Below are 115,343 nucleotides of genomic sequence, written 5' to 3' on the forward strand. Positions count from 1 at the left end.
ATTTTTTGACTCTCCGTTTTGCTTAGCACGCCGTACTCGACATATTTTGAAAGTATTTCTTTCTTTTTTTCTAACATTTCTTTGTACAGCACAGACAATTCCTGCTTTTGCTGAGAAGTCAGCTGCACGTCTTTTGTTTCTGACTGAGGATTGTTTTCCGCTAATACAGGCGTCGCGCTCATAAATAAAAAAGCTGCTGCTGCACTTATCATAACCTTTCGCAAACAATCTACTTCCTTTCATCATATAGTAGCTATAGTTTGCGAACTTCTATTTGTTTTCATTCATTCTATTTTCTTAAGACTCGATAGCCCCTCTTATATCATAGTCGCTGAGATCAATTTCCATTTCCATTTCAAGTGCTAATTTAGCAAGCTCTGAACCAAGATAAGGGCCCGACGTTAAGCCTGAAGCTCCGAGACCATTCGCTACTAGTATTCCTTCGTAATTCGGAAGAGCCCCAATGACTGGCAAGAAGCCTGGAGTAAATGGTCGGAACCCTACCCTTGTTTCTAAGACTGTGCTTTCTGTTAAGCCGGGAGCAATTGATAAGGCCTTTGAAAAAATTTCATAAAGCCCCCCAGCCGTTACTCTCAAGTCATAACCCGTGTCGTTTTCATGTGTTGCTCCGATGACAATTTGACCTTGTTCAAACGAAAGAATATATTGGTCGCTTGGAGGCATCACAACAGGCCACTCTTTTGTATCTAAATCAGGAAGATGCAAGTGGACAATTTGCGCTTTTTGAAAGCTGGCTAAAAATTTCACTCCAAGAGGCTCTAGTAATTGATTTGCCCATGCTCCTGCTGTCACAATCGTTATACTTGCTAAAAGTGTTTGTTCATTTACGGAAACGCCCGTTACTTGATTATTTTCATAAAGAAGTTCTGCGTTTCCTTCTATTATTTTTGCACCGTTTTTCTTCGCTGCATTCACAAGTGCGCTTCGAAGAGCTCTTCCGTTAACGCGAGCGGCTCCACTAATATGAACTGAACTGTATTCTTCCGAAAGAACCGGAAACAAAGCCTGTGTTTCTTTAGCTGATAAACGTGTAATCTCGCCTATTTCGGGGGCTTCTTCCCGACGCTTATACGCTCGCTCTTCCATTTTTGCAAGCTTTTGTTCATCAGTGTGCAAGCTAATTGCTCCTACTCGCTTATATCCCGTATCCGTTTCTCCATCTTCTTCTAATTGCTGAATTAATGTTTGATAGTACCTGGCACCGCCTTTTGCTAAGCGGTACCATGCTTTATTTCGACGCTGTGAAAGCCATGGACAAACAATTCCTGCTGCTGCATCAGTAGCTTGACCAGCATCCTTGCGATCTATCAATGTCACATCTGCTCCTGCTTTTGCTAAATGATATGCTGTAGAAGCTCCAAGAATCCCAGCTCCAACTACGATGTATGTTTTCATACCAAAACACCCTTTTCTTTTCATTCTTCTAGTATTCTCATGCTATATGTATGCAATTTTAGCATAGCAAAAAAAGAAGCCACATACTAGGCGAAGCTATTTTTAGCCTATTTTTGGACCTTGCTGACTTTGACATATAGCTCCCTTCATCGTAAATAAAAGCGTTATAAGTTCTTTGACCGAGATTATAGTAGGGTGAAGCAAACCATAAATAGTGATAGTACATCTTTAACGCTGTGCTTACCGCTTTTCTATTATGGGTTCTGAATAAAAAGATAAAAGAATAAAACCACTATAATATGTAAATAAAAAGAAATAACCATTATTTTAAGGAGAGCGTATGCAATCTTCATTTGTATTATTTTTCATCATTCTTGGTTTACTATTTGGCAAGTGGCGGAGGTATCAAGAATACTATGCTACTTTGCTGTTTTGGATCACGGGGAATTGCTTTACGAAGTGCTGCTGTTTCATTACCGCGTATGGGTATTTCATCCTGTCGGTATTGATCATCTTTTTCTTCCGGATCACCTAATGGTTTCCCTTGGAATAGCTTTACTTATTTATCCGTTTGTCATACCGGTTTTTTTAGGAAGGTTGCCGCTGCATGTAAGCGGCGGCCTGTGGTGGATTCTTTTATGGGCGCTTTTATTTACTGTGATTGAGTTCATTGCTTATGTTAATCACAGTATCACTCATCATTATGGATGGTCGCTGCTGTGGTCTTTTCTCTTCAATATTGTCACGTTCTCACTCTTAGTGATTCATCAGAAGAAAGCGCTGGCTGCTTGGATTCTATCTGGAAGCTTCATAGCTTTCTTATTTATTTTTTTGATATTCCTATGCCTTAACTTTTCATTGACTAGACAGCGGAAAAGGAAATATAATAGGAATTACATTTAAATATAATTTTCCTCTCTGAGAATAGAGGTGCATGAAATCAAGAGTCACTTATTGGAGACTAATGGAGTCTGTGAAGATAAGTAAAAGGGATTTCGTGCCGAAGTATATAAACATCCATTGTGTTCATATACTGGTTCAGTATTGAATAAATGCTGAGCTGTCACAAACCATTTGGTTTGTGGAGAGCTATTGAAGAGATGTTGATGCCTAGAATGTAATAATACTTTATTATTATGAAACCAAGACGCGTGAACATCACTTCACGGGTCTTTTTTGTGTTTTTCTACTTACCATCAAAGTTCAAAGTTATAGTTGAATGATTTAAATGGAGGGATACGAATTATGTACTTACATGGAACAAGTAAAATTAACAACAGCAATCATTTAGAAATTGGGCAGTGCGATACGGTCGAGCTGAAAAAACAATACGGCACTCCCCTATACATCTACGATCAAGAATTAATTGAGACGAAATGCAAGGCCTTCCATTCAGCCTTTCAAAGAAGCGGATTTTCATATCAAATCGCCTATGCAGGGAAAGCATTTCTTTGTATGGAAATGGCTAGCCTTTTAACGAAGCTTGATATGTCATTAGATGTGGTCTCAGGAGGCGAATTATTTACAGCGCTTGAAGCGGGATATCCAGCTGAACGCATTCATTTTCATGGAAATAACAAAACGATTGAAGAAATTGAAATGGCCCTTGATGCGAATATTGGCTGTTTTGTTGTGGATAACTTCACCGAACTTGAAGTTTTACATGCCTTAGCAGCTGAGCGCAAACAGCAAGCAGCTATTCTTCTGCGTGTTACTCCAGGGATTGAAGCCCATACACATGAATATATTATGACCGGACAGGAAGACTCCAAGTTTGGATTTGGTCTTTCCAATGACCAAGCTATGAAAGCAGTAAGTTCTGCATTAGAAAAGCCTTACTATGATCTTTTAGGCATTCATTGTCATATTGGTTCGCAAATTTTTGAAGTAGATGGTTTTTCTCGCGCCATTGATATTTTAACTGATTTCTTATTCAGTATTCGTGATAAAATGGAATTTGAAGTAAAAGTTTTAAACGTAGGTGGTGGTTTTGGTATTCGTTATACCGAAAGCGACTCTCCTCTTCCGGTTGAGTATTATGTAGATGCGCTGACAGAAAAGCTAAGCCGCACGTTAACTGAACAGAATTATACCCTTCCGGAAGTCTGGATTGAGCCTGGAAGAAGCATCGTAGGAGAAGCAGGTACAACGCTTTATACAATTGGCTCAACTAAGGAGATTCCAGGTGTACGCAAATACGTAGGAATTGACGGCGGTATGACCGATAATATCCGTCCTGCCCTGTATGATGCAAAGCATGAAGCTGTCTTGGCTAATAGAGTGACGGATAAAAAAGATGAAACAGTATCAATTGCGGGGAAATGCTGTGAATCAGGAGATATGCTTATTTGGGATATCGATTTACCGCGCGTTAATCAAGGAGATTTATTAGCAGTATCCTCTACAGGTGCCTACAACTATTCAATGGCTAGCAATTACAACCGTATTCCGCGCCCTGCTGTTGTATTTGTAAAAAATGGAGAAGCTCGTCTTGCTGTAGAGCGAGAAACATACGAAGATTTGGTGCGGAAAGATGTAAAGCCAGTCGTTACTACGTATGCAATGAGCAAATGATAGCTGTTCTTGCGTAGTAAAGAAGCTATTGTTGTTTGGAGGAAATCTAACTATGATTTTAAGTGTATTTAAAACGTACAGATCATCGCTTATTCTGCTTCTCGCTATTTTAATTGGCGGGATAGCAGGATATGCTATCGGGCCCGATGTGGCAGTCGTAAAGCCCTTTGGTGATTTGTTTCTTAATTTAATGTTCATGATTATCGTTCCCCTTGTCTTTTTTAGTGTTGCTTCGGCGATTGCAAACATGAACGAAATGAAACGTCTTGGTAAAATTATGCTAGGTATTGCTGTTGTGTTTGTCGCCACTGCTGCTGTTTCAGCCGTTCTAGGCTTTTTAGGCGCATCCCTTTACAATCCGTTAAACAACGTAGATACTTCTGCCATTAAAGAATTAATGGGTGACAGTGAAAATACAGCTGAAAAAATGACGCTTTTAAATCAGCTTGTTAGTACATTTACTGTACCTGATTTTGTTCATTTATTTTCGAAAGAGCATATTTTACAATTAATTGTCTTTGCCGTCATTTTCGGTATTGCTACAACGATGGCTGGTAAAAAAGGACAGCCTATGGCGAAATTTCTGACTTCGGGTCAAGAAGTATCGATGAAGGTCGTTAAAATTGTGATGTACTATGCCCCAATTGGTTTAGGATGCTATTTTGCTACTGTAGTAGGAGAACTTGGACCAAAGATCTTACAAGGGTACGCTAGAGCATTTATTCTTTACTTATTAATTGCAATCGTTTACTATTTCGGTTTCTTTACGCTATACGCATGGATTGCTGGCGGTAAAGCAGGAATTAAGCTGTTCTGGAAAAATGCAGCCGCTCCTTCTATCACAGCTATTGCTACCTGTTCTTCTGCTGCATCTATTCCAGTCAATTTAGATGCAACAAAGAAAATGGGTGTGCCAATGGATATTGCTGAAACGGTGATTCCATTAGGAGCAAACACGCATAAAGATGGTTCTGTTATCGGTGGTATTCTAAAAATTGTTTTCTTATTCAGTTTGTTTGGCAAAGATATGACATCTGCTACGAGCATTTTAAGTATTTTAGGCGTAGCCTTTTTAGTTGGGGCTGTGATGGGAGCGATTCCTGGAGGCGGTATGATTGGCGAAATGTTAATTATTACGATTTATGGATTTTCGCCGGAAGTCCTACCCATCATTGCTGTCATTTCCACGATTATTGACGCCCCTGCTACGCTCTTAAACAGTACGGGAAATACAGTAACAGCGATGCTTGTTACAAGGTTTACAGAAGGAAAAGACTGGATTAACAAAATTATCACTACAGATAAAGTCGCCTAGTGAAAAAGCCAAGGGAAAAGCCTTAATGACTCTCCCTTGGCTTTTTTCGTATGTAGCAATATCGATAGCAATGTATAAAGCATGCAAATACGCACATTCTATAGGTATGTTTCATAACCGGACTGGAGGTGTCGTCTAATGAGTAACGCTGCAGGAGGTTCAAAGAAGAATCAACCGAATGATGCGAATCACGTAAGCGCAGAAACAAAAGCTTATCAAAAACGTCTCACTGAGCAAAACAAACAAGAGCATCAGGCTGAAGAGCGAAAATAAAATTACGTCAAAGAATGCAGAGTCTGTAACAAGCGTTCTTTGACGTAATTTTATTTTCAAACGAAGCTCCATAACACCGCTCGTTATAAGTATATCGTACAACCTCCTTTCGCATTTTTACATATTCTATTAATAGGTTTGTAAAAATCAATTTCGACAGAAACTTTAGTTCATTTCTTTTCCCTGTTTTTATTCATTAGATGTATCTTCCCTTTTTAATCAGCGCATTTACAGTAAATAATTTAATGGTTAAAATAAAGAGTAAAGAAAAAGGATAAGCAGTTGCAGAAATGGAGTTTCACATGGAAATCAGAGACTTAGAATACTTTATAGAGGTAGCGAACCATAAAAATTTCACAAAGGCAGCGCTGCAAGTTCATTTGTCACAAACGGCTTTAAGTAAAGCCGTCAAAAAAGTAGAAAATGAACTTGGATTTGAGCTTCTTGATCGTTCGACAAGAGAATTAAAGCTAACCGATGCAGGAGAGGTTGTGTATCACCAGGCAACGAAAGCTCTGTACGTGTTAAAAGACATGCCTCACTTGTTGGGCGATTTAATGAACTTGCAAACAGGGCAAATCAAGATGGGAGTCCCTCCGCTCATCGGGACCTTGTTTTTCCCGAAGATTGCAAAAGCATTTAATGAACAATACCCTAAAGTATCTCTAGAGCTTATTGAATTTGGAGCAAAAAAAATTGAAGCACTTGTAGAAGAGGCCGGTGTAGATATGGGGATTGTTATGCTTCCTCTCACAAGCGGTCATGATGATCATTTTCACGTATACCCGTTCGTTAAGGAAAGATTCCTTTTATACGCGCATAAAAACCATCCTTTAGCGAAACGTTCTTCCGTTTGGATGAAAGAACTGGAACACGAAAAATTTATTATGTTCAGTGAAGAATTTACGCTGCACGACCGGTTAATCCAAGATGCTTTAAAATCAGGATTTATGCCTTCCATAGCGTATAAAAGTTCTCAATGGGATTTAATTATTGAATTAACAGCAGCAGAATTAGGTATTGCTATTTTACCCGAATCGCTTTATGCCAAAGTGCAGGATCCCAATATTATTACGGTACCTATTGCAGATCCAAAAATGATGTGGGAACTTGGAATTATTCTGTTAAAAGAACGCTACAGTTCATTTGCTGTAAGAGAGCTGATTAGTTTTTTAACAGAAAAACTAATGACAAATAAGTTGGACGCAAATTAAACAAAACCCTCTTTTTACAGAAGAGGGTTTTTTCGTATATAAATTCTGTCATTCAACAATTCCTAAAATGAATCCATCATAGCCTTTGCTTCCAACGGTTTGTATCGCCGTGGCGCTGATTCTTTTTTCTTTAGCTAGAGAATTCATAAATTGACGAATTCCCTTTACATTTTCATCTTCACTTTCTGAATTCACCACATGCCCTTGACGAACAACATTATCACAAATAATCAAACTTCCTTTTTTAGATAATTCTAGAGCCCACTTTAAGTAATTTGGGTTATTCGGCTTATCAGCATCAATAAAGATAATATCAAACGGATCTGTTCCCTTCTCCTTTAACACAGCTAATGTATCAAGGCCGGGTCCGACAATGACTTCTACTAAGTGACTTACTCCCGCTCTTTTTAAATTAGCTCTTGCTACTTCTGCATGCTGAGCGCTTAATTCCAGCGTAATAAGCTGCCCATCTTTCGGAAGAGCTCTGGCTAGCCAAATGGTACTGTACCCTCCAAGAGTACCAATTTCTAAAATGCGTTTAGCTCCTTTTAACGTAGCTAACAAATGCAGAAACTTCCCTTGACTAGGAGATACGTCGATGGCAGGTAATCCAGCCTCTTGATTTGCCTTCAATACCTCATCAAGAATAGGGTCTGATCCAATGAGTTTATTGTTCATATAGAGATCTACTTCGTTCCAAATTTCATATATAGACATGTCCATACTCCTCCACATAACTGATAAAGGCTTTATCGTTATTTAAACAATAATACAACTTATGGCAATAATTGTTCGTATATAAATGTGTTCTATCTCTCTAATAAACTATCCTGCTCGCTCTCAAAAAGAATTGTCATATATCCATAAAAAAAAGACCTTCTAGCAGGTCCTTTTTATCTTTAAATAACCGTAACTTTACTGAGATCTATCTTTGCACTCTTTAAAAAGTTATATGTCAATTTATCCATTTTTGCACCTTCGAAAACAGATTTCTTCAAATCTGATCCTCGAAACTGTACATTCAGCAAAGTTGCGTTGCGAAATGAGGCTTTTTTTAATGATACTCCTTCAAAGATTGTTCCGTTAAATGTTTCTCCGTCAAATACAATTTCTGTTAAATTACATTGCTTAAAGTACGTATTATCATAGATACAGTCTTTAAAATTGGCATGTTTAAAATTTGCCCATTTAAATTGTACGCCTGTCAAATTAGCATGATGAAATATTGCCTTCGTTAAATTGCTGCTTTTAAACATGCTGTCTGTAAGGTCTGCGTAACTAAAATCAGATTCATTTAAATTACTTGCATTAAATTTTCCTTTATACACCGATACAGAACGAAAATCAGATTTTGTAAGCTCGGTCTTTGAAAAATCCATAGGAACGGTTTGCTTCAATTCCTTTGTGGCTACATTCATTGATTCAATCAGTTCTGTGATATCACCAATAGAATTGATTGTCATATAATAAGCCTGTTCCTCACTGTTTCCATCTTTTTTGTAGTCTGTAAACTTTTCCTGCAAGTTCTGTGAAAGTTCTTCTTCTAAATCTTGAACATTTTTTACATCCTGATAAGGAGCCAAAATGTTATGCACATGATTTTTTATTTTTTCGTTCATTTATAACATCATCCTTTCTTACAACAACAAATCAATAATCTTTTTCGCTTGCTCCCAGTTTTCTTTGTTTTGTTTATATATGCTTTTTCCTTGTTCTGTAATTTTATAATATTTTCTGCGACCGCCTTGTACAGCATCTCCCCAGTAAGAAAGAATATGTCCATCCTTTTCTAGACGCTTTAAGCTTGAATACATTGTGGCTTCTTTTAATTCATACTGCTCTTTAGAGTGGGTATAAATAAGCTTACTAATTTCATAACCATACTTATCGCCACTGAGAAGTAATTTCAAAATCATTGTATCTGTATGTCCCCGAAGTAAATCTGAAGACATTTTTGCATATACCAAAGTATCACCTCTTTATGTATAATTTAAATCATATTACTATGACAGTCAAGGTATTATATTTAATAAAATACATTAATCTATAATTGAACATATATGTAAACAGCTCAATCAGTAGAAAATAGCCGATACGTTTCTACCGGCTATTTTTTAGAACGCATCTTATTATTCGTTATGACTAGGCTTAAATACTATCGGTATACGTTCTGTTGCTATTTTCCAAATCATGTGATGATATCCTTTGCTCCAGTAATCTTTTACTAAATAATGTGGTTCTCCAAATGTTTTTTTCCATACTTTCTGAGCATTCTTGTATCCGCTGTCCAAACAAATTTTTTTAATTTCTCTGCTTTGAAGCGTAAGCAACATAATATGTAAAAGCAGTGTCCCTACACCTTTTCTTTGGTAATTTGGATGAACAAAAACTGTGCCGATTTCAATCCATCCTTGCAGCTCCCCTTTTGTACACGCCGTAATTAATTCACTAACAGGACCATATTCAATACAACCAATAATCTTATTGGTGCACGTATCTATCGCGAGCCAAAAGAATCGATGTTTTCCGTTGCTATTAAGGTCGCATTTTAAATATTGTCTTTTACTTTCAATTTCTATTTGTATATCGTTCATCATGTCAGATAAGCCTTCCTTATGAAAAGTATCTGTAATCACTTCACTAAAAAGTTCGTGGAGTTCTGCGCTATCTTCTATTTTTGGTCTTCTTATTTCAATATTATACAATGTTCATTCCTCCTGATTATTTCACGGCAGAATATGAAGTTTTACCTTTATTATTTATCAATATATGTTGATAATCCTTTTCTCTTTCTACAGTTTTTCCAACAAAAAAGTACGAGAAGCTTTGAGTTCTCGTACTTTTTATAACGTGGATTCTACTTTTTCTATTGGGAACTGTTAATACTGATTCACAAAGCTCTGTATTTTACATACGAAGTCAGAAAGATCCTCCTTTATTTCTTTATCCTCTGTTTTCTCTACTTGCTCTTGTATAGCGTCAATCATTAAGCGTGCTTTTTTAGGATCTATAGACGCCTGTTGATTGCTATTGTTTGATAGACTCTTCAAAATTTGATTAGTCATTTTGTTTTTATCATGAATATAAAATAACATTTGAGGAACTTGATTAATTAACAGATTTACGTATCTACGAAACTCCTCTATCTCATATAATTCTTTTGAATTACCTTTAAAGCCATCGACTGAAAGCATAAGACTTTGGTAGCCTTTATCACTGCGTTGATTAAGTGCTTTAATAACTTTTAAAAACCGATCGAACTTTAAATAACGTATTTCGTCTTTCTTTAATTCTAAAAATTCAATTTCTCCTTTTTCCAAAAAGGGATCCTTGATAAGACTATTATCATTCATATACATTCTCTCCCTACTAATTTATTAGTTGCAGAGCTTGTTCTGAATTCATTTGTCTATCGTTTTAGTAATGTTTACCTCTTTTAGGGGCGTTTTAAAACCTTTATTTGTAAAACGCTTACATAAATGTTCTCAATTGCCTATCGTTTTGACGGCACCCTGCTTATTACGAGCTGATAAATGACGAATGAAAAAGAGCTCCTTTACAGAAGCTCTTTTTAAAAAATTATAGGGATGCTGATAACTTTATATCTTACTCGCTTCCTTTAATACTGCTAATAAGTATTCCCATGTCTTAATAGTAGACGGAATGCTCAGGTGTTCATCAGGCGTATGAACGTCGTACATATCGGGTCCGAGCGAAATGGCGTCTAATCCAGGGATTTTTTCCAGGAAAATACCGCATTCAATTCCAGCATGGATGGCGATGATCTCCGCCTCTTCTCCATACTTTTCTTGATAGACCTTTTTACATAATTCACGAATTTTTGAATCTCCATTGTACGCCCATTCAGGATAATTACCTTTTGTTTCAACTGTTCCTCCGACCATTTGAGCAAGGATGCGCACTTGGCTTACTATTTTTTCTTTTAAGCTTTTTACTGAGCTGCGAATTTCATTTTGAAAAACAACCTCAGATTCTGTCGTCGTGATCACACCTAAGTTGGTAGAAGATTCTACTAATCCTTCAATATTCATACTCATGCTTTGAACACCGTTTGGTGTTAGCATAATGGCTTGTACAATTCGTTCTGTTGTTTCTTTTGTAAAACAGTTCTTAACGGAAGAAAATTTGTTCATTTTCACATACACGCTCGGATCAGCTGCTTGTAATTCATTTTTTACTATTTCATTCCACTCACGAACCTTATTTTCTAGCTTCTCCACTTCAGAAAGCTCGACCTTTAGAATTGCTTCTGATTCACGGGGAATGGCATTTGATTTTAATCCCCCACTAATGCTGCTTAAAGAATAGGAAAGTTCTTGTTGTAAATCATATAACACCCTCCCTAGCAGTTTATTAGCATTTCCTCTTTCTTTATCAATTTCCATTCCGGAATGTCCGCCGCGCAATCCTCCAATGCTTAAGCTGTATGTTTCTGACTTATCGGAAGACGACTCCCAGTTTACAGGAATACGAAGCACGCCTTTTACCCCGCCTGCGCTGCTGACAAGTAGCTTTCCATCTTCTTCTGTATCAAGATTAATAAAGATTTCCCCTTCAAAATGAGCTGGATTTACAGCAATAGCTCCGCCCATAGTTGTTTCTTCCTCAGTAGTAATGACTACTTCAAGTGGGGGGTGCGCTAGATTTTGAGCATCTAGTAAAGCCAGTGCATACGCCACTGCAATCCCGTTGTCAGCTCCTAGCGTAGTACCATTTGCATAAAGCATATCTTCCACAATTCGCAGTTGAAGCGGATCTTTTTCGAAGTCATGAACAGTTCCTTTATTTAACTCGCATACCATGTCCATATGCCCTTGCAAAATGATGGTTGGAGCATTTTCATACCCTTTAGTTGCCGGCTTTTTAATGATTACATTTAAAGCTTCGTCTTGTATAACCTCAAGGCTTCTTTCTCTTGCAAAAGAAATTAAATAGTCACTAATTTCTTTTTCATTTCCAGATCCTCTAGGAATAGCTGAGATTTCGTTAAAGAAATAAAAAACCGGATGTTTAATTAATTCATTTACTGTTTGCACCATATGTATCATCCTTTCTAATCTGTACGCTTTTTTATCATACTATTTATCTTTACAGTAGAAATAGCATATGAGGCTTCTTTTATGTATAGCCTAGTTATATTCTAACGTTGATTAACTCAATAGAATAGATATAACATAAAAAAGCATAAAGGAGCCTATTAGACTCCTTTATGCTTCTGATGATTTATTCTCTTTTTTATTGAGCTGTATATCCGCCGTCCATTACTACCGCTTGACCAGTTACACCTTTTGCTTTATGACTCGCCAAGAAGATAGCATAGTCAGCAATTTCGCTAACGTCTAGTAATCTTTTTTGAGGGACTAAAGGATAAATAACTTCTTCAAGAACGCTTTCTAATGGTACGTTTCTTGTTTTAGCTAAACCATCTAACTGACCTCTTACTAGTGGTGTATCCACATAGCCAGGACAAAGTGCATTAACCGTAATACCGTGTGCTGCGCCTTCAAGAGCCGCTACTTTTGTTAAGCCAATCACACCATGTTTAGCACTGTTATAAGCTGCTTTGCCTGCAAAACCGATTAAACCGTTGATAGAAGAAACGTTAATAATACGTCCGAAACCTTGTTTTTTCATAATCGGAAACGCGTGCTTAATCGCCATAAATGGAGCTGTTAGCATAATTTTAATCATTAACTCATATTTTTCAGTTGGAAACTCTTCGATTGGAGAAACATGCTGCAAACCAGCGTTATTAATAAACGTATGAACCGCTCCAAAATGTGCGTTTGCTGTTTCAATTAAATGTTTGATTTCTTCTAGTGTTTAAAATTAATAAGTAAAATAGAAAAAATACCAATTAATAACGAAACAATAGGCTCCCATTTTAAAACGTTTAATGTCACGACAACGACAATCAGCGGTAAAATAGCTAATATCACATTCATCGATTCCTACTCTTCACCCGCGGCAACCGATAATTCATTAGGCTCGGTAAACCCTTGATTTTTAGCTTTTAATTTTTTATCGCGATAAGCTAACCATAAATATCCTCCCACCGCCATAATAAGACCTGAGACAATTCCAATAATCGAACCGGACATTGCATTGGTTTTGAACGTAGCAGTCGGAATCAGATTTTGAATTTGAGGCGTACCTGGAATCGCTGTCATTGTAAACGTAAATGCTCCGAGTGCAATGGTTGCTGGCAGTAAATTTCGCGATACGTTAGCTTCTCGAAATAGCGCGATTGCTAAAGGATAAATAGCAAAGACAACAACGAATAAACTGACTTCGCCGTATGTCAAAATGGCTGAAGCAATCAGCACCCCTAAAATGGCTCTTTTGCTTCCAAATAATTTAGCAATACGCTGCGCCAACGATTTAGCTGCGCCTGTATCTTCCATTAGCTTTCCAAAGACGGCTCCTAATAAAAAGATGGGGAACCATTTTTCAGCGAAATCTACAAACCCTCCCATATACACATTTGTATAAGTAGGCAGTATTTTTAAACCGCTAAAATAAGCAACGAACGTAGCTACAACAGGTGCCACCCAGATAATAGACCATCCTAGATAAGCAAAAAACATCAACAATAACAATCCTACAATAATAACCACACGGTAGCCTCCTTTCCTTTTAATACATATACATAATGGATTATTTCACAACACAACAAGTTTACACCCGTTGATTTTATAAATAAAATGAATAATAGGAATCAAAACTATGAATAAAAGTCGTAGTTTACTCAAAAGTTTCTACTCAATTATTTTTCTTCTATAATTCTACTCTGAGTATATGCTATTAAATACACTTCCTTCCTTTTTCCTTGTACAAGACACGTTTTTTTCTGTCACATCCCTCTTTATTCCTTTATTTTCTTTTCTCTTATAAGTTTTTTCGAACATATAGATGGGTATTTGAATGTTATGACACAGAAAAAGAGGCGATCTTATGCTACATTTCATAACAGACTTACTGAAACAATTTGGAATTTGGGGACTTTTAAGCGGACTGGCTATTGAGGCTTCCTCCCTGCCGTTTCCTGGTTCCCTTCTCACCCTTACCTACGGATACTTATTAAACTTGCACGTGGTGAAATTATTATTAATCGCTCTTGCAGGAAGCGCCGTTTATACAGCTTTTAGTTTTATACCGTATGGAATAGGCTATAAATTAGAAGATAAGGTAAAGAAAAAATTATCAAAAAAGAAAAAAGCATTTGAGAAATCACAAAAATGGTTTAAAAAATGCGGATTATGGAGTATTGCTATTGCTCGTCCTTTAGGGCTTGGCAATTACATTTCCTACCTTTCAGGGCTATCTAAAGTGAAACCTATGCCGTTTGCTCTGCTCACGTTTCTTGGTATCTTTCCTTTGAATATTGCCATGCTTTGGTTAGGACAAATCGGAAACTTTAAGTCAATTCAATCTTTTATCTCAGATGCACAAACCTATATTCTAATTGCAGCGGTAGTTGCTGTATGCGGATTTTTAATTTATAAGTTCTATTTTAAAAAAAGCAGCTGCAACGAACAGTCTAGTTCAACTTAATAGTATAAAAAAAAGACCCCTCGGGGTCTTTTTTTTATCAAATAGAAATAACACCTAAAATTAATGCGACTATTGTCATCACTGCCGTAGTTCCTAGAGCCCACTTAATTAAAAAACGTTGCAAATCACTGAATTCAATTCCTACCATTCCAATTAATAAGTGAGCTGCTGCTACTAAGGGACTTATCACGTGAACAGGTTGTCCCAAGATAGCAGCTCTTCCAATTTCAGCTGCGCTAATGCCATAACTTTCGGCAGCTTGAGCAATAATCGGCAATACACCAAAATAAAAGGCATTATTAGACATAAAAAATGTAAAAGGGGCACTTAAAAATGCTACTACAACTGGCAAAAAAGGGCCCATTGCATCTGGGATTATTCCTACAAGCGTATTTGCCATAGCATCAATCATCTTTGTTCCAGACATAATTCCTGTAAAAATACCTGCTGCAATAACAATTGAAACGACGGCTACCGCATTATTTGCATGAGATGAAATTCGCTGCTGTTGATCTTTGATGTTTGGATAATTTATTAGTAATGCAATAGCGAACGCTACCATGAACAAAAGCATCAGCGACATAAGGTCCATAATTAAGCACACCATAAGACTAACGGTAAGGAGAAAATTAAACCATACTAACTTAGGACGTCGATAGTCTGGATATTGCGCTGTCCCCTCTAATTCATATGCGTGTGCAATTTCATTTGCAGAATGTTTAATATTGATAACTCCTACCCTTTTTCTTTCTCTTCTTCCAAGGACAAAAGAAACAAGCAGCACCCATAGAAGTCCAAAACCCATTACAGGTATCAAAGGCAAAAACAACTGAGACGAATCTAAATTTAATGAACTCATAGCCATAGCAGAAGCACCTCCCCATGGAGTCATATTCATGACTCCCATAGATAGCATCGCAACTCCTGCCAAGATAAGTGGATTCATTTCTAGGCGTTTATATAGCGGAAGCAAAGAAGAAACCGTTATCATATAGGTAGTAGTTCCATCCCCATCTAAAGCAACCATCATTGAAAGAACAGCAGTTCCGACAACGATTTTTAGAGGATCTCCTTTTACAACCTTTAAAATGAATGAAACAAGAGGGTCAAACAATCCTGAATCAATCATTAATCCAAAATATAAAATAGCAAATAAAATCATAATAGCTGTAGGGGCAATGTCTTTTACACCCTCTAGCATCATAGGTCCCATTCCACTAGCAAAACCACCTATTAGACCAAATATGATTGGAATAATTATAAGAGCAACCATTGGGGTAAGTCGCTTTGACATAATTAAATACATGAACACCGCAACCATTAAAAATCCTAATAAAGAAAGCATAGATATTTTTCCTCCTTTTTTGATAACGTTTTCATTTTTATTTGCTATACGTTACTAAAAAGGTATCACTTGTTAAAGCAGGTTCATAGATAACCACCATAAGTTTAATATCTTTTATAAAAGTAATTCTTTTCATTTTTTTCATGCATAATTTCTACATAAAAACGAGATAGCGGTTCTTTGTCCGCTATCTCGTTTTTATGTAAGATTAGTTACTCGGTATTTCCGCTCGGGCCTCCCTACACTTCCATACACTATTTCCACCTGCATTTCCTTACACGATACTAAATACTCTAAATACCTTCTCATTGTTGAATAGCTGATACCCACTAATTGGGAAAACTCATCTACATTCAAGCTTTCCTGAACTTCGCGAACTTTATCTCTTACTAAACGAAGAGTATGTTTATCAATACCTTTAGGAAATTCTGTTACTGCAGCCGCCGATTGATTGTGGCGGTTATGATTTGTTCTAAATAGATGGTCTATTTTATCTTGGTTAATCATTTTATTTTCAGTTAATTCTATTCTAGTAGACTGATAATGTTTTAAAGTAGATAAAAATTTATCAATAATTACAGGTTTCACCAAATAACCAAATGCTCCTCCTCTTATTGCTTCCCCTACTGTTTCAACATCATTGGCTGCCGTTATTAAAATAATGTCGATTCCTCGATACTTCTTTCTGATTTCCCATAGCAGTTCCACTCCGTTGATATCTGGTAAAAAGACATCTAATAAAATTAATTGCGGCGTAAATATTGTTAGTAATTCTAAAGCCTGTTCTCCAGATCCTGCTGTCGCAACAATAGTGAAATGCTCTAATTTCTTAGTAAACTGCTCATAAATTTGCGCAGCTGTAGAATCATCTTCTATAATCATGACATTAATTTGATTTTCAGTCATATCGATTCTTCCTTTTCGTTATTTAATAGCTTTGGGATAACTAATGTGAATCTTGCCCCTTGTAACATACTTTTGCTTATGTACAGTTCGCCTTTAAGCAACTCTACAGATCTTTTAACAATGTTCAATCCAATCCCGTGATTTTCACCTTTTTTCGTTGTGTAACCATCTATAAAAATCATATTTTCTACTTCTTTTGATATCCCTTGCCCATCGTCTTCAACTTCAAAAATCAGGTCATTTCCTACATCTGTAAAAGATACCAATACGTGCCCTTTATGTTCTCGCACAGCCTCGAGCGCATTATCAATTAAATTCCCCAAGATGGAAACAACGTTTTTTGCATCTTCGATATCTAAAGTACTTGTTAAGTTACTATCTTGATCAATTTCTAAAGTGACGTCTAATTCTTTCGAACGATTGACCTTTCCAAGTAAGCATGCCGCAATCAAAGGATCCTTTACAGAAGACATTAAAAAAGAAAGAATATCTTGGCGTTCCTTTACCTCTGATGAAATCATTTGCATGACATGCTCGTATTTCTTTAACCTTAACAATCCATAAATCACGTTCAGCTTATTTAAAAATTCGTGATTTTGAGCGCGTAAATTATCAGAGAACATTTTAATTTTAGAAATCTCTTCAGTCAATTCTTCAATTTGTGATAAAGTTCTTATGGTAAGGACGATACCTTGCACTTCTTTTTTTCTTACAATAGGAGATAAATCTAAAATATACTGCTGACCATCTAGTAGAAGGGATTGGTTAGAATACACGCATTGTTCTTCTATTGCTTGATCAATTAGCTGTCCTAAACGGGCGTTCTTTATCTCTCCTCCTAGTGCTAAATGAAGGTTATCAAAGAGCTCTCTAGCCCTTCTATTCATCGACGTTACATATTTTTCTACATTTACAGTAACAGTAGCATCTCGAATGGATTCAAGGGTAGCCTCTTTTTCTTTAAAAAGAAAGGAAATTTCCTCCGGTTCCAGTCCAAATATTAGTCTTTTTACCCGCCTTGCAATGAAGAAAGCTCCAAATGCTCCAATAAGAAAAGGAATACAGGACAATTTAATAATTTTTATTCTATAATCATTAATCTGTTTTTCTATATTGCTTACAAGAAACCCTACCGAAGAAACGCCTATTACGTTTCCTTGGTTATCCCATATGGGGGTTTTGGCTTTAATTGCAAATCCTGAAATTCCTTTTCCTTTATAAATAATGGATTGATGCTCTTTTAAAGAAGCTTCATTGCTTGTTTTGGTATGTTTTCCAATGTAACCAATATTGGGATGAGAATAGCGTATTCCTTTATCATTAGCGATGGTGACGTAATCTGCCCCAGTGGTTTTTCTTATTTTTTCAGCAACAGGTTGGATGTGCTCAGAAGGATTTTTATGCTTAAAAGCTTTTACAATAATTTTATCTTCAGAAGCTAATTTTGCTACAGTCATAGCTTGCTTACCTACATATTTTTCGACAATTTCATCTACCATTGCAGAAAATAAAATGCATACAAGGACGGTACTAACAAGAATAACTACCGTGATGAGTAATGTAATTTGGGCAAGTAAGCTAGGTCTTCTATTCACATAGAGAAAACGCATACATTCCTCCTTTTAATGAAATAAAATTTCGGCCGTTATTTTAAGTGTAGCATAAAAAAAAGGAAGTTTAGCGCCAAACTTTAAATGTTTATAAACAGACTTCTAAAGGGAAAAACAAACCGAATAAACGCTTGACTTAAAGTACACTTTAATAATTATAATCAATTCGAAAAAATCTAAAATGGAGGAATAGACATAAAATATACAGTAATCACTGGCGCAAGTTCGGGAATTGGATATGAAACAGCTTTAGCTTTTGCAGCATGCGGAAAAAATCTTATATTAGCTGCACGTAGAGAGGACAAGCTGGATGAGTTAAAAGGGAAGATTGAAGAACTGAACCAAGATGTAAATGTTATTGTCCAGTCGGTTGATTTATCCGTGGCAGAAAACGCTCATACGTTTTATGAGTCACTTAAAGAATATGAGTTAGAAACTTGGATTAACAATGCTGGATTCGGAAACTTTGCTTCTGTCGGTGAACAAAAATTAACTAAAATTGAAACGATGCTTCATTTAAATATCGAAGCCTTAACAATTCTTTCTTCTCTATTTGTAAGAGATTATGAACATGTTGAAGGTACACAGCTTATTAATGTCTCTTCAGGAGGAGGCTACACAATTGTTGCTGATGCAGTAACTTATTGCGCAACAAAATTCTACGTAAGTGCATTCACAGAAGGTCATTCTCAAGAATTAAAAGGAAGAGGAGCAAAAATGCAGGCTAAAGTTCTAGCTCCGGCTGCTACTGAAACAGAATTTGCACAGCGTTCTATGGATATGAATGATTTTGAATACGAAGGACGAGTTCCTAGGTTTCATACGTCAAAAGAGATGGCTGCTTTTATGCTAGATCTTTATGATGGCAATAAAACGGTAGGGCTTGTAGATGGAGTGACTTACGAATTTCAATTAAAAGATCCTATCTATCCATACGCAGAAAGAACGACAAGTTCAGATTCTTAAACAAAAAAGCACCCTTGCAAGGGTGCTTTTTTATGGACTCTTAAATGGGTAAACATCTTGTTTTATGTAATGGAAGTGCTCGAAGACAGTCGTGTTTCAAACCCTACGTATCCTTTCACTCTTTATTTCCTGATTTTTGTTTCACTTTTTTGCACATACTAACCTAACGGAGGTGACGAAAATGGGTACAAAAAAATCTGCTAACCGAGGTCAAGTAGCTCCTGGTGTTAACCCTCAAGGACACGGAAAAGATGTTGAGTTTTCAACAGAACCGAAAAGTGAACTTGAAAACAAAGCGAAAAAATCAAATACAAAAATTTAATTAAAAAGGAGAAGATTACTCTTCTCCTTTCTCCCCCTCTTAACTATTTTTTCAAAAATAAGCTCCACAGATCGTTTACTCCTTTCTGCTTCTTATAAAATTGTATCAATAGTATAAAAAAGTATACTATACAACAAAAATGTGCGTACTTGTTAGAGTGATTTATATGATTTATGATAAATCTGCAAACGAACTTTATGGCCATTTGTATGTTAACTAACTGTTAGTTGTATGCTATATAGGGTATAGGTTACTCTAAACAGTTCATTACTAAATATTTTTATAGAAAGGTTGTTTACACATGAACAATACAGATAAAAAACAAGAAATTTTAGACGCATTTAACTTTCGGCATGCTACAAAAGAGTTTGATCCAACAAAGAAAATTTCCGATGAAGATTTTCAATTCATTTTAGAAACGGGGCGCTTATCTCCTAGCTCAGTAGGTTACGAGCCATGGAAATTTTTAGTCGTTGAAAATGAAGATTTAAAGGAAAAATTAAAAGCTGTTTCGTGGGGAGCACAAGGCCAAATTCCTACAGCAAGTCATTTTGTTATTATTCTTTCTCGCACAGACGCAAGATATGACTCTGAATATGTATTGGATCTTCAGAAAAACGTAAAAGAAATGCCGGATGATGTATTAGAGACATTAATGCCTCGTTATAAAGCTTTCCAAGAAAATGATTTTCACTTGTTTGAAAGCAAGCGAGCGCTATTTGATTGGGCTAGCAAACAATCTTATATTGCACTAGCTAATATGATGACATCAGCTGCTCAAATTGGTATTGATTCTTGTCCAATTGAAGGGTTTAACTATGACCAAGTACATGAAATTCTAAAAGAAGAAGATTTACTAGAAGACGGTAAGTTTGACATTTCCGTTATGGTTGCGTTCGGCTACCGAATTCATGAACCTAAACGCGCCAAGACAAGAAGAAGTATGGATCAAGTTGTGCAGTGGGTAAAATAATAAACAAAAAAGAAGGGATGACAGCAATGTCAGCCCTTCTTTTTTATATCTTTATATGCTGCTATAAAGTCAGCAGGATCGGTATGTATTGTATAAGCGAACATCCCTTGATTTGTATGTAAATATAAAAAGCCATTGTCTTTTGAAACGCATTTGTAAGAGATGTCAAATACGCTGTTAATGTGGAAGCAATCATTCTGTGTTTGAATACTATCAGCATATAAGTACATGTCTTTTGAATGCTGAATCGTCACCTTTTGTGTTCGTTTCATTTTTCTTTCAATGTATGTATAAGGAATTATAGAAATAATGCTCATAGCGCAGCTCACGCTCTCCTTCCTCATTAATATTTTTCTTTTGAAGGATAAAACATCTCGGTAACAAAACTCTACCACTTACCAAAAAACAATTCCAGAAATACTCTTTCTGGAATTGTTTTTAAGGTTGTTGCTCTTTATTTTCTTCACCTTTACAAAAGTCGATATTACTGTTTGTCATGGAGGCAATAGCAGGAGAGACATTTCCAAACGAAAAACAAGCTCCTACCGATTTTGTATTTGCCGTGTGGCTATTTTGTACAACACAGCCTACGCTTACATTCGAGTTGTCTTTTAACCCGTTAGTCACGATATTCTCAATGTTAATAATACAGCCCATTTTAACACCTCTTTCGTTTCTATTAACGTATGTCAGCTCTCCATATATGTATAGGATGTTCGCCTATTAATGATAAGTTGTTTGTTGCGAAATAGAAAAAAAGAATCTTCGTATACCCTTTAAGTAGAGAAGACACTAAAATGATGTCTTCTCCTTAAGTGAATTCAACTTTTTACAGCTTTTTCCCAGTCTGATGCAAATTTTTCAATTCCTTGTTCTGTTAACGGGTGTTTTACTAGTTGTTCAATTACGGCATACGGAATGGTCGCAATATGAGCCCCAGCAAGAGCTACTCGTGTGACGTGATCTGGGTGTCTGACTGACGCTGCTATAATTTGTGAGTCAATGTGTTGAATTCGAAATAGCTCTGCAATTCGGGATACCAGATAAACACCGTCTTCTGAAATATCGTCTAAGCGCCCTAAAAATGGCGATACGTATGTGGCGCCAGCACGAGCTGCTAGAAGCGCTTGATTCACTGTGAAAATTAACGTGACGTTTGTTTTTACGCCCTTTTTAGCTAGATAACGGGTTGCTTCCAATCCAGCAATGGTCATAGGAAGTTTAATCGTTATATTTTTGTCTCCTCCATTAATTTTTATAAGCTCTTCTGCTTGAGTAATCATGTCATCTGCTGTTACTGTGTCAGGCGTGACTTCTGCTGAAACGGATTCTACTTCCGGGACGGTTTTTAAAATTTCCTCGATGCGATCTTCAAACTTCACGCCTTCTTTAGCTACTAGCGAAGGGTTTGTGGTAACACCTGATAATACCCCAATTTTATATGCTTTTTTAATATCTTCTAGGTTAGCTGTATCAATAAAAAATTTCATCATTTATTCCTCCACTTGTTATGTTAAAAATAACTTGTTTATGGGCTTTTTTGCATAACTTTATATTCAAATGGAATTGCCCTATTCATATTGTCTTCATAAAATAAAATTTATTTCCTTTCAAATGCTGTATGTTTTTCTCCAAGTTTTCCCATGGTTGAACTTAGTAAGAATAACTTCTATTTGCATGTATCATACTAATGACGTTGAAAAATTTCGCATATATTCCACTAAAAAACCTCCAGCATTTATGCTGAAGGTTGAGATACATTCTATTCTTGATTTTTTAGTCCTCTATAGCGAGCTGTTTTTAATTCCTGAACGTAGGGTTCAAAGTCCGGCATCTCTACAGCTCTCGCCAATTCGATAGCTTTTTCAATATCGTATGGAATACGCACAAATTGCATAGAAAATGCTGAAGGACTTTCGCCTTGATCATTTCCTTCTAAGATAAGATAGGAAGCTTGTGGTAAATCAAGCGGGTTCCCTACACTTCCTACATTACATAGCGTTTTCCCTTTAATATGTTGAATAAATGCATTATGTACATCTCCGTAACAGATGACATCCGGCTCTCTTGACCCTTTTATATTTTCCGTATATTCCGTATTGGCAAATAGACTAAGGCGCTTTTCAAGTGAATCCCAAGGTTGAATTCGGTCATAAAGACTTCTAGGTGAAGCGTGAAACATTCTAATTAATTTCCCGCTCATCATAAACTCAACGGAAAAAGGAAGTTCCCTTAAATATGCCTCTTGGTTTGGACTTAACTTCTTTTGATGCCATTTTAACGCTTCAAATTCCGCAGGCTTTGTAATGAAGTCATCCCAGTTCCCCATTACTGTTACTTCGCACTTTTCTTTTATGATCTCAATCGCTTTACTTGAATCCGGTCCTTTTCCTACTAAATCACCTAGACAAATGATGCGATGGATATCTCGTTGTTGTATGTCAGCTAAAACTGCTTCTAATGCAGGAAGATTTCCGTGGATATCTGAAATAACAGCAATTTTGTCCATTGATTCCTCCACTCCTTTTCCATATGTATGTACTCAATCCTTTTCTTTATTATAACATTTTATAATAAGACCGTTTACTAAAACGGGGCCTCTTCATTTAACAAACAATGGTATGATTCGAATGGATATAAAAGGGAGGAATAAGAAGTGTATTTTTATGAATCAATAAGAAATCTATCTTCCTTATTTATTAACATAAAATAAAGGAGTACTGTAATATATTTATACGAGTACTCCTTTATTTTATGTTAGGTAGTGTAGAGAGTCGACAGATACCTCATTTATCCTGCGACTCTTGTTTTATAATTTATTGAACACCAACTGCATCAAATGACTTTCCTACTGAAATCACTTCTTGAGAGCCTGAACCGTATAGATCAGCAGCAGCTTGTACTAAACCTGCGCGCGCTTGGCTAAACGTTGTAGACTGAGTGAAGTATAGTGTATTGGCACGATAATAAATTTTTCCTAGCTTATCGCCGCCTATGCCTGTTACAGTAACGCCGTAATGCGTTCCTCCGTTAGCTAGCAAGTATGCAGCTTTGTTGATAATTCCGCTGTTTGTATGAACTCCGCCGTTGTCACTAGAACCTGTATAGCGCTTTGAATAATGATCCGGATCTCCATATTTTGCTGGGTTGCTCATTGAACGAAGCGCATCACCGCTTGTTCCAGGTGTATAAATATCTTCTCCAATTTCCCAATCTGGATTTCGGTTGTCATAGTATTCTACCAATGTTCCAAAAATATCGGAAATCGCTTCGTTTAATGCACCTGATTCATATTGATAGATTAAATTAGAACTTCTTTCTGTGACGGCATGCGTCAGTTCATGTCCGATAACATCTAGTCCCCCTGATAACGGAACAAAAGTATATCCATCTCCATCTCCATATACCATTTGAGAACCATTCCAAAACGCATTATTATAGCCGCTGCTATAATGTACAGTGGATTTTAGCGGAGCGCCTGCATTGTCATAGGAGTTGCGGTTAAATTTGTTTTTGTAGTAATCATATGTTACACCTGCATAATAGTGAGCATCTACCGCAGCTGCATCGCGGCTTGCATTGTACGTATTATCGGTGTCTGCCCATAGCGTACCTGGAAGAGATGTACGGTTTTTTGCATCGTACGTATAGATTGTGGCGCCTCTTGTATTATCTTGTAAGTAGTACGTAGAACTAGATAACGTTGTCTTTAGGGATTTGGTATCTCCAAGCACTCCTTTACCTGAGCCGATAGCATTTGTTCCTGTTACAGGTTTCGCTGCCGGTTTTGCCGCTTGCTTCACTTCGGCTTTTGGACCAGCTACGGAATCAATCGTATTGTACTTATCTAGCACTTTACCGCTAGTAGCATCAACAAAGTAATAATAGTTGCCTGGTTCAGGGCTTAAGAAATTTAAATTTACTACATAAGCATATGTGGTGTCTGAACCATTTTGATAAACATACAGTTCAGATAAAGGGGATTTTTCATACGTCGGTTTAAAGCCTAAATCTTTTTCAGCTGCTTTAATCGCCTTTTTGCTGTCAACTTGCTTCTGGCCTTTTAGCTTTTCCTTTTTGTCTAAATCAGGAGCTACTGTACCTGATACAACTTTTAAGGTTCCATCTTTCGCTACGTGTGCTAATTGAGTAGATCCCCAAACAGGAATATTATTATATACTTGCTGCAAGCGTACAACGGTTGCTTGTTCAACAGGATCTTTCACCACTTCTGTCACTTTAAATGAGTTTTGGGCATTTTCGTTTCCTAATTTATATTTGTCTTTATTTGTATTCATGTAGTGAAATACGACGTCTTGAGCCTTCTGTGATGATGGGCCTGAGAGCTTTCCGGAAATAAACTCAGGAGATTTAATTTCTTTGTTATACTTTTCAGTTGAAAGTACATTATTTGGCGCGGCACTGCTCGTATGTGCAAAAGCAAATGATGAAGAAAGAATACCAACTGATAATAATACCTTTAAAGCCTGTTTTTTCTTTTTCATAGTTTTTTCTCCCTATCCCTAGTAAATTTAATTACCTCAATTTTTCTGTTAATTGTGATAATTAGCAACATTATAGCAACTAAAAATTACTACGTCTATATATTATTTTAATATTCCTATTGTTATGAAAATTAAAAATAAAATCTCTACAATAAGTCTTTTTTGCCTATTTAAACTATATGAAAATCATTTATGTTGATTTTCATACAAGTAAAATAATTCTTCTAGTCAGCTGATAAAAACTAGCGACCTAGGGAGTATTATTCGGTCTTACTATCAGTCCTATGAAGCATTTCATAAAAATTAATTATAAGGAAAATTATAAATTTCAGACCATTTTTGTGGCTTAAATCTACTCTTCCTCTTCATTTTTTATTTTTTTAATCTATTAATTAAATTTTTTATATATTTTTTATGTACGTACACAACATTATTTTATTATAGTACTGCGTTTCTTACGAACATAAAAAAGCACGAATCTACTAAGCTCTTTGTAAATCCGTGCTTTTTCTGTTTATTTCAAGCATGTACAACCAACGATAACTAATAAAACAAATAGTACAACGATTAATGCAAAACTGCCACCGTAACTACCGTAGCCGCCGTAACCATAACTACCGCCGTAACCCCAGTTGTAAAATCCCATTTCACTTCACCTCCGTAGCCTGTTTACTCTATAGCATATGTACAGGCTAGAAAAAATGCTCGCCCATTTATCGCCCTTTTATGACTATAAAAAAGCTGCCTTTTTCAAAGCAGCTTTTAAGATGATGGAAATTAACTTATTTACTTTTAGAAGCTTGTTCTTTAAAGCGAAGTATGTAATACGGAACAATACAAATAACCGCCAAAATAAGAGCCGTTAAACTAACTATGCGGGGATTATTAAGCCCAAAAGAATAGTCTCCAAAAGATGCTCCAATCGCAATAATAGCAAAAATAATATACAGAATACGAAATATGTTAATCCACTTTTTCTGTTTAATCGTAACCACTCCTTTGCTTATTTTACTCCAACATAGAATATTATAACTTTACTAAACAACTTGTTGCAAAATTTCTTCTGTCTTTAACTGATTACCTTTTATTCTAACGGTAAACAAATTTCCACACTCGTCTCTTTGTTTACTTCACTTTCAATACTAAGAGTTCCTTTATGCTGTTGGATAATATTAAAGCAGATCATTAACCCTAACCCGATGCCGTCTTCTTTAATACTGTAAAATGGTTCACCTAAATGTTTGATTCGATCTTTTGAAATTCCTACACCTTCATCAATAATTTGAATATGATTGTTGTCCTTTTGTCTCAGCTCAACTTTAATTTCTCCTCCGGAAGGCATTGCTTCAATCGCATTCTTAAGAACATTTATAAACACCTGTTTCATTTGATTGCTTTCACAATATACAAAAGGCATTTCTCCATATGAGTCAAGTGCAATAAAGATGTTTTTCATGTTTGCTTGAGGCTGCAGCAAAAATATCCGTATTGCAATCATAATGCTGACAAAAAATGAGAAAATACATAAGTTAACAAATAATCCGCTACTAATCACGCCTTTTATTTCTCCTTTACTTGTACATAGACATTAAAAAATTCCCTTATATAGAGAGTGTAACATGAATAGGCGCAACTCTTTCTAAAATAATAAAAAAACTAGTCTCGCCCGAGGCAAGACTAGTTTTTTTATTATCTATGTTGGTCTTGATACATAGGTCCTTCTGAAATCATATTGCTTTCGGAAACGTACGTAGGATCTGAATGTGCATCTTTATTTAGGCTAGCATTTACCTGTTGTTTTTTAGATAAACTTGAAAGTTTGACTTTAGTACTTCGAACAAGTCCTTTTACTTTTCGACGTTTCGCAGCATCACTTAATATATAAGACGTAATGCCGACTCCTACCGTTGATAGCGTAATACCTGATATCAATGCTTTTTGTTTTCGTTTTTTCATAATTGCTCCTTCCTTGTACCTTTTTTGAATCTTACAATAACTTTTCCCTCTCAGGTAATTTCTCAAACCTGATTATTCAGATTATTCACTTCTTTAACGAGACGCAGCAGTGTGTCAGCTCCTGCTATCCCATCCGAAAAAAGGCCACAGCGATCCTGGAATTTTTTCACTGCCGCGATTAATTCCTCTCCGTAGAAACCGTCTGCTCCAAACTTTGGAAGAGAAAAACCTAGTGCAAGTAAATTTTGTTGAATTTGTTTGACTCCTATCCCTTTATCACCTTTGGAATAAACAAAGGGCCCTTTTGTATTATTCGTCACAGAGAGATTCGTCGTAACTTCTTTAAAAAAAGAGTAGTCCATTTCGTTTATATCCACATTTGTAGGAATTCCTTTTACTCGGCCAGAATCAGTATACTGAAACATTGCCCATCGCTGCCATTGACTTAGGTCTCCAGGGTGTTGCATACCGCCTTGTCTGTTGGCTGCACTATATCTTGCTACCCACAAAGGATACTTACTCATTTCATTTGTAAAAAAAGTTTTAGCAAAATGATAGTTCGTATATACGATAGGCTTAATCCCTGTTGTTTGGTGAACATGCTCGAGCCAGCTTACGGCAAAGCGAGAAACAAATTCTTTGGATTTTTTCTTATCTTCTTCTAGATCCAAACACGGCGGAAGGTCTAGTTTCATTTGTCCAAGCTGATTAATAAAAAAAGCAGCTTCTTTCTCTGGATTATTTGTACAGTGAGCATAATGATAAAATCCTACTCTCAAGCCCGCATTTTTAGCACCTATATAATTTTCATAGGATTTAGGGTCTACAAAAGTTGCGCCTTCTGTTAACTTTATATATACCCCTTTTACTGAGGTGTTTTTTAATTCTTTCCAATTAATGATTCCTTGATGATGAGAAACGTCGAGAATAATAGGATTATTTGGATGTCGCCTTTGCATAGTTTTCACCTCTTTTGCTAGCTTCTTTATGTATACGACGAATACTTTAAAACCCCTGTTTTTCCGGACCCTGATATTCTTTTATAACAATGTGTAAAACGTTGCTCATTTGAATAGCTAAATAAGCTTCGTGTTTTTCGTCATAATAACGATACCATCCTTGCGTATGAATAATAGATTCCTCAAGCTCTTTTACATTTTCTGATTCAACCAATGTACTGATTGATTTTTCATTCCCAAAATAAAACTTCACTTCGTACGTCACTTGAATTCCTCCTTTATAAACACGTAAATACCCTAATTACACTTGCTTGAATCCAGCGCAAGCAAGTGTAAAACTTCTTTTAGTCCGCAATTTCTTTTTATATGTTTATTTTATTAAAAGAAGCCAAGCACTCTGAGCTGCTTGGCTTCTTTTTTTATTTTGATGGATGAATCATATTAGCAGGATTTACCCATTGCTCAAATTGTTCTTCTGTCAGAAGGCCTGTTTTGACCGCTGCTTCTTTTAATGTCGTTCCTTCTTGATGAGCAAGCTTGGCGATTTTAGCTGCATTTTCATAACCAATGTGCGGATTTAATGCTGTTACAAGCATAAGAGAATTTTCTAGATTATGCTGAATCTTTTCTTTGTTGGGTTCAATTCCTACTGCACATTTATCGTTAAAAGCCTGCATGGAATCTGTCAGCAGTCTGACTGATTGTAGAAAATTATAAATAATAACCGGCTTAAACACATTTAATTCAAAGTTTCCTTGACTAGCCGCAATGCCAATCGTCACGTCATTCCCTAACACTTGTGCAGAAACCATTGTTAGAGCTTCACTTTGAGTTGGATTTACTTTCCCAGGCATAATAGAACTTCCTGGTTCGTTAGCAGGAATTGTAATTTCGCCTAATCCACTCCGAGGGCCGCTTGCCAGCCAGCGTACGTCATTGGCGATTTTCATTAAGTCAGCAGCTAACGCTTTGATTGCACCGTGGGCATAGACTACTTGATCGTGACTTGTTAATGCATGAAATTTATTAGGTGCTGAGATAAATGTTTTTCCAAGCGTGCTGCTGATTTCTTTCGCTACTTCATCGCCGAAGTCAGGATGTGCATTTATCCCCGTTCCAACAGCTGTACCGCCAATAGCTAGCTCCTTCATATACTCTACGCTTTGTTTAATCATTTCTTCATTCTTTTCGAGCATGTGGTGCCATCCACTAATTTCTTGTCCTAGTGTTAGCGGTGTAGCATCTTGTAAATGGGTTCTTCCTATTTTAATAATATCTTTAAACTGCTCTTGCTTCGCAGCGAACGTTTCTTTTAATGTTTTTAGAGCAGGCAATAATTTATCTTCGACTTCTAGTACGGCTGCAATATGAAGAGCTGTAGGAAAAGTATCGTTAGAGCTTTGTGACATATTCACATCATCATTTGGATGAAGCGTTTCGTCGCCATTTATTAGCTGGTTTCCTCGGTGGGAAATCACTTCATTTACATTCATGTTTGATTGCGTTCCGCTTCCTGTCTGCCATACCACTAAAGGAAAATGTTCATTCCATTTCCCTTCAATAATTTCGTTAGCAGCTTGCACGATGGCTTCGGATTTCCTTGCTGATAGTTTGCCTAGTTTATGATTACTAATAGCCGCACTTTTCTTCAAAACCGCAAAAGCGCTTATTACTTCAATTGGCATTTTTTCAATCCCTATTGGAAAGTTTTCTTTACTTCTTTGCGTCTGCGCTCCCCATAGTTTATCTTCTGCCACTTTGATTTCTCCAATTGAATCTCTTTCGATACGATAGCTCATAGTTAGAACTCCTTTTCAATATTTTCTTTACCTATTAGTATTGATTATATGGATGAATTTCATGACATGATAACAATTATTCATTGTTGAAAATTCCCTTTTTTCTATTTTTTAAACGGGCTTAGCGTCTTTGATTATTTAGCTCATAGTTTATTTTGATTTTATAATACAAAAAAAGATCTGAAGAATACGCTCTTCAGATCTTTTTTAATACGTCCAATTTTACTTATGAATCCATACAGCACCAGCTGAATTGTCTTTTGCTTCACCAATCACGTCTAATTTTAATCCGTTTTGAGGAAGCAAGCGCCCTGCATCTTTAATTCTTTCATCTAAATACGATTTTTTGTCGTTGAAGCTTGTAACGCCATTTGATTCTTTAGATGAAATAGTTCCCCACGTTTTATGAGAATATGCCCAAGCAGGTGCTTTATCAAATGAGAACGCCGCGTCTGCAATTTGATATCGGCTTGAATTTGCTGTGGTGCTAATACCATTTACATTAAAGTACAGAACTTTATGAGCATGTGAATCAACCACACCAAGGAATCCTTCACCCGGATGTTGTCCTACCCAGTTATCAAGATAGCTTTCATCTGCGTACCAAAGCAGCATGCCTGTATTATATTTTGCACCTCGTGCGAATTGAAGTGCTTTATCACTACCTGCATAGTTTCTCCACTCAAGGTAATAATAGTTATCCTTATAGCTGATGCCGTTTGTCTTTTCAAATCCATCTAACGTTACTTTTGGAGCTCCTTCAGCATCGTCTGTAAATACCGTTTTTCCATCCACTACTAAACTAGCATTATCAAGAGCAAATCCTTGAAGAGCAAGTCCTCCGTCCGTTACGTATTCAAATTGAAGCTTGATTTTTTTACCTTTAAACTGCGTTAAGTCATAGCTTTTGTCTTCCCATTTTTCATTAGACGTTTCAGCAGAACCGTCTGCGCTATTTGCTTTATCACCAATTGTATCTAACAGAACTTTTGAACCGTCAGGAAGAATCGCCTTTACATATAAATAATCATATTCTGCCTCTACTTCATAAAACGCTTTATAATTGAACTTCGCTGTTTTAGCCGTTGTTAAATCAAACTCTGGCGTCGTCATCGTCGTATGCAGATCGTCTCCGCGTTTACTGTAGTAATAATTGCTTCCAAACGCAGGCTTAATACCTTGAACAGCTTTTTTAGGTAAATTAATCTTCACAATACCTGGTCGTTTAGACTTTGTCACGCTTTGATCAACTACACTCACAGAGCCCGATTTTGTAATATTTTTGCTGTCGATTTGTTGAATGTTTGCCCAGTTTCCACCCATATTTGCTTGGAAAAACTCTTTATTTTGCGGGGAAAAACTTGTCGGTTCTGTTCCAGCGACTTCACCAGCCCAGCTTCCTCCACTCATAATTGACCATACGCCTACCGGCTCACCTTGTCCCGTATACTGTGTATCATACTCATCAGGCAAACCTAAATCATGACCAAATTCATGAGCAAAAACGCCGACTGCTCCGTCTTCTGGCTCAATTGTATAATCATAAGCAGCCATGTTTGTTCCAGGAACTTTATACACTTGTCCCAAAGTAGAGCGATGAGACCAGATAGCATCGTTTCCTAGTTTGCCTCCACCTGCTTCTTGCCCAGTTCCAGCATGAATGACCATTAAGTGGTCAACTATGCCGTCAGGCTCATTGCGGTTGCCGTCTCCATCGATATCATACTGGTCGAACTGATCGTAATCTGAAAGGTTGATGCCGCTTTTTGCTGCTGCAGCAAGCGCTTCTTTTACAAGATTACGAGGCCCTTTAGATCCAGGCGCATTATCGTTTCCTCCCGCTGGATTGTCTGCTCCGTATTCTTTTGCGTTTCCAGATACAGTTAACCAGTCAGAAACGGTTCCATCTACTGTGTAACTACCTCCAGACTGTTCTTCATAATATTGCTTAAACGTTTTAATTTTCTTTCCATTAAATAGCGTAAAGTCTTTATTTCCAAACATTAATTGCTGATAGTGATTTCGGTTAAAATCTTTTGCATACATGTAACCAGGTTCTTGAACGACATTGTTATGCTTAAAATCTGCGTATTCGACTAAAAGAACAAGAACTTTATCTTTTCTGACTTGTCCTTTATACTTTGCCTGAGATGCAGGTTTGACATTTACCCCATTCCCAGCATTGTTTCCTTGAGACTTAATATTAGCAAATTCACCTCGTTGAAACTTTTCTTTTTGTTTCGTTTGCATTTCTTTAGCTTTTAAATCAATTTTGTTAGCTTTATGTCCCTTCATGCTCTCTTTATGTGCATCTTTTTTGTTTATGTAAGAAGTAACGGCTTTCTTCACTTCTTGCGGTGTTGCACTTTGAGAAATAACTCCTTGGTTTTTCAGTGCGTTAGCCAATCTTTCTTCCGGTACTGTATTCATATCAATTGGTGAACTTGGAAGTTCCTCCGATTGTGCGGTTTTAGCTGAAGCAGTACTTCCATTCATAAGTAATGGTCCCACTCCGCTTAATGTAACAGTTGTGGCAAGAAAAGATGTCCCCAAAATCTTTTTCCAGCTTTTCAAGTAAACCCCTCCGTTTTAGAATTTTCAAACTATTAGCAAGATTTATTTTATATTCTAAAACTAGGAAGGTCAACTACATTTTACTATATTATTAAAATTTTTAAATTTTAGTAGCTAATGTAAAATGGTTTTATAGTATGTAACTAGTTTTCTTTGCCTGACAATTAAAATGCCTGATAAACCCTTCTTACATATGCAAATTCCATGCCAAATCAACCGCCAAAAACGAAAATACATGGAGGGTATTTTCTTAGGAAATTAGAACCATCTTTGTCGTATTACTATTATATAAAAACAAAAAATTCCCCATTATGGATATAGAAAAATAAAAAAATCACTTCTCGATAGACGAGAAGTGATGATCTCTGTATGCAAGTAAATTTAAGAATGTTCTTTTTGACGCTGCAACAAGATATGATAGAGTGACATGCTCCAAATAGACATATTACGCGCTGCGATTTCATAAGGTTTCTCATCAATTTTAAACAAGAAATCCCCTTCATAACTCACGGATTTCCCTTTCTTTTCTAACTCTTGTTTAACAGCTTCAATCCATTCTACCGCATTCGTATAATGTTTGTTCAAACGAACTTTAATAGTTTGATTCCTGTAATGAATAAAAGATGTAATTCCCCAAAAAATTAAGACAAGAAAAAGTACCATATACAGCAATTGCATGATAACGATCCCCTTCTTTCTTCATTTCATTATTTTCAATGAAGACTTAATTTAGATGAGTAAATATTACTATTCTCCTTTCCTATCGTCATTTCCTTTAAAAAAGTAAATTCCTTTTCTACTTGGGCGTATAAAATAAATCAGTGTACATGCTTGCTCATCTTTTTTACTAACGTTTTCTGTTAAAAAATGATAAGCTAATAGAATGATAAATAGAAAGGGAGGGCGACGAGTTGTCAACTGAACAAGTGAAATTAGCAGCCGTTTTGGATGTTGAAACAACGGGATTAAGTGCTCAAACATGCGATATTATTGAACTAGCAATTGCTGTTGTTTCTTATGATTCTTCTACCGGGGAAATAATCGAAATTGTAGAAGAATACGAAGAATTTAATATGCCTTCGACTCCCATTTTCCCATACATTACAAACTTAACGGGAATTACAAATGAGATGGTCAAAAATAAAACATTAGACGATAAAAAAGTAGAAACGCTGTTAACTAGCGTTTCGGCTATCATCGCTCATAATGCTTCTTTTGACCGCAGTTTTCTTTTAAAACGATATCCATCTTTATTTAACCAAAAATGGCACTGCTCTATGCGTGCTGTCAAATGGAAAGAGTACGGCTTTCCTAATAAAAAACTAACAACGCTTCTTGACCATCATAATATTGAGAGAGAGCACGCTCACAGAGCTATGGATGATGTGAAAGGAACCATTGACTTGCTAAGACAGCAAAATCCTAGCGGAGAGTCCTATTTTTCTGAAGTATTAAAAAAAGCAATGAGCAAACCTAAAAAAACAGCGGCTTCCACTCGTTTTTAACTCCTCAACAAAAAAAGCGCAGCTTCTGCGCTTTTTTGTTTTTATTCGCATGTTTCTTAAGGATTGAGATATATGTTTGAGGAGTATGTTTGGAAACAGTGAGGTTTTAAACGCACCGGAAGAAAAAGTGCTTGTTTTCAGACAAAAAAGACGCGGAGAAACAAACTGAACAGCTGGTTCCTACCCATGTAGACAAAATTAGCTGAATTTCTAATAATCTAGGAGATTTTAATTATACTTCACTTACCTTTTGGTTTTGAAGATTGTGATGCGTTTGTTCTAGTTCACTTAAATTCAATTCATATAAATGTCTCCCGTCTTCTGCTTTAAAGTAACCCGATTCAATAATTTGATTCATTAAAAGATCTTTCTTTTGCTCAAATGCTTTTTCAGATGTCATGTTATCATCTCCTTTTTTAGGTAAATATCTTTCATAGAAAAGACGTACACCGCTTGTGGCATACGTCTTGTTGCTTTTCACACTCGTTAGCTATGTTTAAAAACAACGCAATTGTTATGGTTTATCGAGAAAGCTGCCTTTCGTATGTTTTGCAGCCATATTGAACATTTTGGTGATGCACTACTTTTATACCCTTCATGATGTTCTTAAAACGCAATTTAAAAAAGATTTTCATAAAACTTGTTTTCCATCTACTGCTTCACTTTCAAAATGAGGCTGTGCGGCGATTTTTTTCGTTGCTAAACTGACCACCATTAATACAACTAAATTAATAAATAAAGAAATAACGCCGACATTTGTATCTTTAATGATTTGTGGTAATGCAGGAAACAACGTGCCAAGCGTTGTTTCAGTAATCGTTATATACATCACAGACGCAATGCCGGCAACAATACCTGCACACGCCCCGTATTTAGTCACGATATTGTTTTTCATTAAACTAAAAATAAAAGCAGGAAACAACTGCGTCACAATGCTGTAACCCATTAGTAAGAGCGTTACAATAGTATTACCTCCATGAAGCGTAAAATAAACTGAAACAAGTGCAATGACCGGTACGCAGCATTTAGCCAGTATCGAAATTTGCTTGCCGGTCGCTGAAGGAAAAAGAACGCCATAAACGTTTTTAGATAGTGACGTAGAAGCTGCCATCAAGAGCATGGATCCAGGCACAAGTGCTGTTAGTAAACCAGCTGCGCCAATAAAGCCGACAATCCACGGGTCAAATGTTTGAATGGAAAGACGAAGCAGTGACAAATCCGCTTCTGCGCCTTGTAATCCAGGTACCTGCATAAGAGCGGTAAACCCTACAAAAAAGACAAAAAGCAGCATTAACGTATAAATAGGGCTTATAATAGAATTCTTTCGAAATACATTCTCGTTTTCAGCTGAATACGTTGCATTAAACGTATGCGGCCACATGTAAAACCCTAATACGGTCAGCATTACTGTAGAAATAAACCAAGAAATACTTAGCCCTGTCTTTGGAAGGGTGAGAAACGTTGGATTTGCTTGATGCACAGCCTCAAACATTGGCTGTAAACCTCCGTAATAATGAAACGGCATATATATTCCTAAAAATAATACGACAATAAAAATCATAATATCTTTAACAATAGCCGTCCAAGCGGAACCATGTATGCCTGAAATCATTAAGTAAACTGTTAGCGATATGGCTCCAATCCAAATGGCTGCGGTTGAAGAAATAGAGCCATAAGAAGCTTCAGATACAATGATACCTAAGCCTTTGAACTGTAAAATAATATAAGGAACAATTGCCAGCACACCTGCGCAAGAAACAACGATGCCTAAAAACGGGCTGTTGTATTTTGAAACAAAAAAATCCGGCTGAGACATGAGCTTATGTTTCTTCGCATATCGCCATATTTGCGGACCAATCCAATATCCTAACACGTACGCTAAAGAAATATAGGCTAAGATATAAAACGCTGGGCCTCCTTTTCCATATGCCCAAGCACTTCCTCCTAGAAATGTAAAAGTAGTATAGATTTCACCCGCCATCAGAAAGAAAACAAAAATAGTTCCAAACCCTCTGCCACCTACGCTCCACTGTTCTAAATCCATTTTTTTGCCCCGCGTAGCTCGAATTCCAAGATAAATAGCTAAAAGTAAAAAACCAAAAATAATAATCAGTGCCACATTCATTATTTATCTCCTCCTCTAACAGCAGGATCGAGCTTGTACACAATACCCATAATAAAAGACGTAAGGATTACCCACATAACAATCCAAAAAAGAAAAAAAGGCATCCCTAAAATAAACGGCGTCACTTTGTTAACAAAGGGCAATGAACCTAGTATTCCTACAAACGGAAGCAGGCAAAGAAAATAAAGTATTTTCATAGAACTCCTCCTTAATCACACGGCTTATCAGTGCTTATCTAGAACTTTAACTACCTCATATGTACTTCTCTTATCCTTCTCTTTACACCTCCATTCTTGAGCTAAACGAGACGTTTGGCATAGAAGACAGTTGTTTGTTTGCTCCTTAGTATCTTTCATTTTCCCCCATGGGAAAAGGAGTTTGTAAGGTATCCTTACAAGATTTTGAATGCAGCAGAATATTATTTATATACAGAATATAGACAAACAAAAAAAACGGAACTGAGAGTAAAGGTCTCAAACAGCTCCGTTTCGATCTAGCACTTCTATATTTTATTCTTTTTTCTTTACACCAAGCGAAGAGAGCGCTTGTTTTAAATGTCCAAACGTTTCACTAATTCCTACATTAACAGCCGTCTGAGCCATGTCAGGACTCACTCCTGACATAATCGCATGGATGCCTAGAAGCTGCAAAATGTTAATCAAATCAAAAAATTTGTGAGCGACATACGTATCTACATAATTTACACCCGATAAGTCAATGACTAGATGCCTTATATGTTTCTCTGCACACCTTTTTGGAACAACCTCGATAATAGAATCCCCCTTAATTTCATCAATAAGCCCTACCAAAGGCAAGACCGCGATGTGGTCTACAATTGGAATAACAGGAAAACTCGTTTCGTCGATTAGCTCTTGCTGAAGACTTATTTTTTGCCTTGTGATTTTATAATACTGTTCGGAAAATTCATTAATGAGCTTATCAAATGTTGTATGATAAACTTCACTCCAAGACAGGATATCTTCTTTTGTAATAGATGAATGTATCAGGCTATATGTTTTGACATACGTCCAAATAATTTTTCTTGTTTTGCTTAGCGCTTCTACTACCTCGTAAATCGGCGTATCAAACTTAATTCTACTGTTTACTACTTCCGTAGTCCATTTCATCATACGTTGTTTGAAAATCTCTTGATTGTCAAGAAAGCCGCTTGCAATTGTTTCGATCGTATAAAGATGCTGCTCGCGCAGTTTTTTCTCAACTGAAGCATCTGCGTCCTTTGAGTAAATTGATCCTTTAATATTACTTCTTTGGCGCAGCCATTCTTCACTGATAGAGGCTGAATGTTCTAAAATATATTCAAAAAGACGTTGATTTTGTTCACTCACTACTTTTTAACCTCCGTTCACTTTCTCTTTCTGTCCAATTACTTACAAAACGCACCTTATGATAAATCCATTCTTCATATTTTTTCCTCGTCCACCTCTATCATACACGATAACCACTCTGCATACTTATAGAGAATTAGATATAAACAAGCAGGTATTTGATTATCTACATAGATAAACTACTGTGTATGATGCAACTATCATTTATTTTCACACGAAAGGATGTTAATTGTATTGAAAAAATCAATCGTTTTGTTGGGGATTCTCGCTACAAGTATTGGATTATCCGCTTGCTCAAACAATACAACAACTTCTTCTGCTACAAACTCTTCTGCACATTCAGGTCATGAACATCATAAAGCTGCAGTTGCTGATATTCGCGAAGAGACCCCAGGAGTAGATGTTTTACCACAGTTTTTGAAGAATCAGCCTAAAGATATGAAACTAGTTTATCTATCCGTTGCTAAAAATCGTGAACTACTTGAAAAAATTCCTTGCTACTGCGGATGTGGAATGGAAGCGAATCACAAAAATAGCTATGACTGCTTTATTTTTAAAAACAAAAGAAATGGAGCAGTCGTCTGGGATGATCATGGAACAAAATGCGGATTGTGTATAGAAATTGCAGCTAAAGCTATGCTCGACTATAACCGAGGCAAATCAATAAAAGATATTCGCAAAGACATCGATGAAAAATATAAAGAAGGCTATGCACAACCCACTCCTACTCCTTCCTTGTAGAACATTGGCTGTTTTTAAGTGAACATTGGCGATAGGTATAGTATAAGAGTAAAAAATATCAAAAAAGGACACGTTCTTTTTTAGCGTTTTGAAAGCTGATTCGTCTTTGAAACAGCAAAAAACACTCAAACAGCTATATTTGAGTGTTTTTTGTGTACTACTCTTTCACAAACTCTTTTGTACTTCTTACTGTATCAATCGGACGCACGAGCTTCTCAATTTCTGCGCGTTTTGGCTCTAAAAACGGAGGTAGTGATAATTTTTCTCCGAGCGTTTCGTAAGGTTCATCTCCCATAAATCCTGGTCCATCTGTCGCGAATTCAAATAAAATTTGCGGAGCCACTCTTGCATACAACGATTCAAAGAAGTGACGATTCACATAACCAGACGTATGGAAACCATAGCTTGACATTCGGTTAATCCATTCTTCAAGAGCCTGTCGATTTTCTACGCGAAAAGCAACGTGATGAACAGTTCCAAAACCTTGCTGAGCCTGCGGAAATTTTTCATTGTGTTCTTGTTCTACTACTACTTGCGCACCATTTCCGCCTTCTCCTACTTCAAATAGGTGAAGATCTCCATCTTGAGCAATCTCTTTAAATAAAAGGACTTTTTCCATCATTTCTTTAAAGTAATTAAACTCGGCAATACGAATAAAGATAGGGCCGAGTCCCGTAATGGCGTATTGAAGAGGTACAGGGCCTTTTTGCCAAGGAGTGCCTGATTCAACTCCCTGATTTCCTTCATCAGAAATTAACTGATACTGCTGATCATCAAAATCAACAAACGAAAGCGTCTTTTTCCCAAATAGTTCTTGAATTCCAGTATGCTTCACTTCTAAGCGATCAAAGCGCTTTACCCAATAGTCTAAAGCCGCGTCATTCGGAACGCGGAAAGATGTTTTTGAAATTTCATTTGTTCCGTGAGAACCTTTTGGAATGCCTGGAAAATCAAAAAAAGTCATGTCCGTTCCGGCGCTCCCTTTATCATCTGCAAAAAACAAATGATACGTTTGAATATCATCTTGATTGACCGTTTTTTTAACTAAGCGCATACCTAACACATACGTGAAAAATTCATAATTCTTTTCTGCACTGCTTGTAATAGCCGTTACATGGTGTATTCCTTTTAAGTGGTTCATTCTACATTCCTCCGGATAAATCGTCTAGTTTATCATTCGTTATTTATCTTTAATTTAAATATCTTTAATTAAAGATAATATACCATGATTAATTTTCCTTTGTCAATAAAGTATGGATGATCTCGGAAAGAAGTATGTATGTTTTTACATTTCATCGAAACCTCATAAATGAGGCTGAGCCAAATCGGCAATAAAATACCGTATAAACAAAGAGCTTTTACAATTTAAAAGCTCTTTGTTTATTCTTTAATCTTCAATACGTTTAATTATAACTGCAGGATTGCCTCCGACTACCACGTTATCAGGAACATCTTTTGTCACAACGGCACCCGAAGCAATTACCGCATTGTTGCCTATTTTCACTCCAGGATTAATAATGGCTCTTCCCCCAATCCACACATTATCTCCTATTTCTACGCGCTTTCCAAACTCAGCTCCTGAAATTCTTTCAAAGGCATGCAAAGGATGAGTTGCTGTATAGATATGTACACCTGGTGCAAGAAAACAATTATCTCCTATTCTTATTTCACATACGTCTAAAAGTACACAGTCAAAGTTAGCATAAAAATTTTCTCCAACATGAATGTTAGAACCGTAGTCACAGCGGAAAGTAGGCTCAATGTAAAGAGAATTTCCCGTAGAACCAAACAGTTCTTTTAATAAGTTTGTACGTATTTCTTCTTCCCTTTCTGTTGTTTGATTATAAAGCCTTGTTAATCTTCGAGCGTTTTCACGTTCTTTCATTAATTGTGGATCAGCGGAAAGATATAATTCTCCATCCAGCATTTTTTGTTTTTCTGTTTTCATTTTGCATCCCCTTTTTTGTAGTTCCTGCTCTAACACTGAGATCCTTTATAGACAAGTGTCCGCAACAGCTTAGATTATACTGATTTATTTCTCTTACACGATATCACGTATTTAAACCTTTGTCCGTTATTCACTGAGGTCATCACCCAACAGGCAAACATTAATTAATTTAATAACTCCAGGCAGCTAACTTTTTTAATCTTTTTATATAAAAGGAATAGTAAGAAAAAACTTCATCACATATACTATATAAATTTATATAAAAGGCAGGGATATCATGAAAGCACAGCGCATGGTAGATGACCAAAAAGGAACATACAGCAAGGAAATCCAGAAGCACTTTAAACTAAAAACAAATGGAAAAATTTATACACAATCCTCGCCACAATCCCCTTCCTCACACCCTATTCATAAGAAAAATCTTAAATACAAACCTCAGAATAAAGTCCTACGCACGTATGATAAAAAAGATAAAATACTAAATAACACACAAGAAAAGCTCATAAAATCCGCAAAAACTAGATTGACTAAATATGAAAAGCTTCTATTAAGCAATCAACTTTCAGAATCTGCGGCTCTTTACTCTCCTTTTGGGTTAGAAGAGCTGGTACGAATGGCTAGTAGAGAGGAGTGAACGATTTGTGTTGGATGAAAAAGTAATAATTGATACAAACATTTGGGCTTCACATGCACTTAATTATCCGGAAGTTGTGGAATATATTAATGAACTTATTTCAAATAATACGGAATTTTTAATGCCTACCGTTGTGGAAATGGAACTGCTGTCTCATTGGGAAGTAGAAACAAATCCTCAAGTCAAAGCAGTAAAAAATCATTATATTTACGATATGACAGATAAGATCGTAGACGTGACAAGTGAAATTGCACAGCTAGCAGCTCAAATTCGCCGAAAAGCTAAAATCGAATCCAATAAAAAAATTAAAGGTCCAGATGCGATGATCGCCGCATCTGCTTTTATACATAATGCAAAACTGATTTCCAACAATAATAAAGATTTTGCTTGGATTACATTTAATTTCAGCTATCAAGGTCAGCAATTATCTTATGTGAATCCTATTAAAGACACGATTGCTTACGCTTCTTTTATTAAAAGCTTCGAACTGCCCACTTTGACTCATACAGCAGATACCTTACAAAAAAATAAAAAGGAAAATTAATTTCTTTTTATTATTAGAATATTCCTTATCTTCCTTCGAATTTTTAAAGTGAAAATTTGATGGGTACATACTCCAATTCTTTCTATGTTGAATACAGTAAAAAGCATAAAAACTTAGGCGGTGAAAATAGTGAATTACCCATATTACCCGGAACAATCTTTAGAAGATTATCAATATGACTATGAGTATTATTCGAATCCCCATGAAACTGACGAAAGACTCCCTTATGGTTATTATCCATATCCTCGCCCTCGTCCGTTTTACCCACACCCAGTGTATTGGAGATAAAAAAAGAAGAGCTGATCAGCTCTTCTTTTTTATTTCATGATATTTAGACATCTCTTGTTGAATAATGGTCACAAACGCTTCATTTTGCTCAATTTCAAAAACAGTAATAGCTTTTTCTAGGTAGGCTACTCCTTCTTTAAGCTCTCCAAGCTGACACAGTGCTTCTCCAACTTGATAATGTAGTTCTCCTAATAAATAAAGCGTCTCATGCTGGATACACAGCTCTAGGCCTGCTTGTGCATATTTAACCGACTTTTCGTAACGTTCCATTTGCAAAAGCGCACGTGATAATCCATACAAAATTCGAATTTTGACAAGAGGATCTTTTAACTTAGGAAGCAAAGCGATATGCTGCAACCCTTCCATAAACGTACTGAACGCTTTTTTTAAATGGCCTTCTTCTTCATAAATAATGGCAATACTATTTAAAATAGCAATCTCTTTTTCTGAATAAAACTGTTCGCTCGTACGCGTGAACGCAATTGCTTTTTCCAATTTACGAAGCGCTTGTTCAAATTTATTTCCGATATAATAATCACATATGGCTTCGTGCCATAGGAAAAATTGTGCGTGAAAAGGATCTTGAAACATAGGATTATCTTTTTCTTTGTTCACCATATGTAACACGGTTTCATAATCGCGTTTTCGTATATAATGCCTAATGGTCGATTTAATTTCTTTTGAATAATCGTTGGGCGTTAGCTCTCCCGCTTCAAAGAAATAATTCATCGGAACCCCTAAACGTTTCGATAAATGATAGAGAACTTCACTGCTTGCATGGATTTCACCTTGTTCAAACCGATGTAGCTCTTCTTCTGTACAAATTCCTTCTGATAACTCGAAAGTTGTCATTTCCGCTATCTTTCGCAGATCTTGAATCAGCTGACCTACTTGTTTTTTATCATTCAAAAAATCACCTTACTTAATGTCAATAAACCCTGTCAAAACAACGTTCCATGATATATTTGTAAGTCTATTGTACCACTTAGATAGTTTTTTTATCAATAGAATCAAGAAAAATATTCCAAGAAAAATTCTTCTAATTATAATTAAACTATTTCAAACAATCTCCTGCTTCTTCTTTTGAAATGTACCCTTCTTGCACTCCATATAACACTTGATCACATCGCCATAAAGTCGAACTATATCCCTCATTTTCTTCCATCTCTTGATTAATTTGTTGCTTTGTTTCATCTGTAAAATTTTCTTCTTGTTGTTGACGAATCTCTTCTTCATATTGATCTGGAGCAGAAATATCTTCATTTACTTCAGGTTCTTCATATTGGTCAGTATGAGATATTTCTTCATCATTTGTTTGTTGCTGTTGACTCTGTGCTACTTGGGCTTGTTGTGCCTTTTGTTCTTCTGCTTGTTGTGCTGCGATACGTTGTTGTTCGGCAATCTTTTGTTGTCTTTGTTGCTCAGCTATTTCCACTTGACGTTTGCGTTCGGCTTCTTCTTTAGCCTGCCGTTCGGCTAACTCTACTTCTCTAGCTTGCGCTCGTAAGTCCTTTTTCTCATTTTGAATCTGTTGGGCTTCTAATTTCTTATTAGGTTGTTTCTCAGCACTTTTCTTCTGACTTAGTAATAGTTTCTTTCTTAGGAGTTTCAACGTTCTTCTCTTCCCCTTGATCACATGCTCCCATAGTTAAACTCCAAGACAACAAATAGAAGAAACTTGTTAAACAGGAATTCTATGAAAATTGTAGAAGATATTATTGACGACTTATTGTGTAAAAATTTCCAGTTAAAGGTGGGGTATTCGTGGAAAATGAGAAGTTGGTTGAGGTACTTGATAAGTTAATTGAAAGGTCGGAAAGGTGGTCTAAAGATGCTGAAAAAAGAAAGGATTTAAACAGTCCATATTTTACGAGGGGCAAACAAAAGCTTTTGAAGAAGTAAAGCGAATGGTTAAAAGAGATATAGACAAATATTTACATTCATAGAGTAAACTATTCATCTAATTAAAGGGTTTTTATAGGATACGACACAAGACTTATTATTGGATGTACTTAAGAAAGGGTGAAAACATGAAAATTCATCACCTCAACCTAACGGTTACAAATGTCTCTGCTACTCAAGAATTTTTGGAAACTTATTTTGGTATGACATGCAAGGCAAACAGGGGTAAAGGTTTTGCTATAATGCATGATGAAGATGGTTTTGTACTAACTTTAATGAAGGGGAGCGAAGTTAATTATCCAAGGACCTTCCATATTGGATTCCTCCAAGAGAATGAAGAGCAGGTAAATAAAATTAATCAAAGGTTAAAAGAAGATGGATTTAATGTCGAACCTCCAAAACAATTACATGGTTATACATTTTATGTGGAGGCACCTGGAGGATTTACAGTTGAGGTACTTTGTTAAACTATCAGAGCCTCTCTCATATATTTTTAGTTAACATAATGGATATTACAGAGATTAATCAGTAAAAAGGCCCTTGAAATCTCTTAAGGGCTTCTTCTCTGACAATAGCCATTATTTTATATACATATATTAAAAAAACAATTAATTATCTACTGCTTTATAAATAATGATTAATATATTGAATAAAAAATTATTTACTCATTACACACCTTGTAGAAAAAGGCTCTATTTGTCTACTTAACATAAAGTCGTTTTATTGGAAAGACCTTTAGAAAGAGTTGTTCTAAGAGCTTTTTTAATTTATAAAAATCAGGAAGATACAAAAAATGGAGGATAGAAGATACTAATTTTATAATCCAAATTATTCTTTTTTAGTAATTAACGAAGTTGTCATTCCACCTATAAAAATTGTCGAACATGAAAAAAGAAACGTTTTAGGTCCTAATAAAGGAAGACCTGCTGTTATAATAAAACCGTCTATAATTAAAATAACCATCCCTATGTTCAAAGAAAAAGCTTTTGATATTAGTTGAGCTAGTAAATCTGTTCCTCCAGTGCTTGTCTCATACCGAAGCATAAGACCAACCCCCGTCCCAATACATACTCCTCCAAAGATCACACTAGGAAAAACAGAAAGTTGAAACTGATCTTCAATAGGTTCTAGCCAATCAATCAATAAAGAAGAAATAATTAGTCCATAAAAACTATTATAAAAATAAGTCCTCTCATAAATCCAAGCAAACCAACATAAGGGGAGGCCCAAAATAATCATCGTTACACCTGTAGGAAATTCAAAATAATAGTGAAGGATGAGAGCAATTCCAATTGTTCCTCCATCTAACAAATAATGAGGAACTAAAAATCCATTAATTCCTATACTTAATAATAAGCTTCCCACAAGAACAACCGGTATTTTTCGAAAAATAATAATCACCTTTTTAGTCAATTTATCTCTTACTATATGTATAAACTTTAGCCACCTGTCATGAATGTTTTTTCTTTTTATGTAAATGAATAAAGGTTTATCTTTTAAGCAAACTACTCAAGATGGATAAATCATCATTCTATAGCTAACTCCTAAAAGGCAGAAAAACTTCCTTCCAACCGATGAGAGGGGAGTTTTTCTGCTTTCTAAGCTGTTATTTTCTCTTTTGACGTAAAGAATGCTCTTTTGTTTTCTACACATTCCAGCACAACTTTTAAAATTTTTCCAATAAGAGTATATACCTTTATTATTTATCAAAAAATATAGAGAAAACTTGAATCCTTGTAGCTTAAGAACTAGCTATATAGTTTTTATTCGAAGAAGAATCTTTTAGACAAATGGGGTGAAATTTTGAAATCAAAAATAATCTTAATTCTTAGTATATCTTTTATTATATTTATGCTTTTTTTACTCTTTTTTTATCTAATCAAAGGAGATTCTTCTCGTTGGCAGGTAGCATTGGGAGGTGTGATAGTAAGCGCATTACCAACCTTGTTGTTGTTTACGAAGGTTAATCCCTTTCCAATTCCTCTTATAGTGGGGTATTATGTTTTTCTTTTTTGTACACTATTTTTAGGGTCAATTGAAGATTTTTATAATCGCTTTAAATGGTGGGACGCTGTTCTACACTTTTATAAAGGAATCTTCATGGGATTTGTAGGGGTTTCTCTTTATAAGCTACTTATAGCTACACGCATACAAGCTAGAATTTCCAAATGGGTTATTTTTTTATTTGTGCTTTCAATCTCAGTGAATGCTACAGTTTTATGGGAAATTTATGAATTTTTAGGTGATTTAACTTTTACTCACACTATGCAATCAGGAGGAAATACAGATACCATGTATGACATGATTATAGGTATGATATCAGGTCTTTTAACTGCTATTTATTCTATGAAACGACGAAAAAAACTATAAATAATATAGGAGGTGTTGGAATGAAACGTAAGCTGGTTATATTGTTTAGTTTGATTTACGTCATTTTTATGGGATGTTTGGCAGTATTTTATTATGTGAGTAATGAATCCTTTAAGACCATGGTGTCAATAGGTGGTTTCGTATGCGGATTAATACCACTTTTATTAGCTTTTTTTACTAAGCTTAAATTTAACTTGCCTATTATCATTTCCTACTTAGTTTTTTTATTTTGTTCACAGTACCTAGGTTCAATTTTAGGTTGGTATGGATTAGGATGGTGGGATACATTTTTACACTTAATAAGTGGAGCCATCCTTGTTTTTGCAGGAATCGCTTTATATGAACGATTAATACATAGAAGTGCAGGAGAGTATATATCAGCATGGTTTGTTTTTCTATTTACCTTTTCTTTTGCTGCACTTGGAGGCGTCATTTGGGAAATTTACGAATTTAGCTCAGATCAACTTTTCGGAATGACTTTACAGGGTGGTGGAAATAAAGATACAATGATTGATTTAATTGCAGATACTTTAGGAGGTCTTCTTGTAGGAGCATGGGCAGGATTACGCACAAAGATAAAAAGGTCTAATTAAAGTTAACTAACCGTCAAATATTCTGTGCATATGGTAAAGCTCCTTAATCATTAAGGAGTTTTATTCGTATGATCGCATGATGATTTCAAAATCTTTCTCTAAAATACATTTTCAGTATAATGATGGGAATATTAATAAACAGATATTTTGTGTAATTAGAACCATCAAAGAGTATCAATACGCTTTAAAAATAATTCAATGGATGTGTAATGGATGTCAGTGGCTACCACAGGAAAGAGAAAAGAGAAAATTTATATCATTAGTGCACTTGTTTTACTTTTTCTTTATTTTCTTCCTATGTATGTATTAGGAGAAAATGCTCACATACGTGTTCATGATAATTTAGATTCTAATATTGCTTGGTATAAGGTGCTGGCTGAAAGTGGTCAGATATTTGGGGGCCTTCACTCTACAATCCCTCAAGTTATCAATGGATTACCGCGTGATGCGTTCGGGACGGCATTCAGTGGGATTGTTTGGCTTCACGCTCTCTTTCCTTCCATGACTGCTTACGCTTTAAGCCAAACTATTACTCGGTTAGTTGCTTTTGGTGGAATGTATTTACTATTGAAGAAGCACTTTATTAAACATGAAGATGCCCACTTTGTTCGTATTGGTGTTTCACTTGCATTTGCACTTACCCCATTTTGGCCTTCAGGCATGTTAAGTACATTAGGATACCCTCTTGCTTTATGGGCATTTTTGAATATCCGTTCGGGAGATTTTTCATGGAAAGAATGGGTGGCTCTTTTCCTTTTACCTTTTTATTCAAGCTTTGTACTTGGCTTTTTCTTCTTTTTAGTGGCTATTTCTTTTTTATGGATTTATGACTTAATTAGAAAGAAAAGTTGGAATTGGCCATTTCTATTCAGCCTTATTTTTATGACCTCCCTCTACCTTTTAATTGAGTATCGCCTTGTCTATTCAATGATTATCTCAGAACAGCCAAATCATAGGATGGAATTTATATCATCGCGACACGATTTTTGGCATTCTATGCGCCTTTCACTTAAAAACTTTCTCATAGGGCATACACATGTTATGACTGTTCATACGCATGTTATCCTTCCAATAGTATTTTTAACCCTTGTTTTATTAGCTTTTAAGAGGAACATAAAACATAACAAAATATTCATTTTTTTATTTCTTTTAAATGGTGCTTTATCGATATGGTACGCTTTTTGGTTTAATAATGTATGGATTCCTCTAAAAGAAAAGATAAGTTTTTTAAATACATTTAACTTTGCAAGGTTTCATTTCTTACGAATTATTGTTATCTACCTTAGTTTCAGCTTAGCCTGTTATATTCTATGGTCACTAGGGAAGTTTTGGAGGCAATTAGCTAATATAGCGATTATAAGTCAGATTATAACACTTCTCCTGTTTAACGAAGAACTTCTTTATGGCCATTACTTTCACTCTCCTTCTTTTAAGGAATTTTATGCAACAAAACAATTCAGTGATATAAAAGAATTCATAGGGGATCCTCAAGATTCATACCGTGTAGCAAGTATTGGAATCCATCCAGCTATTTCACAATACAATGGGTTCTATACACTAGATACTTATAACAATGTATATCCCCTTGAATATAAGTATAAATTTCGAAAGATAATAGCAAAAGAGTTAGAAAAAAATAAGCAATTAAGAAAATATTATGATGAATGGGGAAGCCGTTGTTATCTCTTTGTCGATGAACTTGGTAAAACATACGAGTTCAGAAAAGATCAGAAAAAAGAGGTACATCACCTGCAGCTAAACACTACTCAATTTAAAGAAATGGGTGGTCGCTATATCTTTTCTTCGGTTCCTATTCTAAACGCTAAAGATAATAACCTTTCACTTTTAAAGGAATTTAACGACAAAGAATCTGCATGGAAGATTTATTTATATCAAGTAAAATAGGAGGTGTAAAAATTGAAACCAAAGCTGCCCTTAGTAACAATAGTGGTTCCATGTTATAACGAACAAGAAGTATTAAAAGACACCATTATACAGCTAACCTCTGTTTTAGACGATTTAAGGGAAGAGGATTTGATTTCAGCTCATAGCAAGATATTATTTGTCGATGATGGTAGTAGTGATCGTACATGGTCATTAATTGCCATGGAAAGTACAATTAATAACTATGTAACAGGATTAAAGCTATCATGCAATGTAGGGCACCAGAAAGCACTTCTTGCTGGACTGGAAAAAGCTAAATCTAAATCGGACTGTGCAATCTCGATTGATGCTGATTTGCAAGATGATATTTCTGTTATTCGAAGTTTCATCTTAAAGTATCATGAGGGGGATGAAATTGTATATGGTGTACGTGATAGCAGAGAGACAGACACTTTTTTTAAAAGAAATACCGCCCTATGCTTTTATCAGCTTATGCGAAAAATAAATATTAACCTTGTTTATAACCATGCAGATTATCGTCTAATGAGCAAGCGAGCTATTGAAGAACTTTCGCGTTATAAAGAAGCAGACTTATTTTTAAGAGGAATTGTCCCTTTAATTGGATTTAAATCCTCAAAAGTGACATATAATCGAAAAAAGCGTTTAGCCGGGGAAACAAAATATCCTTTGAAAAAGATGATCTCATTCGCGTTTAATGGTCTCACCTCATTTAGTGTTGTTCCAATCCGAGCCTTTACTATTTTAGGATGCTTGTTGTTTTTTATAAGTTTGATTACAGGTTGTTATGCGTTTGTTCAAAAGTTATTAGGCAATACGAGTATAGGTTGGACCTCTTTAATTATCTCTATTTGGCTTTTAGGTGCCATACAGTTAATAAGTATTGGAGTAGTAGGAGAGTATATTGGAAAAATATTTATAGAAGTAAAAAAGAGACCCCCTTATGCAATTGATATTGACTTATATACAGAAAGATTAGGGGTGTCAACGCTCGCAGAAGAAAGTTTATTAAATAAAGAAGAGTTCAACTAAATCAGCTTCTCTTATAATAAGGTGTATAGATTATATATACCCAACCCACTTCTTTCTTTTTTTATAAATATTTTTTGTTCTAATCTTCTCTCTGGTACGATATTTTTTATTTTCACATGACAATTCGATACCATGGATTTTTAGTTTCATTCTAGGCTTTGTTTTAGCACTTATTACACACTTTCTAAAAATTATTCAAATGAATAATGTGCATCCATCTAAGACAAACAAGCATTTCTATAAGGATATGCTTGTTTAGTTATGTAATGAATTCCTTATCTATCTAATGAAAAAAATTAAACTCTTATGAGTTTATTGTTTCTTACATTTTCTCTTTTGAATACGTTAATCATTTGTATTTATGTATATCTTTTTAGCGGCCTAAAAACCCAAAATCTAGTGCCTATATAGTTTAATACAATGCTAACAATCGTTACTAAAATCTTACTGTAAGGAAGTGATATGTTGAATTTATAGTGAAACAAAGTTAGCAGGAAAGATGTAACAATTAAAGTAACAACATTCAACATAGTAAACTTGAGAAATTCATGCTTCCTTCTTTTCCCCTGTTGTTGAAAGGTCCATGCTCTATTCAAAAGATAGCTGTTTAGTACACCACATCCATATGATATGCATTGAGCTATTATATAATATACACCTAAATAAGATAACAGAGAAAAAACGAAAAAATCAATAGCTGTATTTAATCCCCCCACGATACAAAATTTTAAGTAGTGAGTGCTTTCTTTATTAGCAATTTTCTTCATTAAAACACCTTCTTGGAATTTTCTATATGACTTCCCCTTTATTTTACCTAAATAAAGCCCTTACTCTCAACGCGGGACACTTTATTAATTGCTATTACTTATAATGGTCTTGTTGTTACGTAACAAAGGGTATCTTTTTAACTTTTCGGAAGATATTAATGTTATGGAATATATGGGTGAAAGTGAGTTGAAGTAGAAGATGAGTATTTCTAAATTTAGAGAGGCTATTGTAATTGAAGGAGATTCTGTTGTTAATCGAATGGAGAGCCTATATCAATTAGTTCACGAATGTATGGGTGAAAAAGATTTAGAGAATCGTGTATTAATTACATTGACCCAAATCGCTTTTTGTAACTATTTATTAGGCATAGAAGTTGATGAAAATTGCCGCCTTGCTTCTTTGATTGCTATTGTAAATGAGCATTATAATGTTAATTATAAACTTAATGATTTACACATACGCTTTTAGTTTCTCCAAATCCAAATGTTGGTATGGGTCATATAAGTTTAGTCTGAGTGTTAATAAATACTCTTTTAACCTTAGAAAAAGGAAGAATGGATTCCCATTCTTCCCTAAGCCATCACTCTATAAAGTTATCTTAGAAACGTCCGCCGCCAAGTTGTTGCTCAGCCATTTGTACAAGACGCTTTGTGATTTCCCCACCTACTGATCCGTTTGCACGTGAAGCTGTATCAGCACCAAGGTTTACACCAAATTCGCTAGCGATTTCATATTTCATTTGATCGATTGCTTGTTCAGCACCGTTTACTAATAATTCGTTACGGCTACCATTGTTGTTGTTTGCCATGTTGTGTCACCTCCTTGTTTTTCTTAAGTTTCCTATTATACAAGGGGTATATTCGTGGTAAATAGTGGATGTGTCATTTCCTTATCTGACGCCCATACTAAATCTTAGAAACAAATGACACTTTAAAAAGTGAGATTACATGTTTCATTTCCTTGTTATAAAATCTATACACTTGTTATGTGTAGGAAAAGGGATGACAGCTAAAGCTGTCATCCCTTTTCTTGTTTAAAGTCCTATTCTAAATAAGAATAAGTAACATACTCATATGAATAACAAAGAGGATGCTTATTTGAGCAAACAAGGTTATAAAATAATGAATCTTATGTTGCAAATTGTATAAAGAGTAAAATGAAATCTATACAAAAAAGCTCTACCACTTAAAAATGGTAGAGCTTCTTTCTTAATTAATATGAAACTGGGCTAGCTGGATTCGAACCAACGAATGACGGAGTCAAAGTCCGTTGCCTTACCTCTTGGCTATAGCTCAATAAAAATGGTTGCGGGGGCAGGATTTGAACCTGCGACCTTCGGGTTATGAGCCCGACGAGCTACCAGACTGCTCCACCCCGCGATGATAAGATAAGTAATAAATGGGGAGGAAGAGGGATTCGAACCCCCGCGGGCTTTGACACCCCTGTCGGTTTTCAAGACCGATCCCTTCAGCCAGACTTGGGTATTCCTCCGTCTTTCAATTTAATGGTGGACCTTGTAGGACTCGAACCTACGACCGGACGGTTATGAGCCGTCTGCTCTAACCAGCTGAGCTAAAGGTCCTTCCTAAGTTCTGAATCATAATGTAGAGGCGGCAACCGGATTTGAACCGTTGAATAAAGGTTGTGCAGATCTGACCTTACCTCTTGGCTATGCCGCCCTACTTCTGCGTATTACTTAATTAAATGATGCGGGTGAAGGGACTTGAACCCCCACGTCATAAGACACTAGATCCTAAGTCTAGCGCGTCTGCCAATTCCGCCACACCCGCGTATAAAAATGATGCTGGCATTAAGTAATTCACCTTGTTTATACTAGCCATAAACTTATTTTAATTTATATTTTCGCAGAAGTCAACATCAGCGAAAATATAAATTTTTCACCTTAAATATTTTGTTCTATTAGTTCAAATGCATTCTGATAAAGATGGACCTTTATTTAAGGAGAGATAAATTGAATGGGTGCTGCTCCAATAAGACATTCACCTTTAAAATAGACTATATGTCCATATATACCTTCTTAAATTATCCAATCATATTACCACTCATCTTCTGAAAAGGTGTTGATTGTCGTATGTTCAGTCTCATCTACTTCTGATTTTTTTATCAACTGAATTTGATTTCTTTCAGGAAATGAGCCTAATTTTAAATAGTAGGTCTCTGCACTACTATACTCCCTACCATGTACATGCTCTGTTAGCTGTCCAGTATAGAGATAAGAGTTATCTTTCCAACGATAAATATCTACAATAAAACTTGCATTACTAGTTCTTTTGGATGCTTTTTCATCAGTTTCACCTGGGTTTAATTCTGACGGAATAGTAACATTTGATTCATCTATATCCCCTTTCCACTCTAACTTCAATTTTCTATCAGTGTCATTTATTAGTTTTAAATAATGTTGCGGACGTGGTATATCGTTTTTACTTTCTTCAGATGTTATCATTTGATCACCTCTATTAAAACTTTATATTTATATACTTTCCATTCAGATAAAAATTACTTTACATTTTGGTACTTGTAAAATTTTATTAGTCGAAAAAAATTAAAATATTGTCTATAAGGAATATCTATAACAAGAAAATCATTTTGTCTTATACTACCTCTTATATTTTTTCCCCTCAATCCAAACAATATATTCGGGAGGTGTTTTTTTATGCGAGAATCTGGTGTAAATAAACCATTAGATAGTAAAAAAGTTTATCTAGGAAGATTCGACAATGATTATGCAAAGCATTTACACTTAAATAATCCAACCTCTACTAACATGCACGAGTTAGAACGTTTAAACGAAATAACTAATACGAAAAGTACATTATGTAATATACAAGAAAATATAGACAATAATTTTTAATAATAGAGGTGGATATGATGGCAGGTGTAAGAAGCGATCTAACGGCGTATATGTATCACCCTTTTACTATAAGGTCTTGAACTTAGTATACCTAAAGAGGACGAAGGCAACCAATCACTTATAAATCGTTCAGGATTAAGTACCTCTACTTTCAGAACGAACATGAATAGAGAATATTTCGAACGTCATATTTATTAGAAGGCATATCCAGAAGATCTTTATTTTGTAAAAAGAGCCTTCTATTTATATCGGGACTGCCCCCCTATAGTGAGACAAATAAAAAACACCTTTAAGTTAAAAACCGGGTATATACTATCTAACAATCACTTGGAGGTGTTTTTTCTATGGGGACAAGAGTCAGTTATCCAGCAGAGGTAAAGGTAAAAGCTATTGGGATGAGATTAGCTGGTGTACCTGTCAAAGAAGTGCTTTCCCAATTAAAAAGGTGGATGAGATGGTACAAAAATGGAGAAATGCATCGATTTGAACAGCCTGTAGGCAAGTAATATTCATACGGAAAGGGACCTGGCTTTAAAGACGAAATATCCAAATTGAAAGCAGAAAACCGATATTTAACCCAACGGATTGAGGTCTTAAAAAAGTACAAGGAATTGGAGAGGAAGTGGTCCCAGAAATCGTAGTGAATGTAGTAGAAGAGTTAAAAGATAAGATACCAGTCTATCAAATCTGTCAGTACCTTGATATCCCTCGATCGACTTATTATCGCTGAAGGCAACAGGAACAATCAGAACGGACAAAGAAAAAGAAATGGATGGAACAACAAATTGGTGAGCAGTGCCGTAAACACAAGTTCCGATATGGCTATCGAAAAATTACAGCATTACTTAATCGAACGATGAAGATTAACCATAAATTTGTACAACGTGTCATACAGAAATACGGTTGGCAATGTCGCGTAAAACGAAAAAAACGAAAGCTAACAGGGCAAACCTTATCAGGTTGTAGAGAATGTATTAAATCGTGAGTTTCAAGCTGATCGTCCTCTTCAGAAATTAGTAACTGATATTACCTACTTGCCTTTTGGACCTAAACAGTTGTATCTTTCAAGTATTCAAGATTTATTTAATGGACGACCTTTTTTATAGATTACTTCGTAAGCTACACATATGACGAACAGGGCTATGAACGTAATTCCTATTTCTATAAACGATCCGCAAAGTATACCTTCAACACATATTTCACCATTATAAAAAGATATTCCCATACTTAACACCCCTATATATACCAGTGATAAATTATATGTTTAATTATTCCTTTCTAATTAACATAAAACCAATTCTAGGAACAAAAAAGACTATATCTCTTAGAGTATAGTCTTTTCTTCATTATAGATTATAAAAAGTAAATTGATTGCTTTACATCTATTTATTAATTTCTTGCTGATGCATCGTTAAAAAAGGTCATTTTACCTTTTGATGTAATAGTAAAGATAGTATTAAATGGAACTGGTCCAGTACCATTCATCCCTCCGTTACTAGTAACTTTAACGAAATTAAAATAAACTTTACCCGGGGTTCCCGATTTATAAGAAACCTTTCTACCATAAGCACCTTCTACATATAAAGAATGTCCTACAGGTGTTACTTTAGTTCCATTATATTTAACCTTAATATACCCAGTAGCTGTACCTACAGGCTTCAAACCATAATAAATTTTTTGAGCAACTTTAAAAGTTTGTGATTTTGTAGACGCTTGAGCAGTTACTTTACCAGACTGGCTAACAGAAACAGGTTTGTATGCATTGATAGACACATATCCATCTTTTGCATTATCAGCTGATACTGTGTACCCTTCTTTCTGAAGTTGTTTATATTCACTAGATTGTTTTAAATTTAATGTAGATGCAGATTGATTATTAGCAGCATAACTTGTTAAATTCGAAGAAAATAATAGACCTGTAGATAAAGCAGCTGCTCCTACAAGTTTAATAGCAGTATTTTTTTTCATAAAAAAACCATCCCTCTATATGTTATCGCTTACATTATACATTATATGACAAAAAATAAACTAATTGGTAGTTAATATATTTAAAAATTAACACTTAATTAAAATAGCATCAGAAATTTATTAAAGAAAGATCACTATAACTCTTTTTTTATTTTTATAAATGTATGCTATATACGAATTCAGAACACCTTAAAAAATAAAAGAAGAAAAAAGAATTTCATATATTGATATAAACGTTGATATGTAAGGGTTTATAAGGCTTTTTCAAAAGAGAATAATAACTCATATATAAGTTAGTTTTAACCCCTATGAGGGTTATTTTTAACTCATATATGAGTTAGTTTTAACTTTTATAAAGGGTTATTTTTTCAAAAAAATCAAGGGTTAGATACAAATTGAGGAGATGATCGAAACGATTTGTAGCAAGATTAAACACAAAAGAACAAAAGGGCATTTCTCCTGGCAGAGAAACACCCCATGTGAAAACATATACAAGTTAATTATAACATGGGTTGCCCTCAAAAAATAGGAGGGTCTTATCATGGATCAAAGCGAAAAACTATTAATGGGTATTGAAAATATCTTAAGAGTAGCTTCTGATTTAGTTGATGAAGTTGCTCGATTGAAAAGTTTAGAAGAAGAATGCAAAATCCTCAAAGAGAAAGTCTTCATGAATCAGTTTACTAAAGCAGAACAAGAAGTCTTTGCTCTTGCTATTGATGGTCATTCTGTTTCAGAAATACAAGACATTCTCCATAAAGAAGAACGCATCATTAAGAATCAAAGAAAAAGTATCTTAAAGAAGTTGAATACGTCAACTATGACAGAAGCTGTTCAACAGTTTCAAAATCTGCATCACGAACCCTCACAAAAACTAATACGTACTTCTTAACTATATAATAGCCTTTAAGGCTATAAGAGCAGGCTTAAGCCTGCTTTTCTTTTGATACAAGATGTATCATTTTCTATACATAAATGTTTCATAGTTGGTGAAACATTTATGTGAATGATTTATATCCTAATTGAGCACACTATTGAAAAGATGGAGAGATGTTCATTCTCAATTCTTCATTGTGTACTATGAATAGTCTAAAAGAAAAACCTACTGAACATGGACAGTAGGTTTTTCTCTTTTCTATACATAAGTTCTTACTAACTTGAACAAACTATTCATGATGTCACAAAACATCGTCCAGACAACAAATGTAGCAGAAAAAACTCCTGAACAGGCCACAGGAGTTTTTTCTGTTTTTAAGCTGTATATGGTATACAGCTAGTTAACATAATGAGTTTTATCGGAAATAAAAGAGATGTCTCTATTTGCTAAGAGACACCTTGTTGTATTCTATAGAAATTTAATCATTAACAATCTGTATTTTTAGACTTATGAAGAGGAGGAGGAATTAACCAGCCTTTTTCTTTATTAAGTCGTAGAAACTTTCCTCCAAGAGCTACTTTTTGCATATGAATTTGTGCAAACATGGCCGCAATATCTTCACGAATAGATTGTCCAATCAGTTGACTACAAGCAACTAGACCCGCAGCTATATTCATTGAAATTGCTGCAGCTATTTCTGGATCTTGAACACGTGCACCTACTGGAATATCATCTAAACAAGCTTCAGGTCGTTCAGGTGGGGTTGGAGGTAAGCCTACTCCATTTTCTTTTAACAATGTTTCTATACCTTTCATTTCTTGCTGGCACTGTTCGATTGTCTCTTGTACCAACTTATGTAGATCCTTGTCTCCTACATGATTTAGAAATGTTTGATAGCCAGAAACTAACCCTTTTGAGGTGGAAAGATACGACCATGTTCCAAATACCTCACCATAATGCATCGGTTCATCTGTAGGATTTCCACTTAAAATACCCATTGTTATCCTCCTTACAAAATTCATGATAGTGTGCCACCTTTCTTGCTATGCACAATGTTTAACGTCTCCAAATCTTGTTTTATTATTCTTCCAGTTATATCAAAAAATTAGTTTATCAAAGAATATAATTTCAACTTTCAAGCAAACTAATTACATATACAGTTTCTAAAAGAAAACCTACCTCTGACAAATCAGGTGGGTTTTTCTTTTTGATACATAAGTTATTGATAACTTGAGCAAACTACTCAAGACGCCGTGAGGCATCAGCCAACAACTACAGCTAAAAAACAGAAAAAACTACTTCCCTCTCCAAACGGTAGTTTTTTCTGTTTTTTAGCTGTATATGGTATACAACGTTAGTTAACATAATGCCTCTTCTAGGCCCAAAGATAAGTAACACCTTACTATAAGGCGTTACTTATGGTAAGTGACAAAAAAGTCGTTTAAAAAATAATAAAGTTGTTAAAAAATGCGGGTTATTCTATTCAACAATCGGGCCATATAATGAAATAAAGATTATTGAACTGACTGGCAGGGTAATAAAATGCTTTTGGAGAAATATGGTTTAGTAAAGTATTACTAAAAAGGAAGGATGATTCCACATGATAGGAATAGAGAATAAAAAACAGGAAATTTTAAAAGCTTACCAGTTCAGACATGCTTGCAAGGAATTTGATACCAACAAAAAGATTTCGGATGAAGATTTTCGCTTTATTTTGGAGACAGGTAGATTGTCTCCAAGTTCAGTTGGTTTGGAGCCGTGGAAATTTGTCGTGATCCAGGATGCAGCGCTTCGCGAAAAATTAAAACCCGTATCCGGCGGTGCCCAGGGACAACTTCCTACTGCCAGCCATTTTGTAGTTATATTGGCCAGAGGAAAAGAAGGCTTAAGACATGATTCCGTTCACGTAATCAAAATGATGAAAGACATTCATCATATGCCTGAAGAAGTTGTACAAAATCTTTCCGGTTTCTACAAATCCTTCGTCGAGACAGAACTCGAAGATAATGACCGTCTCATTTTTGAATGGGCAAGCAAACAAACATATATAGCATTAGGAAACATGATGACAGCTGCGGCTCAGATCGGTATTGATTCCTGTCCAATAGAAGGTTTTGATAAAAAGCAGGTAACCACTATTCTGAAAAATGAGGGTATCATTGAAGGCAACGATTTCGGTGTAGCCTGTATGGTCGCTTTCGGATATCGGAAAGAGAATCCCAAACGTCCAAAAACAAGACAAAATCTTGATGAAATTGTTAAGTGGCGATAAAACTGTAGATGATGCTTCCCAATATCAGGGGACATGTTCAGAAGGCATGTCTCTTTTAATGTCATTTTAAAATAAGTTGAAAAATATCCATAAAATGAAAAATGGAACGGAGAGCGAAAATATCCTACGCATTTTAAAGATACGCATCTAAATCGTGTTTAATAAATTGTTCCATATTATATATATGCCTTAAAGGCTATAAGAGCAGGCTTAAGCCTGCTTTTTCTTTTATTCATGAAACAAAATGTTTCAAATTTTAAACATAAACGTTTCATAAGCTATGAAATATTAGAGAATACCATGTTCATTTTTTTGAACCTAATGCTCTCTAAATATGAACATACATGTTCGCTTCTACTTAACATAATTCATGTTCTCGGAAACGCGAAGAAAGCTCCCGAAACCCACTTTTAAAATTCGGAGAGCTCTTCCTTCTTATAAGACCAATTACGCTAACTAAAAAGACCTGTAATGCGTACCTGTATTTTATTATTTATACTTCTGTATCAATGGGAGAAGTAATCTCGTCTTTATATAAATCAAAGTACAATTGCCCATTTGTTCCCCGTACACAATATGACACATCAGGTAAAGCCAATCCTCGATGCTTCAATTCTGTAAATATCCAGTCTTTTTTTAATTGATTTTGGGCGAAGTTTTTATCAATAATTTGACCGTCCATAATCAACTCAATAGGAAAAGCTGATGCCGTAGGAATAAAAATCCCTACGTCTTTTTTAGTTGAATTTCTATAGGGTGGTTTTTTCAATACTGATAAATGTCCGTCAGCTTCAATAAGCGCGTATTCTACTTCATTAATATCAAATATATCTTTTTTCCTCAAGGCTTGATTTAATGAATCCATTGTAAATTTTAATTTCTCCATATTTTTTTCAAGTATTTTCCCATCCTGTATAACTACCGTAGGTTCTCCATTAAGTAATGCTCTGGCGTTTCTATTCTTCAATGAAACTAAAGTCGCAAAGAATATAATTGCACTAAAAATGATTAATGCAATCATAAAATGACTAAAACGTATTGACGTATTAAATGTCAAATTTCCTGCAATAGATCCTATCGTAATGGAAGCAATAAAATCATGATAAGTCATTTGAGCAATAGTTTGTTTTCCAAGTAGATGAGCAATAGATATAAGTAAAACAAACGCTATAAGAGTACGAATTATGACTTCGAAAGTTTCAACCATTTATTCACTCCTTTTAATTTTTTCTTCTTATCTTTTTTTTAACATTAAAGATATAAAACATACATAAATAAATTTTTTTGTAAAGTCATGCTAAAAAGCCCTTTTATCAAGGGCTTTTTGCAACTTATAAATGGTACCTTCCTGAATGGTCATAAAATAATGGGTTTGTGGAGCATTATTTTATATTAAAAAATAAAATGACAATTGTTTTTCTAAAAACATGTAGAAAAAGAAGGAGTTCATGTCAACTTGGAAAGCACCTTATGGCGCCTTTTTGTTAATTTACATTACTTTTAACTATCCATTCTACTTCTGTTAATTCTTGTTTTTGAACATTTTTGGTGTGTGGTTTGGTGAAATGGGCATTAACAGCTTCTTCGTTTTCCCAAATCTCCCAAAGCATTATTTTTCGTTCTGATGGTTCAAGAGGATAAGCATGGAATTTAATACATCCTTCTTCTTTATTAGTTTCTTCCTCAAGTTTTTTGAACTCTCCTATTATTTCATTAAGGTCCCTATCACTAATAATTCTCAAGCATGCAGTTATGTAATGCATCAGATTCCCCTCTTTCATAGTTTCTTTTAATTTATCATTATAACATTTCTCAGAAGTATACCAAGAAAAATATTCCATTTTTTTAAAGGAAGGATCTAAAAACACAGTGTATAACGTTTTTAGTTAAAAAATCTCTCTTTCCGGTACACATAAAAAAAGAGAATCCTTGGCGTAGAAGGATTCTTAAAGAGTTGATTTCTCTCCAATATGGAGCTTTTTATACATCCTTGATATGACTACGTTTTCTCGACACCCAGGTAGGAGGTGAATGCATAAAAAGTCTGCACTTTATACATATGCTAGTCTTTTAAAATATAGTATTTTGAGAAAAAATATATTATTATGTGTCTATACATACATTTTATAGTAAAAAGCCACCTGTCCTGCAAACACTGGGTGGCTTTTTATTTTGTTAACGATAATAACTACTTTAACATCGTGTAATAGGTAGGAATATCTCGTTCGTAAAAGTATCTATTTTTAGTTACCATAATGGATTTTCTAGGCATAAATAAATCGTTCACAATTTCAAAAAAGTAATAAATATTGATTTGAAATATATACTAAATGAAGAAAAGGCACAGGAAAGTATAAAATAAAAATGGGGTTTATATCCAGGTTATTAAAAAACTTATCCCTAATGAGCATTGTTTAATTAAAAGGAGGAATTTTATATGGGTGATAATCAATCAAATGATTTAGAACAGGCATTAGATAACAATACAGATGAAACCGAATTGGGTGAATCTGAGAAAGAGTTTGTAACAAAGCCTACTAAGCCTTCTGATCCTTATCCGCATAAGTATTATACTGGAGACGTTTCTATGGTTTCTAATGCTGCGCCAAGAAACGATAAAGAATAAAAATTTACTTTTGATATTCTGATACAAACATCGTAGTTACTATAACAAAGATTATATAAATTTTTTTCTTGTGAAAATACCTTATTCGATATAAGATAATTATCTTATAAGGTATTTCTCACTCCATATATTAAGTCCTTGAAATCTATTTCGAGGGCTTTTTTTGTCGAAGCTTCATCATCATATATAAGATATATGAATAATTTTCCTCTCTTTATACAAACTAACGACGATACATAATCTAGTACAAGTAGGAGGAATTTTACATGATGGAAAATCAACCAGGTCAAACACATCAAAATATGCATACGGGAAATGTCCCTCCCCAAATGAACCACGGAGGACACGAAGTGTTTGATGTACAAGAAGTATTAACAGGAGCAATCGATACATTAAACACATACACATTATTAAGCCCACACGTAAAAGATCCAGAACTAAAAGATATCCTGAATCGCCAATTTCAATTTATTCAACAGGAATATAACACAACGGTAGAATGCTTCAAAACAGGACAAGATCCTTCAACGCCTACACAGAGTTATAAAATGAAACAAGGCAATGATTTTGTATATGGACTTAAGCCTTCTCAGCCTAAGAAACCATTACAATCTGCGTCAGAAATAACAGATGAGTGTATTTCTAGCCTCATGCTTGGTGCCGTAAAAGCATCAGCGCCTATGAAAACGATGGCAGCTCTTGAAACAACTAATCCTGTTGTACGCCGTGTGTTAGCTGATTCTGTTCCAAATTGCATTGAGATGGCGTATGAAATATCTCTATATCAAAATAAACACCATTATTACCAAGTACCACAGCTTGCCCAACAAGACATGCAGCAAATGGTCAATGCATTTGCACCTGCCCAAGGTCAATCGCAAATGCCAAATAATAATATTACCCATTAACATAAAGAAGTGGCTAAAGACTCCACTCTTTAGTTCAATATATGCAGTAAAAACTCCTGATTGGCCCCAGGAGTTTTCTGTCTTTAGACAATAGTATAATGTATATTTTAAATTACCATAATGTGATTTGACGAAAATAAAAAAGATGTTCCTATTTCCGAGGGAACATCTTTTTGTATTTACAGAAAGCTAATGGTTAACAATCTGTGCTTTTTGATTTATGAAGAGGAGGTGGAATTAACCAGCCTTTTTCCTTATTAAGTCGTAGAAACTTTCCACCACTGGTAATAGAAAATTTCTATAATAAAAGGAAGAATGGTTTCCCATTCTTCCTATAGCCATCACTTTATAAAGTTATCTTAGAAACGTCCTCCGCCAAGTTGTTGCTCAGCCATTTGTACAAGACGCTTTGTGATTTCGCCACCTACTGATCCGTTTGCACGTGAAGTTGTATCAGCACCAAGGTTTACACCAAATTCGCTAGCGATTTCGTATTTTAATTGATCGATTGCTTGTTCAGCACCACGTACTAATAATTCGTTGTTGTTGCTGCTTTTGTTGTTTGCCATGTTGTGTCACCTCCTTGTTTTTCTTAAGTTTCCTATTATACAAGGAGTACATACCTGGTAATTAATGGATGGGTAAATCCTCGTCCGTTGACCATACTAAAGGGTAGAAACAAATTACGCTGTAAAAAGTGGAATTACATGTTTCATTTCCTTGCGATAAAATTTATGCACTTGCCATGTGTAGGAAAAAGAATGACACCTCGTTTGTCATTCTTTTTTCATGCTCATATGTATAAAATTAATTTCTTTTCGAATAGTGATAAAGGTGATCCCTATTTCACGTTTTTTAAAATCGAGATAACGATAGGAAAAGAAGCTACTTCTGCGCAGTAGCCTCTTTTTTGTGAATAAAAAAAAAAAACTACCTGCTCTATAAGCAGGTAGCTAAAGCCATAAAGGGTATGAAATTTAAGTGTACACCTCAAAATTAACGAGAAGTACCTGATTGTCCTGAGAAACCACCAGCTAATTGTTGTTGAGCTGTAGCTACAAGACGTTTTGTAATTTCCCCACCTACTGAACCGTTTGCACGAGCCGTTGCCTCTGCACCAAGGTTTACACCAAATTCGTTAGCGATCTCATATTTCATTTGATCGATCGCTTGTTCAGATCCGCGTACTAATAATTGATTACGACTTCCACTGTTGTTTGCCATATCATTTCACCTCCTCCATGTGTATACTTTTAGCATGTGTTTTAGCCTTACCTGTATACAAGGGAAGTATTGGCTGAATAAAAGACACCTATTTTGTGATAATAAAGAACGTGATGGATTAAGTTCTCAATGCAAACTGGGGAGGATATTTCCTTCACTTCCTTGTAAAAATACTATTTGCCATGTGGAAGAAGGATTGCAATTACTATTGCAATCCTTTTTTTATATCTCATGAATTAAGAAAATAAAAGGAAAAGGGTCCTTTCCTATTCAGAAAGGGACCCTAACCTCAAAGATAACCTGTGTGTGCCAATTAGTTATAGCATAATGTTTATTGGGAATTTAATGTATATTATATAAGTTATAGAGCAAACTATTTTAAAAGTGAAGTTCATTCACTAACTACCTTCTTAGTAATAGAAAACCCTACTGATGAGGTCCAGTAGGGTTTTTTACGGATAAATTGCTAAGCTAATCAAAATAAACTCACTATACGATGAATAGTCAGTTTATTTTCTTCTTACCTGTGAATGTTGAGTTCCTAAGGAAGAAGATTGTTTACAAGCTTTAATTAAAACATATGAATATCTTATTTTTTAAAGAACTACTTTTTATAATACATAATAAATTTGCACAAACTATTCACGATGCTATGATGCATTAAATAAATACACCTCGTATAAAGCCAGCGAAAGAACTACTTCTTCAGCTGGTTTTATACGTTAGTACAGGTTATAAAAAGAGTAAATGAACATATCTTTATAACAAGTAGTAAAAATAAAAGAGGTTTTATAATTCCACTAAAAGAAAAACCTACCTCAAAAAACTAATTGAACAATTAGATTGGGTAGGTTTTTCTGTTTTAGGCTACATACCGTATACTTCTTAATTAACATACTACCTCTTCCAGAACAGACCAAAAAAAAGAACCCTCATGGGAGTAGGGTTCAATTGAGCACGCGTTTCTTTTTTTATGCAACTTTTTATACATCCTTGATATGCAAGGTTTGCTCTGAAGAATAAGGTAAGAAAGAATGTATAGAAAGGCTGCCTTTTATACATATGCTCAAGGTTGTCTTATATTTCCTTATTTATAAATTTGTTGTACAATTATGCAGACTTTTTTATGAATTGAAGCCTATAAATTCACTAAAAGCTATCCGTCCTGCAACGATGGGGTAGCTTTCTTTTTTTTGCTAACGATAATAGTTACCTTAACATCTTGTAATAGATTTAAATATCTTGTCCGTAAAAGTATAGTTTTGTCTTACTAAGAGCAAACTACTCAAGACGCCGTGAGGCATCGACTTGATGTGATACGTTTTATGGTTAGAAAAGATTACTGACTTAGCTCAGTAGTCTTTTCTTTTTGTTTTATAAATGAGATCTATTTAAGACAAATCCTGTAATTAACTCGTTAAACTGAGTCCACTGTTTGGTAGGCAGTTGGTGACCCTGATGTGGTAAAACAACGAATTCAGCATGTCTGCACTTATTTTTATACTCTTTCATATAGTGAGTAGTCCAATCCTTTTTTCCGCCATATATAAACAATAAAGGCATCGTTAAGTGATGAAGCTTGTCTAAACAGTTATAGTGTAATGAGTGATTATAATACTGATACCAGGATTCCTGGTCTGATTTCCTCATGTAACTAATTAAATTCCTTCTTAGTGTCTTGTCTCGAGTATGACTTATAGCAAGGCCTTTTATTAAGATATTTAAGTGTTCTTTTACCATATACATTCCTGTTTTATGTAATAGCTGTCCAGGTACATCTCTTACTATAGGATAAGCTCCTGAAAGTATTAATAATTCAATTCGCTGAGAATGATTGATAGCTAGCTCTTGAGCAATTAGACAACCAGCAGAATAACCACATAGAATGACCTTGTCTAGATGCAGCGAATCCATAAAATGCACTAATTCGTTTGCATAGAAAGAGATTGATACAGAGTGTTTAGCTTTTGAGCTTCTTCCATGACCACTTAAATCTGGAAAGATGACTCTCATATGTTTGGCTAACTCATGTTGATACTGGAAAACTTTATTTCCTAGTCCGGGAGGATGAATAAAGATGACAGGTGCACCCTGTCCATACTCTTCATAATACAAATAGTGATCAGTGTTTGTTTCAGTAAAAGTCATTATTTTTCACTCCAAAATCAGCTAATGAATACTTTTTAGTTAAGGACAATGTAATTTACGAAGTTATAATCTTTTTCTATCTGACAGTTAATTCAATACAATTTCCTATGGGTTCTCAAGCGTTTAAAATCAATAAAATTTTCATTATTTACTATGGAGAGACTATATTCACTATAAAAAATATTTTATTCTTGCTAAGAAGATTTCTAGTAAGATTAATCGTGATGACTAAAAATGTATCATATAAAGAGAAGAACTTCCCCGGTCTGCCTAAGGGAAGCTCTTTTCATAGGTTGCTTATAGTACACAATGAGAAATTGAGAATGAACACCTCTCCATTTATTCAATAGTTTGATCAAGTTTTCGTGCTTTATTCATGTTAAATGTATTTGTTGCCTTATTTCTAATAATTGTGAGTACACTAACTACGCCTATATATTATATACAGTTTAAAAATAGAAAAAGACCATCTCTTCCCAGTCAAAAGAGATGGTCTTCTCCCATTCGTTGAATTGTAGTCGTAAATGACTCTATCACAGCGTCTTGTTTAGTTTGTTCAAACTATCGATAACTTATGTATAAAAAAAGAAAAACTCCTGGTGCCTAATCAGGAGTCTTTTCCGTAAATAGTGCGTAATTAGAAGTTGTTTTGAAATCATATATTGACCTCTACATTAGTATGTTCCTTACATAAAACGACTATACAAAAAAAGAAAAAACTACTGACCATGCTTGAACTGAACCCAAAAAGTTAGACACGTTATTTAGGCAGCTAATGAGGATTGAATTCTGTATTCTACAGGGGTCAATCCTTTTAATTTTTCTTTTATTCGTAGATGGTTGTAATATAGGATATAGGCCTCTAATTCCTGTTTGAACTGTTCTATACTTTCAAATTCTTGTAGATAGAGTAACTCTGATTTTAATAGACCAAAGAAGTTTTCAATAACCGCATTATCTAAACAGTTACCCTTACGGGACATGCTTTGAGTAATGTTATTTCCCTTCAATAAATGCTGATATTTGGTCATTTGGTAGTGCCATCCTTGATCAGAATGAAGAATAGGGCAGTCTCCCTCATTTAAACAGTCAAATGCTTTATGTAACATCGTAGTGACCAGTGAAAATGCAGGTCTCTTGTCGATATGGTAGGAGATAATTTCCCCATTAAAAAGGTCCAAAATAGGCGATAAGTAAAGCTTCTCTCCGAATAGGTGAAACTCTGTGATATCAGTTACCCATTTTTCATTTGGTTTAGATGCTTTAAAATCACGTTTAAGGATATTTGGAGCGATTCTTCCTGTTCTCCCACGATAAGAACGATACTTTTTGAGCCGAACGAGGCACTTTAAGCCTAGCTCTTTCATCAATCGACAGACCGTCTTATGATTAATAAGATAGCCTAGACGGTGTAATTCTAGCGTAATACGACGATAACCATACCTCCCTTTGTGTTTATGAAAGATATGATGAATGGTTTCTTTAACTTCTTTATATTTGTCAGGGCGCTTAAAGGCTTTTATCCAATAATAATACGTACTACGAGCGATTCTAGCTACTTTGATAAGGTCGACGACCTGGTCCTGGTGCAAAGATTGTATTTGCTTGAAAGAGGTATATAGTGTCCTATTGGTATTCAATCTTATGAAGCTATTCCAAATAGTTGGTGAATGAACCTGACTTGATTTGGGACAGACTTCACCTCCTGGTAAACCTGTTTCTTTTTTATCATATGCATGACCTCTATTCCAGAAATAATGGCTTTTGCTGTACGAAACGATTTTAAGCCTAACATTGTAGACAGACGCTTCTTAATAAACCTATGATCCTGCTCTACAATGTTATTTAGATATTTACTTTGTCTTACTTGGATGCCTTGAGGCATCTTTTTTTCTTCTTTTAACTCTTGAATAGCAATGGGATAGGCAGGATTTTTATCTACTGTAATCGTACGAGGTATAGAAACGTGCGAAAAAGCCAAGGCTTTCTTAAAAAAGCGCTTGGCTGCTTGTTTATTTCTTGTTTTACTTAGATAAAAATCGATGGTATTTCCCTCAGAATCAACGGCACGATAGAGATACATCCATTGTCCTTTTACTTTTACATAGGTCTCATCAACCCGCCAAGAATCGTTTGTTGGCTTAAGATGGCGCCGTACTCGCTCATCTAATTCAGGACCATATTGATGAACCCAACGCATAATCGTTGTATGAGCCATACATAATCCACGTTCCTCCATCATTTCTACCAAGTCACGAAAACTTAAATTGTACCGTAGGTACCATCTTACCGTTAACAAAATGATATCGGGTTGATAATGTTTCCACTTAAATAAGGGTTGCTTTTCCATACTGATCACGTCCTTCTTTTAGAATAATAGTATCAGTATGTTCAAGTTTCAGAGATTACTTGCAATTGTCCTGAAATTTTTGCACCAGAACCCAAAAACGAATATTTTTGTTACAACAATATTAGGGGTCCCAGAGATTCATTGTACTTTTGAGTTCTCAGTAACAAAAATGGTCGTTTTTGTTATGCGAGAGATGAAGTGATTTATTATCATTGCTATTGCTCATGAGGTTTTAAAGGAACCAGTAGAGGATATAACGCAAGATTTAAATATTTATGTTTTCCATCAAAATGGGGAGGTGGAGAAAGCCTTAAAGCATTTAGAGAAGTCTCGAATGTTGCTTTTATTCAACGTATTGGCGGTATTCAGAAGAGAAATAAACGGCAAGAACAAGAACTTGAAAGGTAAAAGTTCTTATGTTCAAGACATTTGAAAAACATGATGTTTCCTAATCAAGGTTGCATAATCTATGCAATTTTTTTTAGAAAATTCATAGTGATATGTCGACTTGTCAGACAAAATACAGTATAATAATAAATGAACAACTTAATCATCATAAGTCAATTAATCTAAGATCACCAAGTTCTACAAAAAAAGGCTATCTCATCTTTGAGATAGCCCTTTTTTGTGGAACTTTCCTTAATTAAATTTGCCATATAAATATCAAATAAATAAAAAGCTATCTCTGTGTGCAGAGGAGGTAGCTTTTAAGGAAATTAATATATGAACTATGTTCCTTAGATAATTACTCCCAAAGGGTTCTCTTTTTTGTTGGGTTCCGGAAAGAGTGATTATGTCAACTAAATTTGCACCTCTTATACAGCTTAAAAATAGAAAAGCTACTGGGGCTCAGTAGCTTTTTTCTGTTTCGTAATTAGATTTTATGAAATATATAATTTAGTGAATCTTTAACAAACTAACCAGTATACTAAAATCAAGTTTGTAAAGGAGAATAAATAAAATGAACAAAAAGCTGTGTAGTAAAGTGATAGTAGCTATGCTGCTTCCTCGGTCGGAGAAGGATTTTTTTCAAAAGGTGATAGTATAAGTACAGAGAGCTATTAGTGCAGAACAAGCTAAATCAATTGCTTTGAAACAAGTACAAGGAAGAGTACTTCATATAGACTTAGATTCTGATGATGGTGTAATAAAATATGAAGTACTCATTATGACGGATAAAAATCAAATTTATGAAGTAGAAAACAATGCTAGTACAGGCGCTGTTATAAAAGTAGAACAAGATAATGACTGATAAAAAATCGAAAGTGTCTTTTTGTTTTTATCTCTTAAAAGGTTAGCTTAATGCTAACCTTTTTCCATTTGAGTGTTTTTGAATATTTTTATACCAATAGGAAAAAATGAGATGAAATGACCGAAGGAGGTTAACCATTTTGGATGATAAAAACCCAATAAGTGCTCCTGAAATCGGAACACTTTGGCTTACATATCAGGAAAAATCAATGATTCTCAGGATTTTAGAATACTTCTTGGCAAAAGCGGATGACCAGGAAGCTAAGAATATTATGGGAGGCTTATGGCAAGAACTGCATTTTTATATTAAGGAAATAAAGCAGATTTTTGAGAATGAAGGAATCGCAGTTCCTATTGGATTCACGAGTGTAGATGTTAACTTAGATGCTCCCAACTTATACGATAATGGATTTGACATAATGTTTCTTCGTATTTTAAAAGAGGTTAGTATGGGTATGTACACAATAAATATGAATATGGCATATCGAAAGGATGTCATAGCGATTTATGCAGGACTTACTACTGTCACTCATAAAATTTATAAATTGGCTACACTTTACTTACTTGAAAAAGGAATTCTCACCCTTCCACCAAAATCGACAATGCCTAAAACAATTGAGTTCGTTAAGGATAAAAGCTATTTGAAGGGGTTTCAGCCTTTTAGTGACAAAAGGGCTTTGAATCACAATGAGTTAGGCATTCTTCACCACGGGGTTGAGTGCAATAATGTTGGGATGCAGTTGATTACTGGTTTTGCACAATGTGCAGAGAATAAAGAGGCAAAAGACTATTTTATTAAAGGAAAAGAACTTGCCAAGAAACAAATAAAGATTTATCAAGAAATTCTACTAGAAAGTGACGTTCAGTTCTCTGCGACTTCTGGAAGCACAGTAACTACTTCTACTGTTGCTCCATTTTCTGATAAACTCATGATGTTTTGCGTTTACCTTCTCAATGGATTTGGAATTGTTGGAAGTAGTTTTGGGACAATTTTTGGTTTAAGGAATGATGTATCTCTAAAAGCAGCCTTAATTGCCAAGGATATTTATTTCTACGCAGACGAAGGAATTAAACTAATGATTAAAAACGGATGGCTAGAAGAACCACCACAAATGGAAGATCGGGTTAAAATAATAAAAAAGTAAATATCGAAGATTGAAATAAAAATCAATTTACTGGAATAAATTTGACTTTTAAATTAATAATAACCCTAGTGTTATATCTAACACTAAATTACAATGTGGAGGGATATATTTTGGATATACTTATAAGCTTATTATCAGCATTACTTACTGTGGTATTTAGAGTTACATCGTTAATGAAAAACGCTAACGATAGGTTAGAATCATTAATAAAAATGCCTACTCTAATATAAGCATTGTGTATTTATATATGTTATTCCATATTGTTTCAAAAAAGACAACACAGTTTAACTGTGCGTGTCTTTTTTTAGATTTTGTCCAATTATTGAGGTGGAGTTCAATACATAAGAGCTCTCTTAAGTTCTAAATTTATCATTTACACATCGTTGATTTATCAACATTTTGAGCTTTTGCTAAATAATAAGTTCTACATAAAAAAGAGAATTTTATGCTCCATTTCATTCAGAGACATAAATTATCGACTTCGATTAATCCTCTTTACTACTATCTTCTTTCCAGCTCTTTTGTAGTTTCCGAATATAAATGATTTGACCAATGTGATATGCGTTATGAGTAGTTATATTTCCAAGTACCTCCCACCACTTTACATGCTCAGAAAAACCATTTACATCTTTTTCAATTTTTTCTTCAGTTAATAACTCTTTCCATTGTAACAGTACTTCTAATAGTCGATCTTTTAAATGATCAAATTTTTGATTTTCCGGAATTATAAAGCTTTTATTATTATTTCCTATAGAAGGTACTGCATTGACATGAGATTTTTGATACCTAGTTTGCCACGTTTCATTCCAATAAAGTAGATGTTGTACAATTTCAGCAATACTATTACTATCCTTGTTAGGCTTCCAAAAAGCTTCTTCCTCTGACAAGTCTTTAATAGAAACTGAAAATGGTTGGTACCAGCTAGGATCATTAGCATTTGCTAACAGTTGATCAGCTAAAACATCTTTCGCGTGAAACATGATTTCCATCCCCTTTATAAAAAATTTCGGATCTATTCACAAGAAAAATCAAAATTATGTAAAGATGCCTTGTTGAAAATGTCATAAACCCGTTTCATTTCCACTAATATACATTCTCTTATATAAAGTTATTTTCCTTTTTCATTCAATCCCTATCCTTCATTTGTTTAAGAAATAAAAACTATACATTTTTACATTAGAAGAAAATATTTTTGTTTATTTGATTGTTATAAAACCCCTTAATCTTATGAGTAAACATTAAACTATTTATTGAATGTTAAACGTTTCATCATTTGTACTTAATATAGACAAATAAGGTTCTGGTGCAAAAATTTCAGGGCAATTGCAAGTAATCTCTAAATCTTGGACATACTGATACTATTACCCTAAAAAAAGGAGCATGATCAGTGTGGCAAATCAATCTTCATTCAAATGGAAACATTATCAGCCTGACATCATTTTATCAACGGTAAGATGGTACCTACGGTACAACCTCAGTTTTCGTGATTTGGTGGAAATGATGGAGGAACGTGGTTTATCTATGGCTCACGCAACGATTATGCGTTGGGTACATCAATATGGACCTGAAATGGACAAAAGAATTCGTCGTCAACTTAAGAAAACAAACGATTCTTGGCGAGTAGATGAGACGTATATTAAAGTTAAAGGGCAATGGATATATTTGTACCGGGCCGTTGATTCAGAAGGAAATACCATTGATTTTTATCTAAGTAAAACAAGAGACCACAAGGCTGCAAAGCGATTCTTTAAGAAAGCTTTGCGGTCTTTTCATGTTTCAATGCCTCGTGTTATAACAGTCGATAAGAATCCTGCCTATCCTATATCGATTGAAGAGCTGAAGAACGAAAAAAAGATGCCCGTAGGCATCCAAGTAAGGCAAGTGAAGTATCTGAATAACGTAATAGAACAAGATCATCGGTTTATTAAAAAGCGAGTTCGTTCAATGTTAGGATTAAAGTCCTTTCACTCAGCGAAGTCCGTTATTTCTGGAATAGAAGCAATGCATATGATTAAAAAAGGGCAACTTGTTTTACGGGACAAGTCTGTCCAAAATCAAAAAGAATTTATTCACAGGCTGTTTGGATTAGCTTCATAAGTCAGAAATGTAGAAGAAACTGCTACTCTATATTTCTAACTAACATTTCTTGCACCAGAACCCTTTTCTTTTATATAAGAGATCTATTATTTTTACCGTTCGTTTAAGTTTAAAAATAAATTACGAACGTATTCTAAAATAAACAAAATTTTACGAACGTTTTTCGGAAGAATGAATGGAGGAAACTCGTCAAATAAAAACCTCCTGCTTCTTTTCTAAAACAGGCGGTTTTTTCTCAGTAAAGATAATTATTGTTTTTATGAAGTTTTTGTTTCTCTTCATTCTTTAATTATTTTTTAAGATATACACATAGTATCTATTGTATCTTCTTTAGAAAAAACATTTTTCGCACACGATTAGATATTACATCTAATTATTATATATATCCTCCCATAAATAATGTTTATACAATAAATAGAGCAATTTTTGAGGTTGCTCTATTTGTACTTTCTGTGTATATCATAATCGTATTCTTATCTATACTAGATATATACTAAATTTTAGCAGTAGAGAGATCAGAGTTTGAACTGAAAAAGAGACGTGGACAGGTTTAGAATGAAGATAAATTACAGTAAAAAAAGAGCAAAAACAACAAAATTTTTAGAAAAGGCTAATATTGCCGAAGAATATATACAGAAAGGTAGAGATATCTCATCAGAAAAAGAGTTTTTGATGAAATCCATGTGAGTGTATAAATAATTATCCGCCGGATAGATATGACAAATAAATTCCATATATACAAATAAATATCCAGTGAGAACGAGCAAAGAAGGGAGTTTTTGATGAATGGAAAGGACAAAAATAAGTGTTATTCAACTTTTTTCCCTCATGTTTATCTTTGAACTGGGAACTTCAGTGGTGGTCAGTTATGGAGTAGATGCTGGAAAAGCTGCATGGCTGGCGATTCTTTTAGGTATGTGTGGAGGGATCATCCTATTTTTCATATATTATTTTTTGTATCGTCAATATCCAACAATTCCATTTACTACATATGTTAGGAAAATACTTGGAAGATATGTAGGGTGGATTATTGGCTTGTTATACTGTCTTTATTTTTTGTATATTGCTGCAAGAAATGTACGGGATTTAGGCGACTTATTGGTTTCATCTACATTGGAAGAGACCCCTTTATTCGCCGTCATTGTTCCACTGGTTCTAGTCGTTTGTTATGTAATCTGTTTAGGAACTGAAGTATTGGGGAGAACAGCAGAAGTTTTTATTGTAATTTTACTCTTGTTCGGGATAACAGGGAACTTTTTTGTCTTTATTTCAAGTGAAGTTCATGTACATAATTTGCGACCGTTTCTTGAAGTTGGATGGGGACCGATCTTTAGTACAGTTTTTCCAACTCTTATTGCTTACCCATTTGGTCAAATGCTTGTCTTTACAATGCTGCTTCCTTCCTTGAATCGTCCTACCTTCACGAAAAAGGTATGGTTATCAGCCTTAATTTGTAGTGGTGTGATCTTAGCTTGGACCACCAGTCTAAATATTGCTGTACTAGGTATGGACGTAGCAGAGAGATCTACCTTCCCTACATTAGCTACCGTTGGAAAGGTGAACCTATTTGACTTTATTGAAAGGTTAGATGCTATTGTCGTATTCACTTTATTGATTACTATCTTTTTTAAAGCATCTATCCTTTTGCATTGTACAATCCTTGGAATTACAGACTTGTTTAAGTTAGAAAATGGTAAACGAGTCGTTTTTCTACTGGGCGGAATTCTAATCTTTTTATCAATGGCTATGGCCTCTAATTATTCAGAACAAAGGGAAGAAGGAGGATATGTTTTAGATTACTATCTTAACTTGCCTCTTCTCATCGTTATTCTATTGTGCATGCTGATTATTTTAATGGTTAAGAATCATTTCAAAAAGAAAGTGAACTAGCAATTCTTTTACATGGGGGTTTCGCTTCATTATTAGGGGAGATATTGTCCAATGACGAGAAGATAAACTAAAATCCTTCATCAACCTTCTTTTATATCTCCATTCTATCCTAATTTTGGATGGAAGCTCTTCAAGCTGAAAATCAGGTTAATAAAAATGAATCTAATTCCTCATACTAAGACTTTTTTATTTTTCACTCTGAAGAAAATTCCTCAAGCTTACTAAAGCCTCTTGTTCATCTGTTCCATTTATTGTTAAAGTAATTTCTTCTTTATTTCTAATGGCTATAGCCATTACTCCCATAATACTTTTACCTTCTACTGATCTTCCATTTTTATTTATTTTTATATCACTGTTAAAAGAAGAGGCTTTCTGCACAAATTGAGTAGCATTTCGAGCCTGAAGTCCCTCCTGTAAATGGGCAATAAGTTTTTTTAAAATCATTAACATTCACTCTTTCTACACTGACTATCTATCCTATAGATGTTATTTCCTCTCTAATAACAAAGGTTTAGGATTCTCCCATAACTCATTTACTGAGCCACGAAACTAACAGTTACCTTTTTTAATAATTCGATGGTCATAATGCATCATTGGACGATTTCTTTGATTTCTTCATCAATAGCTATTGGTTTTATGCATGCATAAAATTCCTAAGAATCATGAAATAGTAAGCCGAAAGATTATCGGGCTACTGGTTAGTCCAATTTAGTTTGATATTATCAGAAGGACTAATTAAAATCAAAGGATTTTTTTAATTTATTTACCTCCATAGTTAAAAAGTCTTTATACTTGTAAGAAAATTTAACAGATATTATCCATATATTTGATAGGACTGTGCAAAAATGAATGAATAAGGTAGCATTATATACCGTAATAAGTTTAAATTTTAGTCTACACAGTGAAGGAGACATAATAAGTTGCGCTAAAAATAAATTTAATTATCTTGACAGTTAGGAATTATCTGAATATAATACAAATTAATTGGACTAACCAGCAGCCCGGTTTTTCTAATTAAACGTAGGAGGTTCACTCATGAGTGATCAAGTATTTTCAAGCGTACGCAATGAACGAATGTATGAAAAGATAGTAGTGCAAATTAGGCAATTAATCGAAGATGGTAAGTTAAAACCAGGGGATCGTTTACCGAGTGAGCGTACCTTAGCACAAACAATAGGTTGTAGCCGCACCTCACTACGGGAGGCTTGTCGGGTATTAGAATCAGAAGGACTTATTGTTTCTAAGCCGGGTGGTGGAAGGTTTATTCAACAAGTCGACATGAACATGACATTAAAATACCATTTCGATACACTTGATATGTTAGAAAAATCAGCAATCATTTATTTTCTAGAGGCAAGGGAAACGCTTGAACCCACAATTGCTAAGTTAGCTAGCCAAAGGGCTACTAAGGAAGACATAGAAAAAATGGAAAATGTTTTATTAAAAATGGAGGATAAACTGAAATATCCGGATGAGAAAGTAGAAGCCGATAGTAGTTTTCATTTAGCACTAGCTGAGGCTACCAAAAATTTCGTGTTTGTTTCTATGATGGAAGCTAATTTAAATATGATCCGTCAAGTTCGAAAGCAAACATTAAATTCAAAAGGAAGATATGCTCAATCTTTAAAGGAACATAGAGCTATTTTGGAGGCTGTAAAACGTGGAAACTCTTCGGAGGCCGTTAAAGCTACTTATACCCATCTTCAACATATTAGAGAAAATGTACTAAAAAATCATACATCCTAAAGAAATAAATCAGTATTATTGGAGGAATTAAGAGTGTTAGCAAAAAATTATGGACCCTTAACAGGGGTCCAAATCTTAGATATATCCACGATGATTGCAGCTCCATTTGGAGCCACCTTACTAGCTGATTTAGGGGCAGAAGTGACCAAAGTAGAGCTTCCAGGAAAAGGGGACACCCTTCGTACGGTAGGGCCTTGGAAAGGAACTGAACCTTTAAGATGGCCTGGACTAGCTCGTAATAAGAAGTCTGTTACTTTAGATATTCGCTCAGACGAAGGAAGAGAAATCTTTAAAAAGCTGATTAGTCAAGTGGACGTTTTAATTGAAAATTTTCGTCCTGGTACACTGGAAAAATGGAATTTAGGCTATGAAGAACTCAAAAAGGTGAATCCTAAGTTAGTTATGGTACGCGTATCAGGTTATGGACAAACTGGACCCTATCGAGAAAAAGCTGGATTTGGTACTCCTGGTACTGCATTTAGTGGGCATACCTACTTGCAAGGTTACCCAGATCGACCACCTGTCAGTCCTTCTTATTCTTTATTGGATTATATTACAGGAGTCTATACTGCATTTGCTTGTGTAAGCGCTATCTATCATCGAGATGTAAATGACCAGCCAGAAGGTCAAATAGTAGAAATGGGATTATATGAATCTATCTTCCGAATGATGGAATTTTTAGTCGCCGAGTTTGATCAGAATGGCAAAGTGAGAGGAAGAAGTCCTGGTCTTGCAGGGCATTCAAGTCCTGCGGGAACATACGAAACAAGAGATGGAAAATTTGTTGTTCTTGTGTGCAGCACAGATTCAACTTTTGACCGTTTGGCAGAAGCAATGGAAAGAACTGATATGTTGAAAGATCCACGTTATTATACAAATGTAGAACGACTAAAACATGATCATGAAGTGCAAGAAATTGTATCAAGTTGGATTCGGGGTTTTACCCAAGCAGAATTGCAGGAAAAATTGGATTCATTTGGTGTACCGGTTAGTCCTATTTATAGTATCGAAGATATCTTTAATGACCCTCAGTATAAAGAAAGAGAAAATATTGTAGAAGTGGAGCATCCACGCTTAGGAAAGATTAAAGTTCCAGGAGTGGTTCCAAAGTTCTCACATACTCCGGGAGCTATTCGTCACCGAGCACCGGAATTAGGTGAACATAACGAGGAAATTCTAGGAGGAAAACTAGGCCTATCTGCTGCAGAATTAGCCGTTTTAAAAGAGAAGGGGGTTATTTAATGAATGGGATACAAAAACTACGGTTGCCTAATGAAGTAGTAATCTGTGAGGTAGCTCCACGTGATGGATTTCAAGCTGAAAATGAATGGATACCAACAGAACAAAAAATTCACATTGTGCGAGAGTTGGCCAAAACAGGTATCCAATCGATAGAGCTCACATCTTTTGTTCACCCAAGAGCAATTCCTCAACTTAAAGATGCTGAGCAAGTAGTAAAAAGCGTTCAGGACTTAACAGACATTAAATTCCGCGCATTAGTTCCTAATGTAAAAGGAGCACAACGTGCGATTGATGCTGGAATCAAAAAGCTAAAACTCATGCTTTCAGCAACAGACTCTCATAGTGTATCTAATGCTAACTGTTCTGTGGAAGAAGCTCAAATGGGTTTTGCCCCTATTATTGAATTAGCCGAAAAATATGATGTCAAAGTTGGTGGATCAATTTCCGTGGCTTTCGGATGCCCATATGAAGGGAGAGTCCCATTCGAACGTATTGCTTCTATTGTAGAGCGTTACACATTGATGGGAATTAATGAAATTTCTTTAGCTGATACAACAGGGATGGCAAATCCTGCACAAGTATATGATATGTTAGGTCTCCTTAAACAAGATTTTCCTAAAATGACTTTCTCCATGCATTTGCATAATACTCGTGGAATGGCATTTTCTAATGTGATAGCTGCCCTACAACAAGGTGTGATTAACTTTGACAGTTCCGTTATAGGGCTAGGCGGGTGCCCATATGCTCCTGGGGCAAGTGGAAATATTGCCACAGAAGATCTCGTCCATGGATTAATGGAGATTGGAATTGAGACAGGTATAGATCTCAATCATCTTATCGAAGTGGCAAAGGATGTAAAACAAATCATTGGCCATGATGGTGGAAGCTATATGCTTCAAGCTGGACCTTGCTCTCAACTTCACGCTACACCAAAGGTTCAAGAGAAACTAGGATAATAAGAAAATATAATATTTTTCTTATTATTATAGTAATAACATTCATAAATGTTATATAATTTAAGGAGGTGTTGTAAGCGTTTGTATTCAGCTCAACTTAAATTGATTAACTAATTAATATTATAATGCGATGAATATTAGATCGATCTATAGGTATAATTTCTTTTCAAATAATTAATTTAATTAAAAATAAGCTATATTAGATCGATCTAAAATCTAGTATATGGTCAAACATAGCGTATACTAACTTAATTTTTATAAAGTGGTGGTTATAAAAATCATGCTTTAGACAAAGAGTTATTCACAAAATGCGTAATGAATAATGAAAGATCCTTAATCAATTTTAGAAAAGTAGGTGGCAAAATGATCGAAACAATTGAAAAACAATCGCAACCTTATATTAATGGGGAATGGATTTCAGCAGACCGTGAGGTCGTTTCTATTAAAAGTCCATATTCTGGGGAAGTAATAGGAGAACAAGTATTGGCAACCCAAGAGGACGTTGAAAAAGCGTTGGCATCAGCTTATGAAGCTAAAAAACAAATTGCAGCTATTCCTTCTCATCAACGAGCTAAAATTTTAAAACAAGCAGCTAGTTTATTAGAGCAAGAGAAAGAAAGGTTCGCCAAACTTATTTCTTTAGAATTAGGAAAACCCCTAAAAAATACGCTCGATGAAGTAGCGCGTTCTATCGAAACATTAGAGCTATCAGGTGAAGAAGCTAAAAGATTAATGGGAGAAACGCTACCAGGCGATGCTTCTGAACGAGGAACAAGAGCTATTGCTTCTACCTTCCGAGTGCCTGTGGGTGTTGTCGCAGCAATTACACCGTTTAATGCTCCTTTAAATCTGGTTTGTCATAAGGTTGGACCAGCGTTTGCTGCTGGTAATAGTGTAATTTTAAAGCCATCTTCGCAAACAACATTGATTGCGACAGAATTAATAAAATTATTATTAAAAGCAGGATTCCCTGAAAATGCAATCAACATGGTTCTAGGTCGACGACAAGTTGCACAACAGATTGTTAAAGATGATCGTGTAAATGTGATTTCGTTTACAGGTGGAACAGTAGCCAGCACAAATATTTGTGAATTAGCTGGAATGAAAAAAGTATTACTTGAATTAGGTGGAAATGCTGCCACTATTATTCATGATGATGCAGATTTAAATCGTGCTGCTGCCATGTGTGCGAAAACAGGATTCAGTAATTCAGGCCAAAGTTGTATTTCTGTTCAACGAATCTATGTGCATCAATCAGTAGTATCGGAATTCACAGAACGTTTAAAAGAAGAAGTGCTTAAACTTAAGATTGGAGATCCTTTATTACCTGATACTGATGTAGGTTGTGTAGTAGATACGAATGCAGCCACACGTGTGACAGATTGGATCCAAGAAGCTGTTCAGTTAGGGGCAAAAGTAATTTGTGGCGGCAAACAGCATGGAGCTACAGTCGAACCAACGGTTCTATTAAATCCTCCTAAAAAGAGTAAAGTAGTATGTGAAGAGGTATTTGGACCAATTGTGAGTATTATTCCATATGAAACGATTGAAGAGGCTATTGAAGAAACAAATGATTCAGACTTTGGTCTTCAAGCTGGAATTTTCACAAATCAAATGGATTTAGCCTACAAAGTAGCTCACTCACTTGAAATGGGGGGTGTGGTCATTAACGGAACTTCAAACTTTAGACTGGACCATTGGCCATACGGAGGCGTGAAGAATAGTGGTGTTGGACGTGAGGGCCCTCGCTATGCGATTGAAGATATGACTGAAATGAAAATGATTGTATTACGACTTCCGGATAATGAGTAAAAACTGAATTGATAGAGAATGAAACGTAATCCTCTGTTTACGCTTCATTCTCTATTAGGAAAAGGAGTGTACTTATGAAAGATTTAATCTCACATCAATTAGTTAAATACCTTGAAGATCGAGGAGTGGAACATATCTTTGGTCTTTGTGGACATACAAACATTGCCGTTTTAACAGCTTTGGAAAAGAGTACAATTAAATTTATTAATGTCAGACATGAACAAATTTCAGCGCATGCGGCAGACGGATATGCGCGTGTGACGAAAAAAGCTTCTGTTGTCTTAAGTCACTTAGGGCCTGGTTTAACTAATGCAGCGACTGGCGTCGCAAATGCGGCATTAGATTCCATCCCTATGGTCGTTATTGCTGGAGATGTACCGACTCATTATTACGGAAAACATCCACACCAAGAAGTAAATTTACACGCCGATGCCTCTCAATATGAAATTTATCGCCCATTTGTGAAGCGTGCTTGGCGAGTGGATCGTCCCGACTTATTTCCAGAAATTATTGAAAAGGCTTTCTTATTAGCTGAGAGTGGCAATCCTGGTCCAGTTTTAGTATCTGTACCGATGGATATCTTCTCCAAAGAAGTAGATGTATCGTTATTTGAACGTTTAAAACACAATACGAAAACACTTCAAAAGCCATCTATCGATGATTTAACAGCAAAAACTATTATTCAGAAACTGATTGATGCTAAAAATCCTCTATTTTATGTAGGGGGAGGAATCATGTTAGCTGATGCAGCCGAAGAATTGAGAGAATTGGTTGATCATTTAAGTATTCCAATAGCCCATTCCTTGATGGGGAAAGGGGCAGTTTCTGATGACCATCCATTGACATTAGGAATGACAGGTTTCTGGGGAACGAAGTTTATTAACGATAAGTGTAAAGAAGCTGATTATATTTTTGCATTAGGAACTCGGTTTGCAGAAGCTGATTCTAGTTCATGGGAGTCGGAATATACCTTTAATTTTCCCCCAACAAAGCTGATTCACATTGATATTGATCCAAGTGAGATCGGACGAAATTATCCAGCTGAAATAGGTGTCGTTGCTGACTTAAAACAAGCCCTAACTGTTCTAAACCGTGTAGCAAAAGAGATGATACCTGAAGGATTATACAATGAAGAATTAAAGAAAGAAATTGCTACTTATCGTAAAGAGTTTAAAGCAAGTAACGAGCCATTTATTCAAGATGATGTATTTCCAATGCAGCCTCAACGAATTTTAGAAGAAGTTCGTCAGGTACTTCCAAAAGATGCGTATATTACGACAGACGTAGGATGGAATAAAAATGGTGTAGGTCAACAATTCCCAATTTATGAAGCTGGCAGTATTTTAACACCTGGAGGATTTGCGACAATGGGATTTGGTGCTCCTGCAGCATTAGGAGCAAAGGTGGCATTACCGGATAAAGTCGTTGTGTCGCTAGTGGGGGATGGCGGATTCGGTCAAAATCCAGCTGTACTTGCCACAGCAGCCGAAGAAAACATTCCAGTTATCTGGATTATTATGAACAACTATGCGTTTGGTACAATTGCCGGACTTCAAAAAGCTCACTTTGGCACCACACTCGGCACATTATTTGAAAGAGACGGCGAAGCCTATTCACCAGATTATGCATCTATTGCTAAAGCCTATGGTGTAGAAGGAATAAAAATTCAATCAGCTCAAGAATTTAAGCCTGCTCTAGAGCAAGCCATTGCATCTAACAAACCAGTTGTCATTGACGTGGCCATGTTAAATAACCCAGTACCAACAGCAGGGCATTGGAACATCATGGATATCTATTCACCAAACAAGAAAGTACACCATGTATCAGTTTAGATCGATATAATTCGGAAATATGGAGGAGGAACCAAGAGGATGACAAGGCAGTTTTCTTTAGCTTACCTTACAGTTCTTGGCTGTGCACCGCCTGAGATGACGTATATTGCTGCACGTTCCGGTTATGATTTCATCAGTTTAAGACCCATTTATATGGGTCTGTCTGGTGAACCTAACTATGCTTTAGCTGAAAACAAGGAAATGATGCGACAAACAAAATCTGCCCTTGCCGATACTGGTGTCAAGCTTCTTGACATTGAACTAGCACGTATTGGCGATGGGATCGATCCGAAAAGCTATCTGCCTGCGATGGAAGTCGCTGCTGAACTCGGCGGACGGCATGTTTTGAGTAGCATCTGGATGGATGATCGTAATTTTGCTATCGAAAGTTTTGCTGAACTATGCGATCTAGCTAAACCATTTGGCTTGACAGTAGAATTAGAATTTGTCCCAATTGCTAGTATTTGTACTCTTAAAGGAGCACTTGATGTTCTTCACACGGCAAAATGTGAAAACTCCGGTCTTATGATAGATGTACATCATTTTCATCGATCAAGAGACAAGGTTGAGGATTTAGATCAAGTACCTCGTGAATGGTTCCGTTATCTCCACCTTTGCAATGCACCTTCAGAAATTCCAACTTCAAAAGAAGAGATGACTCGTATTCTTAGAGAGGAACGCTTATATTTGAATGAAGACGGTATTGACGTTGCAAGTATCGTTAATCGAATCCCTGAGATTCCCTATTCAATTGAGTTGCCGCACACTAAACGTGTTCAAGAATTAGGTTATGAAGAGTTTGCGCGTCGCTGTTTACAGACAGCAAAGGATTATCTCAATAATCATCCGCGTGCGGACTACCTCTCTAGGCAAACCAAGGAAGAAGAGCGATTGCGCTTTCATTCAACAAGATAAATATCATTCACCTATACATAAAGGTGCTGAATCATTTTGAATAGTGTAATTATATACCTCAAGAGATAATGATAAGATTACTAACAAATAATAACTAAAAGTTTTAAAAATAAAATATTAACTACTCAGGAATTTTGCAATTCAGATGTTATGAAAGCTACTCTGGTGCTTAAAATAATAAGGGTATTTCAAATACATTGAAATAAAAAGAGAGATTATAGAGATACTAAACCTTATATCAATGTCATTTAAGCCCTATAAAAGTATGAAATGGTTAAAGTAGCGTAATAACTTTGAATCTGGGTGATAATCAGTTTTGATTATCATCTCTTTTTTATGTTGCACGAGGGAATATATAGAACCTTTGCGACGTCTAAAATATATGCATATGTGTAAACGCTACCATTTTATGTAAGTTATTGATGTAACTTAATCGTAAGATTGTTTAGGAGTGTGTAAATAATGAGAAACCCATATATAAAAACGGCATCAGGAATGTATATTAACTATTTTCTACTAGGCATGGTTAATATCATCTTGGCCTCTAATATGTCTTTTTTGACGAAACAATTAGATACAAACAGTGCTGGTATTAGTTATATTATTTCAGCGTTAGGTATTGGCAGAGTCCTTACCTATGCTATATCCGGTATTTGTTCGGATAAATTTGGAAGAAAGCCACTTGTAATAGTCTCAGCATTCATGATGGTTATATTTCTAATAGGTATACCATTGTCTCCTAGTTATCAAATTGCTTTTATTTTCGCCATTATTGCAGGTATAGCTAATTCAGCCATGGATGCAGGTACGTATCCAGCTCTTATGGAAGTATTTCCTAAAAATTCAGGATCAGCAAATGTATTGGTTAAAGCTTTTATATCCGTAGGCGCAACTATTCTTCCTTTTGTCATTTTCTTTTTTTCCGAGCATGGATTATTTTATGGATTTTCATTTTTTATCCCTGCTTTGATTTATCTTGTGAACATGATTTTCTTATTTACTGTATCGTTTCCTAACCATAGAAATGCACGTAAGGTTCAGGAGAAAGAGAATTCTACGAATAATAAATTTTTGTCTGAACCAAAGTTTTGGCAAGAAGGAGTAGCCCTAATTATCATAGGCTTTACATCAAGTGGATTATATGCTCTTCCACAAATATGGTTGCCTACTTATGGTGAAGAAGTTTTAAATATGGCAGCTGGTGGTTCGGTAAAATTACTAAGTTATTACAGTATTGGCGGGCTGATTTCCGTTTTATTATTGACAGGATTACTAAAGAGAATCGTACGACCTGTAACCATTCTTTTAGTGTATCCAATTATTACGTTACTTTCATTATTAGTTTTATTAACTGTCAAGTCACCAAGCATAGGAATAGCCAATTCATTTTTATTAGGATTTTCAACTGCAGGAGTATTTCAGTTAACCTTAACTGTAATGGCAGAATTCTTTTGGAAGAATAAAGGTACTATAACAGGGATCGTATCCACTGCAGGCGGTGTATCAGCTATCGTTATTCCTCTTGTTACGGGCCTAATAGCGAGCCATACTACCATTTCTAAAATATTCGTATTTGACGCGGTAATTGCTGTAATTGGTATATTGTCGGCAGGCTTTGTCTGTTACAGATATAGCAAAGTAATAAATAAAAAGAACAAAAAAAATTATGATCATTTGGCTTCATAATTTATAATAAATTATTAATTCTAATTTTTTGAATATAAACAACGTTTTTTATAAGAATCTCCAATTAACAAGATTATTTTTACACAAAAAGGATGAGTATATTTGATTCTTTATCTCATTGTTACCCTATTTCTTATCTATCAGATTAGTATTCGAGGAAATACAGTTCTTGTAACCCTATATGCTTTGGACCTTCATGCAAGCGCTGTCTATTTAGGAGGGATTGTAGCAGCAACCTCCTTGTTCCCAATGCTTTTTGCAGCTTATGCCGGCAGATTTTCTGATCGTATTGGCTATCGTCTTCCCTTGGGTATCGGTGCGATAGGAACAGGTATAGCGCTGCTATTGCCTTATATGTTTACAAACCAATTATTAATATTGGTGATATCTCAATCTTTACTTGGGTTGTTTCAGATATTTACAATTGTTTCTATGCAAAATTTAATCGGTGCCTTGAGCAATAAAGAAAATCGTTCATATTATTTTTCCACTTTTAGTTTGGGAGTTGCCATTTCTAATTTTTTAGGACCTTTAATTACAGGCCTGTCAATTGATCATTTGCATTTTGATCTGACGTACTTAATATTAGCCTTATTTTCTATATTTCCCGGGTTTTTCTTTTTATTTAATTGGATCAAACTGCCAAAAGCAATTATTAAAGTGAAAGAACAAGAAAATAAGTTTGTTGAGTTATTAGTTAAACGATCTTTAAGAAAGACCTTTATTATAAGTGGAATCATTTTGACGGGTGTGGGAATGTATGAGTTTTATTTTCCTGTGTATGCAAAGCATATTGGACTTTCGGCTTCTATCATTGGAATCATCTTGAGCTCTAATGCTATTGCCTATATTCTTTCACGCTTGCTGATGCAGCCACTAGTAAGCAAATTTAAAGAAGAGACTGTTCTTGGAGCATGTCTGTCCATATCGGCAGTCGCTTTCTTTTTACTTCCTTTATTTAGTGATTATATTTTTTTGATGATTATCTCTTTCATTATGGGGTTAGGATTAGGCTGTTGTCAGCCATTATCTATTGTAATGGCTTATAGCCATTCACCTAAAGGACGGACTGGAGAAGTTCTGGGGATCAGACTGACCGTGAATAAATGTGTCCAATTTTTGGTTCCAATTGTATTTGGTTATTTTGGATCTATACTCGGGTTCTTTCCCGTATTCTGGTCAAATGCAATCTTACTTCTATATAGTGGATACTCTCTATTTGAGAAGACCCCTTCTCAAAACTCAAATTCGTTAAATAATTGATGGTCTAAAAAATAGAAGTTATAAAGTAGAAAGGAATTGTTGATAAAAACAAGATAGCTATTGAAATTTCCACATCAGGAGTAGGAGACTTACTAAATCGTTGAAAAGCTTTAATTATTTGTAATGGTTTTGGGAGATATGGATAGAAAAGAAGAAGGATGGCCAATAACCATCCAGTAATAACTAAAATGGAAAAGACCATTTTAACGTTTTGAATTTGGCTTCAGTCCTGGCAACTCAAATAGAATAATCGGAGTTAGTATTAAAGGAATACTTACTACAGAAAGCCATTTTATTATTCTTCACCTCATTTTGGTACACTTCCCCCTCACGTTCTCTTGATATTACAATGAAAATCCACTTCAACTTCAGGAAAGATATCATTTTGTCTACTTTTACTTCCTTCCACTTTCCGGGTTATTTTCATTCAAAAAACTCCAAATATAAAAATATCTATTTTCATATTTTCTTGAGTAGAAATGATGTCTGAGTGAGAGATATCAATCGCTCACTCAAAGACTATGCATTTGTTTCATTAATATGTATCGATTAGGAGAAGAGTATTACATTATATTAAGTCAACAAATGACTCATGGAGAGTCGATGAAATCTATATTAAGGTAAAAGATAAATGGATAAACTTAAATCGCGCAATCGATTTAGAAGAGGATATTTTTGATTTTTATCTAAGTGAATGAAGAAATAAACAAACAGCCAAGCGCTTTTTTTAAAAAACTTTAGCAGTTCTTCATTCTAAAACATCACGTGCCGTTACGGTTGATAAAAATCTATGGTATTCTCAAGAAAACACGTGACGTCTGAAAGCGATAAAATGAGACAAATAAGGTGTATTAGTAATATAGAATATAGTGGAACAAGACTAGCTTTCATTAATAAACGTGTAAGTTCTATGTTAGGGTTTAAGTCATGTCAAACAGTTATTTCTATATTGAGGGGAATAAAGCTATGCATGTGATCAAAAAAAAGACTTCACCTTAAGGTGAAGTCTACCCAAAATAAAGTTGAATTTATACATAGTTTGTTTAGAATTGCATCATAATTTAGAATAGAATATATAGGTTCTATGTCTCTATTAAACATTATTTGCAACAGAACCCTTATTAGGAATGGTTAATTTGAAAATTATTTATTAAAACTAGCTGCTACTGCTGCACGAATACCTAGTAAGTAACTTTCTTCGCCGAATCCTGAAATTTGTCCAGTCGCAATTTCTGCAAAAACTGATTTGTGACGGAAATCCTCACGTGCATGGATATTCGACATATGAATTTCTATAACTGGTACCGTTAAAATGGCTAAAGCATCACGAATTGCATAGCTGTAGTGTGTCCAAGCACCTGCATTTAGGACTACACCATCTACACCTGTTAAAAAGGCTTCATGAATTTTTTCAACCATTTCACCTTCATGATTTGTTTGGAACGTCTCTACTTCAATCTTTAATTCTTCTGCTAAATGTGCAATGTTGGAATTAATTTCATCTAATGTAATTGTGCCATATTGTTTAGGATCCCTCTTACCAAACATATTATGATTTACACCATGTAACATTAAAATTTTAGTCATAGCTATCTCTCCTATCAGTTTTTTTCAAAAGGTTCCCACCTTATAAAAATTGTTTTTTTATTTTTGATTGTCTCCAAATAAAATTTCTTTTACTTGCTCCATCGGCATATCAACACCTGTGAACAACTTGAACCCTAAAGCACCTTGCCATAACATCATGCCTAATCCATTAATTGTTTTCGCACCAGCTTCTTCTGCTTGAGTTAAAAATTTTGTTTTTTGAGGGTTATAGACTACATCTGTTACAACTAAATCCTTACGTAATACATCTAAAGTGTCGTCTATAATACTTAAGTGATCTAATGGTTTCATTCCAAGACTTGTCCCATTAGCCAAGATAGCACTTTCTGCAACCTCACGACGGAATGCTGCTTTATCTTCTAATGGAAAGATATTAGCTTTTACACCGAATTCTTTCATTTCATTATTAATATAATTTACGTTTTCTTCTGCTTGAGCAAAGTACTCATCATTACGAGCAAAAATGCTGATTTCACTGATACCAGATTGCGCTAATTGAATAGCGATTGGCGTTGCAGCACCACCTGAACCAACAAGTGTTACTTTTTGATCTTTTAGGTTCACACCGTGTTCAATTAGATTTTTCACATAACCAAGACCATCGGTATTATAACCAATTAATTTACCATCACGGTTAACTACCGTATTACTTGCACGTGTGTATTTAGCTGAATCATCCAGCTCGTCAAGGTAATCTAATACCCTCATTTTATTTGGCATTGATACGTTAAAACCTGCCACACCTGCAGCCTTAAGGCCGTTAACTGTTGCTTCTAATTCGTCATTACCTACTTCAAATGCAAGATATGCATAGTTTAAACCTGCTAATGTATAACCAAGGTTGTGCATACGTGGTGAAAGACTATGTCCAATAGGTGTGGCCAGTAGTCCTACTAATTTTGTTTTTCCATCAATGTTTTTTTCGTGTACGGTTGTTTTTTCATATACAGTTGTTGTCATATTGAAAATCTCCTTTTAGTATTTTATAAACTTGCTTTTTCACTTTTTTAATTAGCCAAAAATCTTTTTGATTCTACCCAGTACAAACACTGCAAGTATGACACTAATAACCGCGATAATCATATCAAATATTAATGTCATTGAAATACCAAGTGAGCTTACTAAACCACTCGTAATAATGGGTACAAGGATAAAAGCTGAGCTGGCAGCAATATTTACATATGAAGATGCTGTCGCTTTACTTGCAGGGAAAAGCCTCATCATAATACTTAGAGCTAGTTGGAAAATACCTGATGTAAATAATCCCATTAAGAATGTGCTTACTATTACAATGCTGTACGATTCCACCATGAATAATGTAAGCATAGATAAAAAGGCACCGATTGGATAAATGATTGCGACCATAATAGGTGAGATAAATTTATCCAACATAATTGCCAGTAAAAGTACAGATACAAGAGCACCTATACTGAAATAAGATAGCAATTGTATTGCTTGATTAGATTCAAGTCCTATAAGTTTTGTTCCTAGTTGTGGTAACCATGTTTGCCACACAACAAATAATGCTGTTGAAGTAAATCCCATTAAGATGACGGCTAAGCCTTCGCCAAGGAACTTTGGCTGTTCTTTGAAGTCTGCTTGGCTTGCATCGCCTCCTTTCATTGAAAGCAATTTGTGGTTTGGAAATGGCATAAAAATCAAATAAACACCAGTTAATAGATATAATGCGCCCATTCCAAAGAATGTCCAGCCCCAAAAGATATGATTTGCGACTAAAATTGCCATTATAAATGGCAGTAATGTTGCGCCAATCGATACGGATGCTTTTACTAATACAGAAGCAGAACTCGCTTTTGTTGGAAACGATTCTGTTAATGCCGGATATGTTCCTGAGTCAAGTAATGAGTTAGCAATACCTGCTGAAATGGCAAAGACAAAAGCAAGTACATAACTTGTTGTTGTAGGTATTCCTACTAGGAATAATAAATAAAGAAAATTGGCAGTAATGATTACTGGTTTACGACCCCAACCATCTGAAAGACGACCGACAAAAAAGAGGGCAATTAATTTACCAATACCTATAGCTGATACAAGTAAACTAATTTTTGCAATAGTTACACCATAGCGTTCTGATAAGTTGTCCATATTTGATGCAATAATAATGTTAATCATACCGAGCATTAAGTAGTTCATATACATCCCGAAAGATGATTTGATGTAAGGGTTTTTCATTTTTCCACTCCTATATACAAAACCTTTTTTAACAAAGATTCTAGTTTTTGGTTTTTAAAACATTTAAGTCGCTTTAGTATCAATACCTTTTTTAGGCATCACCTCTTTCGAAATTGCTGTTATCTTAGTACTAAAAATACCAGTTAATAAAACCAACAATTAAAGTATCTTGAATGGAAGATATTGTTCATAAATAATAACCTAATGTGTACAGGTTTTAACGCCAGACTTGGATTTATAAAAGTACATATAGATTCCTAACTGAATTTACTCTTAAACAGTGACACCGTCAGTTTAAGCGCTTTCTTAATAATCGTTGATTTACAGTTATTTACATATAAATACATTCACACTATTAGTTGTATAATACAAATTAAACTTTCACTGCTAGTATATCGTTCTACTAAAATTATGTTATTTATATCGTTCTTGTTAGCGAAAATTTATAGGAATAGATATATAGTTATTAACTAAACGAATTAGATCGATCTAATTAAGTAGAACGATATACCTTAATCGATTATTAATTAAAACAAATTTGTTATTACATAAAGGATTATGTTTAGTAGAACGATATACCAACGAGACAAATATACTCCTGAAAACGAAATGTGTCAAGTCTGTGACAAAATGTTTTGATTTGTGGTTCATAAGTTATTTTAATATTTTATCTTTCAAATATTCATTTTTTAACCTTTTTAAAGATTGAGTTTGGACGAATACTTTTAAATTAACTCTTAATAATCATTTGTTTAAATTCAAAAAAAAGGATTGCTGTGCAATCCTCTACTCAGTTAATCAACAAAGTATATTTATTTTTCAAATCTTTTTACGATTTCCTCATCCTTACTTTTTTGAAGTTTCTCGAATAATAAGTTCAGGCTTTAATATAAGGCGTTGAAGTTCACTACTTTCAGTATTCATCTTATTATATAAAAGGTTTGCAGCCTTAATACCTATAGATCTTGGAAATGAAGAAACAGTTGTTAGTGGCGGATGATAAAGTTCTGATTCCGGAATATTATCGAATCCCACGATATCGATATCTTTTCCAGGTGTTATATTATTCATTGCTAATCCTTGAATAACACCAAATGCAACCATGTCATTAAAACAAAAAATAGCTGTAGGTGGATAGCTATTCCCTAGAACCCTTAATATCGCTTCTAATCCTCCCTTCCGGGTAGGCTCAATATCAATAATAAGGGATTCATCAACTTTTAATCCTGCCATATCATGAGCTATGCGAAATCCCTTCATTCTCTCTGTCCAAGTAGAAGATTCCTTTATTCCTCCTAGAAACGCAATTTTCTTATGCCCCTTTTCTAACAGATGATTAACTGCCATAAGAGCACCTTTGGTATAGTCGATTCCCACGTAATCGGAATTAACGTCAGTAAGTTCCCTGTTAGCAAGTACCATTGGTATTTCCACATTATTCAACCGATTAACCGTTTTTTTCGTACTTTGAGAGGCTGGGTTTAGAATCAGTCCGTCTACTCTATGCTCTACCATGGTTGAGATTAAATTATCTTGTTTTGAAACAGAATCAAAGGTACTACCTAACAAAACTGTATATCCAACTGCTTCTAATGTGGTTTGAACACCAATTAAAAATTCAGAAATAAAACTGTTGGAAATATCTGTAACTATAACTCCAACAATATCAGAATTCTTGGATCTCATATTTGCAGCAACTCTATCGTAAACGTAACCTAATTCATTTATAGAATTTAAAACCTTTTTTCGTGTTGCTTCCGAAATACGAGGATTATTGCGAACAACTAGGGAAGCCGTTGAAGTTGAAACACCAGCATGCAACGCTACTTCTTGTAACGTAATCCGGTTTTTTTTTTCTTGTTTCATAATTGAATCACCATCTCTAAATTAATTAAAAGTTGATTTATTTTAATAAATTACACGCATGGCAAGGTTACAGGCAGTAAAAACTGCCCTCAAAAGAATAACAATCCAGACGTTTTTATATTTTAATCACGTTATCTGATGCATATTAACTGAGATTAACACTTTTATAATTAAATTTTATTATACCTCTAACCCATAAAAACTGTTCTCTCACTTTCTAAATTAACATTATAACGTAAGTTAATACATAAGTATTGAAAATATTGAAGATATTAACGATATTTTCCACATGGAATAAAAGGAGATTTATGCCCGCATTTTTCTAAGTTTTAAAATCTCTCACAAGCTATTTTTATAACTCAAGAAACTACTGAGACATCCATTTTATTCAATATTTAAAAGAAGAATATAACTATATTAACGTCCCTAATATAAAAATAATAGAGTAAGTTCTTTAGTGAAAACCTTAAAAATGGTATGTCCATAAATTTATATATTATCAATCTAGCTTTGATTTATAAATTTATCGGTTATTGCTTATAATTTTAGGTTTTAGACATTAATGTGAACTTGCTATGATCTTTATGGTCGTACCTTGATAGAAGGACATAGTAAAATATATAATATATTGCTGTAATATTATATATCGCCAAATAGTATGGAAAGCTCTTAATGTCAAATTTACTAATCTTATTCGTTAAAAGCTTTTATTGGTATAGCAAAGAAAAGACCTGAAAATCAACACTATCTTAGTAATGTCAATGTATCTATAAACAAAAAAATGTTACATAATTAATCGTAATGCAAAGGAAAAACAGAGTATGGAATAGCATTTAGTGACTATGGAGGATAATAAAATGAATGGAAATGAAGCTGTAAAAGGAATTAGAACTGTTCAGCGATCAATTAATGTTATGAATTGTTTTACTTTTGAAGAACATGAACTATCTCTTACAGAGATTTCCCAAAAAATCAACTTAGCAAAATCAACAACTTCTAGATTATTAGATACATTAGTGCAAAATGGGTTTATTCAAAAAAAATCTTCTAATTTGAAATACACACTAGGTTATAAAATGCGTGAGTTTGGGCGTATTGCGGAAAGGTCTGTATCTGTAGAAGTTATAGAGATTGCTAAACCCTTTATGAAAAAATTAAGAAATGAGACTGGAGAATCAGTAAGTTTATTCATGTTAGAGAATAAAAAACGAGTTTGTATTAAACGTTATTCGAGTAAACAGTCTATATCTCATGTTGTTAATGTAGGTGAAACCCTTCCGTTGGAGATTGGAGCTGGCGGGAAAGTCCTATTAGCATTTCAACCTGATTCATATATTGAATCTATTCTAAAAGAAATTAATTCTAAAGAGTTATTAAATCGTCTTTCAAAGGAATTATCACTTATTCGAAAAGAGTATATATCAACCAGTATAGATGAGAGAGGAGCAGGGGTTAACACAATTTCATCACCTATATATGACATAAATGGAAGAGTAGATTTTTGTCTATGTGTATCAGGGCCAAGTACACGCTTTACGCTTGAAGTTATGAATTCTCTTAAAAGTAAGGTGAAAGAGAATGCCTTAAAAATATCAGAATATATAAAGGATCAAAATTTGAATGTTTAGTCGAATAGAGCCTCCGTAACTATTTACCCTAACGAGATCAGGATAAGACGGGATTACTATCTTAAAATCCCTTAAAAATAAACCGTCATTTTTGTAAATTGTTTAGTAAAATGACAAAGATTTCAGTTTGGTCTATCATTATCTAAGATTCCTATTAACGAAGCTATAGAGTAAATTTTATTTTTTACTATTAAAAAATTTAACCTTTGGCTTAAAACAAGTAATAAGTAATACATATAGGAAAAATTGAATTTAGAGAAATTTTTTTCTTATAGATATATAAAATTTATAATTTTCAATCCAAACCTTTGAGAGCAATATTCTCAAGGGTTTTTCGCTTGTTATTTCTTATTTTTTAAACTTATGTATTAATTAATATTCTACATTTCACCTTTGAAGTAATGTGTTTCGAAAATAAGTTTATATATTGTAAATTTTTATATTGTAAATTAATAACAATCATTATGAACTTAAATTAGTTCCATTTTTAACTAATTTTATCTGTATTAATTACCATCTAGTGGAACTATAGTTAGTCCTTATACTTTATACAATACAATAAAATAAAGTGGAAAGCGTGAACAATTGGGAACGTACAGCTATCCAATTCATCCCTATTTTTTGAAAGCGTTATCTTATCAACTATCACTACATGAGAATTGGAATATCTGTAGAAGGGGGAAGATGAACAATGAAAAAGAAAGTGGGTAATACACGATGGGGTATAGTTTCCTTGATTGGTCTTGGTGGTATTGTTAATGTATTTGATCGTACTAATATGTCTGTAGCAGCTGGAGCTCTTATGCAGGAATACGATTTAACTAAAATGCAAATGGGAGTCATCTTTTCTGCATTTGCTTGGTCCTACGCGGTAATGCAAATTCCTATAGGATTAATGTTAGATAGAATTGGAATTAAGTGGATCATGCGTGCAGCAACGTTACTTTGGGCCATTGCAACATTTATGACAGCTATAGTAAGTGGTATGGGACTTATTATATTATCTCGTTTAGTTCTTGGAGCTGCCGAATCTCCCATGTTCCCTAGTGCATCTAAAGCAACCGGTTATTGGTTTCCAATCAAAGAGCGTGGGCTTGCTACAACAATATTTGATGCTTCGGTAAGATTTTCGAATGTTATAGGTGTTCCTATTGTGGCATGGGCTGTAATGCAATGGGGATGGCGAGGTGGATTTTTCCTAACTGCCATATTAAGTCTATGTTATGCAATCTTATACTGGATTTTTTAGCGTGACCCAAAAGAGGCTACATTTCTGTCTAAAGAAGAGCATCAATACATTATAGAAGGTGGTGCTCAATTAGATGAAAAACCCTCTAGTGGGGCTATACGAAATCTAGGTTTCATTCTCCGTCAACGTAAGATATGGGGGTTATCAATTGGTTATGCTGCATATAGTTATTCTTTCTATTTGTTTATAACCTGGCTACCAGGCTATTTAGAAACTCAAATGCATATGTCTGTTCTAAAAAGTGGGTTTTATACAGTTATTCCTTGGATATTTGCAACGATTTTTGATATTTTAATTGCTGGCTGGCTAGTGGATCGCTTAATTGCCAAAGGGTATGAAGGTACTAAAGTAAGAAAAGCTTTACTTGTTGCTGGAATGATTATGGGTCTAGTAGTGGCTGGAACAGCATTTACAAATAATCCTCAAATTGCTATTACATGTATTACTATCTCGCTTAGTGGTTTATCATTTTCTGCAGGAGTGGCATGGAGCATTCTTTCATTAATTGCGCCTAAAGGTACAGTTGGAACAGTTAGTAGTATTATGAATTTTTGTGGAAATATTATGGGGATATGCGCACCTATTATTACAGGAGTTATCGCTGGAAATACCGGTTCCTTCGCATTTGGATTTTTAGTTTCTGCTCTTGTTCTTATTGTTGGGATTTTATGTTATACATTTTTATTGGGAAGAATTGAGCAAATAAGTAGTCCTTTTATTTCACAAAGGGATAATGGGACTAACGTTATAGTAAAGTCATGATATATAAATTGTAATTCGAATGTAAAAACTACTTCTTTGAAATAAAAATTGCTACTCCCTTTAAATTACAAACTTTATCCATAAAATCAAATAAGTTTATGGATAAAGTTTTTTTGTTTTTGAGCATAACTTATCTCGTAGTAACTCATTTCACCTATATTATTAAAATATCTTCCTTTCCTTATTTATATCCCTTTTAAAGTTATATTTCTCTTTTTTAATATCTAAATCACTATAGGGAAGACAGAAGTTTTTGATATGAGGTTTAGAAACATAAGAAAAAGCCAAGGCCTTCTTAACAAAGCTCTTGGTCATTTGTTTATCCTTGTATTTCCTTAGATAAAAATCAAAGGGAATAAAGAAGATTCATTATGCCTAATTATTAGAAACTAATAGGAGTTATACAGAGGTGTTAACTCTAGAACTAAAATTTCCCTTATATTAATTCAATAAGTTGTTTTATGGTAATAATGGAATCTTCCTTCATACCCTGATGATATACCCCCATGATTTCATCATCATCCAGTCTCAGGATCTCTTCATGAGTTAATAAATGGTGATTTAATATGATGCTTTCAATTCTGTATCTTTCTAGTTCTGTTAAGAAATAATGTTTTAATATTAAGGGTCGCATTTTTATCTCCTTGGGGTAAAATGGCATGTGATGCTTTGATCTATTATACTTATAATAGTTAATAGTTTAAAAAATCTATGAATGAATTGCTTTGATACTAGATAACTGTATAGGAAAGACATTTTGTTGATCATCTCTTAAGTAAAGGAGCTGTTGATTTAAATCAAGGGTGCAGACACGCCCTCTACATGTCTCTAACGATCCGTTATTATAATAATCAAGGGTGATCGGACACTTTTTTGTGAATTCCTTCAAAAACACGTATATTCCTCCTTCCTAATCGAGTTTCTAAATAAGAGTTTATCTACTTGCTAATTCAAAAAACAGAATTAGATCGATCTAATTTTTATTAAAAAATTAAATTCTCTATTAGAGAATTACAAATTAAAAACCATGTGATATAAGCGATTACAATATCTTGTAACAATTTAATACTACACTTTTTTAGAAGTATAGTTGAAAATATTTAACGCTTATAAATTAATTTACTGAATGAAGTTATTTAATTTGCCTGCTGGCTAGTCCAGTTGATTAATATTATATTCATGTAACCTTCAATGGTCAATATATTTTAAACCCATGTTTGGGAAAAGTTCTCTAACTAATTAAAGTCAAGCTCTTAAACTCGAATATTCTGAGTTTATCGCAGAAGTCATATATCTCCATACTGAAAAAGAAATAGACACGCCAAATAGTAAAGTCTGTTCAAAATCAAAAAAACTCATCCATAAACTATTTGGCTATGCTTTATAAACCATGCATTTAGAGTAAAGTAACAATTTATTTTTCAGATAATAGTATGTTTAATAGAATTTATTAAATAAATATTTAGATATTTACAAAATTCCAAGAAATAAATACCTTAATAATTTTATTTCGGAGATTCATTCAACTAATTATGAAATTAGCTCATCCCTTGATGTTCCTGGTACTTTGCTTTCAATTGGTTCTAGATCCGTAAGCAGGAATGTATAGCTCAAAATGCCAGCAATTAAAAAAGCTGCTGCTAAAAGAAACGCGTACATAAATGAACCTGTAGCCTGAACGATAAATCCTGTAGTAATTGGTGCTATAATAGCCATTGAATTATTTCCAAAGGTTAAAAGTCCGGTCAATGTTCCAACAGTTCCCTTAGGTGCGATAAACGTAGGAATACTATAAGCGACAGCTGATGTAACCACAAGACCACCAAGTGCTGTCGAAATCCAAAATACAGCAATATTCGCACTATGAGTAAATGCAGCTCCAATGATTGACAAACCAAAAACCATACCCATTACTAAAAATATTTTGCATACACGTGTTCTATTGTATCCCTTGTTAATAAGATAATCGACAAGCCAGCCACCAATTACTAATTCAGTAATAGTACCTACAATCCATGGTATAGCTGAGTACCAACCTGACTTCAATATAGACATATGCATTTCTGTTGCTAGGTATCCTGGAAGCCATGTTAGGAATAAAAACCATGAATACCCGTAAGCAGCAAACCCAATAAACACCGCCCACACTTTTCTTTTTGTTAGTAAATAACGAATATTTTCCATGGCACTACCTTTGGCTTCTTCTGAACTTTGCGAACCACCTTGGATAATATATTTATATTCTTCTTTCGTTAATCGCTTATCTTCATGAGGTTCACGGTACCATATCCAATAGATAATAGCGTAGACAAAACTGAGAATGGCCGTTGCTAGGAAGCCTCCACGCCATCCCCATTCTGTTACAATTAGAGCTAATATAGGAGCACCAATTGCATTAGAAAGTTTAGATTGTGCATCATAAGTAGCAATGGCTTTCCCACGCTCTTGTCGCGGAACCCAATGGCTGACTGCTTTAGCTGCAGATGGGAAAAATGGAGCTTCCCCGACACCTAATAACACCCTAGATAAGATAATTAGTCCCCATCCATTCGCTACTGCAGTTAAAAGGCAAGCTATTGTCCATATAACCGTAGCTACTCTAGTTACCCACTTAACTCCTATTCTATCTAGCAAAGGGCCTACGGGAAGTTGAAGAAGTGCATATGACCATGCAAATGCAGATAAAAAGATACCCATCTGACCTGCTGTCAAATTAAATTCTTTTTGTAATAAAGGCATAGCAATAGACATATTGATCCGATCAAAATAGTTTACCACTACCCCAAGAGCAATTAAGAATACAATCGACCAACGATGTTTTTTCATTCTTTTCCCTCATTCATCAAAGTTTTTATTCACCCTATAGTATGCGCTTTCATTTTTTGGAGAGCATTTTTATTCAAGTAATTATCTTATCCTGAGTTAGATCTACCTTTACCAAAAGTTAGATTACTATTCATTAGGAAAAATTATATTTTAGTTTGATTACTCTTTTATTGTTTAATAATAGGGTCTTATGATCAAATTCATTTTTTAACGTGATAATTAATTTAGAACGATCTAGTAAAAATAGAAATTTTCAAGATGGTTTCTAACTATTATAGCTTTGCACTTAAAGTTAATTTCAAATAATTTAATAAAGTCTTGTGCTTTATTTAAACTCATCATCTACTTGATTTTTCTGTTTTCGTTCTACGCATTCGATAACACCTACCTCTAATTTAATGAATTAGTTCCACCAGAAGGAACTATGAGTTACACAAAACGGAACTATAGCTTATTATACTGAATCAAATAACTAGAGGCAATATATATTTTGATTTTTCTAAAAACTGAGTATATAAATTTTTTTCTTTATACAATGCATTGTAGATCGATCTAATAAATGATAAGATGAAAACGTACTCAAATATCAACCTTTTAACTTTAGATTGTTTTTTACCTTAGAGAAAAACTACGTCCCCCCTCCTTGGTCCGTAGTTTTTTCTCTTTACTGCTATAAAAAAATGCAAGCAATTATGGCCTCTTCTTATTTAACACAATAAGCATAAATAATTATAAACTAAGAAGAGAAGATTTTACCTTCTCTTTTTTTATTTGCCTTTCTTTACTTCTCTTTAAGATTTACCGTGTTAAACTACATTTTGTATCTAAAAGATATATAGTAAACATCTCTTTTGGATACATAAGAGTGAATTAATGGAAGAATCGCAAAGTGGTTATAGTTTAAGTAATGTATTGTAATCCACTTTAGGACGTCATAGAAAAATTAGCTATGGCTTGATTTATCCGGTTCTGGTGCAAGAAATGTTAGTTAGAAATATAGAGTAGCAGTTTCTTCTACATTTCTGACTTATGAAGCTAATCCAAACAGCTTGTGAATAAATTCTTTTTGATTTTGGACAGACTTGTCCCGTAAAACAAGTTGCCCTTTTTTAATCATATGCATTGCTTCTATTCCAGAAATAACGGACTTCGCTGAGTGAAAGGACTTTAATCCTAACATTGAACGAACTCGCTTTTTAATAAACCGATGATCTTGTTCTATTACGTTATTCAGATACTTCACTTGCCTTACTTGGATGCCTACGGGCATCTTTTTTTCGTTCTTCAGCTCTTCAATCGATATAGGATAGGCAGGATTCTTATCGACTGTTATAACACGAGGCATTGAAACATGAAAAGACCGCAAAGCTTTCTTAAAGAATCGCTTTGCAGCCTTGTGGTCTCTTGTTTTACTTAGATAAAAATCAATGGTATTTCCTTCTGAATCAACGGCCCGGTACAAATATATCCATTGCCCTTTAACTTTAATATACGTCTCATCTACTCGCCAAGAATCGTTTGTTTTCTTAAGTTGACGACGAATTCTTTTGTCCATTTCAGGTCCATATTGATGTACCCAACGCATAATCGTTGCGTGAGCCATAGATAAACCACGTTCCTCCATCATTTCCACCAAATCACGAAAACTGAGGTTGTACCGTAGGTACCATCTTACCGTTGATAAAATGATGTCAGGCTGATAATGTTTCCATTTGAATGAAGATTGATTTGCCACACTGATCATGCTCCTTTTTTTAGGGTAATAGTATCAGTATGTCCAAGATTTAGAGATTACTTGCAATTGCCCTGAAATTTTTGCACCAGAACCCTTTCAAGTAACTAGGGTTTTAGTTAAAGTTCCTTTTGAAATTTAAGCGATAGTTTTTTAATATCGATCTTCAAGAATCGGGCGCGATTGTTGAGCAACAAAGCTAGAAAATGATCAAACTTTTTTATAACCCAACAGAAACAAAAAAAGGTTAACATTCCCATTTCATTGTGATAGTATAAATTTAATCTTTTAGAAGAGGTGAGTTTAGTTGAGTAGAGTAGAGCAGAGTACAAAGTTAGAGTTAGAACGAATCGTTTTTATTGGGAGAACGTTTGAAGAGTATTTAGATATGTTTTCGCTTTCAAAAGAAGACTTAGAAGGAAAGAAAATACTCGATTGCCCCGCAGGAGCATGTTCGTTTACTGCGATTGGGAACCAATCAGAATTAGACGTAACCGCGTGTGATATCGCCTATTATCATCAAGGTGAAGATCTTAAAAATAAAGGTCTCCAAGATGTTGAACATGCGATGGAACATATGGAAAAGGCGAAAAGTAATTATGTTTGGGATTATTTTAAAGATGTAGAAGATCTTCGAACCCATCGATTGAGTGCATTAAAGGACTGCGCCAATGATATGAGAGAAAACGAGGAACGATACGTTCCTGTTACATTACCTTCTTTGCCATTTAAAGATGCAGAATTTGATGTTCTTCTTTCTGCTCATTTTTTATTTATGTATAGTGACCGATTAGATTACCAATTTCATATTGCCACAATCAATGAACTGTTAAGGGTGACGAAAGAGGAAATCCGTATTTTTCCTTTAATTGATTTAGAAGGAAAGCGATATGAACATTTAGATAAATTAATCAGCTATCTTGCTAATCATGGATGTACAGTCGAAGAAGTACAAGTGCCATATGAATTTCAGGCAAATGCGAACTCGATGTTAAAAATAAAAAAAGAATAGAAAAGAAAGGGGCAACGTCCAACGTTGCCCCTTTCCTTTAGATAAACCTTGTTACATAAGGGCTTGTTTGGCTAATTGGTTCCGGAAACTCACATTATGGTAACTAATATAATGCTCAGGATAGGGGCAATTACTAGAGAAAAATAATCAATAAAAACACCGTTTCAAATAAACGGTGTAATAAAAATTTGTCCTAAAATAATTTAGCTTGGATCATTTTCATCTAAAGAGAGAGTAGTTACGTTAGTATATTCTCCTTTAGAAATTTCCTCTGGGGTTGCGTCTTTTTGCAATTCATCCTCAGTATTCATTCCTTCTGCAATTGTGGGTTTATCAGTTGAGGTTTTTTGTTTTTTCATCTATTACACTCCTTTCAGGTTTATTTTCCCCAACAATAAACCTTTCATCCTCTGGTTATAAATGAAAAAACTTTTAAACGCGCTACTTAGCATATGATTTCCGACAGTCTCTGTTATGTAAATTAGAAACAAATATTCTATACATCATTCTTTTCAACAACCTATTTCCTACATAAAAAAATCGAGATTTACTCTTTTTCGTACGTAAGAGTAATGTTTGCTTTACGATTGGCCACGAACAATTTTCTCTTCTAGTTTACATGTCCATTTATAGTATCCCAATAAAATCATAAGAAGGATAGGATTGATAGCTGATGAATACCACCAATCCCACCAGCCATATCTAAAGTATCCCCAAGGTTCAGGAAGCAATGTAAGAACTTCATAAAGGACTAATGCTATATCCCAATAGATTAAGTATATTATTTTTTTACTGAGTAAATTTCTATAAGGAAACCAATTCAAAAATATTATATTTACAGGGGGAATTAATATAGCATGGGCGGGAAATGCCTTCCAATCCACCCCTTTTGTAAAGTACCAATAACCATGATATTTAAAATTCACATAAAGATCAAAAGTTAATTGAAATGCAGTTGTAAATATCCAAATATGGAGTATTTGATTTGCTGTTAGTCTTTTATTTACGATAAAAGCAATAAGATTAAATGCAATAATTGCAATAATAAGTCCTATCATCACTAACTTCCTTTTTTTTTATTAATTATCCCCATACATATCAGTGTAATACCTCAATGTGAAATTTAGGTTCCTCATTGGGAATGTTTTTTAGGTAATAAAGAGCTACATAAAACAACAAGATGCTCAAATAATAAAATGGAAATTAAAGTGTTGTATATCATTATAAAGGGGGTAAATCCATGGATAAAAGGATAGAGAATTTTTGGAGAGTCAGGTCCTTACAAGATAAAATAGCAGAATTAGATATAAAGTATTGGTTACACGATGAATTTTTAACAGGAAGCTGGTGGTTGCTTCTTGTTTTTCTTATTCTTCCTTGGATCATTTGGAGTATCTTTTTAAACCGTAAACAAATCCTTGAAATCTTATTGTTTGGTACCTTCATTATCATCATTACATTTCTTCTAGATCTTATTGGAATTATGTTTCGTTTCTGGGGGTACATTACGCAATTCCTACCCATTTATCCTGGCGCTTTACCTTTTGATTTCAGCATGGTTCCAGTTACGTTCATGTTTTTGTATCAATATTTTAGAACCTGGAGATCCTTTATTGTTTCACTTATATGTATGGCTAGTGCATTTTCTTTTATTGGTGAACCTTTTTCTATATGGGCGCATCTTGTCATCTATATAAAATGGAAATATATATACTCTTTTATTTATTATATTGTAATTGGAATTATAGTAAGAGCTTGTGTTGAAAAATTAGTTGCTATCTCTAAGTCCCAGCGATTATTACAGTAATGATTACTACCTTTAAAACATTCTTAAAGTATATTCATTCATATTAGTATCGGAATTAGGATATTATCTCTTAAATAAAAAAGATTAGCTTTTTTAGAGCTAATCTTTTTATTTAACTATCTAGAAATTGTGATTATGTTAACTAAAATTGTGCATCATTCATTTACCTTTTAAGCTTTTCTCTTAAATTGTTCTTTCACATAAGCACAAGTTCGTTTATGTTCACGAGAAAAGAAATGATCTTGTTTATAATATACTCTAACTTCGCAAGAAGGACAGACAAAAAAGCCCATTTTTATTTTATCTTGATTTACCTCATGCGCATAAAACTCTCCTGTAGCTTTAAACATTAACACATGTTTAGCTTTTTCAACTTTTGCTCGCATAATCATATCCTCCTCCACCACATTTTTCATCTATTTCTATGATAAGGGTTATATGGTAAGAACACAAAATAAAAAAAGGCCTTTCTCATGCATCCTTGACTCACATACTTTCCAATGCTGCTCTCTTTTTTTAAAGAAGAAGCTAATTTGATCTTATATAACCTTTTAAAGGGTTCTGGTGCAAAGATTCCATTTGTTTGAAAAAGGTATATAGATTCCTAATCAGTTTGTTCTTATACAGCTATTCCAAATAATAGATAAATGAACTGTATTTGATTTTGGACAGACTTCTCCCTTTGGAGAGTTTGTCCTTTTTTGATCATGTGCATAGCCTCTATTCCTGCAATAATCTGTTTGGCAGTCCGTAAGGACTTTAATCCAAGCATCGGGCGAATACGTTTTTTGATAAAGCGATGATCCTGCTCGACGATATTATTAAGATATTGGACTTGCCTTAGTTGGATGCCTTCAGGCATCTGCTTTTCTTCTTTTAACTCTTGGATGGCAATGGGATAAGCCGGGTTCTTATCTACTGTTATCACACGAGGCATAGAAACGTGTGATAAAGCCAAGGCTTTCCTAAAAAAGCGCTTGGCTGCTCGTTTATCTCTTGATTCACTTAAATAAAAATCAATCGTATTTCCTTCTGAATCAACGGCACGATACAGATACATCCATTGACCTTTAATTTTTACATAGGTTTCATCAACTCTCCAAGAATCATTAGTTGACTTAAGATGACGCCGTACTCGCTCATTTAATTCAGGACCATACTGATGAACCCAGCGCATGATGGTTGTATGACCCATAGATAAACCTCGTTCTTCCATCATTTCGATTAAATCACGAAAACTGAGGTTGTACCGTAGGTACCATCTGACTGTTAGCAAAATAAGGTCCGGCTGATAATGTTTCCACTTAAATAAATTCTGCTTTTCTATACTAATCACGTCCCTTTTTAGATTAATAGTATTAGTATGTCCAAGTTTAAAAGATTACTTGCAAATGTATTAAACTTTTTGCACCAGAACCAATTTGAGGAAGGTACATTAACTTTGCTAGACCTTTACGGTACAAATCACGATCCTAAGATTTGGGACAATCCTGATGTATTCAATCCCGATCGTTTTACAAGATGGGAAGGAAGCCCATTCAGTTTCATTCCACAGGGTGGTGGAGATTACTTTATGGGACATCGTTGTGCAGGTGAGTGGGTCACTCTTGAAGTCATGAAAGTGAGTCTTGATTATCTAGTGCATCGAATAGAGTATGAGATCCCTGACCAAAGTTTAAGTTTTAGCATGGTCGATATGCCATCTATTCCTCATAGTAAAATCATGATTAAAAGTATTAAAAGAACGCTTTAATTTAATAAAAAGAGGAGCCACTTTTGGCTCCTTTTACTTTTTTAATGAAAATCCACATCAATTTTTTTCGTGTTATCTTTTGCTAGTTTAGGCATTCTAACCTCTAGAACACCATTTTTGTAGGATGCATATGTTCTTGTTTTACCTCATTTGTTCGAGTAGTGGATCCACTAATACTTAGTATAGCTTTCACCTGCTATTTATAAAGGGTAGAAGATTTTTCTATGTGAATCATTCATCATCATTAAGATTAAATATTGCGCTATTATCTATATTGTTTAGAATGGTTTTATTATCTAATTCATTAGGTGTAGTTTCAGATATTTCGTTACCTCTTTCTGCAATTCGAGAATTACCATTCTTACTTGGTATTTTCTCTTTTTCATGAGCTTGATCTGACATAACAGTCACCTCCTACATATATTATTTGAATTGAAATATAAGAAGAAGTATGAGGAAAGATAAAGAAGTAAAAACCAGTGCTAAAATGAATGTTCAGTTAGTTCTATTTACTAAAAGGGACCATCGCTTATTAATGTTCCTAATTGTTAGATTTAACAATTCCCTACATGTTGAGTTACCGATGCCCCAACACTTCCACCATGGTTTGCATAATTATGTGCATCTGCTAATGATTGAGCTTCTGTTCTAGTTGCATAACATCTAGACCTCCAATGTGGTGCACAAGAAGTACAATATGCTACAAATGAAGTTAATACTCTAGGTTCAACTACAGTTGATTGTTCAATTTGTTCATTTGAATTATTTATTTCCATGCTAATACACCTCCCAATTATATTGTGTGACTTTATGCAAATAAAATAACAGGTAGTATGTGTGAATCACTAACATTCTGTAAAGTTGATATAAAGCTTTCTCTATTATCACAACCCATTAGTTCAGAACCATCTTAACAATTTTCAGCCCTAGTACCACCATTAAAAGTCATAGTAAGACTCTTACATGTTCCAGATAGTATTTCTCGTCAAGCAAGTCATGTTGTTCCATTGTATACGTAACGACTAATTATTTATTCGTTTCTGCACATCTGCATAACTCCAAGATAAACTTCTGATTATCTTTTGAATTTTTTACAATTTTTTGCTCATATTTTTAAATATTAATCTTTCTTAAAAGGTCCCTTTATTAAGAAGGTAATTTTTTTGAATTTCTACTGATGAGAGACATGATTTTAATTAAGGTTGAACAGATAAATACGGAGAAATACGGATTAAACTTACCCATATCATTTTGTGTTATTACTTACTCTAACAAGAAGAACGGATATTCTTTACAAGCTGTATAAATAAGGAGGTTTTAGTGAGTACTGCCTCTCATAAAATGTTTTTTTTATCCTATACTAAATAGGCACGAACTTTTAAAAGGGGTGTTAGGTAAATGGCAAAACGTACAAAAAAGAACGATGCTGATCAAAAAAATAAAAAAGGTTTTGATTCAGCAGTAATTAATTCTGAGTTCAGCCATGAATTCGGAAGTGCTGCAGCAAATAAAATCCATAAGGATAAAGCCAAGAAAGAAAGAGCTTCTAAAAATAGTGGGCAGTGTAGAGGTGGTCTATAAAATAAAATTCCAATCAAGAGGAGGCATTAGCCTTCTCTTTCTTAGTTTAATCTTGCTCTAATACTTGAGATATGCAACTTACAATACTGTTACCACTTACTCTTAATACTTTACATCCCTGTTTTTTCAAATAGGCATTTGGATTAACAACATAAAGTAGCAATCCTTTAGGAATTCCGTTAGTTTTTAATTTAAATATTATTTGCATTAGAAAACAATATTTAAATACCAAAAATAGTCAATTTCATAGATGTTGACTTCTGCGAAATTATGAAGTAAGATAGTTTTTGTAGCTAGTAAAACCAAAATGAATCACTTAATTGCTAGCACCATTTTCACACGCGGGTGTGGCGGAATTGGCAGACGCGCTAGACTTAGGATCTAGTGTCTTATGACGTGGGGGTTCAAGTCCCTTCACCCGCATTTTTCATTTCATATATGTGCGGAAGTAGTTCAGTGGTAGAACACCACCTTGCCAAGGTGGGGGTCGCGAGTTCGAACCTCGTCTTCCGCTCCATAATTATTGGCGGCATAGCCAAGTGGTAAGGCCAAGGTCTGCAAAACCTTTATCACCGGTTCAAATCCGGTTGCCGCCTCCATATTCTAATGGAGAACTTAGAAAGGACCTTTAGCTCAGCTGGTTAGAGCAGATGGCTCATAACCGTCCGGTCGTAGGTTCGAGTCCTACAAGGTCCACCATTGAACCTGAATACGGGGGAATACCCAAGTCTGGCTGAAGGGATCGGTCTTGAAAACCGACAGGGGTGTCAAAGCCCGCGGGGGTTCGAATCCCTCTTCCTCTTCCATTATATCTTTATTATTATCGCGGGGTGGAGCAGTCTGGTAGCTCGTCGGGCTCATAACCCGAAGGTCGCAGGTTCAAATCCTGTCCCCGCAACCATTTTTATTGGGCTATAGCCAAGTGGTAAGGCAACGGACTTTGACTCCGTCATTCGTTGGTTCGAATCCAGCTAGCCCAGTCATTCATGTTAACTAAGAAAGAAGCTCTACCATTTTTAAGTGGTAGAGCTTCTTTGTATAGATTTCATTTTACTCTTTATACAATTTGCAACATACGATTCATTATGATATTGCTCCTGATCCTTATTAACTTCTACTTTGTTAATCAAGCATATTTTTATCTCTTGTCCATTTCATGAAAAAGATAAGCCATTAGGCCAACCCCTAACATATAAAAACCCATCACTTCTTACATAACCATCTACCCCTTGCCTACTGCAGTAAGGATTCTTTTTTATTTTTCGATTGGACAGGCAAGCTTACTGCAGTAGCTACATAATATCTAAAGAATCATAACTCCATTATCTAATCAGTATCTAGTTCAGTATCGCTACCTCGTTAATACAAGCTGTATACGCCTCGTGAAGCCCTTCGTGGAATCTGTAAGGGAGCTGAGCCGAAGAGGCGAAGGGGGCGACCGGATGGGTTGAGCTGAAATAACAGGTACGTAAAAGGTCAAAAAATAAAAAGAATGAAAGAAGGTACCAACATGAGAAAAACAAAAGGGTTTGACTTTCGGAGCTTCATTTATAAACCTTCTTCAACTTCCTCACTGAAACCTCGTCCTTTTAAGGCTTATTCGCTTGTTCCTTTTAGTCCAATTGCTATGCTTGACCCCACTATTTTGACCCTAGGAGGCATTGTCTTAGGGATTGCTATCATCGAACGCATATTAGAGCGATGGGGTGTCATCGATCTGGTTGATCAGTTCTCAAAAGTAATGCGCTTTATCTTGCCTGTTGCCTTCTATAGCGCTTTGATTTACTTCTTTGCGACATTTATGTTTTGAGGAGGATTTTAGATGTTTGAAAAACTAAAATTGCGTGGAAAGCTTATTAAAGCGTTTCGTACAGCAGAGATTTACCGGATGGTTAAACGTGGAGACCGTACCTCCTATCTGTTTCCGAAAATTCATCAAATCGATAACCATCATACGTACACTCGGTACGCTTTTTCCTTACTAAATGGGATTGATCCTGATCTTTTAAACAAAAAGAGATGGGCGTTACGCCAAGTATTAGGCAGCAACATTGAAGTGAATGGTAGCTTAAAGAACTTTAGTATTACCGTTCATCACAAAAGCCTACCTAAGATGCTTAATTATAGGTATGAAGTCATTCATCCTCATATTGAGAAAATGGAGCTTCCTGTCTGTATCGGTCAAGATATTTATGGAAACTCTGTTTCATGGGATTTTGCGGATTTAGAAACGTTACTGATTTCTGGTGAAATTGGGGCAGGAAAAAGCAGTCTCATGCGTGTGATCCTCACCACATGGGTGAAATACACCTCACCTGCTGATTTGCGATTAGTATTAGTCGATCTCAAACGAGCTGATTTAGGGCTGTTTCATGGGATTGAGCATGTGGATTCTCTTTGCTTCGAGGCTAAGGATATGAGAAAACCTTTTGCTTTATTACGAGCTGAAATGTATCGAAGAGGCGATTTATTGTTAGAGCATGGAGTCACACATATTAGGAGGCTACCTTTTAAGCTGCCTCGAATCGTCGTGGTAATTGATGAAATGTCCATAGTAAAGAGAGAAACGGATCTTGTAGAGATGATCCAACAGTTTGCCAGCCAAGGTCGAGCACTAGGCGTTCATACGATCATTGCCATGCAGCGTCCAGATGCCGATTTGTTGAATTCAGCACTAAAAGCAAACTTACGGGTTCGGATCTCTGGAAGGCAAGCTGATGCGATAAATGCGAAAGTAGCCGGAGTACTCGGGGCAGAAGAGATTGATGCCGCAGCCAGAGGACGCATGAAGATTAAAATTGATGACGTGAAAGAGTTTCAAGCCTATTTTTTAGATGAAGAAGCGTGTAAGGAACTACTTTCGCCTTATAAAACGCGTGTAAAAGACCCTGAACCTCAACTTGAGGTCGTACAACAGCCTATCTTTGGATTATTAGAGAAGGAGGAGCAGCGATGAGTTTCCGGTTATCTCAACGTGATAAAGACATCATAGCGTTTATTAATCAATTTAGAGCCGTGGATCGAGACTCATTAGTTGACCTATTCTTTAAACAACTGAAATCGCCTGTTAATGCGTGTAATAGTGTCATGGTACGTTTATATCGTTTAGGGTTAATTGAACGTACGCAGCAGTATTCTCCGACCGTGTATTTGCCAGTGGATGCGAAGATCAAAAAGAATTCTCAAAAAATCCTCCATTTCCTTTCGATTCTAGATATCTATAAACAAATGTGTACGTATAGTGCGCCTAAACAGGTCATTGTGGAGGATAAACCCACCAGACGAAAAGGAGGCATCGAACCAGATCTGTTTTGTATCTTTAAAGGGTCCCCTTTTTGGATTGAAATTCAACGAAATCAGTATTCCGAACAGAAAATGCAGAGTAAGATCAACCTATATGAGGAGTTTTTCTTTTCGGATGAGTGGAAAGCATTGCATTGGCAACCAGAAGAACGGTCACCTGTCTTCCCTTCCGTTATTTTGATTACACCTGTTCGTTATGCGGTGGCTTCAAATCACATTCGCATTATACAAGTAGCAAGTATTCATGAATTAATGGAGAAATATAAAAGTTCTGGAAAACAAACAAAAGAAGCAAGGTCAAAAACATCAGCTTCTTCTGGTGGGATTAAAATCAATCTCACGTAATGGCGAACAACATAAAAAACTGCCTCAACACAGGGAATGAGGCAGTTTTTCTGATTTCACACTCGTTGAAATATGAACGTTACAGCTATTTAATAATACCAAATTTATGTAAATTTTTCTATATTTTTTATGAAGAATATAAAAAGAAAAGGACTGTTCAAACCTTTTTTTCAGGATTTCGACCCTTTCAGTACGCATTATTAAACATACCCCATCTCTATTTTATATTGGGTGTTGAAATAGAAGGATAATACATTTATTGTTAAATAGGTTGACGAATTAACACTTTTAATAAACGGGTGGGAGAGATAGTGCAGGTGGATAAGGGTGTTCTAAAACAAACTTTACTTATAGAAATAGAAAAGGCCAAGGAGAATATGATTCAAGTGGCACGAGAAGAAGGTATAACCAGTGAAAGTACACTTCAAGTCAGTCAGTCCATTGATCAATTATTGAATGAATTACATAAGGTAAGCTTAACAAAGTAAGTATTCGTTTCTTTATAAATAAAAAACAATCGCTTTCTCTCCGCATTGGCCTAGCATGAGAAAGCGATCGCTTTTTAGTAAGTGGTGATTAACTTACTAATCGACTTGTAAATTATAAATAATTTGGATAATAAAGTAAAGGTATTTTTGTACCTTTATTTACATATAAAAAGCTACCTCAGCAACAAGCGAGATAGCTTCTTAGTAGGAATGCTAATTATCAAGTACCAAAATATAACCGCAAGTAAACAATAGCATATTTTTGCCATAATGGCTATTTTTGGATGAATCGGCATATGTATAAAAGGTAGTCTATTTTTATACGTATTTTCTTCACGTACACCTGGAGAGATCACCGTCATATCAAAGATGTATAAAAAGCTGCATATCCGATTAGAGGCACCCACGAGAGAACCCTTTTCCTGTAAGGGTTCTTTTGCTTCCTTGAATCTACACTCTTCAGACGAGCAACTTCATCAACTAAATCAGAAGCTACACTTAAGATGTTTTCAATACCCATTAATAGTTTTTCGCTTTGATTCATGATAAGATCCTCCTATTTTTTGGGGGCAACTTATGTTATAATACTAGTGTCGATTAGTATTATGTTTTTCACACGGGGTGTTTCTCTGCCAGGAGAAATACCTTTTTCATGTTATTTAGTTTAGACTTGCATTTTTTATAATAAAGTTTAATTAAAGAATCCTGTATATAACAGGATTTTTTTGTTTGATAGTAAAACCATTTCATTAGAATAAGAGGTGGTGTAAAAACAAAACTGGTGTTTTTAATTTACCTAACGATTTCCGTTCCATTATTGCTATACTAAGATTCGATGAGTTTTTAACGGACTTAAATGTTCATCATGAAGAAGGAGAGAATTGAATGGTTACAACAAAGACCAAAAAAAAGATTGCAGCAAAAGATCCAGAAACCGATACAACAATTGTTGAACAACTAGCGTATTATCGAATACTAGCCCCACTAGAAGTGAGATCCCTCTTATCTCATCTTAATTCAAATGAAAAGAAACCTATTGCCCTTGATTTCAAAAAATTGAAAAATGAAGATTTAGAGCCTTTATGTCACACATATATAGAAGAGGTAGACAAACAGCAAAAGCGTTTTATTGAAGTATCCGAAAAAAAAGGATCTACGCCTTACAAAGTAGATTTTGTTGGCATGCAAAAGGAAGATTTTAATTTATTTGAAGGGATGATCCACGTATATGGTATCCCAGACGACGGTATTAGGTTACCAGTGGAGGAAGCTAAGTCAGATGAGTTAAAAATTAAAAAAAACGAAGTGGTTTATATGAACAGTGAATCCACCCTTGTTACTTACCAAATCATTGAAACAGAGAAAGGATTCAAGGTCGTTATAGAAGATACTTTAACGTTGGCTTTTGATAGGAGAAAGAAATCTGGTCTATTCCATCTAGAAAGAGTAAAAAGCCTTGGTTCCTATATGAAATGTTTACGATTAATAAACTATTACATACAGCGCAATAAGTTTCCTTTTCAATCCTTAAAGTTATCTGGTGGAACATTAAATGTAAAGGGACACCTTCAACAAATTGAGGAAGAGATTGAATCTTACAAAGAACTGATAGATATTTGCACTCAAATTGGAATAAGTAAAGATTATATATTCCATGATAAAGAAGATTTACCTTCCCTATTCAATGCTATAATCAATATCTTTAAAAATAAACAATATAGCTTACTAAATATTCATCAAGAAAAACTAGAAAAAACGGAGATAATCAATATTGAACTATCCAAATATGTGAAACTAGCATTAGTGTATACAGATGGATGTTTCCTTAACCTTTATAGTAAAGAAGCATTAAAAATAACAGGGAGATATTCATCTATAACAGATGTAGCTAGTAACCACGGGCAGGATAATGTTGAACCTGTTATGTTACCTGATAATCGGGAAAATTATGACCAAAAAGTAAGCATTTTCGCTTCTCGAAAAATTAAAGAAATGGTGAAAGATACAAACTTTGATTTCGAAATAGTAAAATTCTCTTTTGCCAATGAACATCATGACATAGAAGCTGACTTAACAATTACTAGTTCTTTAGACTATATAGACTTTTATGATAAAACTCTCGATGAAAATTATTTAGAACTTGCTTTAGATCTAAATCAACGATACTTAGCTAAGTATCCAGAAGATGATATTACAAAGGTTAATATTTATCTCATTAAACTCAAGCAAGGCCATAAATTATCAGAAGAGGAACAAAATGATTTTTGTGACATACAAGAAAGAGCAGAGACTAATAAAGAACAAACAATATGTTTTGCATGTGAAGTTTTGTTGAAAAATAAGACAAAAGCGAAGAGAATATTTACTAATCTTACTGGTGAGGAAAAGGAAGAAATCATGGAATTTCCAATCTACCGTTTTTATCAAAATTTGGATTAGTATGCTCATTTTCTTCTGTATATAGATTGCTAGTAAACTTTTATAAGGTTTTTTATTCTTAATACAATAAATAAGCCCTATTTGCCTATGATAGGGCTTATAAGTTAAAAAAGTCCTCTACTTTCACCTTTGAGTCAAGTTTTTTTAAGATATTCATCACTTTTTTTATGGTTGAGCCTGATGGAATATAATTTGAGTCATTATAAATTTTACTAACTGTATGTCTATTTAAATTAGTCGCTTTAACTAATTTGGTTTGAGTATAGCCCTTGCCCATTAGGTATTTTCCTAACTTACTTTTTTTAGTGATTTTAGGCATACTAACACACTCCTTTTTATAAAGGATGGACGCATTCTTAAAAAACTATACATTTTTGTATAAAAAAACAGGCAAAAATCTTAATTTACAACATATAATAAACTATAAAATAAACAGTATATAAATATTGCTTATGCAGAGTTGGAATAATGTCGATATTTTTGTCATAATCATATAGCATGAATACAGTTAAGACCGCCTTATACACTAATACATAATGGGCGGTCTTTGTTATCAATATTCTTTGAAATTGAACTTCACACAAAAAAACCTTTTTCCTATAGGCAGAGGAAAAAGGTTTTTTTGTGTGAATATTAGATAACGAGATACCACCATTCTAGCAAATCATTTTTCAAAAAAGGTTTTTAACCACTTATAGAAACTTTTCTTTTGTTGTTGTGCTTTTTTTAACGCCCGAATTTCACGAGCCATTGAGATTAATTGACGTTCGCGTTCCTCAAATTTTGCATCGATATAGCTTTGTATATCTTTCATTTGTACGTCGAGTGGTTCTAAGCTAAGGGTTTGTTTTTCAGTTGAAATGTTTGGTGGAGTGTCTGGTACTAAATTGAACTTTTTTGCAACGGTTATAACGGCTTTTTCTAAGGTCATTTCGGGATGGGCATACATTTTTTTTAGTTCATGAAAGATGGTAACGTCGTCATTTGTATAAGCTAATCTACCGTGTTTTTTAGTAAACTGCACACCAATTTTGGCAAAATGGAAGTTGTATTTTCGTATAGTTGAAATGGGCAAACCAAGTATATCGGCTAATTCTTCGGTGGTATATGCTGCTTCTGCGGTTATGACTCTCAACATATGATCACCTCCTCTTATCAAGAGAACTATTCTAGGTATATACGTAAAAACCTTCAAATAATAAGAGGACCATCTTTGGTGTTTTGTCATTTTGCCGTTAATGTCCCAAGGAACAGTCTTGACTGAAGGTAGGGTAGTACGTTCAGCTATTTATTTCATGAATTAAATAGTGCCACACTCCCTCCTTGCAATGGTTTTTCCTGCTTCAGCTTCTTTCTGTAAACGCTTTTTACCTTCACTCACATTTTATTTCAATTCATGTTTTACCGTTAATAATGGACAGCTTAGTATTCTCATAGCCATGGGATAACATAGGTCCTCATGCTCGATATTAGGGTTCTCTTTTTCAACTTGAGTCAAGATGTTCTCCCTCTATACCATTCTACTCTCACTTTATTTACTTTTGATATTCATAGACAACCGGAACTTTATCCATTTTGACGGTCTTGGCTACCACATAACGACGATAGCCATCTTTTAAGATCTTTGATCCTTTTTCAATCGTCACTGGCTCATCTAAGTGTCCTGTACGCTTCACGAAATCAATGACTTTTTGTGTTTTTTCAGGGTTAGGTCGTGTTTTTAAGAACTCTTCAGGTACGATAATGTCATCAAAGTTTACGATATCCTGTGTCCCTTTTGGTTGATTCGGTAGTGTTTTCGGTTTTGGCTCAGCCTTTTTCTCTTGTACAGGTGTTTCTTTTGCTTTTGGCTGTACCGTTTCTGCTTCTTTTTTCTGTTCGCTTGCTATTGGTTGAGAAACAGTTACCGGTTTTTCTTCCTGCTTGGTAGCAGCAACCTCTTGTTGTACTGCAGAAGCCTCTTGTTTGGCCTCTTTTTTATCATTTGATTCATTGCCTTCTTTGTCTTTTTTATTCGGGAGAACGGTAATTTGGAAACAGATCACGCCTATTTCACCAGGGCATTCATCAATGGGAATGTCTAACGTTGGTTCCCCTTGAATTAAAATCTTTTCATGCATGATGCTTTTCTTCGTGAGCCCTGTTTTATTAAAGGCTTTCTTCGCAACAAACACCGTATACGAAATAAACGTACTCTTCTTTAATCCTTTAGGCGCAGATGGTGACCCTTTTTCACGTATATCAAAGGCAACGTAGCGATCATATTCTCGTAAGGGTCCTGTGGCTGATCCGGTTAACGTAATTTTATGTGGCATAATGTTCTCCTCCTGCGTAGATTTTTAGTCAATGTTTATTTAGAACACAGTTCTAAATAAACATGTTCTATTAAAACATCAGCTTCTAAGAGATTTCTACTTTTTTTATTAGGAAGCTGTGTCTTTTAACTGGTTATGTTGACGCAAACATTCTTGTTCCTCTGGCGTTAAAGCTTGTCCTAGGTCTTGTTTCAATTGGGCTATTTCGAACAAACTGTACGTAGAGCTGTGCTCCTGCAGCAAGTTCTCTTCTTCTAGCGTGAGTTCTTGTCCTAAATCTTGCTTCAACTCAATCATTTCAAGCTTCTGCTCCAACGTAACTTCTGTTTCTTGCGCACTCTCTTTTTGATCCTCTTCAGCTTTTAACCAATCAGGAACCAATTCTTTACGGATAATATGTTTCGGTTTGGCCAATGTTGTTGTTTCGCTTTCGTTATGTATAACTTCTTGTTGTTTTGCGTATACTGATTGATAATCCTGCCCTTTAGGGTTTTCCAATTCATAGAATTGATTTTTCGCAATTTGATAGATTAATCGACACATATCCCCTAGGGATAAAGGGTTCCCTTGTTGATTGGCTTCATGCACATATTTATCTAATCCCATAATGGATGTATACGCAGTTTCGTGTACTTGCTCTTTTTTAATCTCAATCTCTGTATCTCGTTTTACGGCTTTTGCAGCATTTTGAATACGAGCATAAAAGTCTTGTAGTTGATGCCCATATTTACCTGCATAGACTTGATTGACTTTCTTAGGCACACCTTTGATATAAGTGAAGGACTGTGAAACAGACATTAAATGATTATTTATATGATTTACAGGTAAATCAAGGTTAATAAAGGCATCAGGTGATTTATTGGCCTTTAAGGTTGTTGCATCAACGTTTTCAGCACTTTCTGGATACGTCACAGGATGTGTCACAGGAGTGGTCATTTCTTCTTGCTGAAGCGTTTGTACACCTGTTGTATCATGGGCAAAAAAGATTTCGTCGCAAATGTTCTGAAAGTTTTTATGGCTTTTAAGGATAAATACATAACTATCAGGATGAGTACCTGTTGTATCCTCTTTAATGTATCGTGCCACAAGTATAAAGGGTGTCGCTTTTAACGAGCGTACAAAACGAGAAACCGTACTTTTGGAAACATTAAATTTCTTCATAAGCGTTTCAGAACGGATCGCTTGAATGCCCGTAGCCACTAGGTTATAGATGACATGATCGAGCATTTCCATTCTCTTTTTAGGAAATTCTTTATGTATGGCTGATTGTTGTTGTTTAAAGTGAGTACGAAGACTTTCTAAAAACTCTTCTTTCTTTTTCCGAAGTGTGGACTTATTGGTCCATAACCATTTGAACCGTCCATTGAAGGTATCTA

General features: G+C 34.9%; 114 protein-coding genes, 13 tRNA genes, 7 pseudogenes and 1 riboswitch (2 of these 135 only partly in view). Of the genes and pseudogenes, 58 read left to right on the forward strand and 76 right to left on the reverse strand.

Features of this window, described 5'->3' with window-relative positions; translation table 11 throughout:
- Both M3225_RS12525 and M3225_RS12530 read right to left on the reverse strand, forming a co-directional pair.
- Positions 1-224, reverse strand: the 5' portion of a protein-coding gene (locus tag M3225_RS12525) for a YckD family protein (RefSeq protein ID WP_251394142.1). Its footprint begins 91 nt before the window's first position; only the first 224 of its 315 coding nucleotides appear in the window; it begins with the start codon at positions 222-224; the stop codon falls past the left edge of the window.
- A gap of 73 nt (positions 225-297) precedes the next feature.
- Positions 298-1,416 (reverse strand): NAD(P)/FAD-dependent oxidoreductase, encoded by a 1,119-nt coding sequence (locus tag M3225_RS12530; RefSeq protein WP_251394144.1) that lies wholly within the window; start codon positions 1,414-1,416, stop codon positions 298-300.
- 447 nt (positions 1,417-1,863) lie between these two features.
- Here M3225_RS12530 and M3225_RS12535 point away from each other — a divergent pair, with 447 nt between their 5' ends.
- The 5 genes from M3225_RS12535 (at position 1,864) to M3225_RS12550 (ending at position 6,792) form a co-directional block, all read left to right on the forward strand.
- Positions 1,864-2,319 carry a hypothetical protein gene (locus M3225_RS12535; protein ID WP_251394146.1) on the forward strand — a complete coding sequence of 152 codons (456 nt, stop codon included), beginning with the start codon at positions 1,864-1,866 and terminating at the stop codon, positions 2,317-2,319.
- 14 nt (positions 2,320-2,333) lie between these two features.
- Positions 2,334-2,516: riboswitch (Lysine riboswitch) on the forward strand.
- Between the two features lie 145 nt (positions 2,517-2,661).
- Complete coding sequence (gene lysA, locus M3225_RS12540) at positions 2,662-3,990, forward strand: diaminopimelate decarboxylase (RefSeq protein WP_251394148.1); 1,329 nt, start codon at positions 2,662-2,664, stop codon at positions 3,988-3,990.
- 52 nt (positions 3,991-4,042) lie between these two features.
- Complete coding sequence (locus M3225_RS12545; protein WP_251394150.1) at positions 4,043-5,305, forward strand: dicarboxylate/amino acid:cation symporter; 1,263 nt, start codon at positions 4,043-4,045, stop codon at positions 5,303-5,305.
- Between the two features lie 138 nt (positions 5,306-5,443).
- Positions 5,444-5,578, forward strand: a complete 135-nt coding sequence (locus tag M3225_RS29575; protein WP_285885488.1) for a hypothetical protein — start codon at positions 5,444-5,446, stop codon at positions 5,576-5,578.
- Positions 5,579-5,880: 302 nt separating this feature from the next.
- Positions 5,881-6,792: a LysR family transcriptional regulator gene (locus M3225_RS12550; RefSeq protein WP_251394152.1), complete on the forward strand. Its 912-nt coding sequence runs from the start codon at positions 5,881-5,883 to the stop codon at positions 6,790-6,792.
- Positions 6,793-6,840: 48 nt separating this feature from the next.
- Here M3225_RS12550 and M3225_RS12555 read toward each other — a convergent pair whose 3' ends face one another.
- The 8 genes and pseudogenes from M3225_RS12555 to M3225_RS12590 form a co-directional block, all read right to left on the reverse strand.
- Entirely contained in the window at positions 6,841-7,527 is a 687-nt protein-coding gene (locus M3225_RS12555; protein WP_251394154.1) for an O-methyltransferase, read from the reverse strand.
- Positions 7,528-7,691: 164 nt separating this feature from the next.
- A complete protein-coding gene (locus M3225_RS12560; RefSeq protein ID WP_251394156.1) occupies positions 7,692-8,411 on the reverse strand; it encodes a pentapeptide repeat-containing protein in 720 nt (239 codons plus the stop codon).
- Positions 8,412-8,429: 18 nt separating this feature from the next.
- Positions 8,430-8,759 (reverse strand): PadR family transcriptional regulator, encoded by a 330-nt coding sequence (locus tag M3225_RS12565; RefSeq protein ID WP_251394158.1) that lies wholly within the window; start codon positions 8,757-8,759, stop codon positions 8,430-8,432.
- A 162-nt stretch (positions 8,760-8,921) separates the two neighbouring features.
- Positions 8,922-9,497: a GNAT family N-acetyltransferase gene (locus M3225_RS12570; RefSeq protein WP_251394160.1), complete on the reverse strand. Its 576-nt coding sequence runs from the start codon at positions 9,495-9,497 to the stop codon at positions 8,922-8,924.
- A 174-nt stretch (positions 9,498-9,671) separates the two neighbouring features.
- Positions 9,672-10,145: a hypothetical protein gene (locus M3225_RS12575; RefSeq protein WP_251394162.1), complete on the reverse strand. Its 474-nt coding sequence runs from the start codon at positions 10,143-10,145 to the stop codon at positions 9,672-9,674.
- Between the two features lie 246 nt (positions 10,146-10,391).
- Complete coding sequence (locus M3225_RS12580; RefSeq protein WP_251394164.1) at positions 10,392-11,852, reverse strand: aminoacyl-histidine dipeptidase; 1,461 nt, start codon at positions 11,850-11,852, stop codon at positions 10,392-10,394.
- A gap of 196 nt (positions 11,853-12,048) precedes the next feature.
- A pseudogene (locus M3225_RS12585) lies at positions 12,049-12,630 on the reverse strand (3-hydroxybutyrate dehydrogenase); the annotation flags it as partial.
- Positions 12,631-12,632: 2 nt separating this feature from the next.
- Positions 12,633-13,430: pseudogene (locus M3225_RS12590) on the reverse strand (GntP family permease); the annotation flags it as partial.
- A gap of 337 nt (positions 13,431-13,767) precedes the next feature.
- On the opposite strand from M3225_RS12590, the gene M3225_RS12595 reads away from it, so the two are divergent.
- The gene (locus tag M3225_RS12595) at positions 13,768-14,367 is read left to right on the forward strand and encodes a DedA family protein (protein ID WP_251394168.1); all 600 of its coding nucleotides are present in this window, start codon (positions 13,768-13,770) and stop codon (positions 14,365-14,367) included.
- A 37-nt stretch (positions 14,368-14,404) separates the two neighbouring features.
- On the opposite strand, the gene M3225_RS12600 is transcribed toward M3225_RS12595, so the two are convergent.
- The 3 genes from M3225_RS12600 to M3225_RS12610 form a co-directional block, all read right to left on the reverse strand.
- Complete coding sequence (locus tag M3225_RS12600) at positions 14,405-15,712, reverse strand: CitMHS family transporter (RefSeq protein ID WP_251394170.1); 1,308 nt, start codon at positions 15,710-15,712, stop codon at positions 14,405-14,407.
- A 198-nt stretch (positions 15,713-15,910) separates the two neighbouring features.
- Positions 15,911-16,618 carry a response regulator gene (locus M3225_RS12605; RefSeq protein WP_251394172.1) on the reverse strand — a complete coding sequence of 236 codons (708 nt, stop codon included), beginning with the start codon at positions 16,616-16,618 and terminating at the stop codon, positions 15,911-15,913.
- The gene (locus M3225_RS12610) at positions 16,615-18,228 is read right to left on the reverse strand and encodes an ATP-binding protein (protein WP_251394174.1); all 1,614 of its coding nucleotides are present in this window, start codon (positions 18,226-18,228) and stop codon (positions 16,615-16,617) included. Before M3225_RS12610 ends, M3225_RS12605 begins: the two co-directional genes overlap by 4 nt.
- 195 nt (positions 18,229-18,423) lie before the next feature.
- On the opposite strand from M3225_RS12610, the gene M3225_RS12615 reads away from it, so the two are divergent.
- The 3 genes from M3225_RS12615 to M3225_RS12625 all read left to right on the forward strand — a co-directional run bounded on the left by M3225_RS12615 (position 18,424) and on the right by M3225_RS12625 (position 20,489).
- On the forward strand, positions 18,424-19,194 hold the full coding sequence (locus M3225_RS12615; RefSeq protein WP_251394400.1) for an SDR family NAD(P)-dependent oxidoreductase: 771 nt from the start codon (positions 18,424-18,426) through the stop codon (positions 19,192-19,194).
- Between the two features lie 181 nt (positions 19,195-19,375).
- Positions 19,376-19,516: a small, acid-soluble spore protein L gene (gene sspL, locus M3225_RS12620; RefSeq protein ID WP_013057030.1), complete on the forward strand. Its 141-nt coding sequence runs from the start codon at positions 19,376-19,378 to the stop codon at positions 19,514-19,516.
- Positions 19,517-19,817: 301 nt separating this feature from the next.
- Positions 19,818-20,489 carry an NAD(P)H-dependent oxidoreductase gene (locus M3225_RS12625; protein ID WP_251394176.1) on the forward strand — a complete coding sequence of 224 codons (672 nt, stop codon included), beginning with the start codon at positions 19,818-19,820 and terminating at the stop codon, positions 20,487-20,489.
- A 29-nt stretch (positions 20,490-20,518) separates the two neighbouring features.
- Here M3225_RS12625 and M3225_RS12630 read toward each other — a convergent pair whose 3' ends face one another.
- The 14 genes from M3225_RS12630 to M3225_RS12695 form a co-directional block, all read right to left on the reverse strand.
- The gene (locus M3225_RS12630; RefSeq protein WP_251394178.1) at positions 20,519-20,806 is read right to left on the reverse strand and encodes a 3-isopropylmalate dehydratase; all 288 of its coding nucleotides are present in this window, start codon (positions 20,804-20,806) and stop codon (positions 20,519-20,521) included.
- Between the two features lie 121 nt (positions 20,807-20,927).
- A complete protein-coding gene (locus M3225_RS12635) occupies positions 20,928-21,146 on the reverse strand; it encodes a spore germination protein (protein ID WP_251394180.1) in 219 nt (72 codons plus the stop codon).
- Positions 21,147-21,310: 164 nt separating this feature from the next.
- Entirely contained in the window at positions 21,311-21,979 is a 669-nt protein-coding gene (fsa, locus tag M3225_RS12640; RefSeq protein WP_251394182.1) for a fructose-6-phosphate aldolase, read from the reverse strand.
- Positions 21,980-22,251: 272 nt separating this feature from the next.
- Entirely contained in the window at positions 22,252-22,998 is a 747-nt protein-coding gene (locus tag M3225_RS12645) for a metallophosphoesterase family protein (protein ID WP_251394184.1), read from the reverse strand.
- Positions 22,999-23,305: 307 nt separating this feature from the next.
- On the reverse strand, positions 23,306-24,994 hold the full coding sequence (locus M3225_RS12650; protein WP_251394186.1) for a M4 family metallopeptidase: 1,689 nt from the start codon (positions 24,992-24,994) through the stop codon (positions 23,306-23,308).
- A gap of 514 nt (positions 24,995-25,508) precedes the next feature.
- A complete protein-coding gene (locus M3225_RS12655) occupies positions 25,509-25,640 on the reverse strand; it encodes a YjcZ family sporulation protein (RefSeq protein WP_251394188.1) in 132 nt (43 codons plus the stop codon).
- Between the two features lie 136 nt (positions 25,641-25,776).
- On the reverse strand, positions 25,777-25,989 hold the full coding sequence (locus M3225_RS12660; protein WP_013057022.1) for a hypothetical protein: 213 nt from the start codon (positions 25,987-25,989) through the stop codon (positions 25,777-25,779).
- Positions 25,990-26,078: 89 nt separating this feature from the next.
- A complete protein-coding gene (locus M3225_RS29830) occupies positions 26,079-26,549 on the reverse strand; it encodes an ATP-binding protein (RefSeq protein ID WP_308215735.1) in 471 nt (156 codons plus the stop codon).
- A gap of 134 nt (positions 26,550-26,683) precedes the next feature.
- Positions 26,684-26,950 carry a hypothetical protein gene (locus tag M3225_RS12670; RefSeq protein WP_251394190.1) on the reverse strand — a complete coding sequence of 89 codons (267 nt, stop codon included), beginning with the start codon at positions 26,948-26,950 and terminating at the stop codon, positions 26,684-26,686.
- A gap of 62 nt (positions 26,951-27,012) precedes the next feature.
- On the reverse strand, positions 27,013-27,909 hold the full coding sequence (locus M3225_RS12675; protein WP_251394192.1) for a GH25 family lysozyme: 897 nt from the start codon (positions 27,907-27,909) through the stop codon (positions 27,013-27,015).
- A gap of 46 nt (positions 27,910-27,955) precedes the next feature.
- Positions 27,956-28,174, reverse strand: a complete 219-nt coding sequence (locus M3225_RS12680; RefSeq protein WP_251394194.1) for a hypothetical protein — start codon at positions 28,172-28,174, stop codon at positions 27,956-27,958.
- Positions 28,175-28,328: 154 nt separating this feature from the next.
- Positions 28,329-29,708: a class II fumarate hydratase gene (fumC, locus tag M3225_RS12685; RefSeq protein ID WP_251394196.1), complete on the reverse strand. Its 1,380-nt coding sequence runs from the start codon at positions 29,706-29,708 to the stop codon at positions 28,329-28,331.
- A gap of 222 nt (positions 29,709-29,930) precedes the next feature.
- Positions 29,931-32,282, reverse strand: coding sequence for an immune inhibitor A domain-containing protein (locus M3225_RS12690; protein WP_285885492.1), 2,352 nt, complete (start codon positions 32,280-32,282; stop codon positions 29,931-29,933).
- A gap of 381 nt (positions 32,283-32,663) precedes the next feature.
- Positions 32,664-32,960, reverse strand: a complete 297-nt coding sequence (locus M3225_RS12695) for a hypothetical protein (RefSeq protein WP_013083124.1) — start codon at positions 32,958-32,960, stop codon at positions 32,664-32,666.
- 233 nt (positions 32,961-33,193) lie between these two features.
- On the opposite strand from M3225_RS12695, the gene M3225_RS12700 reads away from it, so the two are divergent.
- Positions 33,194-33,787 carry an exonuclease domain-containing protein gene (locus M3225_RS12700; RefSeq protein ID WP_251394198.1) on the forward strand — a complete coding sequence of 198 codons (594 nt, stop codon included), beginning with the start codon at positions 33,194-33,196 and terminating at the stop codon, positions 33,785-33,787.
- Between the two features lie 232 nt (positions 33,788-34,019).
- Here M3225_RS12700 and M3225_RS12705 read toward each other — a convergent pair whose 3' ends face one another.
- The 4 genes from M3225_RS12705 to M3225_RS12720 all read right to left on the reverse strand — a co-directional run bounded on the left by M3225_RS12705 (position 34,020) and on the right by M3225_RS12720 (position 37,258).
- Complete coding sequence (locus tag M3225_RS12705; RefSeq protein ID WP_251394200.1) at positions 34,020-34,187, reverse strand: Fur-regulated basic protein FbpA; 168 nt, start codon at positions 34,185-34,187, stop codon at positions 34,020-34,022.
- Between the two features lie 231 nt (positions 34,188-34,418).
- Complete coding sequence (locus M3225_RS12710; protein ID WP_251394202.1) at positions 34,419-35,912, reverse strand: sodium:solute symporter family protein; 1,494 nt, start codon at positions 35,910-35,912, stop codon at positions 34,419-34,421.
- On the reverse strand, positions 35,912-36,109 hold the full coding sequence (locus tag M3225_RS12715; RefSeq protein ID WP_251394204.1) for a DUF3311 domain-containing protein: 198 nt from the start codon (positions 36,107-36,109) through the stop codon (positions 35,912-35,914). Before M3225_RS12715 ends, M3225_RS12710 begins: the two co-directional genes overlap by 1 nt.
- Before the next feature lie 312 nt (positions 36,110-36,421).
- A complete protein-coding gene (locus M3225_RS12720) occupies positions 36,422-37,258 on the reverse strand; it encodes an STAS domain-containing protein (RefSeq protein WP_251394206.1) in 837 nt (278 codons plus the stop codon).
- 234 nt (positions 37,259-37,492) lie between these two features.
- On the opposite strand from M3225_RS12720, the gene M3225_RS12725 reads away from it, so the two are divergent.
- Positions 37,493-37,999: a PCYCGC domain-containing protein gene (locus tag M3225_RS12725; RefSeq protein ID WP_251394208.1), complete on the forward strand. Its 507-nt coding sequence runs from the start codon at positions 37,493-37,495 to the stop codon at positions 37,997-37,999.
- Positions 38,000-38,156: 157 nt separating this feature from the next.
- Here the strand turns inward: M3225_RS12725 and M3225_RS12730 are convergent, their stop codons facing one another.
- Together M3225_RS12730 and M3225_RS12735 are read right to left on the reverse strand one after the other, a co-directional pair.
- Positions 38,157-39,140: a ring-cleaving dioxygenase gene (locus tag M3225_RS12730; RefSeq protein ID WP_251394210.1), complete on the reverse strand. Its 984-nt coding sequence runs from the start codon at positions 39,138-39,140 to the stop codon at positions 38,157-38,159.
- Positions 39,141-39,386: 246 nt separating this feature from the next.
- Positions 39,387-39,947: a maltose acetyltransferase domain-containing protein gene (locus M3225_RS12735; RefSeq protein ID WP_251394212.1), complete on the reverse strand. Its 561-nt coding sequence runs from the start codon at positions 39,945-39,947 to the stop codon at positions 39,387-39,389.
- 277 nt (positions 39,948-40,224) lie between these two features.
- On the opposite strand from M3225_RS12735, the gene M3225_RS12740 reads away from it, so the two are divergent.
- The 3 genes from M3225_RS12740 (at position 40,225) to M3225_RS12750 (ending at position 41,413) form a co-directional block, all read left to right on the forward strand.
- Positions 40,225-40,581: a hypothetical protein gene (locus M3225_RS12740; protein ID WP_251394214.1), complete on the forward strand. Its 357-nt coding sequence runs from the start codon at positions 40,225-40,227 to the stop codon at positions 40,579-40,581.
- A gap of 7 nt (positions 40,582-40,588) precedes the next feature.
- Complete coding sequence (locus tag M3225_RS12745; RefSeq protein WP_251394216.1) at positions 40,589-41,125, forward strand: PIN domain-containing protein; 537 nt, start codon at positions 40,589-40,591, stop codon at positions 41,123-41,125.
- Positions 41,126-41,254: 129 nt separating this feature from the next.
- Positions 41,255-41,413, forward strand: coding sequence for a hypothetical protein (locus M3225_RS12750; RefSeq protein WP_251394218.1), 159 nt, complete (start codon positions 41,255-41,257; stop codon positions 41,411-41,413).
- A 15-nt stretch (positions 41,414-41,428) separates the two neighbouring features.
- On the opposite strand, the gene M3225_RS12755 is transcribed toward M3225_RS12750, so the two are convergent.
- The gene (locus M3225_RS12755) at positions 41,429-42,322 is read right to left on the reverse strand and encodes a helix-turn-helix domain-containing protein (protein WP_251394220.1); all 894 of its coding nucleotides are present in this window, start codon (positions 42,320-42,322) and stop codon (positions 41,429-41,431) included.
- A 145-nt stretch (positions 42,323-42,467) separates the two neighbouring features.
- Positions 42,468-43,025: a hypothetical protein gene (locus tag M3225_RS12760; protein WP_251394222.1), complete on the reverse strand. Its 558-nt coding sequence runs from the start codon at positions 43,023-43,025 to the stop codon at positions 42,468-42,470.
- A 152-nt stretch (positions 43,026-43,177) separates the two neighbouring features.
- Between M3225_RS12760 and M3225_RS12765 the strand changes: the two genes are divergently transcribed.
- Together M3225_RS12765 and M3225_RS12770 are read left to right on the forward strand one after the other, a co-directional pair.
- Entirely contained in the window at positions 43,178-43,315 is a 138-nt protein-coding gene (locus M3225_RS12765) for a hypothetical protein (RefSeq protein ID WP_251394224.1), read from the forward strand.
- Positions 43,316-43,443: 128 nt separating this feature from the next.
- Entirely contained in the window at positions 43,444-43,782 is a 339-nt protein-coding gene (locus M3225_RS12770; RefSeq protein ID WP_251394226.1) for a VOC family protein, read from the forward strand.
- 361 nt (positions 43,783-44,143) lie between these two features.
- Here M3225_RS12770 and M3225_RS12775 read toward each other — a convergent pair whose 3' ends face one another.
- Positions 44,144-44,728 (reverse strand): YitT family protein, encoded by a 585-nt coding sequence (locus M3225_RS12775; protein ID WP_251394228.1) that lies wholly within the window; start codon positions 44,726-44,728, stop codon positions 44,144-44,146.
- Positions 44,729-45,118: 390 nt separating this feature from the next.
- Between M3225_RS12775 and M3225_RS12780 the strand changes: the two genes are divergently transcribed.
- From M3225_RS12780 to M3225_RS12795, 4 genes are all read left to right on the forward strand, one after another.
- On the forward strand, positions 45,119-45,685 hold the full coding sequence (locus M3225_RS12780) for a membrane-spanning protein (protein ID WP_251394230.1): 567 nt from the start codon (positions 45,119-45,121) through the stop codon (positions 45,683-45,685).
- A 20-nt stretch (positions 45,686-45,705) separates the two neighbouring features.
- On the forward strand, positions 45,706-46,278 hold the full coding sequence (locus M3225_RS12785; RefSeq protein WP_251394232.1) for a hypothetical protein: 573 nt from the start codon (positions 45,706-45,708) through the stop codon (positions 46,276-46,278).
- 213 nt (positions 46,279-46,491) lie between these two features.
- Entirely contained in the window at positions 46,492-48,183 is a 1,692-nt protein-coding gene (locus M3225_RS12790; RefSeq protein ID WP_251394234.1) for a DUF6044 family protein, read from the forward strand.
- Between the two features lie 12 nt (positions 48,184-48,195).
- Positions 48,196-49,212: a glycosyltransferase family 2 protein gene (locus M3225_RS12795; RefSeq protein ID WP_251394236.1), complete on the forward strand. Its 1,017-nt coding sequence runs from the start codon at positions 48,196-48,198 to the stop codon at positions 49,210-49,212.
- A 359-nt stretch (positions 49,213-49,571) separates the two neighbouring features.
- Here the strand turns inward: M3225_RS12795 and M3225_RS12800 are convergent, their stop codons facing one another.
- Entirely contained in the window at positions 49,572-49,979 is a 408-nt protein-coding gene (locus M3225_RS12800) for a GtrA family protein (RefSeq protein ID WP_251394238.1), read from the reverse strand.
- 199 nt (positions 49,980-50,178) lie between these two features.
- On the opposite strand from M3225_RS12800, the gene M3225_RS12805 reads away from it, so the two are divergent.
- Positions 50,179-50,448 carry a hypothetical protein gene (locus M3225_RS12805; protein WP_251394240.1) on the forward strand — a complete coding sequence of 90 codons (270 nt, stop codon included), beginning with the start codon at positions 50,179-50,181 and terminating at the stop codon, positions 50,446-50,448.
- A gap of 130 nt (positions 50,449-50,578) precedes the next feature.
- Here the strand turns inward: M3225_RS12805 and M3225_RS12810 are convergent, their stop codons facing one another.
- The 8 genes from M3225_RS12810 to M3225_RS12845 all read right to left on the reverse strand — a co-directional run bounded on the left by M3225_RS12810 (position 50,579) and on the right by M3225_RS12845 (position 52,444).
- Positions 50,579-50,788, reverse strand: a complete 210-nt coding sequence (locus M3225_RS12810; protein WP_251394242.1) for an alpha/beta-type small acid-soluble spore protein — start codon at positions 50,786-50,788, stop codon at positions 50,579-50,581.
- Between the two features lie 415 nt (positions 50,789-51,203).
- A tRNA-Gln gene (locus tag M3225_RS12815) sits at positions 51,204-51,275 on the reverse strand.
- 7 nt (positions 51,276-51,282) lie between these two features.
- Positions 51,283-51,359 (reverse strand) — tRNA-Met (locus M3225_RS12820).
- A 22-nt stretch (positions 51,360-51,381) separates the two neighbouring features.
- A tRNA-Ser gene (locus tag M3225_RS12825) sits at positions 51,382-51,471 on the reverse strand.
- Between the two features lie 14 nt (positions 51,472-51,485).
- A tRNA-Ile gene (locus tag M3225_RS12830) sits at positions 51,486-51,562 on the reverse strand.
- A 26-nt stretch (positions 51,563-51,588) separates the two neighbouring features.
- Positions 51,589-51,659, reverse strand: a tRNA-Cys gene (locus M3225_RS12835).
- 29 nt (positions 51,660-51,688) lie between these two features.
- Positions 51,689-51,770: transfer RNA gene (locus tag M3225_RS12840), tRNA-Leu, on the reverse strand.
- Between the two features lie 266 nt (positions 51,771-52,036).
- Positions 52,037-52,444 carry a hypothetical protein gene (locus M3225_RS12845; protein ID WP_251394244.1) on the reverse strand — a complete coding sequence of 136 codons (408 nt, stop codon included), beginning with the start codon at positions 52,442-52,444 and terminating at the stop codon, positions 52,037-52,039.
- A gap of 210 nt (positions 52,445-52,654) precedes the next feature.
- Here M3225_RS12845 and M3225_RS12850 point away from each other — a divergent pair, with 210 nt between their 5' ends.
- Positions 52,655-52,852, forward strand: a complete 198-nt coding sequence (locus M3225_RS12850) for a hypothetical protein (RefSeq protein ID WP_251394246.1) — start codon at positions 52,655-52,657, stop codon at positions 52,850-52,852.
- Positions 52,853-53,196: 344 nt separating this feature from the next.
- Positions 53,197-53,943, forward strand: a pseudogene (locus M3225_RS12855) (IS3 family transposase); the annotation flags it as partial.
- Positions 53,944-54,241: 298 nt separating this feature from the next.
- On the opposite strand, the gene M3225_RS12860 reads toward M3225_RS12855, so the two are convergent.
- Positions 54,242-54,820 (reverse strand): hypothetical protein, encoded by a 579-nt coding sequence (locus M3225_RS12860; RefSeq protein WP_251394248.1) that lies wholly within the window; start codon positions 54,818-54,820, stop codon positions 54,242-54,244.
- 541 nt (positions 54,821-55,361) lie between these two features.
- Between M3225_RS12860 and M3225_RS12865 the strand changes: the two genes are divergently transcribed.
- Positions 55,362-55,712, forward strand: a complete 351-nt coding sequence (locus M3225_RS12865) for a helix-turn-helix domain-containing protein (protein WP_251394250.1) — start codon at positions 55,362-55,364, stop codon at positions 55,710-55,712.
- Between the two features lie 470 nt (positions 55,713-56,182).
- On the opposite strand, the gene M3225_RS12870 is transcribed toward M3225_RS12865, so the two are convergent.
- Positions 56,183-56,695 (reverse strand): DUF3231 family protein, encoded by a 513-nt coding sequence (locus M3225_RS12870; RefSeq protein WP_113750615.1) that lies wholly within the window; start codon positions 56,693-56,695, stop codon positions 56,183-56,185.
- A 602-nt stretch (positions 56,696-57,297) separates the two neighbouring features.
- Between M3225_RS12870 and M3225_RS12875 the strand changes: the two genes are divergently transcribed.
- Positions 57,298-57,969, forward strand: coding sequence for an NAD(P)H-dependent oxidoreductase (locus tag M3225_RS12875; RefSeq protein WP_251394252.1), 672 nt, complete (start codon positions 57,298-57,300; stop codon positions 57,967-57,969).
- A 493-nt stretch (positions 57,970-58,462) separates the two neighbouring features.
- On the opposite strand, the gene M3225_RS12880 is transcribed toward M3225_RS12875, so the two are convergent.
- Together M3225_RS12880 and M3225_RS12885 are read right to left on the reverse strand one after the other, a co-directional pair.
- The gene (locus M3225_RS12880; protein WP_251394254.1) at positions 58,463-59,176 is read right to left on the reverse strand and encodes a DUF421 domain-containing protein; all 714 of its coding nucleotides are present in this window, start codon (positions 59,174-59,176) and stop codon (positions 58,463-58,465) included.
- A gap of 277 nt (positions 59,177-59,453) precedes the next feature.
- Positions 59,454-59,750 (reverse strand): putative quinol monooxygenase, encoded by a 297-nt coding sequence (locus M3225_RS12885; protein ID WP_374109829.1) that lies wholly within the window; start codon positions 59,748-59,750, stop codon positions 59,454-59,456.
- A gap of 656 nt (positions 59,751-60,406) precedes the next feature.
- On the opposite strand from M3225_RS12885, the gene M3225_RS12890 reads away from it, so the two are divergent.
- Positions 60,407-60,595: a hypothetical protein gene (locus M3225_RS12890; protein WP_251394258.1), complete on the forward strand. Its 189-nt coding sequence runs from the start codon at positions 60,407-60,409 to the stop codon at positions 60,593-60,595.
- A gap of 269 nt (positions 60,596-60,864) precedes the next feature.
- Positions 60,865-61,503, forward strand: coding sequence for a spore coat protein (locus M3225_RS12895; protein WP_251394404.1), 639 nt, complete (start codon positions 60,865-60,867; stop codon positions 61,501-61,503).
- Positions 61,504-61,699: 196 nt separating this feature from the next.
- On the opposite strand, the pseudogene M3225_RS30015 reads toward M3225_RS12895, so the two are convergent.
- The 6 genes and pseudogenes from M3225_RS30015 to M3225_RS12925 form a co-directional block, all read right to left on the reverse strand.
- Positions 61,700-61,789 (reverse strand): annotated as a pseudogene (locus M3225_RS30015) (DUF3231 family protein); the annotation flags it as partial.
- Positions 61,790-61,862: 73 nt separating this feature from the next.
- Positions 61,863-62,072: an alpha/beta-type small acid-soluble spore protein gene (locus tag M3225_RS12905; protein ID WP_061860438.1), complete on the reverse strand. Its 210-nt coding sequence runs from the start codon at positions 62,070-62,072 to the stop codon at positions 61,863-61,865.
- A 427-nt stretch (positions 62,073-62,499) separates the two neighbouring features.
- Positions 62,500-62,727: an alpha/beta-type small acid-soluble spore protein gene (locus M3225_RS12910; protein WP_251394260.1), complete on the reverse strand. Its 228-nt coding sequence runs from the start codon at positions 62,725-62,727 to the stop codon at positions 62,500-62,502.
- Between the two features lie 1,374 nt (positions 62,728-64,101).
- Positions 64,102-64,875 carry an alpha/beta fold hydrolase gene (locus M3225_RS12915; RefSeq protein WP_251394262.1) on the reverse strand — a complete coding sequence of 258 codons (774 nt, stop codon included), beginning with the start codon at positions 64,873-64,875 and terminating at the stop codon, positions 64,102-64,104.
- A gap of 764 nt (positions 64,876-65,639) precedes the next feature.
- Positions 65,640-66,464: pseudogene (locus M3225_RS12920) on the reverse strand (IS3 family transposase); the annotation flags it as partial.
- Between the two features lie 53 nt (positions 66,465-66,517).
- Entirely contained in the window at positions 66,518-67,225 is a 708-nt protein-coding gene (locus tag M3225_RS12925; RefSeq protein WP_251394264.1) for an IS6 family transposase, read from the reverse strand.
- Positions 67,226-68,285: 1,060 nt separating this feature from the next.
- On the opposite strand from M3225_RS12925, the gene M3225_RS12930 reads away from it, so the two are divergent.
- Together M3225_RS12930 and M3225_RS12935 are read left to right on the forward strand one after the other, a co-directional pair.
- On the forward strand, positions 68,286-68,477 hold the full coding sequence (locus M3225_RS12930) for a PepSY domain-containing protein (protein WP_308215740.1): 192 nt from the start codon (positions 68,286-68,288) through the stop codon (positions 68,475-68,477).
- Between the two features lie 139 nt (positions 68,478-68,616).
- Positions 68,617-69,621 (forward strand): DUF3231 family protein, encoded by a 1,005-nt coding sequence (locus M3225_RS12935; RefSeq protein WP_251394268.1) that lies wholly within the window; start codon positions 68,617-68,619, stop codon positions 69,619-69,621.
- A gap of 485 nt (positions 69,622-70,106) precedes the next feature.
- Here M3225_RS12935 and M3225_RS12940 read toward each other — a convergent pair whose 3' ends face one another.
- Positions 70,107-70,601, reverse strand: a complete 495-nt coding sequence (locus M3225_RS12940; RefSeq protein WP_251394270.1) for a DinB family protein — start codon at positions 70,599-70,601, stop codon at positions 70,107-70,109.
- Between the two features lie 400 nt (positions 70,602-71,001).
- Between M3225_RS12940 and M3225_RS12945 the strand changes: the two genes are divergently transcribed.
- Positions 71,002-71,718, forward strand: coding sequence for an IS6 family transposase (locus M3225_RS12945; protein WP_251394272.1), 717 nt, complete (start codon positions 71,002-71,004; stop codon positions 71,716-71,718).
- A 786-nt stretch (positions 71,719-72,504) separates the two neighbouring features.
- On the forward strand, positions 72,505-73,608 hold the full coding sequence (locus M3225_RS12950) for a GerAB/ArcD/ProY family transporter (protein WP_251394274.1): 1,104 nt from the start codon (positions 72,505-72,507) through the stop codon (positions 73,606-73,608).
- A gap of 186 nt (positions 73,609-73,794) precedes the next feature.
- On the opposite strand, the gene M3225_RS12955 is transcribed toward M3225_RS12950, so the two are convergent.
- Positions 73,795-74,052, reverse strand: coding sequence for an HPr family phosphocarrier protein (locus M3225_RS12955; RefSeq protein WP_251394276.1), 258 nt, complete (start codon positions 74,050-74,052; stop codon positions 73,795-73,797).
- A gap of 591 nt (positions 74,053-74,643) precedes the next feature.
- Between M3225_RS12955 and M3225_RS12960 the strand changes: the two genes are divergently transcribed.
- From M3225_RS12960 to M3225_RS29915, 9 genes are all read left to right on the forward strand, one after another.
- Positions 74,644-75,354, forward strand: a complete 711-nt coding sequence (locus M3225_RS12960) for a FadR/GntR family transcriptional regulator (protein ID WP_251394278.1) — start codon at positions 74,644-74,646, stop codon at positions 75,352-75,354.
- A 33-nt stretch (positions 75,355-75,387) separates the two neighbouring features.
- Positions 75,388-76,596, forward strand: a complete 1,209-nt coding sequence (locus M3225_RS12965) for a CaiB/BaiF CoA transferase family protein (RefSeq protein WP_251394280.1) — start codon at positions 75,388-75,390, stop codon at positions 76,594-76,596.
- Complete coding sequence (locus M3225_RS12970; protein ID WP_251394282.1) at positions 76,596-77,552, forward strand: hydroxymethylglutaryl-CoA lyase; 957 nt, start codon at positions 76,596-76,598, stop codon at positions 77,550-77,552. The genes M3225_RS12965 and M3225_RS12970 overlap by 1 nt, the downstream gene beginning before the upstream one ends.
- Before the next feature lie 363 nt (positions 77,553-77,915).
- Positions 77,916-79,364 carry an aldehyde dehydrogenase family protein gene (locus M3225_RS12975; protein ID WP_251394284.1) on the forward strand — a complete coding sequence of 483 codons (1,449 nt, stop codon included), beginning with the start codon at positions 77,916-77,918 and terminating at the stop codon, positions 79,362-79,364.
- Between the two features lie 74 nt (positions 79,365-79,438).
- A complete protein-coding gene (locus tag M3225_RS12980) occupies positions 79,439-81,196 on the forward strand; it encodes a thiamine pyrophosphate-binding protein (RefSeq protein ID WP_251394286.1) in 1,758 nt (585 codons plus the stop codon).
- A 39-nt stretch (positions 81,197-81,235) separates the two neighbouring features.
- Positions 81,236-82,111 carry a sugar phosphate isomerase/epimerase family protein gene (locus M3225_RS12985; protein WP_251394288.1) on the forward strand — a complete coding sequence of 292 codons (876 nt, stop codon included), beginning with the start codon at positions 81,236-81,238 and terminating at the stop codon, positions 82,109-82,111.
- Between the two features lie 462 nt (positions 82,112-82,573).
- Positions 82,574-83,797: an MFS transporter gene (locus M3225_RS12990; protein ID WP_251394290.1), complete on the forward strand. Its 1,224-nt coding sequence runs from the start codon at positions 82,574-82,576 to the stop codon at positions 83,795-83,797.
- Between the two features lie 102 nt (positions 83,798-83,899).
- Complete coding sequence (locus M3225_RS12995) at positions 83,900-85,060, forward strand: MFS transporter (RefSeq protein WP_251394292.1); 1,161 nt, start codon at positions 83,900-83,902, stop codon at positions 85,058-85,060.
- A gap of 572 nt (positions 85,061-85,632) precedes the next feature.
- On the forward strand, positions 85,633-85,758 hold the full coding sequence (locus M3225_RS29915) for a DDE-type integrase/transposase/recombinase (RefSeq protein WP_374109830.1): 126 nt from the start codon (positions 85,633-85,635) through the stop codon (positions 85,756-85,758).
- 445 nt (positions 85,759-86,203) lie between these two features.
- Here the strand turns inward: M3225_RS29915 and aroQ are convergent, their stop codons facing one another.
- From aroQ to M3225_RS13015, 4 genes are all read right to left on the reverse strand, one after another.
- Positions 86,204-86,647, reverse strand: a complete 444-nt coding sequence (gene aroQ, locus M3225_RS13000) for a type II 3-dehydroquinate dehydratase (RefSeq protein ID WP_251394294.1) — start codon at positions 86,645-86,647, stop codon at positions 86,204-86,206.
- 57 nt (positions 86,648-86,704) lie between these two features.
- Entirely contained in the window at positions 86,705-87,628 is a 924-nt protein-coding gene (gene aroE, locus M3225_RS13005) for a shikimate dehydrogenase (RefSeq protein ID WP_251394296.1), read from the reverse strand.
- Between the two features lie 51 nt (positions 87,629-87,679).
- Positions 87,680-88,861 (reverse strand): MFS transporter, encoded by a 1,182-nt coding sequence (locus M3225_RS13010; RefSeq protein WP_251394298.1) that lies wholly within the window; start codon positions 88,859-88,861, stop codon positions 87,680-87,682.
- Between the two features lie 846 nt (positions 88,862-89,707).
- The gene (locus tag M3225_RS13015) at positions 89,708-90,727 is read right to left on the reverse strand and encodes a LacI family DNA-binding transcriptional regulator (RefSeq protein WP_251394300.1); all 1,020 of its coding nucleotides are present in this window, start codon (positions 90,725-90,727) and stop codon (positions 89,708-89,710) included.
- An 857-nt stretch (positions 90,728-91,584) separates the two neighbouring features.
- On the opposite strand from M3225_RS13015, the gene M3225_RS13020 reads away from it, so the two are divergent.
- Positions 91,585-92,355, forward strand: coding sequence for an IclR family transcriptional regulator (locus tag M3225_RS13020; protein WP_251394302.1), 771 nt, complete (start codon positions 91,585-91,587; stop codon positions 92,353-92,355).
- Positions 92,356-93,046: 691 nt separating this feature from the next.
- Positions 93,047-94,366: pseudogene (locus M3225_RS29920) on the forward strand (MFS transporter).
- 436 nt (positions 94,367-94,802) lie between these two features.
- Here the strand turns inward: M3225_RS29920 and M3225_RS13035 are convergent.
- The 4 genes from M3225_RS13035 to M3225_RS13050 all read right to left on the reverse strand — a co-directional run bounded on the left by M3225_RS13035 (position 94,803) and on the right by M3225_RS13050 (position 98,927).
- The gene (locus M3225_RS13035; RefSeq protein ID WP_251394306.1) at positions 94,803-95,000 is read right to left on the reverse strand and encodes a hypothetical protein; all 198 of its coding nucleotides are present in this window, start codon (positions 94,998-95,000) and stop codon (positions 94,803-94,805) included.
- 75 nt (positions 95,001-95,075) lie between these two features.
- Positions 95,076-95,261 carry a YolD-like family protein gene (locus M3225_RS13040; protein ID WP_251394308.1) on the reverse strand — a complete coding sequence of 62 codons (186 nt, stop codon included), beginning with the start codon at positions 95,259-95,261 and terminating at the stop codon, positions 95,076-95,078.
- Positions 95,262-95,896: 635 nt separating this feature from the next.
- The gene (locus M3225_RS13045; protein WP_251394310.1) at positions 95,897-97,192 is read right to left on the reverse strand and encodes an MFS transporter; all 1,296 of its coding nucleotides are present in this window, start codon (positions 97,190-97,192) and stop codon (positions 95,897-95,899) included.
- A gap of 1,027 nt (positions 97,193-98,219) precedes the next feature.
- On the reverse strand, positions 98,220-98,927 hold the full coding sequence (locus M3225_RS13050; RefSeq protein ID WP_374109822.1) for an IS6 family transposase: 708 nt from the start codon (positions 98,925-98,927) through the stop codon (positions 98,220-98,222).
- Positions 98,928-99,231: 304 nt separating this feature from the next.
- Between M3225_RS13050 and M3225_RS13055 the strand changes: the two genes are divergently transcribed.
- On the forward strand, positions 99,232-99,936 hold the full coding sequence (locus M3225_RS13055) for an SAM-dependent methyltransferase (protein WP_251394314.1): 705 nt from the start codon (positions 99,232-99,234) through the stop codon (positions 99,934-99,936).
- 203 nt (positions 99,937-100,139) lie between these two features.
- Here M3225_RS13055 and M3225_RS13060 read toward each other — a convergent pair whose 3' ends face one another.
- Both M3225_RS13060 and M3225_RS13065 read right to left on the reverse strand, forming a co-directional pair.
- On the reverse strand, positions 100,140-100,295 hold the full coding sequence (locus tag M3225_RS13060; protein WP_182007189.1) for a hypothetical protein: 156 nt from the start codon (positions 100,293-100,295) through the stop codon (positions 100,140-100,142).
- 222 nt (positions 100,296-100,517) lie between these two features.
- Complete coding sequence (locus tag M3225_RS13065) at positions 100,518-100,994, reverse strand: hypothetical protein (protein ID WP_251394316.1); 477 nt, start codon at positions 100,992-100,994, stop codon at positions 100,518-100,520.
- A 182-nt stretch (positions 100,995-101,176) separates the two neighbouring features.
- On the opposite strand from M3225_RS13065, the gene M3225_RS13070 reads away from it, so the two are divergent.
- Positions 101,177-101,743: a CBO0543 family protein gene (locus M3225_RS13070; RefSeq protein WP_251394318.1), complete on the forward strand. Its 567-nt coding sequence runs from the start codon at positions 101,177-101,179 to the stop codon at positions 101,741-101,743.
- A 170-nt stretch (positions 101,744-101,913) separates the two neighbouring features.
- On the opposite strand, the gene M3225_RS13075 is transcribed toward M3225_RS13070, so the two are convergent.
- Both M3225_RS13075 and M3225_RS13080 read right to left on the reverse strand, forming a co-directional pair.
- The gene (locus M3225_RS13075; RefSeq protein ID WP_251394320.1) at positions 101,914-102,129 is read right to left on the reverse strand and encodes a hypothetical protein; all 216 of its coding nucleotides are present in this window, start codon (positions 102,127-102,129) and stop codon (positions 101,914-101,916) included.
- A gap of 233 nt (positions 102,130-102,362) precedes the next feature.
- Positions 102,363-103,070, reverse strand: a complete 708-nt coding sequence (locus M3225_RS13080) for an IS6 family transposase (protein ID WP_251394408.1) — start codon at positions 103,068-103,070, stop codon at positions 102,363-102,365.
- Positions 103,071-103,160: 90 nt separating this feature from the next.
- Between M3225_RS13080 and M3225_RS13085 the strand changes: the two are divergent.
- Positions 103,161-103,496, forward strand: a pseudogene (locus M3225_RS13085) (cytochrome P450); the annotation flags it as partial.
- A 231-nt stretch (positions 103,497-103,727) separates the two neighbouring features.
- Here the strand turns inward: M3225_RS13085 and M3225_RS13095 are convergent.
- The gene (locus M3225_RS13095; protein ID WP_251394322.1) at positions 103,728-103,898 is read right to left on the reverse strand and encodes a hypothetical protein; all 171 of its coding nucleotides are present in this window, start codon (positions 103,896-103,898) and stop codon (positions 103,728-103,730) included.
- 152 nt (positions 103,899-104,050) lie between these two features.
- Positions 104,051-104,272 carry a hypothetical protein gene (locus M3225_RS13100; protein ID WP_251394324.1) on the reverse strand — a complete coding sequence of 74 codons (222 nt, stop codon included), beginning with the start codon at positions 104,270-104,272 and terminating at the stop codon, positions 104,051-104,053.
- 622 nt (positions 104,273-104,894) lie between these two features.
- Here M3225_RS13100 and M3225_RS13105 point away from each other — a divergent pair.
- From M3225_RS13105 to M3225_RS13160, 12 genes are all read left to right on the forward strand, one after another.
- The gene (locus tag M3225_RS13105; protein ID WP_129710658.1) at positions 104,895-105,077 is read left to right on the forward strand and encodes a hypothetical protein; all 183 of its coding nucleotides are present in this window, start codon (positions 104,895-104,897) and stop codon (positions 105,075-105,077) included.
- Positions 105,078-105,418: 341 nt separating this feature from the next.
- Positions 105,419-105,500 (forward strand) — tRNA-Leu (locus tag M3225_RS13110).
- A 19-nt stretch (positions 105,501-105,519) separates the two neighbouring features.
- Positions 105,520-105,594, forward strand: a tRNA-Gly gene (locus M3225_RS13115).
- A gap of 8 nt (positions 105,595-105,602) precedes the next feature.
- Positions 105,603-105,676: transfer RNA gene (locus tag M3225_RS13120), tRNA-Cys, on the forward strand.
- Between the two features lie 23 nt (positions 105,677-105,699).
- Positions 105,700-105,776: transfer RNA gene (locus M3225_RS13125), tRNA-Ile, on the forward strand.
- 14 nt (positions 105,777-105,790) lie between these two features.
- Positions 105,791-105,883, forward strand: a tRNA-Ser gene (locus tag M3225_RS13130).
- 18 nt (positions 105,884-105,901) lie between these two features.
- Positions 105,902-105,978 (forward strand) — tRNA-Met (locus tag M3225_RS13135).
- Positions 105,979-105,985: 7 nt separating this feature from the next.
- Positions 105,986-106,057: transfer RNA gene (locus tag M3225_RS13140), tRNA-Gln, on the forward strand.
- A gap of 530 nt (positions 106,058-106,587) precedes the next feature.
- Positions 106,588-106,887, forward strand: coding sequence for a hypothetical protein (locus M3225_RS13145; RefSeq protein ID WP_251394326.1), 300 nt, complete (start codon positions 106,588-106,590; stop codon positions 106,885-106,887).
- A gap of 12 nt (positions 106,888-106,899) precedes the next feature.
- Positions 106,900-108,033 (forward strand): FtsK/SpoIIIE domain-containing protein, encoded by a 1,134-nt coding sequence (locus M3225_RS13150; RefSeq protein WP_251394328.1) that lies wholly within the window; start codon positions 106,900-106,902, stop codon positions 108,031-108,033.
- Positions 108,030-108,725: a hypothetical protein gene (locus tag M3225_RS13155; protein WP_251394330.1), complete on the forward strand. Its 696-nt coding sequence runs from the start codon at positions 108,030-108,032 to the stop codon at positions 108,723-108,725. Before M3225_RS13150 ends, M3225_RS13155 begins: the two co-directional genes overlap by 4 nt.
- 311 nt (positions 108,726-109,036) lie before the next feature.
- Positions 109,037-109,213, forward strand: coding sequence for an aspartyl-phosphate phosphatase Spo0E family protein (locus tag M3225_RS13160; protein ID WP_251394332.1), 177 nt, complete (start codon positions 109,037-109,039; stop codon positions 109,211-109,213).
- Between the two features lie 358 nt (positions 109,214-109,571).
- On the opposite strand, the gene M3225_RS13165 is transcribed toward M3225_RS13160, so the two are convergent.
- Positions 109,572-109,757, reverse strand: coding sequence for a hypothetical protein (locus tag M3225_RS13165; RefSeq protein WP_251394334.1), 186 nt, complete (start codon positions 109,755-109,757; stop codon positions 109,572-109,574).
- 341 nt (positions 109,758-110,098) lie between these two features.
- On the opposite strand from M3225_RS13165, the gene M3225_RS13170 reads away from it, so the two are divergent.
- Positions 110,099-111,652 (forward strand): DUF4365 domain-containing protein, encoded by a 1,554-nt coding sequence (locus M3225_RS13170; RefSeq protein WP_251394336.1) that lies wholly within the window; start codon positions 110,099-110,101, stop codon positions 111,650-111,652.
- A 97-nt stretch (positions 111,653-111,749) separates the two neighbouring features.
- Here the strand turns inward: M3225_RS13170 and M3225_RS13175 are convergent, their stop codons facing one another.
- The 4 genes from M3225_RS13175 to M3225_RS13190 form a co-directional block, all read right to left on the reverse strand.
- Complete coding sequence (locus tag M3225_RS13175; RefSeq protein ID WP_057240753.1) at positions 111,750-111,971, reverse strand: helix-turn-helix domain-containing protein; 222 nt, start codon at positions 111,969-111,971, stop codon at positions 111,750-111,752.
- 345 nt (positions 111,972-112,316) lie between these two features.
- Positions 112,317-112,790, reverse strand: coding sequence for a MerR family transcriptional regulator (locus M3225_RS13180; protein ID WP_251394338.1), 474 nt, complete (start codon positions 112,788-112,790; stop codon positions 112,317-112,319).
- A gap of 397 nt (positions 112,791-113,187) precedes the next feature.
- Positions 113,188-113,967 (reverse strand): plasmid stabilization protein, encoded by a 780-nt coding sequence (locus tag M3225_RS13185; protein ID WP_251394340.1) that lies wholly within the window; start codon positions 113,965-113,967, stop codon positions 113,188-113,190.
- A 108-nt stretch (positions 113,968-114,075) separates the two neighbouring features.
- Positions 114,076-115,343, reverse strand: partial view of a replication protein gene (locus tag M3225_RS13190; protein WP_251394342.1) — the 3' portion only. The gene runs 34 nt beyond the window's last position; 1,268 of the gene's 1,302 nt are visible here — the last part of the coding sequence; its start codon lies beyond the right edge, outside the window — the gene reads right to left on this strand; it ends in the stop codon at positions 114,076-114,078.

The organism is Priestia aryabhattai (assembly GCF_023715685.1).
Lineage (GTDB): Bacteria > Bacillota > Bacilli > Bacillales > Bacillaceae_H > Priestia > Priestia aryabhattai_B.

What these genes read in the sequence shown, in the direction of transcription:
- M3225_RS12530 (WP_251394144.1), bottom strand. Translation starts at nt 1,416, where the DNA reads ATGAAAACATACATCGTAGTTGGAGCTGGGATTCTTGGAGCTTCTACA.
- lysA (WP_251394148.1), top strand. Translation starts at nt 2,662, where the DNA reads ATGTACTTACATGGAACAAGTAAAATTAACAACAGCAATCATTTAGAA.
- M3225_RS12545 (WP_251394150.1), top strand. Translation starts at nt 4,043, where the DNA reads ATGATTTTAAGTGTATTTAAAACGTACAGATCATCGCTTATTCTGCTT.
- M3225_RS29575 (WP_285885488.1), top strand. Translation starts at nt 5,444, where the DNA reads ATGAGTAACGCTGCAGGAGGTTCAAAGAAGAATCAACCGAATGATGCG.
- M3225_RS12550 (WP_251394152.1), top strand. Translation starts at nt 5,881, where the DNA reads ATGGAAATCAGAGACTTAGAATACTTTATAGAGGTAGCGAACCATAAA.
- M3225_RS12555 (WP_251394154.1), bottom strand. Translation starts at nt 7,527, where the DNA reads ATGTGGAGGAGTATGGACATGTCTATATATGAAATTTGGAACGAAGTA.
- M3225_RS12560 (WP_251394156.1), bottom strand. Translation starts at nt 8,411, where the DNA reads ATGAACGAAAAAATAAAAAATCATGTGCATAACATTTTGGCTCCTTAT.
- M3225_RS12575 (WP_251394162.1), bottom strand. Translation starts at nt 10,145, where the DNA reads ATGAATGATAATAGTCTTATCAAGGATCCCTTTTTGGAAAAAGGAGAA.
- M3225_RS12580 (WP_251394164.1), bottom strand. Translation starts at nt 11,852, where the DNA reads ATGGTGCAAACAGTAAATGAATTAATTAAACATCCGGTTTTTTATTTC.
- M3225_RS12595 (WP_251394168.1), top strand. Translation starts at nt 13,768, where the DNA reads ATGCTACATTTCATAACAGACTTACTGAAACAATTTGGAATTTGGGGA.
- M3225_RS12600 (WP_251394170.1), bottom strand. Translation starts at nt 15,712, where the DNA reads ATGCTTTCTTTATTAGGATTTTTAATGGTTGCGGTGTTCATGTATTTA.
- M3225_RS12605 (WP_251394172.1), bottom strand. Translation starts at nt 16,618, where the DNA reads ATGACTGAAAATCAAATTAATGTCATGATTATAGAAGATGATTCTACA.
- M3225_RS12610 (WP_251394174.1), bottom strand. Translation starts at nt 18,228, where the DNA reads ATGCGTTTTCTCTATGTGAATAGAAGACCTAGCTTACTTGCCCAAATT.
- sspL (WP_013057030.1), top strand. Translation starts at nt 19,376, where the DNA reads ATGGGTACAAAAAAATCTGCTAACCGAGGTCAAGTAGCTCCTGGTGTT.
- M3225_RS12625 (WP_251394176.1), top strand. Translation starts at nt 19,818, where the DNA reads ATGAACAATACAGATAAAAAACAAGAAATTTTAGACGCATTTAACTTT.
- M3225_RS12630 (WP_251394178.1), bottom strand. Translation starts at nt 20,806, where the DNA reads ATGAGCATTATTTCTATAATTCCTTATACATACATTGAAAGAAAAATG.
- M3225_RS12635 (WP_251394180.1), bottom strand. Translation starts at nt 21,146, where the DNA reads ATGGGCTGTATTATTAACATTGAGAATATCGTGACTAACGGGTTAAAA.
- fsa (WP_251394182.1), bottom strand. Translation starts at nt 21,979, where the DNA reads ATGAAATTTTTTATTGATACAGCTAACCTAGAAGATATTAAAAAAGCA.
- M3225_RS12645 (WP_251394184.1), bottom strand. Translation starts at nt 22,998, where the DNA reads ATGGACAAAATTGCTGTTATTTCAGATATCCACGGAAATCTTCCTGCA.
- M3225_RS12650 (WP_251394186.1), bottom strand. Translation starts at nt 24,994, where the DNA reads ATGAAAAAGAAAAAACAGGCTTTAAAGGTATTATTATCAGTTGGTATT.
- M3225_RS12655 (WP_251394188.1), bottom strand. Translation starts at nt 25,640, where the DNA reads ATGGGATTTTACAACTGGGGTTACGGCGGTAGTTATGGTTACGGCGGC.
- M3225_RS12670 (WP_251394190.1), bottom strand. Translation starts at nt 26,950, where the DNA reads ATGAAAAAACGAAAACAAAAAGCATTGATATCAGGTATTACGCTATCA.
- M3225_RS12675 (WP_251394192.1), bottom strand. Translation starts at nt 27,909, where the DNA reads ATGCAAAGGCGACATCCAAATAATCCTATTATTCTCGACGTTTCTCAT.
- fumC (WP_251394196.1), bottom strand. Translation starts at nt 29,708, where the DNA reads ATGAGCTATCGTATCGAAAGAGATTCAATTGGAGAAATCAAAGTGGCA.
- M3225_RS12695 (WP_013083124.1), bottom strand. Translation starts at nt 32,960, where the DNA reads ATGCAATTGCTGTATATGGTACTTTTTCTTGTCTTAATTTTTTGGGGA.
- M3225_RS12705 (WP_251394200.1), bottom strand. Translation starts at nt 34,187, where the DNA reads ATGACATCTGAAAAAGCATTTGAGCAAAAGAAAGATCTTTTAATGAAT.
- M3225_RS12710 (WP_251394202.1), bottom strand. Translation starts at nt 35,912, where the DNA reads ATGAATGTGGCACTGATTATTATTTTTGGTTTTTTACTTTTAGCTATT.
- M3225_RS12715 (WP_251394204.1), bottom strand. Translation starts at nt 36,109, where the DNA reads ATGAAAATACTTTATTTTCTTTGCCTGCTTCCGTTTGTAGGAATACTA.
- M3225_RS12730 (WP_251394210.1), bottom strand. Translation starts at nt 39,140, where the DNA reads ATGAACCACTTAAAAGGAATACACCATGTAACGGCTATTACAAGCAGT.
- M3225_RS12735 (WP_251394212.1), bottom strand. Translation starts at nt 39,947, where the DNA reads ATGAAAACAGAAAAACAAAAAATGCTGGATGGAGAATTATATCTTTCC.
- M3225_RS12740 (WP_251394214.1), top strand. Translation starts at nt 40,225, where the DNA reads ATGAAAGCACAGCGCATGGTAGATGACCAAAAAGGAACATACAGCAAG.
- M3225_RS12770 (WP_251394226.1), top strand. Translation starts at nt 43,444, where the DNA reads ATGAAAATTCATCACCTCAACCTAACGGTTACAAATGTCTCTGCTACT.
- M3225_RS12785 (WP_251394232.1), top strand. Translation starts at nt 45,706, where the DNA reads ATGAAACGTAAGCTGGTTATATTGTTTAGTTTGATTTACGTCATTTTT.
- M3225_RS12790 (WP_251394234.1), top strand. Translation starts at nt 46,492, where the DNA reads ATGTCAGTGGCTACCACAGGAAAGAGAAAAGAGAAAATTTATATCATT.
- M3225_RS12800 (WP_251394238.1), bottom strand. Translation starts at nt 49,979, where the DNA reads ATGAAGAAAATTGCTAATAAAGAAAGCACTCACTACTTAAAATTTTGT.
- M3225_RS12805 (WP_251394240.1), top strand. Translation starts at nt 50,179, where the DNA reads ATGAGTATTTCTAAATTTAGAGAGGCTATTGTAATTGAAGGAGATTCT.
- M3225_RS12810 (WP_251394242.1), bottom strand. Translation starts at nt 50,788, where the DNA reads ATGGCAAACAACAACAATGGTAGCCGTAACGAATTATTAGTAAACGGT.
- M3225_RS12845 (WP_251394244.1), bottom strand. Translation starts at nt 52,444, where the DNA reads ATGATAACATCTGAAGAAAGTAAAAACGATATACCACGTCCGCAACAT.
- M3225_RS12850 (WP_251394246.1), top strand. Translation starts at nt 52,655, where the DNA reads ATGCGAGAATCTGGTGTAAATAAACCATTAGATAGTAAAAAAGTTTAT.
- M3225_RS12860 (WP_251394248.1), bottom strand. Translation starts at nt 54,820, where the DNA reads ATGAAAAAAAATACTGCTATTAAACTTGTAGGAGCAGCTGCTTTATCT.
- M3225_RS12865 (WP_251394250.1), top strand. Translation starts at nt 55,362, where the DNA reads ATGGATCAAAGCGAAAAACTATTAATGGGTATTGAAAATATCTTAAGA.
- M3225_RS12870 (WP_113750615.1), bottom strand. Translation starts at nt 56,695, where the DNA reads ATGGGTATTTTAAGTGGAAATCCTACAGATGAACCGATGCATTATGGT.
- M3225_RS12875 (WP_251394252.1), top strand. Translation starts at nt 57,298, where the DNA reads ATGATAGGAATAGAGAATAAAAAACAGGAAATTTTAAAAGCTTACCAG.
- M3225_RS12880 (WP_251394254.1), bottom strand. Translation starts at nt 59,176, where the DNA reads ATGGTTGAAACTTTCGAAGTCATAATTCGTACTCTTATAGCGTTTGTT.
- M3225_RS12885 (WP_374109829.1), bottom strand. Translation starts at nt 59,750, where the DNA reads ATGAAAGAGGGGAATCTGATGCATTACATAACTGCATGCTTGAGAATT.
- M3225_RS12890 (WP_251394258.1), top strand. Translation starts at nt 60,407, where the DNA reads ATGGGTGATAATCAATCAAATGATTTAGAACAGGCATTAGATAACAAT.
- M3225_RS12895 (WP_251394404.1), top strand. Translation starts at nt 60,865, where the DNA reads ATGGAAAATCAACCAGGTCAAACACATCAAAATATGCATACGGGAAAT.
- M3225_RS12905 (WP_061860438.1), bottom strand. Translation starts at nt 62,072, where the DNA reads ATGGCAAACAACAAAAGCAGCAACAACAACGAATTATTAGTACGTGGT.
- M3225_RS12910 (WP_251394260.1), bottom strand. Translation starts at nt 62,727, where the DNA reads ATGGCAAACAACAGTGGAAGTCGTAATCAATTATTAGTACGCGGATCT.
- M3225_RS12915 (WP_251394262.1), bottom strand. Translation starts at nt 64,875, where the DNA reads ATGACTTTTACTGAAACAAACACTGATCACTATTTGTATTATGAAGAG.
- M3225_RS12925 (WP_251394264.1), bottom strand. Translation starts at nt 67,225, where the DNA reads ATGGAAAAGCAACCCTTATTTAAGTGGAAACATTATCAACCCGATATC.
- M3225_RS12940 (WP_251394270.1), bottom strand. Translation starts at nt 70,601, where the DNA reads ATGTTTCACGCGAAAGATGTTTTAGCTGATCAACTGTTAGCAAATGCT.
- M3225_RS12945 (WP_251394272.1), top strand. Translation starts at nt 71,002, where the DNA reads ATGATCAGTGTGGCAAATCAATCTTCATTCAAATGGAAACATTATCAG.
- M3225_RS12950 (WP_251394274.1), top strand. Translation starts at nt 72,505, where the DNA reads ATGGAAAGGACAAAAATAAGTGTTATTCAACTTTTTTCCCTCATGTTT.
- M3225_RS12955 (WP_251394276.1), bottom strand. Translation starts at nt 74,052, where the DNA reads ATGATTTTAAAAAAACTTATTGCCCATTTACAGGAGGGACTTCAGGCT.
- M3225_RS12960 (WP_251394278.1), top strand. Translation starts at nt 74,644, where the DNA reads ATGAGTGATCAAGTATTTTCAAGCGTACGCAATGAACGAATGTATGAA.
- M3225_RS12970 (WP_251394282.1), top strand. Translation starts at nt 76,596, where the DNA reads ATGAATGGGATACAAAAACTACGGTTGCCTAATGAAGTAGTAATCTGT.
- M3225_RS12975 (WP_251394284.1), top strand. Translation starts at nt 77,916, where the DNA reads ATGATCGAAACAATTGAAAAACAATCGCAACCTTATATTAATGGGGAA.
- M3225_RS12980 (WP_251394286.1), top strand. Translation starts at nt 79,439, where the DNA reads ATGAAAGATTTAATCTCACATCAATTAGTTAAATACCTTGAAGATCGA.
- M3225_RS12985 (WP_251394288.1), top strand. Translation starts at nt 81,236, where the DNA reads ATGACAAGGCAGTTTTCTTTAGCTTACCTTACAGTTCTTGGCTGTGCA.
- M3225_RS12990 (WP_251394290.1), top strand. Translation starts at nt 82,574, where the DNA reads ATGAGAAACCCATATATAAAAACGGCATCAGGAATGTATATTAACTAT.
- aroQ (WP_251394294.1), bottom strand. Translation starts at nt 86,647, where the DNA reads ATGACTAAAATTTTAATGTTACATGGTGTAAATCATAATATGTTTGGT.
- aroE (WP_251394296.1), bottom strand. Translation starts at nt 87,628, where the DNA reads ATGACAACAACTGTATATGAAAAAACAACCGTACACGAAAAAAACATT.
- M3225_RS13010 (WP_251394298.1), bottom strand. Translation starts at nt 88,861, where the DNA reads ATGAAAAACCCTTACATCAAATCATCTTTCGGGATGTATATGAACTAC.
- M3225_RS13015 (WP_251394300.1), bottom strand. Translation starts at nt 90,727, where the DNA reads ATGAAACAAGAAAAAAAAAACCGGATTACGTTACAAGAAGTAGCGTTG.
- M3225_RS13020 (WP_251394302.1), top strand. Translation starts at nt 91,585, where the DNA reads ATGAATGGAAATGAAGCTGTAAAAGGAATTAGAACTGTTCAGCGATCA.
- M3225_RS13035 (WP_251394306.1), bottom strand. Translation starts at nt 95,000, where the DNA reads ATGCGACCCTTAATATTAAAACATTATTTCTTAACAGAACTAGAAAGA.
- M3225_RS13045 (WP_251394310.1), bottom strand. Translation starts at nt 97,192, where the DNA reads ATGAAAAAACATCGTTGGTCGATTGTATTCTTAATTGCTCTTGGGGTA.
- M3225_RS13060 (WP_182007189.1), bottom strand. Translation starts at nt 100,295, where the DNA reads ATGAAAAAACAAAAAACCTCAACTGATAAACCCACAATTGCAGAAGGA.
- M3225_RS13065 (WP_251394316.1), bottom strand. Translation starts at nt 100,994, where the DNA reads ATGATAGGACTTATTATTGCAATTATTGCATTTAATCTTATTGCTTTT.
- M3225_RS13070 (WP_251394318.1), top strand. Translation starts at nt 101,177, where the DNA reads ATGGATAAAAGGATAGAGAATTTTTGGAGAGTCAGGTCCTTACAAGAT.
- M3225_RS13075 (WP_251394320.1), bottom strand. Translation starts at nt 102,129, where the DNA reads ATGCGAGCAAAAGTTGAAAAAGCTAAACATGTGTTAATGTTTAAAGCT.
- M3225_RS13095 (WP_251394322.1), bottom strand. Translation starts at nt 103,898, where the DNA reads ATGTCAGATCAAGCTCATGAAAAAGAGAAAATACCAAGTAAGAATGGT.
- M3225_RS13100 (WP_251394324.1), bottom strand. Translation starts at nt 104,272, where the DNA reads ATGGAAATAAATAATTCAAATGAACAAATTGAACAATCAACTGTAGTT.
- M3225_RS13105 (WP_129710658.1), top strand. Translation starts at nt 104,895, where the DNA reads ATGGCAAAACGTACAAAAAAGAACGATGCTGATCAAAAAAATAAAAAA.
- M3225_RS13145 (WP_251394326.1), top strand. Translation starts at nt 106,588, where the DNA reads ATGAGAAAAACAAAAGGGTTTGACTTTCGGAGCTTCATTTATAAACCT.
- M3225_RS13150 (WP_251394328.1), top strand. Translation starts at nt 106,900, where the DNA reads ATGTTTGAAAAACTAAAATTGCGTGGAAAGCTTATTAAAGCGTTTCGT.
- M3225_RS13155 (WP_251394330.1), top strand. Translation starts at nt 108,030, where the DNA reads ATGAGTTTCCGGTTATCTCAACGTGATAAAGACATCATAGCGTTTATT.
- M3225_RS13165 (WP_251394334.1), bottom strand. Translation starts at nt 109,757, where the DNA reads ATGAATCAAAGCGAAAAACTATTAATGGGTATTGAAAACATCTTAAGT.
- M3225_RS13170 (WP_251394336.1), top strand. Translation starts at nt 110,099, where the DNA reads ATGGTTACAACAAAGACCAAAAAAAAGATTGCAGCAAAAGATCCAGAA.
- M3225_RS13175 (WP_057240753.1), bottom strand. Translation starts at nt 111,971, where the DNA reads ATGCCTAAAATCACTAAAAAAAGTAAGTTAGGAAAATACCTAATGGGC.
- M3225_RS13180 (WP_251394338.1), bottom strand. Translation starts at nt 112,790, where the DNA reads ATGTTGAGAGTCATAACCGCAGAAGCAGCATATACCACCGAAGAATTA.
- M3225_RS13185 (WP_251394340.1), bottom strand. Translation starts at nt 113,967, where the DNA reads ATGCCACATAAAATTACGTTAACCGGATCAGCCACAGGACCCTTACGA.